The organism is Flavobacterium sp. 38 (genome assembly GCF_057799715.1).
On record NZ_JBYNWZ010000001.1, the window covers coordinates 173,015 to 288,357 of the forward strand.

The window sequence follows — 115,343 nt, forward strand, 5'->3', positions numbered from 1 at the left end:
CCATTTGTGTTCTTTGGATGAAGAAAAACGACCAATTTATTGTCGGCACCTTTCTTTGGAACTTCATTAATCAAGACAAAACCTTCGTTTTTTAAGCGAACAATTTCTGCTTCGATATCATCAACATCAAAAGCGATGTGATGAATTCCTTCTCCCTTTTTTTCTAAAAATTTAGCAATCGGACTTTCGGGATTCGTTGCCACCAAAAGTTCTATTTTGTTATTTCCGGTTTGAAAGAAAGATGTTAAAACGCCTTCGCTTTCTACGGCTTCCATTTTATAAGACGGAACACCAAGCATTTTTTCGAACAAAATATTGGCATCATCCATATTTTTTACTGCAATTCCGATATGTTCTATTTTGTTTACCATCTTTCCTGTTTATTGATTTGTGTACGTATTAAAATAACCGCATTCAGCAATTACGTCCTGATAATATTTCGTATCCGAATAGTCTTTTCTTAAAGCTTTGAATGAGTTCCAGGCAATAAAATTAACTTTATCGTCTTGAATTTGCCAATAACTGTTTATTGCACTGTATTTTTTATTGTAATAATCGTTTCGTTCGCATTTCGAAATCAAGTACAGACATTTTGCTTTTTGTTCTTTGTTTGAAGCAGCTTCAAAAGCTTTTTGATAATACATTTTAGAAACCGAATTATTCGTAATCATTTCTTTCATCGAATCTCTAAACGAATACGGACTTGAACCGTAACCTACAATACTGATTTCGTAAAAAGTTCTTCCGTTTCCAAAATGAGAAATATTGTAAAACGCATTTCCTAGCAAAAGGCTGTTCGTGTAAACATCTTCTTTCTGTGCTAATTTATCCTGCATCGATTTTATTGTCGTTAAGAAATCCATGTAAGTATATTTTTTCTTCTGATACGCCGCGTGCTCACAATCATGACAATCTTTTATGTTTCCGTTAAACGGATTTCCTAAGAACTTGTAATGCTGAACAGAATCTGTTTGTTGCATAAAAGCAATTGCTTCTGGAATCTTGTTTTTGAAAGTCGCCTGAACTGCCTGAAACTGATTAATATCTTTCAGCTTCAAACTATAAATTCCTGCTCCGATTTTCTCAATTTCCGACTTATTAGATTTTTCTAAGAAAGATTTTATCGCCAACAAATTCTTTTCGTTGTCATAAAAAGCATTTCCGTCATTCCAATAACTATAACGTGATTCGCCATAAATCTCAGCCATCACAAAATTGCCGCTTTCTTTATACAAATGCGACAAATAACTTCTGCTCCACGAAGAAGCATTTTGATAACGAAATTCCTCTCCTTTATAATTTTTAGGAAGCTCGTAATACAGCCAATTCAAATCGGCAAGAATTGTTTTTTCATTTTTATCTGTCAGCTTATCAATCTTGCTTAAATTATTTACAAAGCGCAATAAACGAAGCTGCATTCCAGCCAATTCTGTTTTTGGAAGCGTTTTTTCTGCTTTAGTATAATTTTTATCTGCATTAGCATAATCCCCTTTTAGCGTTTGAAGATATCCAAGTGCCATATCCCATAAATAGGGTTTATCGGTATTTCCTGCAGCAGAAATTTTTGCAATTAAATCAACAGCGCTATTGTCGACTTTTGCTTTATTTTCTGTTTTATTTTCGGCAACTGTCTGCGGTTTTGGTTTCTGATTTTCTCCTTGCCCGTCCAGCTGAAACGAATTATTTATTTTTTGCTCTAGCGAATTAACCAATCTTGTCCCAAGATAATTTAAATGTTCACTCTTCGGATCTAATTCGTAGATTTTTTCAATTGCCTGTTTTTCATCTTTATAATATCCGTGAATTGCCCAAAGCGCCGCTTTCTCTTTATTGCTTTTTGCCATAGCCAGAGCTTTAGTCCAATCTGATTCATTTTTTGGACGGAAACTATAAGCTGTTACCACTCTTAATTCTGGACATTTATCAAAAACTTGAGCATACAAATAATTGGAGGTCGCATATTTTTTCTGCTTGAAATTAATTCCCGCAACATACGCTAAAGCACGATAATACAATGTATTCTTTGCAACAGAACCTTCTGTTTTATTGAAAAAGTCAACTGCTTTTTGCTTATCATTACTATAAAAACGTGCTTTCATCGTCAGAAACCAATATCTGTTTTTCAAAAATGGATCAGACAGCGTGTTGTAGACATTTTCTATTGACTGAATCATTTTAGCATCATTGAAAGTTTTGGCCACCACAGGATCGTAACTCCAATAATCTTCTCCAATTGAAACGGTTTCTATTTTTTGAGCCAAATACAAAAATTCGACAAAATTTTTAACCTTTTCATCTTTCAAATTAAGCTTTTTGCCCCATTTCTGAGAGCTTTTATTTTCCTTTTTTGTTTTATAAAAAACATGCAAATCGGTTATTTCTTCTTTGTTTTGGATTGCATTTTTTTCATCAGAATAATATCTAGGCTTTTCGTCACCAATCAAAAAATAATTGACTGTTGTCGTATCGGCTTTTCCTTTTAAGTAATCTGCCCAATCCGACTTTATGTTTTTATTAAAACGAGAATTATGCTGGGTATCAAAACCAATTCCGTAGAAAATTCCGCCAGACAAAAACAATGGCGAATACGATTTATCAGCAAAAGTTTCTGGAGTAAAATTTGAATTATAAGATCCTAAATAGTCCCAATCTCCATCTGCACAGGCATATATTCCGGCTGCAGAAAGCAAAACGGCACTAGAAACAAGAAATAACTTGCTCAAAAATATTCTTTTCATAATTATTTAAATTGAATTCGTCTAAATCGTAAAATATAATTTCGTTTGGCTTTTCCACAAGATTATCTTGCAAATCTTCTGCCATTTCTTTTAAATCTTCTGTTTTAATTTCTTCTATTTTTAAGAGATCATTTTCTTCATAAAAAACACCATTTTTATAATTGGCTTTTTTTACTCTGAAAAAAATCGAACTTGTTTTTTCAAAATTAGAATCTTTTTCTAATGCTACACTGTTCATTTTAGAACGGAGTCCGATGACTTTATTGTTTCTAATATGAACTCCCCACGAATAAATTGGAAATGCAAAATCGAGATGCAGCGGATATCTTTTTAAACTTTTAAGATATCGTTCTGCTACTTTTTCATCATAAATAGAATTTAGCGAATCGGGCGCAATCGATCCCATATTATAATACATCAAAACTCCTGAATCCACATTTGGAATTTTCGTTTTTTTGAAGTATTTCACTTGATGCAATCGAATGGTAGCTGAAAGTTTCTTCTTCGAAAGCTTTTTAAAAACCTCTATAAATTTCAAATAATTCCCTTTGCTTTTTAATGTCCAATCGCAATCAATTTGAATTTCCTTACACGAAATTTGGTTTTTAGAATTAATTTGTTCTATAAGATCAAAAGTTTTCTGAGCCAGATCATTAACATCAAGATGAGGCTGAAGCATCACTTTGTTCTGAATAAAAACAACTGGAACAATTGTATATTCTTTTGGATTTTCTAAAAAACGAACAGGACTAATCGGAATTGGAAAATTTGATTCTGGATGAAGTCCAATGTCAAAATATCTTACATACAGCTTTTGAACTTTATTTTCATCCAAAACTTCTTTTTCTGTTTTTGAGAATTTAAATATCGTTTTCCAGTAATAAAAGGAGATTACAGGTTTTTCGCTTTTAGTGCAAGACAACATTAAAAAGAGAAACAAAACTGGAAAAATTCGTTTGAACAAAACTTAGAGGATTACATTTTAATTCAAAAGTAAGAAATTATGCCGTTTTAAAATACTTGAAGAGGTAAAATTTTAGAAGAATTCCAAAAGTTCGAAATCCTAATAATTGGCCAAAAAATTTCAATTAAAGCAAATATAATTGTTATTTTGTGCAATCAAATTGAAAAACCGTTATGTTGAAAAACACTTTAAAATATATTGCCTTTATAATTTTAATATCAATGATAAGCTGCGCTAAGCGAGGCAGTATTACCGGCGGTTTAAAAGATACATTAGCTCCCGTCTTGGTCTCTAGCTTTCCCGAAAATTATTCTACAGATTTTAAAGGAAATACGATCCTTTTAAATTTCGACGAATATGTCAAGCTTAAAAACACCAATAAACAGCTGATTATTTCTCCTCCTTTAAAAAATGAACCTTTAATCACGCCTTCAACGGTGAGTAAATTTTTAAAGATTGAAATTCGAGATACCTTACAGCCAAACACCACGTATAGTTTTAATTTTGGACAAGCAATTACTGACAATAATGAAGGAAACGCTTTAAACCAATTTAAATATATTTTTTCTACAGGATCGCACATTGATTCGCTTAAATTGAACGGAAGAATTAAAGATTCTTACGGAAAATATGTTGACAATTTCGTTTCTGTAATGTTATACGAAATAAATGACAAATACAAAGATTCTACTATTTACAAAGAATTTCCGCGCTACATCACCAATACTTTGGACAGTATGCGAACTTTTCAATTCGAAAATTTAAAAGAAGGAAAATATCTTTTGGTGGCATTAAAAGACAAAGGATCAAACAATAAATTCAACCCGAAAGATGATAAAATCGGTTTCTTAAAAAACTACATCACTATTCCGACAGATACTGTTTATGAATTAGAATTATTTAAAGAAACATTGCCATTAAAAACGTTCAAACCTATTCAGGCTTCTGGAAACCGTTTGTATCTTCCGTATGACGGAAAACAGAATTTCAAAAATTCAAAACCAAAAATTGTTCTTAAAAACGGCGATGAAGTTCTAGAAACTATTATAACGCAATTCCCTAAAAAAGATTCACTTCAGGTCTGGTACAAACCTTTAAAGGCCGATTCATTATCTATGGAAGTGGAGAAAGGGAGCTACAACAAAAAGTTTTCTTTTAAAATTAAAGCTTTGAAAAAAGACACCCTAAATATTAAGGCGGTACAAAACGGCCAAATTAATTTTAGAGAACGTTTTACACTGGAAACCGAAACCCCATTGGTGAAATTTGATAAGTCTAAAATCAATTTGGTGAATAAAGATTCTGTTGCTGTTCCTTACACAACAGAATACGATGAATTTGACCAGAAATTATATATAGATTTCAAAAAAGAACCTTTAGAAAAATACAATTTCACTTTCTTGCCAGGTGCTTTGACAGATTTTTACGAAAAGACAAACGACACTTTATCGTATAAACTCAACACAAAAGAATATGCCGATTACGGGAATATTATCTTGAATTTAAAAAATGTAAAACGTTTTCCTATTATTGTTGAATTGACCAATAAAAAAGGAGATGTTGTTCTGGCTGAAGGCTATTCTGAAGGCGCAACGACATTGGAATTCAATCTACTCCAGCCTGACCTTTTTACTGTGCGTGTTATTTACGATGACAACAAAAACAAACAATACGATACAGGTAATTTCTTAGAAAAGAAATATGCCGAAGAGGTATTTTACAATCAGCAAGAGTTTGATGTGCGCGCCAATTGGGATCGGAACGAAACAATTGACTTGAGTATTCCGTTTAATCCCGAAGTCGAGAAAAAACAAGACGATAAAAAGAAAAAAGAAGCAGAAAAGAAACGAAAAGCGTTTTAAAGTTTAATTTCAAACTGATCTTTATCGCTTAAAAAATCCAGTTTTTTACGCGTTTCATACATGGTGTTTTTGTCCAATTCTATGACAAAGACACCATTTTTTTCTTGTGGCTCTAAAATATAATTGCCTAAAAAATCTATTGCCTGCGAGTGCCCCACATGTTCATAATCGTGAGCATCGTTTCCAATTCTATTTACTCCAACAACATAAGAAAGATTTTCTATGGCGCGGGCTTTTAGTAAAGTATCCCAAGCGTTGGTGCGCACTTTTGGCCAATTGGCAACATATAGAATAAGGTCGTAATTTTCTACATTTCGAGCAAAAACCGGAAATCTCAAATCGTAACAAATTTGAAGACATATTTTCCAATTCAAATAATTGACAATAACTTTTTGGTTTCCGCGTGTATAAACTTTGTCTTCGCCAGCGAGAGAAAACGAATGTCTTTTATCGTAATATTGAATTTCGCCCGACGGAAAAACAAAAAACATTCGATTATAATATTTTCCGTTTTCTGTAATGACAATGCTTCCTGTCACGGCAGCATTTTTTTGTTTTGCTTTTAATTTCATCCAAGCAATCGTTTCTCCGTGCATTGTTTCGGCAACTTCAGAAGCTTTCATGGTAAATCCCGTCGAAAACATTTCTGGAAGTACAATTAAATTTACTTCCGACTCGATTTCATTGATTTTTGAATCGAAATTCTCTCGGTTTTTATCGGCGTTCTGCCAAAAAAGATCGGTTTGGATTAAGGCAATTTTCATTTTTATAATTTTATATAAAGGTAGAAAACATCAGTGTATACTTCATTTATTACTCCATAATTTTAACATTTGGATTGCAAAAAAAATGCAGTTTTTGCAAAAAAAATGCGATACTTGAAATTATTTTATATATTTGAATTTCCAACCACAATTACAACTAACTAAAAACCAATCACAAACCATGAGCATTCTTATACTCACAGCTTGCATTATTTTCTTGATTTTACAGATTGCTTGGTTTAAAATTAATCCGTTTATAGCCTTTATTATTACTTCGCTTTTAGCAGCACTTTTCCTTGGATTGCCAATTGAGAACATTTCCCCTGTTCTTCAAAAAGGCCTTGGCGAAATGTTAGGCTCCATTACTTTAATTATCGTTTTCGGAACTTGTATCGGAAAACTCGCTGTCTCTTCTGGAGCAGCAAATGTAATTGCCAAAACCGTTATGAGCTGGACAGGTAGAAAATATGTTCGCTTGGGTTTAATGATTACCGGATTCATAATTGGAATTCCGCTTTTTTACAGTGTTGGGTTTGTGCTATTAGTTCCGCTGATATTCTCTGTAGCACATCAATTCAAATTATCAAAAGTATATTTAGGAATTCCTATGCTGGCTTCACTTTCTGTAGCACATGGTTTTCTTCCACCGCATCCTTCGCCAATGGCATTGAGCAGTATTCTAAAAGCAGACATTGGACTTGTACTAATTTATGGAATTATAATCGCGATTCCAACCATTTTAATTGCTGGTTTATGGTTTTCAACTCTATTTAAGAATATTAAAACCGAATCGGAACATGAAATTTTAAATGTAGAAGAAGTAAAAAATGAAGGCAAATTGCCAAGCTTTGGCTTAAGTTTATTTTCTGCCCTATTTCCCGTTTTTGGATTGACAATTACATCTTTGCTTCCTTTAATTTCAGATAATGAAAAACTGATTGCAATCTGCAAAATTATCGGAGATCCAAGTATGATAATGCTTTTATCGCTTTTGCTCTGCACCTACACTTTAGGAATTAAAATGAACAGAACAATGTCTTCTGTAATGGATGATTACACGCAAGCCATCAAAGATGTTGCTTTGATTGTTTTGATTGTTGGTGGCGCCGGCTGTTTAAAAGAAGTAATGATTGTAAGCGGTGTAAACGAAACCATTGTTTCAACTTTAAACCAAGTAAATATTCATCCGTATTTATTGGCTTGGATGATGGCTGCCATTATTCGCGTCTGCGTTGGTTCTGCAACTGCGGCTGGTTTAATGACCGCGAGTGTTTTAGTACCTTTATTACAAATTAACGATCTTGACCCTAATCTCTTTGTACTTTCTGTCGGAGCTGGAAGTTTAATGTGTTCGCACGTAAACGATCCGAGTTTCTGGATGTTCAAAGAATATTTCAATATTAGTCTAAAAGACACTTTTAGATCCTGGACAGTAATGGAATCTCTAGTTTCTGTTTTAGGAATTGTATTTATATTTATTTTAAACGCTTTAATACATTAAAATCATGAGTTTAAATCCGCAAGAAAAATTCGAAAGTCTAGGTTTGTCACTTCCTCCTGCTCCACAGCCGTTAGGAATATACAAACCGTATTTGGTAGACGGAAAATATTTGTATTTGTCTGGACACGGACCTGTTCAAGACGATAAATCTTTAATTATAGGCAGAATCGGAGAAGATATGGATATCGAAGCTGGAAAATTGGCAGCAAGACAAGTAGGCTTAACAATGCTTTCAACAATCGTTACCAATTTTGGAAGTCTGAGTAAAATAAAAAGAGTAATCAAAGTTCTAGGAATGGTAAACTGTACTTCAGATTTTCTTAAACATCCTTATGTAATAAATGGTTGCAGCGAATTATTTGCAGAAGTTTGGGGACAAGAAAACGGAATTGGTGTGAGAAGTGCAGTAGGTTTCGGATCGCTTCCAGACAATATTCCCGTTGAAGTTGAAGCGCTTTTTGAATTGTACTAAAAGCCTTTTATATAGCCACGGATTACACAAATTTCAAGTAATTTAATTTGCGGAAATTTGTGCAATTGCTTCGCCTGTTCGCTATCGCTCGGGTTGTGGTTAAAAAAAATAAAAACACATAATTACTATGTGCATTTAAACAAGTGAAACACCTTTTTCAACACAAAGAAAAACTATGATTCTATGTGTTGAAAAAATACAACCACAAATTGCACAAATTTTCACAAATTTAATTACTTGAAATTCGCGCAATTCGTGGCAAAAAATTAAGATTTATGCAGAAGAACTGGTGGAAAATAAACCCCGAAACTTTAATAGACACGCCTTTTCTGGCGGTGTATGAAGATCGCGTGCGACAGAATATCGAAAAGCTGATTTCTTATTTAAAAGGCGATACGCAAAAACTTCGTCCGCATATTAAAACACATAAAAACGGTGATATTCTAGAATTGTTTAAAATTTACAACATTAAAAAAGTAAAATGCGCCACAATTGCAGAAGCAGAATTGGCCGCAATTCATCAAATTCCCGATATTCTTCTTTCTTATCAGCCCGTGGGATTAAAAGCCGAAAGATATTTTTCATTACTAAAAAAGCATCCTGATCTGCATTTTTCTACAATTGTAGATAATCTAGAAACCGCTAATAATTTAAACGCTTTCGCGAAAGAAAATCAGCTGACCTTAAGCCTCTATTTAGATTTGAATACCGGAATGAATCGAACAGGTTTTTCACTTTCAGAAAACTGGATAGGTTTAATTAGTGAAATTCAGAAATTAGAAAACATCAAATTTGAAGGAATTCACATTTACGACGGACATATAAAAGGAACTGTTGAAGAAAGAAAACAAGAAGCCTCAAAAGCTTTTGATTTGATTCAATCGAAAATAAATGAAAATGTAAAAATTGTCGCCGGAGGTTCGAATACTTTTCCTTTTTACGCCGAACAAGAAAATGTAGAATGCAGTCCGGGAACTTTTGTTTTTTGGGATTCGAATTATCAAATCAATCTGCCCGAACAAGATTTTAAACCTGCTTTGGTTATTGTGGGAACTATTATTTCTAAACCAACAAAAAATACTTTCTGTATCGATATTGGCTATAAAGCTGTTTCCTCAGAAAATCCGATTGATAAACGATTAGTGATTTTAAATGATGAAAATCTAATTCCGATTTCACATTCTGAAGAACATTTGGTTGTCAAAAATAAAGGTGAAAATGACTATCAAATTGGAGATATTATTTATGCTAAACCCTATCACGTCTGCCCGACCGTTGCACTTTATGATAATGTGCAGGCCGTAAACAAAAAACATCAAATTTATGCAACCTGGCCTGTTAGGGCAAGAACGCGTAAAATCAATTTTTAAAACAAGATTATGTTTATACTAGACGCCCACTTAGACCTCAGCATGAATGCGATGGAATGGAACCGCGATTTAAGAAATGATGTTCCTACCCTTCGTCATTTAGAAAAAGGAATGACCGACAAACCAGATCGCGAACGCGCAACTGTTTCTTTTCCTGATCTACGAAGAGGAAATATCGGAATTGTAGTTGCCACTCAAATAGCACGTTTTGTAAAACCCAACAGTATTATTCCAGGATGGAATTCTCCAGAACAAGCTTGGGCACAGACTCAGGGACAGCTGGCTTGGTACAAAAGCATGGAAGAAGCGGGTGAAATGAAACAGATTACAGATAAAAATTCGTTATTAAAACATTTCGATTTATGGAATAACGGAACGCCAAACGATAAAAAACCAATTGGCTACATTTTAAGTCTAGAAGGCGCAGATTCTTTTGTGGACATTTCCTATTTAGAAAGAGCTTATAATTACGGATTGCGTGCTGTTGGACCTGCGCATTACGGTCCTGGAAGGTACGCCAACGGAACCGATGCAACTGGAAAAATGAATGCAAACGGCATCGAATTATTAAAAGAAATGGAGCGTTTAAACGTAATTCTTGATGCAACTCATTTGTGCGACGATGCATTTTGGCAGGCATTGGACAATTTTAATGGTGCAGTTTGGGCAAGCCATACCAATTGTAGGGCTTTGGTCAATCATAATCGACAATACAGCGACGAAATGATAATGGCTTTAATAGAAAGAGGTGCTGTAATCGGAGGCGCTTTGGATGCTTGGATGATGGTTCCGAATTGGGAGAGAGGAATTTCTGATCCGAAAAAAATGAATTGCAATCTCGAAACCGCTTTTCAGCACATGGATCATATCTGTCAGCTAGCTGGAAATGCCAAACATATCGGAATCGGTTCTGATCTTGATGGCGCTTTTGGAACCGAACAATGTCCGTACGATTTAGATACGATCGCAGATTTACAGAAATTGGTTTTGATTTTTAAAAACAAGGGGTATTCTGATGAAGATCTAAAGAAAATCTTTCATCAGAACTGGATTGATTTTTTAGTTAAAAATTGGGATTAGATCACAACCAAACTCGGAACGGCGCTTTTGTATGGCTGTAGTTTTTTGTGATTTGGCTCTTCCTCGGTAATAACGTAATTCACCTCAGACAAACTAGCAATTTTCATTTTTAGAACTGTATTCAGTTTTTCGGTAATCGTTAAAACTGCTGTTTTTTTAGAAGCGTGAATCATGGCTTTTTTCACCTGGACAGTTTCCCAATCCGAATCAGAATATCCGCCATCGACGTCTAAAGCATTTGTCCCTAAAACCAAAAGGTCTGCTTTTATATTCGCTAATTGATGAAAGACTTCTCCGCTCACACACATCTGACTGTAAGAAGAAATGCTTCCGCCAATCATGATAGTTTTAATATTTGGTTTATCTAAAAGCTGAACTGCTGTTAAAGCGGTAATAGTAAAAACAGTTAGATTAAGATCGTTTGGAATTAATCGGATGAATTCTCGAATCGTAGTTCCTCCGTCAACAATAATAACCATTCCGTCATGAAGAAGACTAACTGCTTTTTGTGCAATAACTTGTTTCGCTTCTACCGCATAAGTCTGATTAGATGAAGAATAGTGATATCCTTTGGTCATCGCACCGCCTTTTACTTTGATAATAAGTGCTTCAGCGTCCAATTCATTAATATCACGGCGAATTGTATCTTCTGAAACACCAAGTTTAGCCGACAGCGTTTCAAAACTGACACGCGTGTGCAAGTTGATCTCTTTTAGAATATGGTTTTTACGTTCTTCTTTACTGTAATTTAAAACTTCATTTTCAGTGCTCATGCCGATTGATTTTTTCTATTTACAAAAATAAACAATTCGTTAAATAATCATCGAAACCAAAAGCCGTATTGGCAATAAAAATTTTCAATAATTTAGTTTTAAAAGCATTTCAATATCTTTAAAACTGTTTTTAATAAAAATCTAAAGTTTTTCTCTTATGAAAAAATTCCTTTTTATATTTTTTGTTCTTTCTTTTTTAAATGGAAAAGCACAAAATTCACAACAGAACATTTCTATTATTCCGGCTCCAAATTTTTATAAATTGACTGGAGACAGCATTCAAATAAATGGAAAAGTTCAAGTTACTTTTAAAAACAAAAATTACAGCCAAAAGGAATTGAAATCGGCTAAAATTTTTGAGTCGGCTGTAAATTCATTTTCAGATTCCAAAAAATCAAATATCAAAATTGAGTTCGATACAAATGAAAAATTGGCCTCAAAAGAAGCTTTTAAAATCGAAATTTCTAAGAATAAAATTTTAGTAAGCGGTCAAGAAGAAGGATTATTTTATGCTGTTCAGACATTATTGCAATTTTTACCAAATGATCCTTCCAAAAAAGAGCTAAAATTTCCATGCGTCATCGTTCGAGACCAACCACGATACGGGTATCGCGGTTTACACCTAGATGTTTGCCGTCATTTTTTCTCTGTTAATGTTATAAAAGATTTTATCAGACAAATGTCTAGCTATAAGCTAAACACCTTTCATTGGCACTTAACAGACGATCAGGGATGGCGAATTGAGATCAAAAAATATCCAAAACTAACCGAAATTGGTTCAAAAAGAGCGCAGACTTTAGTTGGCAATAAATTCGAAAGATCTCCGTTTTTTTTCGACGGAAATCCTTACGGCGGATTTTACACTCAAGAAGAAATTAAAGAAGTTGTAAAATTTGCCGAAGAGAATTATGTCAATATTATTCCCGAAATCGAAATGCCTGGACATGCTTCGGCGGCTGTTACAGCTTATCCAAATTTGGCTTGTTTTCCAGATCGAAATTATAAAGTCGTAGAATCTTGGGGTGTTTTTGAAGACGTTTTTTGCGCCGGAAAAGAGGAAACTTTTACTTTTTTGGAAGATGTTTTAAAAGAAGTTATGGAATTATTTCCAAGTAATTATATCCATGTTGGCGGAGACGAGTGCCCAAAAACAAGATGGAAAGTCTGCCCGAATTGTCAAAAAAGAATCAAAGATTTAGGTTTAAAAGACGAACATGAATTGCAGAGTTATTTCATTAAAAGAATTGAAAAGTTTTTGAATGCCAATGGAAGACAGATTTTCGGTTGGGATGAAATCTTGGAAGGCGGCTTAGCACCAAACGCTACTGTTATGTCTTGGCGAGGAGAATCGGGTGGAATTCATGCTGCAAAATTGAAACATCCCGTCGTAATGACTCCAGAAGGAACGGTTTATTTTGATTACAATCAAGGTTATTCACCAAACGAACCGTTGACAGTTGGGCGATTGAGCACTTTAGAAAAAATCTACCATTATAATCCAACGCCGGTTGACAGTTTAACGATTGAAGAACAAAAATATATTCTGGGTGTACAGGCTAATCTTTGGTCGGAATATTTGACAAGCGAAGCAAAACTGAATTATATGTTGTACCCGCGAATGTTTGCTTTAGCAGAAATTGCGTGGACAGCACCTCAAAACAAAAATTACAATCATTTTGTACAAAATCAATTGCCATATCATTTAGAAAAATTAGAACAACAAAAAAGATTGTATAAAGTCCCAACTCCTTTTGGTGCTGATGAAACGGCTTTAATTGCTTCGACATATATTTTAGACTTAAAATCAACCATCAAAAACGGAAAAATCTTCTACACGATCGATGGCTATAATCCTGATGAAACTGCAAATCTGTATCAAAATCCCGTAAAAATCAATATTCCAAAAAGTGAATATCGAATTATTAAAACGATTCAAATTAGCGAAAGCGGTAAAAGAAGTTCAATCAATAAAATAATTGTCCGAAATCCTGATTTAAAACCTGCTTTGGCAATTCAACCCAAAAAAAATGGTTTGCAGTATCAATATTTCACTGGAAAATTATTTCAGCAAACTCAGGATTTAGAATTGGCAAAACCAATAAACTCTGGAATTTTAGAAGGCAAAATCAGCGCTGAAAAATGGAAAACAAAATTAGAGCGTTACATTGGTTTAAAACTTAACGGATATATCTTTATTCCAGAAACTGGAAATTATACGTTTTCGACACTTTCAGACGACGGATCGAAGCTTTTTATTGATAATGAATTAATTGTAGATAACGATAAAATTCATTGGGCAAATGAAGCTTATGGGGCAGTTAAACTAGAAAAAGGATTCCATAAGATCAATATCAATTATTTTGATTTAACTGGCGGAACGATTTTAAACTGTTTCATTCAGCCAGAAGGAAAGGAAAAACAAGAAATAAGTGCTTCGCAATTGTATTACGAATAAAAACAAAAAACGCTTCCGTCGTAACGGAAGCGTTTTTCAAATATACTAAATTGTATTCTTTATCCTTTTAAGCTTGCTGCTAAATACTCACGGTTCATACGTGCGATATTTTCAAGCGAAATTCCTTTTGGACATTCGATTTCACAAGCTCCTGTATTTGTACAGTTTCCGAAACCTTCTAAGTCCATTTGGTGAACCATGTTTAATACACGGTCAGTTGCTTCAACTTTACCTTGTGGCAATAATGCATATTGAGAAACTTTTGCAGAAACGAATAACATTGCTGAAGAGTTTTTACAAGTTGCAACACAAGCTCCACAACCAATACAAGCAGCAGCATCAAATGATTTATCTGCATCGTCTTTTGGAATTGGAATAGTATTCGCGTCGATTGTATTTCCTGAAGTGTTTACAGAAATAAATCCTCCTGCATGTTGGATTCTATCAAAAGAGCTTCTGTCAACAACTAAATCTTTAATTACTGGGAAAGCTTTTGCTCTAAATGGCTCGATAAAAATCGTGTCACCATCTTTAAACATACGCATGTGCAATTGGCAAGTTGTTACTCCTCTATCTGGTCCGTGTGCTTCACCGTTGATGAATAAAGAACACATTCCGCAGATTCCCTCACGACAATCGTGGTCAAATGCAACTGGCTCGTCTCCTTTGTTGATTAATTGTTCGTTAAGAACATCAAGCATTTCAAGGAAAGACATATCTGGTTCGATTCCATCGATAGGATATTCTACAATCCCTCCTTTATCTTGGGCGTTTTTCTGACGCCATATTTTTAATGTAAGTTTCATTTTGTATCAGTTTTAAGTATTGAATCAATATTCAAATACTATTTGTAGCTTCTTTGAACTAATTTAATGTTTTCGTAATTCAGAGGTTCTTTGTGTAATACCGCATCACTTGGTTTTCCTTTGTATTCCCAAGCTGCAACGTATGCAAAGTTATCGTCATCACGAAGTGCTTCTCCTTCTTCTGTCTGGTATTCCTCACGGAAGTGACCTCCACAAGATTCGTTACGGTGTAAAGCATCTTTCGCGAACAATTCTCCTAATTCTAAGAAATCGGCAACACGAGTTGCTTTTTCTAATTCCTGATTAAATTCGTTAGCGCTTCCTGGCACTTTTACATCTCTATAAAACTCTTCACGTAAAGCAGCAATTTCTTCGATAGCTTCAGTTAAACCTTTAGCATTACGAGCCATACCTACTTTATCCCACATGATTTTCCCTAATTTTTTGTGGAAATAATCTACAGAATGTTTACCGTTGTTATTGATAAATTTCTCGATTTGATCTTTTACCGCTTTCTCCGCTTCAACAAATTCTGGCAAATCTGTAGAAATTTCACCCATTTTAATATCTGGAGCTAAATAATCTCCGATAGTATAAGGCAATACGAAATATCCATCAGCTAAACCTTGCATTAAAGCAGAAGCTCCAAGTCTGTTTGCTCCGTGGTCAGAGAAGTTAGATTCTCCAATTGAGAAACATCCAGGAATTGTAGTCATTAAGTTGTAATCAACCCAAGTTCCACCCATTGTGTAGTGAACCGCTGGGTAAATCATCATTGGCGTTACATAAGGATCTTCGTCTACAATTTTCAAGTACATTTGGAATAAGTTTCCGTATTTACTTTTTACGATTGCAGTTCCTAATTTAGTTACTAAAGCTGAATCATTAGCATCTAAACCTTTTACATAAGCTTCTTCAGTTCCGTAACGTTTGATCGCTGCTGCGAAATCTAAGTAAACTGCTTCTCCCGTTTTGTTAACTCCAAAACCAGCATCACATCTTTCTTTAGCCGCACGAGACGCAACGTCACGAGGTACAAGGTTACCAAAAGCAGGATATCTTCTTTCTAAGAAATAATCTCTTTCTGCTTCAGATAAATCAGTTGCTTTTTTTCTTCCTTCACGAATTGCCTGAGCATCTTCTAATTTTGCAGGAACCCAAATACGACCGTCATTACGTAATGATTCAGACATCAAAGTCAATTTTGACTGGTGATCTCCAGAAACTGGAATACATGTTGGGTGAATCTGCGTATAACAAGGATTTGCGAAAAACGCTCCTTTTTTATGAATTTTCCAAGCTGCTGTTGCGTTTGATCCCATAGCATTTGTTGAAAGGAAAAATACGTTTCCGTATCCTCCAGAACCAATTACTACCGCGTGAGCAGAATGTCTTTCTATTTCTCCAGTGATTAAGTTACGAGCGATAATACCTCTCGCTTTTCCGTTCACGATTACAATGTCAAGCATTTCGTGACGGTTGTACATTTTGATTTTTCCACGACCAATCTGACGGTTCATTGCAGAATAAGCTCCCAACAATAATTGTTGTCCAGTTTGTCCTTGTGCGTAGAATGTACGAGAAACCAAAGTTCCTCCAAAAGAACGGTTGTCAAGAAGTCCGCCGTACTCACGAGCCAATGGCACCCCTTGAGCCACACATTGGTCGATGATGTTTGCAGAAACTTCAGCCAAACGGTGAACGTTTGCTTCACGAGCACGGTAATCTCCTCCTTTTACAGTATCGTAAAATAATCTGTAAACAGAGTCACCGTCTCCTTTATAGTTTTTTGCCGCGTTGATCCCCCCTTGTGCAGCAATAGAGTGCGCACGACGTGGAGAATCTTGGAAGCAGAATGCTTTTACGTTATATCCTAACTCTGCTAGAGTAGCCGCAGCCGAACCTCCAGCCAAACCTGTACCAACAACAATAATATCTAAGTTACGTTTGTTAGCTGGGTTTACTAAATTAATATGATCTTTATAATTTGTCCATTTGTCCGCTATAGGACCATTTGGAATTTTTGAATCTAATGCCATTATAATTGATATTAATTATTGGTTGAAATGATGAAAAAGTGCGATAATTACAAAAGCTGCTGGTACAACAACTGCAAACCAGTAACCTACTTTTGCCAAAAATCTTGAATATTTGTTGTGCATCCCCATTGATTGAAGAGAAGATGCAAATCCGTGCCATAAGTGAAATCCTAAAAGGATAAAAGAAATACAGTATAATCCTGTACGAACTGGACTGTGAAATTTGTGAACTAACTCACCATAATATCTTGTAGCGTCTGGAGCTGTACCTGCTACATATTTATAGCTTAATTCAGGAAACCAGAAATCATAAAAGTGCAATACTAAGAATGCTAAAATAACCAATCCAGAAATAATCATATTTCTAGAACTCCAAGAAGCGTTTGCTGCTCCATTGTACTTTGCGTACGAAATTGGTCTTGCCGCGCTGTTTTGAGCAGTAAGAACAAATCCCATTACGAAGTGCAAAATTACTCCGAATGCCAAAACTGGCTGCATTACATATTGTATTAGCGGATTGTAACCCATAAAATGAGAAACTTCGTTAAAAACGGGTTCACTCAAAATAGAAATAAAATTTAAGGTAACATGCAGCGCTAAAAACGTGATTAAGAATATTCCCGAAAGAGCCATTGCTACTTTCTTTAAGATGGAAGCATTCAACTGTGCAGATTGTGCCATAAGTGTTAAGTAGTTTGTTTTAAAAAATTAGACAAAAATAACTCAATTACAAAAGAACTACAACCATTTCGCTGTTATTTATAATGATTTTAAAATAGCCCCTTTCTACGTATTTTTACGTACAAAAATGAAGCTGCTAAAAAATAATTCACTATGGAAAACGTCAAGACACTGCTTTTTAAGACTTAAAGAAAAAATTACCCTCTAAGTAGATTACCAAAAATTTATCATATTGTTATTTTATTCAAAGTTTTGATTTGTTTTCTTTAAAAGTGATGTTCAGCAGAAATTTTGTCTAAGTAAAAAATTGTCATTCCACAACATAGTTTTACCTTTAGCGGCTCAAAAAATTAAGAATGAAAACAGGAATTGATGCTATCTCATTTGATGTAGCAAACATACATTTACCCATAAAAACTTTGGCTGTTGCCAGAAATATTGAACCAGAAAAATTAGAAAAAGGTCTTGGATTACTAAAAATGACTTTTCCAGACGTTCACCAAGATGCTGTTGTTTTTGGAGCAAATGCTTTAACCAAATTGATTCATGACAACAATATAAACCTTAACGAAATCAGCCGTATTTATGTTGGTACCGAAAGCGGTGTTGACAGTTCTAAGCCAATTGCTTCTTACCTTATTAGTTTAATGGAGCAAAAATTTGGCGAAGATGCTTTGGCTGAATGCGATGTTGTCGATTTTACTTTTGCCTGTATTGGCGGTGTTGATGCACTTCAAAACTGTTTGGATTTTGTAAAATTGAATCCGACAAAAAAAGCAATTGTAGTTACAAGTGATTTCGCTAAATACGATTTAAATTCTGGCGGAGAATACACTCAAGGTGCCGGAGCTGTTGCAATGTTAATTGCTGCAAACCCAAAAATTATTGCTTTTGATGACAATTGGGCAACGAGCACAAAAGGTGTTTTTGACTTCTTTAAGCCTTATAGAACAATTTCTAAAGAAGAAATCACGAAAAACACCAACAACGATTCTTGGTTTGACAATTTAGAAGCCGAAATCGAAATCCATAAAGATCAGCCAGTTTTTGACGGCCAATATTCGAATCAATGTTATATGGATCGTACGCGTAATGCGTATTTTTCATTCAAAAAATTAAAAAATACGACCGAGACTTTATACAACACTTGGCACAGTATCGTGATGCACTTGCCTTATTCTTTTCAAGGTCGTAGAATGTTGTCTGAAATTTATGCTTTAGACAGTGCCGAAAAAATTATTGCTGATGATATTGCTCCTGCAGATTATCAGGCCAAAATTAAAGAAGTAGCAAAATCGGATGATTACAGAAGTTTTGTAACGGAGAAATTACAACCTGCTGAATTAGCTTCTTCTTTAATTGGAAATCTATATACAGGTTCTATTTTCATGGGATTATTATCGACTTTGGCGCATTTTTATGATACTAATAATGAAGTTGCCGGAGAAAAATTTGGATTCTTAGCTTACGGAAGCGGATCAAAATCGAAAGTTTTTGAAGGAACAATTCAACCAGAATGGAAATCAGCATTAGCAAATGTGAAGCTTTTTGAAAATTTAGCAGAAAGCGTAGAAATTGATTTCAATACTTATGAAGGTCTTCATAAAAAAGAACTAAAACAAAGCGTAAGAACTCCGAAACAAGAATGGGTCTTGGACCGAATTGAAAAAGAAATCCCTGTTTTAATTGGGGCTAGATATTATAAATGGGTGGAATAAATTAAAATTCCAATTTTTGAAAACCCAAATTCCAAATAAAAAACCGAAACTTAATTGTTTCGGTTTTTTTATACACATTTTTTGTCATTCTGAGGAACGAAGAATCGCATTAGTATTTCGTCAAAGATTAGTGAATTTGTTTGCGGAATTCCTTGTGAGATTCTTCGTTCCTCAGAATGACAAGTAAAAAATCCTTTGTCAAAGTTTAAAACTTTGACAAAGGTCATGCGCAAAATCGGGGAATTATCTAATTATCAAATTGACAAATTATCTAATTAACTTTTCTTCCTTTCTAAACAGCAAAAATCCCAATCCCAAAACAAAAACCAAACAACTCAACAGCATATAAACTCCATTTTTCAATACAAAAAACGAAACGCCAATTGCTATCGAAGAAAGAAAAACCAAAATAGAACTGATTGCATTTGTTTTAATAAATCGCAATACATGTAAAGACAAACCAATAAAAAGTAAAGATGGACCAATTATTATAAAAGAATATAAAATAAATGGCGAATTACTGATATGATTACTAAACTGATCTCTAACCAAGTCATCATTGCCAAAACTGAACATAATAAAATCAATTGTACAAAGTCCGATGTGAGCAACAACACCTAAAGATGTTACAAAACAAGCAACAGAATTCAATCTGTTTTTCGGAAAAACATCATTAAAAGACAACAATAAACAAGCCCCAATTATATTAAATAAATGAGGCAAATCCATTGGTATATTAAAATCTGGCAGAACTTTGGAAAAGAAGAGATAACTGAGAAGAAAAAATAATAATCCGAGAAGGCATAAATGTTTTGTTTTCATAATTGTTTTTAAAATTGAAAAACAAAACTAGAACAAGAAAACCTCTAAACTATTGATTTTATTGGCTTAGGTACAAAACACTTCTTTTTAGGTATAAAAATTATAAAGCCAAAAGAGCTTCTTTATAATTTTTAGAAACCGGAAGTTCAATTTGTGTCAAAACAATTGTATTTGAATCTTTCCAAGACTTAAAATGGAGCGGATTTATTAAATGCGAACGATGTATTTGAACCAAAAAATCAAAATCTTTCTGAATTTTTTTAAGCGAAGACCGAATAAGTTTAGAGTGAAGTTTATCATTTTCGATATAAAAAATCTCGACATAATTCTGCGCATTCGAAATACAAACCAAATCGGCTTTTTTGATTTTTAAAATGTCGTGTTTATTTTCTCCTTTAAAAATCAGAACATCTTCTTTTATCGGAATCAGCTTAATTAAATATCTTCTTGCCAGAATAATTACTGGAGTCAGAATTAGTGCAACTTTGATGAAAATTATAGTGAGGAATTCAGTAAAATTATATCCGCCGTTTAGAACTGGACTTTTGTAATAAGTGTAAACTCCGAGTAAATAAATCAGATAAAAAAATATAATTCCGCTTATTTCTAATGCGATATTCCAAGTTGAACTTTTCTCGTAAATCACTTTTTGAATAATTGCCAGAATTCCATAACACAAAAAAGCCAGCAAACTGAATCCAATACTTATTAAAAGCCAGGATTGAAAATTTATAGTTCCATCGTCAAAAGGTCTTATAATGAATGCAAAAACGAAAAGCCAAATGCTAATTAAAGCTCCAATTATTAAATGATGTTTTATGGATGGGTTTAGTTTATTCATTTATTAAGAAATGCTTTTTGCCACGAAGGCACAAAGACTCAAAGTTTGTTTTTTCGTTATTTTAAAATCGTAAATTTATTATGACTCAAAGTAAAACCTAGATTTTCATAAATTGCTACGTTTTCTACTCGCTTTTTGTTTGTCGTTACTTCGATGCTTTTTAGATTATTCTGTTTAGAATACTGAATTATTTCATCAACTAATTTTCTTCCAACGCCTTTTCCACGGTGATTTTTGTCGATAAAAAACTCCTGAATTTCGCCAACCAAACCGCAATGATGCATTAAATTTTGAACATGAAATGTTATGAAACCTAAACTTTCGTTTCCGCTTTCCGCAATTAAATAAAGATGATTTGGGTTTGAAATGTTTTCGTTGAATATGCTTTTGAAAGTTTCGAAATCAAAAACTTCATTTTCGAGCTCGCATATTGATTTGTAGACGAAATCTAGGTCTTGGATACGGATTTTTCTTATTTCAGTCATCTTTCATTCAAAATTGAATTATTTTTTCACTCCCATTAAAGTTTTCTGTCCATTCAATACTTATAAATTTATCACAATTCTCTTTCATATCTTCTGCCCAATCAATTAATATTGCGGAACCTCCGTCTTTAATTTCATTTCTAACTATATCAATAGTTTCTTTTGCATCAACGGGGCCCTGTCCCGCTAACTCAAAAACAATATATTTTGTTTTAGAAAATGTGGCGTATAACGAAAGAAGCCTTTTAGTATTCCAGCCAAGTTCATTTATTTTTGTTTTTTTGTTAATCCAGGGATTTTCATAAAGTCTCTGAATAAATTTACTTTCCAAATTTGCATTTTTCCTTAAATATTCATCGACTCTAAGTGGAAAAAACAATCTTCTAAATTTTGATTCTCTAAAATAATCCACATAAGTCAATATTTTCTCAACCCTGATATTTTCATTTTTTACTTTTCCAGTAAAAATATTAACTAGTCCTGTTTTGATATTTTGAAAATGAGCTCCTCCGTACAGATATATTACAACCAGTTCTCCTTCTCTCAACTCAAAAGGCGGTATAAAATATTGGTCGGTTTTTATTCCTTTGCTTTCTATTAATAATTCCTGCATTTTTATATCGATTAATCCAAAGCAATATACGAATTTGAACAATTGAAAATCATTCTGAAATTCCAGAAGAAAACTTGAACAAAAAACTAAACTTGCGTGAGGGATAGAGGCGGTATCCTTTTATGTAGCGGAGCGGAATAAAAGATAAAGCCGAAAGCCCGACCCGGAGGGACACGCCATTATCAAGATTCTGAGACAGAAAGACTCTAAGTTGCTAAGATTAATTGCCAATCTTTGTAGAGTTTCTTGCGGAGATCTCTCCTTCGTCGAGATGACAAGATTGGGTAAAAATCTGCAAAATCTCCTAAATCTGCGTGAAACAAAAAACTTTGCGCCTTTGCGCCTTCGTGGCAAAAACTCTAGAACCAAAACAAATAAGAAAACTTTAATAAATCTATTTCGCTTAAAATCCTTAAAATATGTAATTTTGAAATTCGAAGTTCAAAAATGAAATAATTATGAAATATCATCAAATAAACAGTGGTCTTTTTGTAAAAAACCGCAGAAAGTTCATGGCAGAAATGAAACCTAACTCAGTTGCCGTGTTCAATTCAAATGACATTTACCCAATTAGTGCCGACAGTACACTTCCTTTTGCGCAGCACAGAGATATTTTTTATCTGAGCGGTGTCGATCAGGAAGAAAGTGTTTTGCTTTTGTTTCCGGATGCGCCTTATGAAAGTCAGAGAGAAATTCTTTTCTTGAGAGAAACAAACGATCATATCGCGGTTTGGGAAGGTGAAAAACTAACAAAAGAACGCGCATTTCAGGTTTCGGGAATTAGAACAGTTTATTGGTTACAGGATTTTCATAAAGTTTTGAACGAGATGATGACGTATGCCGACACGATGTATATCAATACCAACGAACATTACCGCGCTACTGTTGAAACAGAAACGCGTGAAGCTCGCTTTGTAAAATGGTGGAAAGAGCGTTATCCTGCACACAATGTGGCAAAAAGCAACCCAATTTTACAAAGACTTCGTTCTGTAAAAGAAAGCGAAGAAATCGATTTGATTCAGCACGCTTGTGATATTACAGAAAAAGGTTTCCGCAGATTATTAGGATTTGTAAAACCAAACGTTACAGAATATGAAGTGGAAGCTGAATTGGCACACGAATTTATCCGTAACCGCTCAAGAGGTTTTGCTTACACGCCAATTATTGCTTCTGGAAACAATGCGAATGTTTTGCATTATATCGAAAACAATCAGCAATGTAAAGCAGGTGATTTATTATTATTGGATGTTGCTGCAGAATACGCTAATTATTCAAGCGATATGACAAGAACAATTCCAGTTTCTGGACGTTTTACAGATCGCCAAAAAGCGGTTTACAACGCGGTTTTAAGAGTTAAAAATGAAGCTACAAAAATGCTTACTCCTGGAACGCTTTGGAAACAATATCATATTGAAGTAGGTAAAATTATGACTTCTGAATTGCTTGGTTTAGGCTTATTAGATAAAGCTGATGTTCAGAACGAAAATCCAGAATGGCCTGCTTACAAAAAATATTTCATGCACGGAACTTCGCACCACATGGGACTAGACACGCACGATTACGGATTGCTTCACGAACCAATGAAACCGAATATGGTTTTCACAGTTGAGCCAGGAATTTACATTCCAGCAGAAAAATTCGGAATCCGTTTAGAAGATAATGTTGTCGTTCAGGAAAAAGGAGAGCCTTTCAACTTAATGAGAAACATTCCAGTTGAAGCTGACGAGATTGAAACTTTGATGAATGAATAAACAAAAGAAGCCCTTAATATTGAATTATTAAGGGCTTTTTATTTTATAAATCTCGGTTTTAATTATCCGATTTTTGCTATCTGTACATCCAATTGGAATTTTCCAGCAGCTTCATTTTCATCGATCAACTCAAAAAGCTCTAATGCTCTTCTTGCGTTTTTCTCTTCTTCTCTTTGCTCAGCAACATACCACATCATGAAATCTTCTGTAGCGTAGTCGTTTTCAGCTCTACATTTTGCAATTACTTTATTAACCGCTTGAGTAACTGCAATTTCATTTTGTAAAGCAATTTCAAATACTTCTCTCAAAGAAGCAAATTCCTGCTGTACTTCTGGATTAGATGGCGTAACTGCAATCCCTCCCATATCTGTAATATATTTGAAAACTTTTAGAAAATGCTCTCTTTCTTCTTCGGCTTGCTTATACAAGTAAGATGCTGTATTAGCATAACCATTTCTATCTAACCATGCTGCCATAGCTAAATATTTGTTTGAAGCGTCGCTTTCTAATTTTGCCTGTAAGTTCAATATATTTTCAATCCCTTCAGTTAATGAAGTGCTTGTTCTTAGTAAATCTTTCATAGTCTTAAATTTTAATAATGTAAAATTACTAAAATTAGACCGAAGTGCCGTAAATGTCTGAAAATTTGGATTTAATCTAAGTAAGAATCTAAATAAGCTCCGCTTTTAAAACATTACAAAGCATAGAATGAAGGTTGAGCGTAAATTTAGTTCCGTTCAATAATTCTCTAAGCTGCACTATTTCGCAGATGGTAAGATTTCTGGAAAAATTCCTTTTAGTAGTCTCAATCAACTGCGCATCTGATTTATCAGACAAGTCATAAAGCATATTCAAAATGTCGACATTATTAACCTTTCTTTGAAAAATCAAAAAATCATGAATTTTATAACTTGACACTGTATCAACAAAATTGATAACGATAGTATTGGTCAAATCACATTGATAACTGTATCCTTTTTCGGTTTCAAATAATACTTGGTTGGTCGAATCACTAACTAATGCCATTCTAAAAAAATTATTAACGATGCAAAAATATATAATTTAAAGCAAATAAAAACATAATTAAGACTAATTTAAAATAATAAAATCATGTTTTGTTTTGAAAAAGATGTTTAGAACACTAAAATCTGTAACATTCTAGAGTGGTTTTCGACTAATTTTAAAAACAAATAACTTAGAAATTATGCAATCACACGAAATAGATTATCAGATTTTTGGAGAAGAAATGCAGTATGTCGAGATAGAATTGGACCCGCAAGAAATTGTAATTGCCGAAGCTGGCAGTTTTATGATGATGGAAAATAATATCCAAATGGAAACCATATTTGGCGATGGTTCTCAGCAACAGGGATCCGGTTTGTTCGGCAAACTTTTAAATGCAGGAAAGAGAGTTCTTACTGGAGAAAGTTTATTCATGACCGCTTTTTTAAATCAGGGCAATACTAAAAGCAAAGTTTCATTTGCATCACCATATCCTGGAAAAATCCTTCCGATTGATTTAACAGAATTTCAAGGAAAATTTATCTGTCAAAAAAGTTCTTTCTTATGCGCTGCAAAGGGCGTTTCTGTCGGAATAGAATTTTCTCAGAAGCTAGGCCGAGGCTTATTTGGCGGAGAAGGTTTTATTATGCAAAAAATTGAAGGAGACGGTATGGCATTCGTTCATTCTGGAGGAACAATGGCTAAAAAACAATTAGCTCCTGGCGAGGTTCTAAAAGTAGACACGGGCTGTATTATCGGTTTTACCAAAGATGTAGATTACGATATTGAATTTATTGGCGGTATCAAGAATTCAATTTTTGGTGGCGAAGGCTTATTCTATGCCACTTTAAAAGGTCCGGGAACTGTATATATTCAGTCATTACCATTCTCAAGATTGGCTGATCGCATTATCGCATCGGCACCACGATCTGGTGGAAACAGTCGTGATGAAGGAAGTCTCCTTGGTGGGTTAGGTAATCTTCTAGATGGAGACAATCGTTTTTAATTTATAGAACGGCTTTCAGAAATGAGAGCCGTTTCTTTTTAAACCTTATATCTCATATTAAATATTTAAAATTAACTCGATTCATTTTTTTTTGACTGAAATGAACTTACATGACTTATATGGTTTGATCAATTACTAACTTTGTGTTTTAAATCAAAACTATTATTTTGAAAACTATCTTATATAAAAACACTAAAATCTCTTTTACTGATTCAGGAGAAGGCAATGCGATTGTTTTTCTTCATGGTTTCTTAGAAAACAAAAAAATGTGGGCAGAATATGTCTCGCTTTTTTCAGAGAAGTACCGCGTTGTAACTATCGATTTGTTAGGTCATGGCGAAACAGATTGTTTAGGCTATGTTCATTCGATGGAAGATAATGCAAACGCAGTCAATGAAGTTTTGGAAAATTTAGAAATCGAAAAAACAATAATTCACGGGCATTCTATGGGCGGTTATGTTGGTTTGGCTTTCGCCGAATTATATCCGCAGAAAATTCAAAAATTAGTTCTACAAAATTCTACTTCAAAAGAAGATAACGAAGAAAAAAAGTTAAACAGAACTCGCGCCATCAAAGCTGTAAAACAAAACTATGTAAGCTTTGTAAGTTTGGCAATTGCAAATTTATTTAGCGAAAATAACCGAACCCGATTAGCAGAAGAAATTGAGAAAGTAAAAACGGAAGCCTTAAAAACACCTTTGCAGGGAATCGTTGCTTCTTTGGAAGGAATGAAAATCAGAAAAGATAGAGAATGGCTTTTGAAAGAAAATAGATTTCCAGCTTTATTGATATTAGGAAAAAAAGATCCTGTTTTAAATTACGAAGAAAGTGTTTCTCAAATTGAAGATACCACTACAGAATTGGTTTCTTTTGAAGACGGACATATGAGTCAAATTGAAAATAAAGAAGAACTCAAAACCGTTTTACAAGAGTTCTTCCAGTAAAAACTAAAACTATTAAAATCGAAAAAGGCCATTTCTACCTTAGGGTTGAAACAGCCTTTTTCTCATTCTTGGGGGCAAAATATCATTATAACTTTGATGTAATATCTTTTTTGTATTTCGATAGAGTCGCTCTTGTTAAGCCAAGATTTGCTTTAGTAGAATCTACTGCTAGGTAGATAAAATATCTTCCATCTTCAGAAACATCAATAATATGAATCTGATCTGTCAGTGTAATTAAAATGTCATTAATTTTCTGATTTAACCCTAAAGCTCTAAGTGCGTTTAATTTAGCTTTTACAACTTCTAAATTATAAGCCGAAGCCAATTCTGGATCAAAATCAGGCTTTACTGTTAATGAGCAATAAGACATTCCTGTTTCCACTTCTGTAACTGAAACAGCAATAAATCCGTTAACATTTTCTTTTAAATCGTTTTGAAAATTTTGTAAAAAATCTGACATGTTATTAAAATATTTGGTTTTAAATTAGTTGTTAAAAATAGAATCCATTTTTCTTAGTAATAGACCCATTTTACTTAAATCTTTAGAAAGCAACGCGATACAATTATCATCTTGATTTTTGCTTGCTACAACAATTCCGTCGTTATTTTTGATCATTACTTGTTTAAGATCTCCATTGTTAACGTCTTCAGACATTTCAAGGCACATCTTTAAGATCATTCCGATCATTGCTGCAACATTTCCGTCGTATTCTAAATTAACAGACTCGTTTAAGATCCCATCAATATTAAAACTGAGTCCAGACTCTGCGCCAGTCTCTTCTACTAGTGTTTGTAAATCAATCATTTTCTTTTATTTGTCATGTTTTTGGAGCGCCAAAGATATTTTAATATTAACAATTGCGCGATAAACACTTGTTAAAAAAAGATGTAATATAACGTACTGAGTCACTTTTGTTTATCACTTAATTAATCCTATTTTTTTGCAAAAAATCTGCAAAAAAAATTAACATAAAAAGCAAATAATATCAAAAACATAACATTTCGCTTAACAAAACTCATTTCTAAAATTAACATTTGCAGAATGTTGTGTTTGACAAAAGTTTTTATATAGCTTTGCAAAAAATTTTATTAAATGAAAACAGTTGACGAATTACGCTTTGACCTAAATGTAAAACTGGAAAAGTTTAGAAGATTTCGTATTGAGAACGGACACATTAACACTACTGCTTCTGGAGAAAAATCTAAAAAAGGTTTCTTTAAAAAAATATTTAGCTAAAAGCATCTAAAAATTTGCCGAACTTGTCAGATAACCTTCTTGAATGAGTTCGGTTTTTTACTGATTATCTGCAACTTACCTCCGCTTAACATTCTTAAATCTGTTGTAATTCCTACTACACTTCTATAATTGTGATCAGTAATAATGATTCCTTTTTCTTGAGAATTTGCTTTAATTAACCGGAATTAAGCATCAATTATTTTGAGAGGAAAACATTAAAATAGTACATCCAGATAACATAAATTTAAATTGCTAAAAAGCTTCTATTTGCCAAAAGGCTATCATAATCTTTAAAGATTAACTTGCATTTTTTAAATTTAGAAGAAATTTTACAAAATCGTTTTAGCAAACAGGACACACTTTTGTTTATCGACACGTTATAAAATTGTTTTCAAAACCAAAAAACAATTTGAAACAAACTGGTTTTGATGCAGATAAGCAATATACTTAAACCATTTATATTTTAAATTAGACAATAGAAACTTATATTTTCTCTTCAAAAGGAATATTAATATCAAAAATCTCACTGAGCAAATTGGCAATTTCTTCTAGATAAGAATTCAAAATTTCAGGCGTTACTACAACATTCAAATCTTTCTCTTCCTTAAAACCAAAAGGCAAGAATCCAGATTTTAAATTTTTAAATGAAATAATACCAACTTCTATCGGAAGGTTTCCAGCTTCTTTTTCAAACATAAAAGCATACGCCAAAACCTGAATGATTTTATCGTTTTTAAGCTCCTGGGTTAATCCGTTCCAAGTTTTCAATATCACATTCGATTTCTCAACCTTTCCCGTCTTATAATCGATAATTCTAATTTTTCCGTCTCTACGTTCTATTCTATCTACATTTCCTTTTATTAAAACTGGAAACGGCAGTTTTGGATGAACAAATTCTCGTTCAAAAGTCTGCTCTAACGCAATAATTTGAATCGCTTCATTATTTTTTACCGATTCTAATTCCATTCTTAGGAAATTGGAAACATTTCGTTTTGCTACTTCAAAAGCCAAAAGATTTCTCCCTTTTTTGATTTCACCTTCTTTATAAACCAACTTAAACTGTTTGAGAACTTCATCGTCCAATAATTTAAAACAATTTAGAAGATCGCTTTCAGAAATAAATTTTCCAATAAAAGGCTCATAAAGCGCTTTCAACGTTTCGTGAATAATCGTTCCAAGAGTATTCAAAGCGATATTTTCTTCAACTTCTTCAACTTCACGAATTCTCAATATCTTTTGAAAATAAAACTCAATCGGGTTTCGAATGTAGCTAGTCAATGCCGATGGCGAAAAACCATTAGTAGCAATTTCTTTCAAACGCTCCATAACCATCTCAGATTTAGGAACAGAAATAGGTTCGTATGCCGTTGTTGGTAAAACGGGATTATAAATATCAAAAGTAAGATTATGATTTCGCTGTTTTTCGACCTCAAGCTGCGTGATAAAACGGCTTCTTTCTCCAGCATCCAATCCGTCATTTTCAGTATTGTAAATCAGATAAATATTTTTTGCTCTTTGCAATAAATGATAAAAATGATAAGTATAAATAGCATCTTTTTCCTTGAAAGTTGGAAGCCCAAGTTCTTTTTTCACATCATAAGGAATAAATGAATTCTGTGATTTTCCGGCCGGAAATTTTCCTTCATTCATAGACGTTATAATCACAGTTTCAAAGTCCAAAACACGACTTTCAAGAACTCCCATAATCTGCAGTCCACGCAATGGTTCACCTTCAAAAGATACTTCTGCCAAATCTATAATTTGCTTATAAATCGAATGAAGGGTATCGATATTATCAATATGGTGGTGTTTCGAATAATAATTTATAAGCTTATTTATCACTTTAAAGACGCCATAAACAAAAGCTTTAGCAATCTTTTCTTCTTCGTTATCGTTGCTAAAATGCTCTTTAATTGCAATTAATAAAGCAGAAATATTTTTTAAAACCGCAATAGAACCACTTTCCCATTTTTCAAATAATAAATTAAAAAAGCTTGACGGCTCAGGATGAAGTTCCCAAATTTTATATTGAGTAATAAAAGTATAATTATTCTCTTTTATTATTCTTACCAATCTCTGTGCATTTGCATAGGGCTCAACCAAAGGATGTGTCAAAACATCCAACACATCTTTGTAATAGAATACATAACTGCCACCTTTTCGAGAAAGTGCATTGGTATGCATTTTAAATAATTTAGCAACAAAAATCTGCGACGGATTATTCTTTCCAGAATATCCCATTGTAATATTTAAAGCTCCAACAGAAGATGGCAACGAATACAAAACAGGAACCAACAGATTCTCTTCACCAAGAACAACTGCAACTTTATCTAACGAAGCGTCTGGATTTTGATCTATTAAATTCTCAATAATGCTACCCGCCAATTTTGCTTGCCCAATCGTTTTTGGAGTTCCAATAATTTGAATATTTTTTGACTGAGAAAAATCATCTACAATCCACTCAAAGATATTAGACTTATAGTGTTTCCAGCTTTCTTTAAAACGTCTCAAAAAAAGCCCCGCATCGTGATATGGATCGTTAAGAAAAGCTTGATCAGCATCCCAATAAATCCTAGCTTGATCCAAAGCAAGCAAATGTTGCACTATTTTTTCCTCAGCAGCATTTAAAGCATTAAATCCGGCAAAAATAAAAGTGCGGTTTCCAATAGTATTCGAAAAATGATTAAGATTATTTACAGCTTCTCGATAAATCAACCCCTGATATCCGATTGATTTAAACAGCAAATGGTTATATAATGATTCGTAGTACAATGGAAGTAATTTCCAGAAGTCAATATAATTTTCTAGAAGTTTTGTTTTTTGATCGACTTCAAGCCCCCATTTTTTTATGTCTTCAATATCTTTTAAATAAGACAAAACATGTGAAGGATCTAAAAGATACCTGTCAATTTCATTGAAGTCTTGCAATAGAGTTTTTGCCCAATTTGCAAATAACTCAAAAGACTGTTGGTGTTTCTTTTCAGTAACAGACAAATAAACTTCGTAAAACTCAAACAAAAGCTCAATAGAATCAACTGCTCGTATTGAGGCTACATTTTGAACAAAATCTTCTATACTAGTAATTTCAGGTGCAATAATAGTTTTTGAAGTCTCTTTTTTCAGAGCTTCAATCAAAAAAACTTTTGCCCTTTTATTCGGAAGTATTATAGTTATTTCAGAAAGTTTATCTGCATAATCCTGAATTACAACGGAGGCAATTTTTTGAAGAAAAGAAGTATTTACCATAGGATAAAAATAAAAAAAGCCATTCAATTAAGAATGGCTTTTCATATTTATTTAGAAAACTAATTATAGTTTACCTTGGTATTTAGAACCAATGTGTCTAATTTCAGTTCTTCTGTTTTGAGCTTTACCTGCAGCAGTTTTATTACTAGCAACTGGTTGAGAAGCACCAAATCCTTTAGACTCTAAGTTCTCTGGGTTTACACCTCTTTGAACTAATGCATCAAGAACAGCTTTAGCTCTGTCCTCAGAAAGTTTTTGGTTGATTTTAGCAGAACCTGTACTATCTGTGTGTCCTTCGATAGAGAATTTCGCGTTTGGATAGTTTTTAAGGATTTCTTTAATAGCATCTAATCTAGCTTGAGTTTCTTTGTCTCCAGTTTTGAAAGTAGCTTTTCCTGAGTTGAAGTATACCGCTCTAGCTTGAACTTTAAGATCTTCTAATGCCTCAGAAGTTACTTCTGGACATCCTCTGTTACTAGCAGGACCAGCAACTGTAGGACAGTCGTCATCTTTGTCAGCAACACCATCTTTGTCAGCGTCTAAGAATGGACATCCACCATTTTCTTTAGGACCAGCAACTGTAGGACATTTGTCATCTTTATCAGCGATTCCGTCACCGTCAGTATCAGGACAACCTTTTAAAGCAGCTAAACCAGCAACATCTGGACAAGCGTCATCTTTATCAGCAATTCCGTCTCCGTCAGTATCAGGACATCCGTTTAATGCAGCCAAACCAAATACATCTGGACAAGCGTCAGAAGCATCAACGATTCCGTCACCGTCAGTATCAGGACATCCGTTGAATTGTTTTAAACCAGCAACATCTGGACAAGCATCATCTTTGTCATAGATTCCGTCTCCGTCAGTATCTTTACCTCCGAATTTGAAAACTAAACCAGCAGTGTGTTGGAACACAGATCTGTCAAGAGGTTTATCCTCATTAGCAGCAACAGCCCATTTGTATCTTGTAGCTAACTCAAGACCAATAGCATCTGTAAACCAGAAAGTAACACCTGCACCTGGGTTAACAGTACCAAAACTGTTATCTCCGAAGAAAGTATAACCACCACCAACAGATAACGAAGGATCAATCACTTTAGATTTGATTAATTCTTGGAAGCTGTATTTGATAGTAGCATCAATTCCGTAGTACATTAAATCACCAGGATTAGTAACTACGTTACCTCTCGCATCTTGACCAGCAGATCCTGGAGCAAAAGTAACCAATTTATCAATTTTGTTTACAGATCCTTGTAAACCTACAGAGAAACCGCTACCTACGTATCTGTTTACTCCAATGTAAGATAGAGAAGGAAGGATATTCCAGTTATCTTTTACTGCGAATGGCTGAGAGAAGTGCTGATCGAAAAATCCACTTCCTGAACCCGAACTTGTTCTAGTATCCACGGCATTAACTCCAAAAGAGATAGCCCATGGATTGTTACTGTCTTGCGCGTGAGCATTTAAACCCATCGCCATCAATACAGCAACTAAAAGTTTGTTAAGATGTTTCATACTTAATTTTTTTAATTACAATTTAGTTAATTACAAGCAAAAGTAACACCAAATTTTTTAAATACAAAATGAAATGTTAAAAAAAACCTACAAAAATTTGACCAAAGTGGTAATTATATAACTTTTAACATTTTACCGACAACTGTGAAGGCATTTATAGCTTTATCCAAGTGCTCTTTTTCATGCGCTGCAGACAGCTGAACACGTATTCTGGCTTTATCTTTTGGAACTACTGGAAAGAAAAAGCCAATTACATAAATTCCTTGTTTCAAAAGTTCATTTGCCATTGTCTGAGACAATTTTGCATCATACAACATAACTGGAACAATTGCAGAATCACCATCGATGATATCAAAACCTGCTTTTTTCATACCTTCTTTAAAGTAATTGGTATTCCATTCTAATTTATCTCGAAGTGTAGTATCTTTTTCCAATAATTCAAACACCTTAATTGAAGCCCCAACAATTGCTGGCGCCAAAGAATTTGAAAACAAATACGGTCTAGATCTTTGACGTAACAACTCAATTATTTCTTTTTTAGCAGTAGTATACCCTCCCATTGCTCCTCCTAAAGCTTTACCAAGAGTACCTGTTATAATATCTACTCTTCCCATCACTCTTTTTGCTTCTAGAGTTCCTTTTCCTGTAGCTCCGATAAAACCAGCTGCATGACACTCGTCTACCATTACCATGGCATCATATTTATCAGCAAGATCACAGATTTTATCTAAAGGTGCTACTAAGCCATCCATAGAAAAAACTCCATCAGTAACAATTAATTTAAAACGAGCTCCTGCTTCATTTGCTTTTATTAATTGCTGTTCCAAATCTTCCATATTGTTATTTTCATAACGGTAACGTGCTGCTTTACACAAACGAACACCATCTATAATAGAAGCATGATTTAAACTATCTGAAATAATTGCATCATTCTCTCCTAATAAAGGTTCAAAAACTCCTCCATTGGCATCAAAAGCAGCAGCGTATAAAATAGTATCTTCTGTACCATAAAAATCTGCAATTTTTTTCTCCAATGTTTTATGAATATCCTGTGTTCCACATATAAAGCGAACAGACGACATTCCGAAACCATGAGTATCCATAGCATCTTTTGCTGCTTGTACAACTTCTGGATGCGACGAAAGCCCTAAATAGTTATTAGCACAAAAATTCAATACTGTTTCTCCTGTTGAAATTGTAATTTCCGCACCTTGTGGAGAAGTAATAATACGCTCCTTTTTAAAAATTCCATTTTCTTCGATTGTCTGCAGCTCATTTTGCAGATGCTCTTTTATTTTACCGTACATTTTTTATTTATTTAAAACGTTAAAAATTAACAACTTAACCATATTATAGCTTCGCTTTTTCTTTAACATCTGATTAATTTTTTCACAAATTTACCACTTCAATTTCAGTTCCGATGTAAACAAGAGCTTTTTTCAAAACCGTGTATCCCAAATCTTGTATTGCATCTTGATATTCCTGAATTTGTTGCTGGTACTTAGCATTTACAGCTCCAGTTTTATAATCCAACAGATAAGCTTCTTTATTTTCTAAAAACACAACTCTATCTGGCTTTAAAATTCTTCCTTCTTTTTGAACGATAGTTTGCTCATTTAAAACTGTATGTTTTCCATTAAAACAAACATTCAGTTCTGGATGATTTACAATTTCATTCAAAGTTTTAAGCACTTTGTCGAGCTGATCGTAAGTTATCAAACCATTCTCAATTGACTTTGTTACTGCCAAATCAACATCTGATTTATCTTTAACGAAAGCCAAAATCTCATGAACAATATTTCCATACGAAATAGCTTCTTGCTGATGCGTTCCCCACATCAAAGCTTCTCGCTGGGCTATTTTAATATTTTTCGGATTTAAAACCTCCCTGACAATCGGAATTGATTTAACTGAATCAACTGTTTTAGTCGTTTTTGACAGTTTGGTTTTATTTCCAAATTCGTAATTCAATTTTTCTTCATCATAAACTCCTTGGTTAATTAAGAATTTAATAAAAAAAGAAGCCATATTATTCGGACATTCACCATCATTTTTTGCTTTTAATGATTGCGAAATCACATACAATTGCTCTTCTGCGCGAGTCAAAGCAACATAAAGCACATTTATGTTATCTAAAAGCTCTTCTTGTTTTTTTAAATTAAAAACTGCTGATGCGCTTTCACCAAAACTTTCAACCGCACTGCTATTATCAACCAAAGCTTTTGGAACCCCCAAATCTATTTCCTCGGTATCCAACCACAATTTATCTTTTGGTTTTCGATTATAATCTTCATCTGCAAAAGGCATAATTACGACTGGAAATTCTAATCCTTTAGATTTATGGATTGTCATAATTCGAACGGCATTATTTCCTTCTGGCGACGGAATACTAAATTTCTCCGAATTCTTATCCCAGAAAATTAAAAAGTCTGAAACTCCCGATTGATTCCTAATATCTCTTTCTAAAACAATATCCAGAAAAAACTGCACATAAGCATTTCCTTCGGAAGAAAGAATAAATTTAGAAATGATAATTTCCACAGCTTCATACAAAGATTTCTTCCTTACATCTTCAAAAGAAAAAGAAACATCAAAAGTCACAAGCCATTCTTCAAATTCTTTTTCAAATTTATAGCTCATTCCCATTGCGATAAAATCGTGGATAGGCATTGTCAAATCTCTGCTTGAAGCCAAGAAATGCAAAAAATTAGCTTTTGATTCTAAATCAGCGTTATTGTTTAAATATCTTAAAAGATGAATAACCAAACGGACTTCTGATGCATTTTGAATCATCAGAGTTTCTGAAGACAGCAACGGAATGCCTTGCTCTGTCAAATAATTTGCCACCGCAATTCCTTGATCTCTTTTTCTGGTTAGGATTACAATATCTTTATATTCGAAACCTTGCCTTACTACTTCTTGAATTGTATTTAAAGTCGCTAAAACATACAAATCAGATTTCTCTACAACTTCTTCTTCATCTGCAGATTCATTTTTATCAGCTATTGGAAGAAAAGAAATATTTACATAACCGCCTTTTTTGGAATTCGTATTTTGAAAACTATGATTTTCATATAGATTCTTATAATCTTCATTTGTAAATTCGGCAGAAATGAGTTTAAAAAAAGCATTATTAAATTCAATAACCTCGCTATAACTTCTATAGTTTGTATCTAAATGCTTCACTTTTTTTTCATGATGAAAAAAAGTCACTTCTTCTTTACTTAATTCAATAAATTGTTCTGCTTTTCCTCCGCGCCAGCGATAAATAGATTGTTTCGGATCTCCAACAATCATCAGAGTTCCTTTATTTCCCAAATCATCTAAACCAGAAAGCGAGTTGTCAATCAGCGGAATCAGATTCTGCCATTGCATTTCTGATGTATCTTGAAATTCGTCAATAAAGAAATTTCGATAACGCTCGCCTAAACGCTCATAAATAAAAGGCGCTGGTTGATTCTGAATTTCGCGGTGAATTATGGCATTGAATTCTGAAATTGACAAAACATTTTGTTCCGACTGAATTTTTGCAAGCTCATTACTCACAGTATTCAGCAAAGAAAGTGGGGTAATATTTTTTAAAAAGGCTTTATAAAAATCCCTTTTTTCAAAATTTTGATAAACCTCCTTTAATATCTGAAGTAAGTCCGGAATAATATTTTCGATTAAAGCACGATCTTTTGCCGTTTTATTAATCGCAATATCATCAAATTCATGAAAGGTTTTATTTTTCGGATTGAATTTACCTTCTCGAATACTTTGCAAATGATTTGGAAAAGTTCCTCTAGAAAATGATTTTGGGTCAATTCCATTTTTATCAATCAATTCAATTGCTTTGACCGCAAGACTTTCATTAGTTTCTTCCAGCTCTTTGCAAAGCGCCTGCATTTTCTTTTTGATCTCTACAAACTCTTCAATTGTTTTGTTTTGAAAATGGAGAATTTCATTTCGGTTATTTTCATTCAAAACCAATCTACCAGTATCTAGAATTTCTCTCGAAACATCCCAACTTTTATCATCATCGGTTTTCTCCATCGTAAAATCGATGAGCAGTTTTGTCAGTGTTTCATCTTCACCAGCTTGTGCAATAATCGCATCAACAGCTTCGACCAATAAATTTTCAGTATCCAAAGTAACCTCAAAAGTCATTGGCAGATTTAAATCGTGCGCAAAAGCTCGAATAACTTTATGAGTAAATTTATCAATGGTAGAAATATCAAAAGCAGCATAATTATGAATTAAGTGCTTTATGATCTGTTGCGATTTCGTCTTAATTTTAATAATGGAAAGTCCTGTTTCTCGGGACAAATCTTCCATTAAATCGACTGCTTTTGAAGACGGATCGTCTTTTGCAAATTCAGACAAATTTCCAACAATACGGCTTTTCATTTCATGAACCGCTTTATTGGTAAACGTAATCGCTAAAATATTTCGATATGCATCGTTTTTTGGAGAAGAAAGAATAATTTTTAAATATTCTTTTACCAAAGTATACGTCTTTCCTGATCCCGCAGAAGCATCATAAATAGAAAAAGACGGACTTTGCATAATTTTGATTTTTTATATCGTAAAAATAAGATAATAAAAAATTAAATCCCAATAATTAAAAATTCCAAATTCCAACATCTACAGCGAGGAGCATTATAGATATTGGAATTTGGAATTTTTATCTATTTGGAATTTTAAATATTTAGTGTTTTGGGAAAGCTCTTTTATTGAAAACCAAAAGTATACCCACACCTGTAGAAATAGCAACATCGGCTACATTAAAAATAGCATTAAAGAAAGCAAAATGTTTTCCTCCAAAAATCGGAAGCCAAGTTGGAAGCTCGCCTTCCCAAATCGGAAAATAAAACATATCTACAACCAGACCATGAAACCAAGTTCCGTATGGAGCTGGCGAGAAAATAGTCGCCAAGTTATGCGTACTGTCATCAAAAATAACCCCGTAGAAAACAGAATCTATAATATTTCCTGCCGCTCCTGCAAAGATTAATGCAATAGCCGCTATTAAATAAGTAGAATGACGTTTTTTTACCGAATCAGAAAGCCACCAGCCAATTCCGACAACAGCAAAGATTCTGAACACCGTCAAAATTAATTTTCCGTATTCGCCTGGTATTTTTGTTCCCCAAGCCATTCCTTCATTTTCAATAAAATGAATTCTAAACCAATCTGCAATTACCACTTCTTCACCAAGAACGAAATTTGTTTTGACATAGATTTTAGAAAGCTGATCAACAATTAAAACTAAGAATATAAGGAAATACGCTTTTCGTAATGACATTTTATGATTTTTTGATGGGCAAAAATAACAATTAAATCAAAAAAAACGCTCCCAAAGGAGCGTTAATTCTTTTGTAACAAACTAAACAAGTTTATCTGCTAATCTAAACCCGGTAAAGTTTACTTTTTAACAGCAGCTTTTGCTGGTGTTTTCGGACTGTCGGAAAAGAATTCAGAGATTGACTTAAAGATACCTTTACTTTCTTTTCCGGCCGCCAATTTCTTAGCTTCTCCTTTTTTTACATCAGCTTTAAACTTAACACGCAGTTTTTCAAATTCTTTCATTCTGCGCTCCACATCAGAGTTTACTTCTTTGAATTTCAATACTTTAGCCATAATGTAAGTTTTTTGTAGTAAATAATTTAAATTATTACTGATTTGGTACTACAATGATACATAATTTAATTTATATTTGTTAATAAAAATTAACACTTGTTTAGCACAAGTTTAATTATTTTCTAAAAACAACACCAAAACGAACTGAATTTAACATTCCTCCCAAAATCCTACAAATCATGAATGAAATTACAACTACTCTAAATGACTTTCTTGTCAGCACAAAATCTACTGCAGCTTTAATTTTAAATGGTAAAGGCAAATTAATTACTTCACTGAATCTTGATTACGGAGACAGTATTGCCGCAATGAGCGCAGCAATTTTATCTATGAGCGAAAAATTCTTAATTGATTTAGAAAAAGGCTCTTTAAAACAATTGTATTTAAAAAGTGCAGAAGGCGTTATTGTTGGAAACAAAATAAGCGGCTCCAACTTTATTGTTGCTTTTTCTAAAGAAGGAAGCAATCTAGCATTATTGATGCGTTCTACAGAAGAAGTTTCTGCCGAATTAAGTAAAAATTCTTTATTGAAATAACATAAAATTCTATTAACAAATAACCCAAATGAACTATGAGCAATGACTTTTTAAACGTGTTTTTAAACGAAATGAAAACTAACGTAAACGGCTTTATCGCTGTAGCAGTAACAGAAATTGAATCTGGATTAAGTTTCGGAAATTTAACTATTGACCCAGGTTTCGACCCAGAACTTGCCGCAGCTTACAACTTAGAAGTAGTAAAAGCCAAATTGAGCGCTGTAAAAGCTTTAGGATTAAATCAGGACATCGAAGATATTTTGATCACACTTTCTAATCAAATCCACATTATCGACATTTCTCCAAACAAAAAATTCATGATCTATCTAGCTGCTGATGCTTCAAAAGCTAATTTAGGAATGACTAGAGCTATTTTAAGAAAACACAAAGCTGAAGTTGAAAAAAACCTAGCTTAATTTCTTGCTTTCAATTTATTACAAACCGTCTTAATTCTAAGGCGGTTTTTTTTTATTTAGAAAACACAAAATGAGGAGAACTCACATCAAGTTTTGTTCTTACAAAAACTGATAGCAGATATTCAATTCTATTTTGATTAATTATAAATAATTTCTTTCAAAGCTTAAATTTGGCAACAAACTCGCTCACAGCTAAACATTAAACAAAAAAAGCGCCCCTTAAAGGAGCGCTTTTTTCTTACGTATTTCTACGCGATTATCTTTGCAGGTTTTTAGCCTCGATACTCATTGTTGCATGAGGAACGATTTTAAGCCTTTCCTTGCTAATTAATTTACCTGTTACTTTGCAGATACCGTATGTTTTGTTTTCTACACGGAATAAAGCGTTTTTTAAGTCACGAATGAATTTCTCTTGTCTGATAGCCAACTGAGAGTTTGCTTCTTTTGACATGGTCTCACTTCCTTCTTCAAAAGCTTTAAAAGTTGGAGAAGTATCGTCAGTTCCGTTATTCAAATCGTTCATATACGCACTTTTGATCAAATCAAGATCTTCTTGTGCTTTCTTAATTTTTGCTTGGATTATTTCTTTGAACTCTGCCAAATCAGCATCAGAGTATCTTGTAATTTCATCTATCATTTTCTACTATTTTGAAATTAATATAATGGTTCTAATGTCATCAAACTCAATTTCTGTGCCGTTTTCTAATGCGTCAGCAAAAACCAAATCATCTGTTAATGTCTCAGACTTAATATAGTCTTCATTTTTTGAAACCGCTTCTTCTAAAATGCCGTTTCGTTTTATTTGAACTTTAATCTTATCCGTAACCTCAAATCCTGAATCTTTACGAATGTTTTGTATTCTATTTACTAATTCTCTCGCGATACCTTCGTTTTTCAATTCTTCGGAGATTGTAATGTCAAGCGCAACTGTTATTCCGTTTGAATTAGCAACCAGCCATCCTTCGATATCTTGTGATGTAATTTCCACATCTTCTAATGATAAAGTTACACTATTTCCTGCAATAACAATATCTAGCGTTCCTTGCTTGTCCAACTGATTGATCTGATCTGGAGAAAAACCTTGTATCTCCTTAGAAATCAACCCCATATCTTTACCAAAACGTGGTCCAAGAGCCTTAAAATTAGGCTTAATCTGTTTTACCAAAATACCAGAAGCATCGTCTAAAAGTTCAATTTCTTTAACGTTTACCTCAGCTTTTACTAAGTCAGAAATAGCTTCAATTTCAGCACGCTGATTGTCGTCAAGTACTGGAATCATTACCTTTTGCAGAGGTTGACGTACTTTGATCATCTCTTTTTTACGAAGTGATAATACCAAAGAAGAGATCGTCTGCGCCTTCTGCATTTTGCTTTCCAACGTTTTATTAACAAAGTTTTCGACAAATTTTGGGAATTCTGCCAAGTGAACACTAGCAAAATCCTCGGTTCCCGTAGAAGTTGTTAAATCGCGGTACAATTTATCCATAAAAAATGGAGCCACTGGAGCACTTAGTTTGCTGATAGTAAGCAAACAAGTATAAAGTGTTTGGTAAGCCGCAATTTTATCTTTTGCATATTCTCCTTTCCAGAAACGACGACGGCATAAACGAACATACCAGTTACTTAAGTTTTCCTGAACGAAATCTGAAATAGCTCTTGTAGCTTTCGTTGGCTCATAATCTTCATAACATTCGTCAACAAATTTTATTAATGAATGTAATTCCGAAATAATCCACTGATCAATTTCTGGTCTTTCGTTTAACGGAATTTCAGCTTCTTCGTATTTAAATCCGTCGATGTTAGCATACAACGAGAAGAAAGAATAGGTATTGTATAATGTTCCAAAGAACTTACGCTTAACCTCAGCAATTCCCTCAAGGTCAAACTTCAAGTTATCCCACGGATTTGCATTCATAATCATATACCAACGCGTAGCATCTGGACCGTTTTCTGCAATGGTTTTAAATGGGTCTATCGTATTTCCTTTACTCTTAGACATTTTAATTCCATTCTTATCTAAAACAAGACCGTTTGAAACTACGTTTTTGTATGCAATTTTATCAAAAACTAGAGTTCCGATTGCGTGAAGTGTATAAAACCATCCGCGTGTCTGGTCTACTCCTTCTGCAATAAAGTTTGCTGGAAAATCTTTGTTTTCATCAATTTTTTCTTTGTTTTCAAAAGGATAATGCCATTGTGCATAAGGCATTGCTCCAGAATCAAACCAAACGTCGATCAAATCGCTTTCACGCTTCATTGGCTGGCCAGAAGCAGAAACTAATGTTATTTGATCTACGACATTTTTATGCAAATCGATTAAATCATAATTTGATTCGTCCATATTTCCGATTTCAAATCCTTTAAACGGATTTTCTTTTTGGAAACCTGCTTCGATCGATTTTTCGATTGCATGGTACAATTCTTCAACAGAACCGATAATAATTTCTTCTTTTTTATCTTCTGTTCTCCAGATTGGTAACGGAATTCCCCAATATCTAGAACGAGATAAGTTCCAGTCGTTGGCATTTTTAAGCCAATTTCCAAAACGTCCTTCACCAGTAGATTTGGGTTTCCAATTGATAGTTTCGTTCAGGTCGAACATTCTATCTTTTACGTCGGTTACTTTAATAAACCACGAATCTAATGGATAGTATAATAACGGTTCATCAGTTCTCCAGCTGTGTGGGTAACTGTGCACGTATTTTTCAACTTTAAAAGCTTTGTTTTCTTCTTTAAGACGAATAGCGATTTCAACATCCACAGATTTCTCTGGAGCTTGCCCTGCATCGTAATATTCGTTTTTAACATATTTACCAGCTAAATCACCAACATGTGAAGTGAATTTTCCTTGTAAATCAACTAAAGGAACCGCATTTCCATCTTCATCTAAAACCAACATTGGCGGCACTTCTGGTTTTGCTTCTTTTGCTACTTTAGCATCATCTGCACCAAAAGTTGGAGCTGTATGTACAATTCCCGTTCCGTCTTCAGTTGTTACGAAATCTCCAGAAATTACTCTAAAGGCGTTTTCAGCGTTTTCATATGGCAATACATAAGGCAATAATTGCTCGTAACGGATTTCTACTAAATCTGCTCCTTTTGCTTCGGTTAAGATTTTATATGGCAGTTTTTTATCGCCACTTTTTACATTGTCAAAATCAGCGTCGTCTTCACTTAAGAAATAGCCTTTTCCAAATTGTTTTACAACTAAGTTTTTAGCCAAAACCACATTGATTGGCTCAAAAGTATATTGATTGAAAGTTTTAACTAAAACATAATCGATTTTTGGACCAACTGTCAAAGCAGTGTTTGATGGAAGCGTCCAAGGAGTTGTCGTCCAAGCTAAAATGTGGATATCTCCAAAACCGTGCAAGAATGAAGGCAATGTTTCTGGCAATGTTTTGAACTGCGCTACAATCGTAGTATCTGTAACATCGCGGTAAGCTCCGGGCTGGTTTACTTCGTGAGAAGATAATCCAGTTCCTGCTTTTGGAGAATACGGCTGAATCGTGTATCCTTTGTACAATAAACCTTTATCGTAGATTTGTTTCAAAAGCCACCAAACCGATTCCATGTATTTTGGTTTATAAGTCACATACGGATCTTCCATATCTACCCAATACCCCATTTTTTCGGTCAAATCATTCCATACGTCCGTATAACGCATAACGGTCTTTTTACACGCTTCGTTATATTCTTCGATAGAAATCGTTTTACCAATATCTTCTTTTGTAATTCCTAATTCTTTTTCGGTTCCCAATTCTACAGGCAAACCGTGAGTATCCCAACCAGCTTTTCTTTTTACTTGAAAACCTTTTTGAGTTTTATATCTGCAAAAAATATCTTTAATCGCACGTGCCATTACGTGGTGAATTCCAGGTAATCCGTTTGCTGAAGGCGGACCTTCAAAAAATACGAAAGGCTCAGCGCCTTCGCGAGTTGTTACACTCTTTTCAAATATATTTTCTTTCTTCCAAAAATCAAGAACTTCAGACGCTACAGTTGGCAAGTCAAGTCCTTTGTATTCAGTAAATTTTGTACTCATTTTATCCTTTTCTTAAACGAGGTGCGAAAGTAAGAAATTTTGAACTATTGACCGCCAATTTCATTAAATTTCACAAAGTTTTGTTGAGAGAATAGATACAAAAACACAAGAATTGGTTACTTTCTGACATTATTCTCATTTTTCTGAGCTAATAAAATCAAAAAATAACCAATTCTAAAAATAGCTTTCTGCAAGCTTGTATCTTATTTGAATCCTCCGAAATAGACTTCTTTCATAAAAATTCTATTTCCAAAAACTGGATTTATCTCCACTTTTTCACGAGTTTCCTGATACAAAGTTTCACCGTTAAAATCTTCAATTTCATAATTAATCTTATGAGGGATTTTTCCAGAATTTAATCCTGCTACAGGACGGTAATCACCAAATAATTTTCTCTCGAAAAAACTTTTATTACCATTATCAAATTCCGTTTTCTCGGTAGATACTATATTGAAGTTTTCTTTGTCGATAAAAACGTGATAATCTGTTTTCGGAATTGTTCTATTTCCAGAGCTCAATGTTTTTTCAAAATAATTTAAATGATAGCACAATTTGCCTTCGTACATTTCTTCTCCTAAAATCTCAAAATTATTCCACAGATCAAGTCTTAAGTCTGTCAAAAAGTTTACTGGATCAACATTCTTAGACAAATTGCTATAATCGTATGCAGTTAACTTTGCCCATTTAGCATTTATACCTGTTTCACGATCGTCATGACTCCATGCTTCTGGTCCATTTACTATTTCGTAATAAGCTTCAGGCATTTTTTTCTTAAGAAGATAATGCGACGTAGTTGCCCATTTTTCTTCTGTTTGAGGAATATTTGTTCCTTCTATCGAAATCTTAGAAAGCAAATGTGTTTTTTCTATTTTTTTCAAGGCCTGGCTTCCACCAAGATTATCGATTACTTTTGCCAAAAGATTTGCATTTAATTGATACGCTATTGAATCAAGCAAATTATGTCTTTGCATTTTAATCTTTTCCAAATAAGCTTCACGATTAGATTTTTCGATTTCCCATTCGGCATCCTGCTGGTGTATTTTTTCGAAAAACGCCAACCTTTTCTCTTCTTTTTCTTCTGCTATTTTAAGCCCTAATTTTTGAAGTTCAGCAAAACGATTGGTATGGCTTCTAATTTTCTTATCAGCGAAATTAGCGTTATTTACCCTTTCAATAATTGAAGATCCTCTCGAATCCAGTTTATCGTTTTCAATTAATAAATTAGCATAAAGCAATGCTTTCTCTTTGTTTTCAAGTAAAAAATAAGTCTCTGCTAAGTTATTTGTAACAATAAATCGAATGTTTACGTTTACAGGTGAAGGCGGATATTTAACCAAAAGACTTTCTAGATATTGCAAATGTGGCGCCAGCAATTTCTCATCTAGACCTTTTTCAAGCGTTACTTTCTCCATTTGAGCTGTAATCTCTGTTTCGAAAGCCAGCATTTGTTTATATTCTGAATGCCCTTTTGAAGTTACAAATTCAAATCTTTCTTTAGATTCATCAGTTGTATATCCAAATTTATAATTTAGGAAATCCTGAACTCTGCCTGCAGCTTTATAAATAACATTTTCAAAACCATCATCTGTATAATCTGAATCGCTAACCGCTGCCCTGATTTTTTTATCGTGTTCTGAAGCTGCTATTTTCATAGATCCCAGACTATTTCCAACACTTATTGAATACGATTCTGATCCTCCAAAATCTTTGGTCAGCAACAGCTTATCCCCATGCCTAACATCTAATTTTACGCTTGTGACATAGTTAGAATGTGCACTGTAAACCCACCTGTTTTCTTTTTTATTGAAGGTACTATCCACTTGTGTTTCAGTGTACCTAGGAAGTGCAAAAGTCAGATAGATTTTCAGCTTTCCATTTACAGGATCTTTTATAAATCCGTTGATATTAAAAAAATGCTTTTTCAGTTTAGATTCTTCTTCTTGCAATGATCTGTCTATCTGATAAAAAGCAGTTTGTGTCAATACATTATCAAGCGCAGGAAATTCTGAATACTTAATTACCGGAATATAAAATTTCTTTTTTTTAGAGCTTATTTTTTCTTGCGCTTGAATTGAACCAATTACAAGCAAAGCAATAAGGAGTAGTGTTTTTTTCATAGCCAAAAAAAAGCCATCAGAATCAGATCCTGATGGCCTTGTCTTTTTTTTATTTTTCTTTCTTGTTGAAAATCTGGATTGACTTATCAGAAACATAAAAAATGTTCTGAGTCGCAGGATCCACTTCATAAATTGGCTTGTTGTTGTTGAAAATAATTTTATCAACTTCAACACCGTCAACTTTACTCACTTTTACAAGAATTTTTTCTCCAGAATCTGCTTTTGCAAAAATATAAGAGAAATCTCTGTTTTGTTTCATCGCGTTGTAACGCTTGTCAAATTTAGCAGCTACTATATCTAAAGCCGCTGATCCAGCCGCATAAGTTTTTGCCTGATCCTTATTATGCTGATCTCCTTTTGCAACCACGGTTCTCATGTTACCATCAGCATCACGATATGTCATAGTCAAATCAGCACCTTTAACTGAACTTACTCCTGAACCAATTCCTAAACCAATACTTCCCGCAATTGCAGCACTTTTTAAAAGACGTCTTGTTCCTTCTCCTGGCTGTGAATAAGTATGGTGATATTTAATTGTACCATCCATATTTACTCCCATTACTTCAAGTGGTCCTGAAAGCACAACTCCCCAAGGAAATTGTTCGATACTGTTTAATTCTTTTTCTTTTTTGATATTTACTTTAGCAAATGGCTCTGGCTTATCGCTAATGCTTGGATCAAATTTGTATAATTTCTCATCATTATACACTAAGTAAGAATTTGTAGCTTCATCGTAAGTTGGTAAAACTGGACGGTCTTTTTCAAACTTAATATTACGTTTCCAAAGCTTAACTCCTGTTTTATAATCTACCATGTTTCCGTAAGTTCCTGTAAGGTACATTACTTTTTCACCCACTTTTCCTAAGTAGTAGATTGGATCTTCTTTGTCATCAGAAATTTCGATGAATTTTTTCCAAAGCTTTTCTCCATCTTTGTTGATCAACATCATTTCGTTTTCAGCAACATATAAGAAATCTTGGTCGATTGGAATTACTCTTTTCAAACCATCTCCACGAGCGTCTTTTTTCCAGATTTTCTCTCCAGAAGTTAAGTCATAAAAATTAAATCCGCTGTAGTGAGCCACTAAGATTTTTGTTCCCCAATCTTCAAGGTAAACTACTCTCTTAGTTTTGATTGATTCTTTCCAGATACTTTTTCCAGTTTCTGTATTCAATACATTTAAATATTGTTTTGAAGAGAAAGTTCCAGCATTGTTTACTACAACAATATTTTTATCGTTTTGAGTTAAAAAGAATTTAGAATAATCTTCTTCTCCTTTCCAGTTTAACTTTCCTGTAGCTCTGTCAAAAGAATATAATTTTCCGTACAATAAATAGTAAATTACTGATCCGTGTACTGTAGCGATGTTTGTGTTTGCTGATTCTTTGAAAGAAAAACTAAACAATGATTTTGCTTTATCAACAGCTGTATTCCATTTCAATTCACCAGTAGTCATATCCAATAAAGCAATTGCCATATCGCCATCTTTTTTCAAAGTAAGCAAATACTCGTTTGTTTCAGGAATAAAATCTGATTGGGTAACCCAAAAAGACTCTTTTGCAGAATTATAAACTACTTTACCTGTATCAGTATTGATAATAAGGTATTTACTTTCAAGATAAGCTTCCACATATGGGCTTCCTGGCACATTAGTTAAAGTACTTTTATCTGCGAAAAGTTTTGTAAGATCTGTATCGCCTGCGATATCCAATACTGATCTACCTCCAAAATCTTCTTTAGTTAAAGTCCATACAATTTTTTTAGTTTCAGGATCAAGTCCTTTAATAGATCCGCCTTCTTTAAAGACAACAACTCCTGTGATTTCATTTTGAACCAAGTCTTGAACAGCATTTTCTGTAGTAACTATTTCATCGTATTTTCTTTGGGCAATTGATGAAACCGCTACCGACAGAAGTAAAATAATCGAAAATGTAATTTTCTTCATGGTAGATTTTTTAAAAATTAGTTGGTTTAGATATTTTTGAAAAATTTGCATTTTCACCAAAAAGACAAAATCCTTTAGTAAAAAAATACTGAGCAAATATATAAAAATAGAAATGCAGTTATGAAAAAATTTCTTTCAAAATATCAAGCGATTTTGGACTCTTAAACCCCTCTAAATGAGACGAATAATAGCTAATCAAAACTTTTAACAATATTTGTCTTTCAAGTACATGAAACACTTTTTGATCGTTATCAAATTTTAGTTCCAATAGTTTTTTTAATAAAGTCGTTTCATGCTCAGAAAGTGCGGTTGAAGTATGGAAAACCGTAAAAATTCCTTCATTTATTTCAAAAAAAGGCAAATCTATATCGGAAGTATCAGGATAAAAGCCCAGATATTTTGTGATTTCTAAAAGCAAGATTAAGTGAAAATTTGAAATTTCATCGTGATGATCTAGCCAAGTCAGCGCCGTTTCTAAAAACAAGAAAAGCTGTTCGTTTTTTTCTTCTTCTTGAATGGAATGATGCAGCATTTCTGAAAGAAACATGACCATTGTACTTTTCACAATATCTGTGTGAATCGTCTGAAACGGAATGGCCGTTTTTATTTCTTTAAAATTTTCTAAAGTTCCTTTATTCTTATGAACAGCTTCTATTTCTAAAATCGAAAAAGGCTGAAAGTAAGCAATTTTCTGACTTGCCTTTCTACTAGAAAAAGCGTCACGCACAAAGTAAGATTTCAGTCCGCTCGAAAGTGTAAAGCATTTTACAATCAAGCTTTTTTCCTGAAATTTTAAAGAGGAGATTACTATGGCTTTGGTTTTGACGAGCACTTTTAATTTTAGATTTTAGATTGTGGATTTTAGATTTTGGCAATTCTCTAATTTTCTAATTGCTGTATTATCTAATTATCATCACTTTTTTAACTTTAGTTTCTCCTCCATCTTCTGCTGAAATAAAAACCATATAAACGCCAGATGCCACTTTATATTTACCAAAAGCGGTTGTATCCCATTCTATTGTTCCTCCAGAAGAAGTTATTTCGTAAACTAAATTTCCTTCAATGTCTGTGATTTTGACATTTGCCTTATCAATCAATCCGGCAACTTTAACGGTTCCTGAGTATGTTGGACGCACAGGATTCGGATAAACATAAACATTGCTTAAATCGTCGTTAGCTTCTGTTGCAATTCCATTAAAAGAAACCAATCCTTTATTGGTTGCGATAAAAACTTCTCCTGTTTTCGCATTTATTTTAATATCATTTACATAATTACTCGGCAATGGCGAATTATTTATTGTAAAATGATATTTCGTTTCTTGACCGTTTGGCGAAACCATAAAAACACCAGAATCTGCTGTTCCAATCCATTTATTATTTGCACCATCTACAGCTATAGAAGTAACAAACTGCTCATACAATAATTCTTGAGCCAAGTCGTCTTCGGTTATAATAATTGGATTTGCTTTTAACTGACTTTCCGATTGAAAACTCGAGACATTCGATAAAACCCTTAGACCTTTTGTTGTGCCTATCCAAAGCTGATTTTTTGTATCTAAAGCTATCGTTCTAACATCTGCAATGGGCAGATTACCTGCATCTACGCCAAAAGTCATTTTTTTGAATGTATTGGTGCTCTCATTAAATCCAACAACTCCGCTTTTTAGAGTTCCAATCCATTTTACATTATTACGATCTATGGCTATGCTTGAGTAGTTCTCTTCTTCTGCATCGTCTAAAATAGAAGTCATGGCATAACTGCCCCATTGTCCGTTTGTTTTTAAAACTTTCAATCCGTTTTTGATACGGCTGTTTGTAACCCAGAGATTTCCCGTTTTATCAAAAGCCGTAGCATTGATACGAACATCAATATAATTTGGCCCTTCAGTTGAAATGGACTCTAAACCGCTGTTTTTTTCATTGTATAAAAAAGTAGGCACATCATTTTCGACTTTTAATAATCCTGAAAAGAAAGAACTTGCATAAACCTGCTTCTCATTATTTGGATTAACCAAAACTCTTGTAATTGATTTTGCATCATAAACTTCAGAATACGGGATATTCAGCCAACCTGATGCATTGTAACGACTAATTCCGTAATTATCTAACGGATAAGGATTATAGGTAACATCATAATCGCCATAAACTGTCCACAAAACATTTGAACCAGTATCGATAGCAAAAATGTTATTTCGTACTGGACCGGCAGGTGTACTATTTTCAAAAGCGGCGGCATTATTCAAATCAGAAAAAAACAGTCCTTTTTCTTTTGTTCCAATAAAAATCTGATTCCCAACTGCAGTTGCGCAGCTAAAATTCAAAGTATTATCCAAAACCTGCGAATTTGTTATTTGTCGATTCAAAACCATTTGATTATTGTACACATAAACGGTATTGGCAGTTGTAACGAACAAATTATGATTTTTGGCTCTTGTATCGACAGTTGCTTGAGGCAATTGCGAGAAACCTACAAAAGTATTTGAATTAAATCTATGAATGTATCCAGAAGTGTTTACCGCAATAAGTTCTGTATCTAAAGCCTCAACACTAGACCAATCTCCCGCATTTACAACCGACCATTGATTGTAGTCAATAAGATTTACACTAGCGCTATCTGCTTTTCTAATACCGCTTGATGTTGCGGCAAAAATAAAGCCGTTAAACAACGTAGTTTGTTTTACACTTATTTCGGCACCATTATCACCAATAAAATAAGTATCGCCAAATTGCGAAGTTTTAAGATTGAACTGAACAATTCCGAAATCGCAAGAAACATATACCAACCCATTATTTTCCATAAAATGGTTGATTTTTTTAGTATTTGCTGGCAATTGCTTATTAATTATATCAACCACTTTTAAAATGCTTCCGTCGGTATCATTAATCAAAATCATCAAACCATTTTCGTAACCGATGATTGTTTTTTTGAATGCTTCACTATAATAAACCGCAGAAATTGTCTGACCTGATAATCCATCAACGGTAGTGGTCGATTTAAGAACGTTTGTTGCTGTATTTCTTGAAAACAATGCATTTTCTGAAGCCGCAAAAACGGCTGTCGCCGATTCTGAAACATCTTTTACTTCATTAAATGAAAAATATCCCTGCCAAGACAGCTTGCTTTGCGCTGAGCAAAACTGAACAAGAAGTAAAAAGAAACTGCAGAAAAATAGTTTTTTCATCATTTAATGTATTCGAATAGACAAATATACTACAAACGAGATTTTATTTAATTTTTAGTACAAATAAAATACCCTCGATATCTTACGTAGATAACGAGGGTATTTCTAATTATTGTAATGCAATCTTAAACTACACCTTGCGCAAGCATTGCATCTGCAACTTTTACAAATCCGGCAATGTTTGCTCCTTTTACGTAGTTCACATATCCGTCTTCTTCTGCACCGTATTTTTTACATTGGTTATGAATTCCGATCATGATTTCTTTCAATCTCAAGTCTACCTCTTCACTAGTCCAGTTTAAACGGATTGAGTTTTGTGTCATTTCTAACCCAGAAGCAGCAACACCACCAGCATTTGCAGCTTTTCCTGGTGCAAATAATACTTTATTGTCTAAGAAAAGTTTAATAGCATCTAGTGTAGAAGGCATATTTGCAGCTTCAGTCACACATAAAACGCCATTATCAATTAGCTTTTGAGCATCTTCGCCATTCAATTCGTTTTGAGTAGCACAAGGAATTGCGATATCTACTTTTACTTCCCAAGGGCTTTTTCCTTTATGAAAAATAGCATTTGGATATTTTTCCAAGTATCTTTCTGCTTTATTATCTCCAGTAGCTCTCATTTCAAGCATGTGGTCGATTTTTTCTCCAGAAATTCCTTCTTCATCATAAATGTATCCGTCAGGACCAGAAATAGTAACTACTTTTCCTCCTAATTCATTTACTTTTAAAGCTACTCCCCAAGCCACATTTCCAAATCCAGAAATTGCAACTCTTTTACCTTTAATTTCGTGACCAATTGTACGAAGCATTTGATCTGTAAAGTAAACTACTCCGTAACCAGTAGCTTCTGGTCTGATTAATGAACCTCCGTAAGCCAAACCTTTTCCAGTTAAAACTCCCGTAAATTCATTTCTGATTCTTTTGTACTGTCCAAATAAGTAACCAATTTCTCTTGCTCCAACACCGATATCTCCAGCAGGAACGTCAAGATCTGGACCAATATGGCGACATAATTCTGTCATGAATGACTGGCAGAAACGCATAATTTCAGCATCAGATTTTCCTTCTGGATCAAAGTCAGAACCTCCTTTTCCACCTCCCATAGGAAGTGTTGTCAAACTGTTTTTGAATACTTGTTCGAATGCAAGGAATTTCAAAACAGACAAGTTCACAGAATGATGGAATCTAATCCCTCCTTTATAAGGCCCGATAGCAGAGTTCATTTGAATTCTGAAACCTCTATTTACAATGATTTCTCCCTTATCGTCTACCCACGGAACTCTAAAAATTATAGAACGTTCTGGTTCTGCAATTCTTAGAAGTATATTCTTGCCATCATACTTTTTACGCTCAGATATAAAAGGAATTACAGTTTCTGCAAATTCTCTTACTGCTTGAAGAAATTCTGGCTCATTTGGATTTTTTGACTCAACCAGAGCCATAAATTCATTTATTTTTTGTTCCATCTTTGAAATAAATTTTTCAGATAATTTAGCTTTAATTTTTACTCTTATAAAAATAAGAAATCATGTTTAAGAAAACGTTTTCGTTTTAACAGACAAAGATATATCAAATAATGATTCGATGTTACAATTTTCACTTTTTTGAAGCGATTTGTGTTTTTTTCAAACATTACAAAAAAACACATTTTACATGTAGGTGTTTACATGCAAATCACCTTTTAAAAGTTAGTAAATTAAGTATTTTGCTACTTATTTTTCAATACAGCAATTTAATATTTTGAATCGATTATGTTTTTTATATATTTGCCATGATTTGTAAGCCCTCAAAAATGTCTAAACCCCTATTTATCACATTACTTGCCTTGTTTGGCATCACCACTGCCGTATCAGCACAAGGACTAGCTCAAGAGATCGGAATCTACGCCGGACCCGTAACTTTACAGTCCGATTTTGGAGAAAGGAACAACTTTGATAATAACGTCGGAAACACAGGTTTTGGCATTGGAATCATGCACTTTATAAACTTTTCTGCTAACAACAATAGAGAAAACTTTTTTACAGAACATTTTAAAGTAAGATCTGATCTTTCTTATAGCAGAACCACTTTAAAACATCACGGTCAATGGGTTGAATATAAGCCTAACGGAGTATTTGCGACACAATTGAGAAATATGCACGCAAGTTCTAGTCTTGTAAATCTGGGTGCACAGATTGAATTTTCTCCTTTCATGAAAATTCACGATTTCGAAAATACAATTGGTAGCTTCAGTCCGTATGGTGCTTTAGGATTTCAAGTGAGCTATTATTCAACAAAAGTTGGATCTCATTTAGGAGACATTACACTACCTAATGTTACTCCAGGAAAATATTTAACTCCATCTGATGGACGTGCTCATGGATTTTCTACAGAAACGGGCATTGCTTTATCTGCAACCGCTGCTATTGGAGTTCATTACAAGTTAACAACAATGAGCGATTTAATGTTTGAAACTCGTTTTCAAATGTACAACTCAGACTGGATCGACGGATTAAATCCGAACAAAGATATTTATACCGAAAACAAATCTAACGATTGGCAGGTTTGGTTTAACTTTGGATACATTTACTATTTAGAGTTCTAAACCTAAACAAATTACAATATAAAAAATCCCCAATTCCAAGATTAAATTGGAATTTGGGATTTTTGTTTGAAATCAAATTGACAAAATAGAATCCGAAGGATTCAAATATTTATAGCAATCTGTTTCTCAAAGATGGGTGCGACCCCGATGGGGTCGTATCAACGTAACGAATATTAATTTCTATAAACATTTGAACCTTTCAGGTTCCTGCTCTCAAATAACAAATCCCAAACTCCAATTTTACTTTTGGAATTTGGGACTTTTTTTATTGGAATTTCTTTCGTTAAGAAAGCGCTTGTTCTAAATCTGCAATTAAATCTTCTGCATCTTCAATACCAACACTTAATCGAACCAAATCGTCGGTAATACCAACTTCAGCTCTTTTATCTGCAGGAATTGATGCATGCGTCATTAAAGCCGGATGATTGGCTAATGATTCTACTCCTCCAAGAGATTCAGCCAATGTAAACACTTTCAGCTTTTCTAAAAATGCGATAGAATCTTCTTTTTTTCCAGATTTAAAATCAAAAGAAACCATTCCGCCAAAAGCTTTCATTTGTTTTTTGGCGATTTCATGAAATGGATGGTTTTTTAAACCTGGGTAGTAAACCGTTTTTATCTTTGGATGATTGCTTAAATATTCAACCACTTTTTCTCCATTTTCACAATGTCTCTGAACTCTTAATGCTAAAGTCTTGATTCCTCTTAAAACCAAAAAACTATCCATTGGACCAAGAGTTGCGCCTGTTGCAAATTGCTGAAAGTGCAATTGTTCTCCAAGTGCTTCGTCTTTTACGATAAGTGCTCCAGCAATAACGTCTGAATGCCCGCCAAGATATTTTGTTGCCGAATGCATTACGATATCAGCTCCTAAATCTAATGGTTTCTGCAAATAAGGTGTTGCAAAAGTATTATCAACAGCAAGAAGTATTTTTTTCTCTTGAGTAATTTTTGCTATTTCCTGAATGTCGGCCAATTTCATTAACGGATTTGTTGGCGTTTCTACCCAGATTAACTTCGTGTTTTCGTTGATTAGGCTTTTCAATTTTTCGATATTCGTCATATCAACAAAATGAAATATGATTCCCGAATCTTTATAAACACGAGAAAACATTCTATACGTTCCGCCATACAAATCATCCATAGCAATGATTTCGTCTCCTGCTTTGAAAGATCTCAAAACGCAGTCTGTAGCCGCAAGACCAGATGAAAATGCTAGTCCGCGAGTTCCGTTTTCAATACTTGCCAAAGCGTCTTCCAACGCTGTACGAGTCGGGTTCGAAGCCCTACTGTATTCATAATCTGCCAAGGGTTTTCCTGGACTTGTTTGTACAAATGTCGACGTTTGATACACTGGTGGCATAACTGCCCCAGTAGACGGATCATGATGCTGTCCTCCGTGTATAACTTTGGTATTGAATTTCATATAAATAAAATTTATTTTAAATATTTGTTCTCAACAAATTTGTTGATATTCGCGATTTTTTTGATTTATGTTTTAAAAATCGTAATTTTAGAATACAAATTTACCTTTTAATTTAATTTGTTCCAGCTCCTCTTCTTTTTCTTTTTATATAATTAACATTTCGTGACATGAAACAATATCCATTTTATATCTTTTTACTGCTTTTAATTTCGGGTTGCAATAAAGAACTTTCATTTGAAAAAGAGACATTTGAAGAAAAATCAAATCTTCCATGCGAGAAAGACTGCCCAGTAATTACAATGGAAATTCCAATCGCAAAAACTCAGAAAATAATAGCAGACAGCATTAATAAAAAGGTTTTTAATGTAATTAAAGAGATTGTCTTTTTTGGTGAAGATTCGGCAAAGGTTAACGATTATAAGTCATTGTCAAAATCTTTTATTACTTCTTACGAAGAAATGCACCAAAAATTTCCTGAAGACACCTTTGGCTGGGAAGCTAAAATAATAGGAAATGTTGAATTTCAATCTGAACATATTTTAAATCTAAAAATAGATCATTATACTTTTACAGGCGGTGCTCACGGATATCAAGGTTATCGCTCTTTATTATTTGATCGAAAAACTGGAAAAACGATTTTCAATAAGCAGTTATTTAAAAATGAAAACGAATTTAAGGCTTTCGCCGAAAAGACATTCAGAGCCAAATACAAAATACCTGAAAAAGCGAATATCAATGCAACAGGTTTAATGTTTGAAAATGATAAATTTCAACTGCCTCAAAACATCTTCTATACTTCTGATGGTTTACTTTTATTTTACAATTCGTATGAAGCCGCATCCTACGCAGACGGTCCAAAAGAGCTTTTATTTTCGTATGAAGAAGTAAATAAATATTTGAATTTTCAATAATAAAAGAAGAACGTTTTTTTTTTAAATTTTTATTAAATGAAAGACAATAAATTAAATCACATTTTAGATCTAATTGAAGAAATATATAAGGTTGATAAAATGATTCTTATGCATCTGGATCCTGATTCAACATTGATGCTTGATCAGTATAAAAATCAAAAATTAAAACTAAGTAATTATTTGGTTCAAGAACTTCTGACAAATAGCGATAATAGACCTGAAGTGATGTATATTATAAAACTGTTCATTGAAAAATTTTACATAAAAGAAATGAATCACCTGCAATTTGAAGAAAATGACAGTTTGAAAAAAATTCAAAATGTTTTCATTGAAAATTACAGCTAAGACACACAACAGTCCGTCTCTACAAAAACCTCAGAACCTTAGTAGCTTAGAATCTCAGCACCTTTCCCTCACTGTACATCATATTTCATTTTACGCAATACCCTTAAAGCCTCTTTAAAAGAAGAATACACATTTTTATAAGGTTTCAAATATAATTTTGCATCAATTAATTTCTGTCTCGCATCTTCAAAACCATTTAAATAACAGATCATAAAAGTAGAAGGCAGATTTTCTAAATCTTTCATTTCTCTATCTGATAAAGCGATTTCCTTTTGAAGTTTCCCTAGCAAAGCCATATTCGAATTATAAATATGATATAACATTTTTCGGTTAAATTCTGGAGGCTGAAAAAGCATCTGACGATCAATTTTATAATAACCGTTGTCAAAAAAATGAATAGTTTGTTCTTCTAACGGATAGTAGCTTGTTTTGTCATTTAATCCTAAAGGAACATATTCGGTAATGGTAAAACTATCTTCATTATAGAAAATCGTTACCACATCTTGAGCAGAATAAAAAAGTTTGATCTGTTCGTTAATCAATTCGATATCAACGCGCGAAAGATAAGTTTTATCACGAAGTTTTTTAGGAACTCCAGCCCAACAAATCACAAATAATTCTTTGAAAACACGATATTTCGGAGACATATCTTTATGCCTGAAATTCATAAAATCGATAACGCCATCAAGAGTATATTGAATACTGTTTCTAGAGCTATTTTCAATTCCAATTACCGTTTCTGTATTCTGATTGTTTTTTTCAACTTCCTCATATTCTTCTAGCGGAATCGAATTACTGCCACGCCTCACAAAAATACTATTGGCCAAAATGGTATGAATTCCTTTTTTAAAATAAGAAATTTTGCTTTTGGGTTTAATTGTAACCAAACCAATTACTTTATCTTTTGGAAGATTAGGAAAAGGGACATTTTCGTATTGAATTTTTGGTGGATTTTCCAGAAAAGCATTTACAAGATTTTGGATTCGGCTATCATCAAAGAAATCATCGCCAACAATTTCATTATCCTGATCTTCTACTCCAACTACGATATAAGAATTATTATTGGGGTTAGAATTGGATAATGCGCAAATGTGTTTTAAGAACTTGCCTTTTCCTTCTCTCGAATGAAGATTCAACTGCCTTTTTTTATCATAAAAACTGCTTTCGTCATTATGAGCGAGTAGATTTTTAATTAAAAGGCGTTTATTGATCATTCTCTCTTTTTTTGTTTGCCACTAATTACACTAATTCCACAAATTTTATTTTTTAAAACACATAGAATCATAGATTGTTGAAATCTATAAAAAGGCGTTTCACTTATCACAACAAACATAGCTATGTGAATTCATGCTAAATGAAATGCCTTTCAACACAAAGAAAATCTATGTTTCTATGTGTTTAAAAAACTTTGCGCCTTTGCGTCTTTGCGCGAAACATCAACTAGACATTCTTCTTGACAATCGTCGAAGAAGCCTGCGCGGTACTCATTACAACCAAATCGGCAATATTTACATGATACGGTCTCGAAACCACAAAATGAATGATATCGGCAATATCTTCTGCTACTAACGGAGTGAATCCTTTATACACATTTGCGGCTCTATCGGCATCGCCTTTAAAACGCACTTCGCTAAACTCGGTTGCTACCATTCCAGGATGAATACCACCGACTTTAATTCCAAACGGATTCAAATCGATTCGCATTCCGGCCGTAATCGCATCAACCGCATGTTTAGAACCGCAATACACATTTCCGTTTGGATAAACTTCTTTTGCAGCAGTCGAACCGATATTAATAATATGACCCGATTGTCTTTCGACCATTTGCGGAATTATCGCTTTTGAAACATACAAAAGCCCTTTCACATTAATATCAATCATCGCATCCCAATCGTCCAAATCTCCATTTTGAATCGGATCTAAACCGTGGGCATTCCCTGCATTATTAATCAATATATCTATAACGGAAAAATCTGTTGGTAAAGTACTTATTTTTTTCAGAACTTCTTCTTTATCACGAACATCAAATTGTAAAGAATGAACTTCTGTAAAAGCGGATAGTTCTTTTTGCAGTTCTTCTAAACGGTCTTGACGTCTTCCGCAAAGCACTACTTTATAATTATTTTTGGCTAGAATCTGTGCTGTTGCTTTCCCGATTCCGCTGGTTGCTCCAGTAATTAAAGCTGTTTTTTTCATTGTTTAATTATTTTTTTAACACATAGAGACATAGTTTTCTTTGTGTGCAAAAGGCATTTCATTTTGCATTAATTCACATAGCTATGTGTAAGTGAAACGCTAAAGCCTCCTTTAAGAAACTCAAAAAATCTATGTTTCTATGTGTTTGTATTTTTTGCCACAGATTAAAGGATTAAAATGATTTATAATCTGTGCTAATTCTTTATCCCGATAGCTATCGGGAGTGGCAAATATTTTTTTCGCTTAAAGCGAATAATAAAATCTAGTTTAAACTGATCACTAAAAACCTGATCACTGAACACTTAAAAAATTAAGGCACATCGTCGCCCATACTTTCTGTCCAGATGGCAAACCAGTCTTGAGTATCCATATCCAATTCTACAGCTTTCATTAAAGATTGGATTCTAGCAATATTAACAGTTCCCGCAATCGGAATTATTTTTGCTGGATGTTTTAAAATCCAAGCCAATAATAAGGTATCTGAACCTAAATGATATTTTTCTACTAATTCAGAAAACAGCTTTTTCAAACGGCGTGTTTTTTTAGTATCTTCTCTAAAAACAGTCCCAAGCGGATTCCAAGACAACGGACGAATGCCGTGTGTTTGCATATAATCCAAACTCCCATCTGTCATCGCTTCGTAATGAGTTGCAGAAAATTGCACTTGATTATAGCTCACTTCTGTTTTACTGCGAATTAAATCAGTTTGTGAACTTGTAAAGTTTGAAAGACCAAAATCAATAATTTTTCCTTCTCCCTTTAATTTTTCAACTGCTTCCGCAATTTCATCAGCCTGCATTAACGGACTTGGTCTATGTAAAAGAAAAACATCTACATAATCTGTTTTTAAATTTTTCAAAGATTTTTCTACAGACTTAATAATATAGTCTTTAGAATAATCGTAATGTTTAACTTTGTTTTCAGGACGCTTGTCAGCAATCATCTGAATACCGCACTTGGTAATTAATTGTAATTTTTCACGATCAATTTTACTAGCGTGAAAGGCTTTTCCAAAATCGGCTTCGGTCGTATACGAACCGTAAATATCCGCGTGATCAAAAGTCGTAATTTTGTTTTCGATACTTACTTGTATCATATTTTCCATTTCTTTGGTTGTAAGGTTTTTATCCCAAACTCCCCAATTCATAGTGCCCGAAATTATAGGCGATAAGACTGTTTTGCTCATAATAGTTATGCGTTATTTTTGGTAATAAATATGCTTTGTAAAAACATATTCATCAAAGTTCTTAAAAATATAAAAATAGATTCACAATTAGTCCTTAAAATTAGGTCATTGGTCGAAGTTTTAACCATTCTTTAACATCTTACTTCTCAAAAAATATTCAATTTGCACTCTCAAAAATTAGGCGTAAAAATCAAGGTTTTAAAAATATTTATATGGAAGAAAATACAACGACTTTAGACATTAGAGCGATAAATGAAAAAATTGAAAGAGAAAGTGCTTTTATAGACCTTCTTACAATGGAAATGAACAAAGTTATTGTGGGTCAGAAACATATGGTCGAGCGTCTATTGATCGGATTACTTGGACAAGGGCATATTTTATTGGAAGGAGTTCCTGGTTTGGCAAAAACTTTAGCCATCAACACGCTTTCTCAAGCGGTTCAAGGATCTTTCAGCCGTATCCAGTTTACACCAGATTTATTACCTGCCGATGTTATCGGAACCATGATTTACAACATTAAAGCAAACGAGTTCTCTATTAAAAAAGGACCAATTTTCGCCAATTTCGTACTTGCCGATGAGATTAACCGTGCCCCAGCAAAAGTTCAGTCTGCACTTTTGGAGGCCATGCAGGAGAAACAAGTTACAATTGGAGACACTACTTTCAAGTTAGATCGTCCGTTTTTAGTATTAGCAACTCAAAACCCAGTGGAGCAAGAAGGAACCTACCAATTGCCAGAAGCGCAGGTTGACCGTTTTATGCTAAAAACTGTAATTGATTATCCAAAAATTGACGAAGAGCGTTTTGTAATTCGCCAAAACTTAAAAGGATCTTACGAAAAAGTAAATCCTGTAGTTTCTGTAGATCAGATTTTACGTGCGCAAGAAGCGGTGCGTGAAGTTTATATGGATGAAAAAATCGAGAAATATATTCTTGATATTATTTTCGCTACACGTTATCCAGAAAAATACAAATTAGCCGATTTAAAACCGCTTATCAGCTTTGGAGCTTCTCCTCGTGGAAGTATCAATTTGGCTAATGCTGCAAAATGCTACGCTTTTATCAAACGTCGCGGTTATGTAATTCCAGAAGACGTTCGTGCGGTTGTTCACGATGTGTTACGTCACAGAGTTGGAATCACATACGAAGCAGAAGCAGAAAACATTACTTCTGTAGACATTATCAACAAAATCGTTAACGAGATTGAGGTACCTTAATAAATTTTAGATTTTTTTGATTGTAGATTTTAGATTAATCTGCAGTCTAAAAAGAATTTAAAAAAGAATTTTTTAAATTCTTGGAATCTAAAATCTAAAATCTAAAATCTGCAATCCGAAAAAATGGATACAAAAGAGCTTTTAAAAAAAGTACGGAAAATAGAAATCAAAACGAAGAGACTGAGTAATCATATCTTTTCTGGAGAATACCACTCTTCATTTAAAGGACGAGGAATGACGTTTAGCGAGGTGCGTCAATACCAATACGGAGATGATATTCGTAACATCGATTGGAATGTGACCGCACGCTATAACGAAGCTCACGTTAAAGTATTTGAAGAAGAACGCGAATTAACCATGGTTTTAATGGTCGATATTTCGGGTTCGGAATCCTTTGGTTCTAAAAATCAATTCAAGAAAGACATCGTAACCGAAATTGCGGCAACGATGGCTTTTTCGGCTACACAGAATAATGACAAAATTGGTTTGATCTTATTTTCTGATACTATAGAATTATATATTCCGCCAAAAAAAGGACGTTCGCACGTACTGCGTATTATTCGTGAATTGATCGAATTTGAACCAAAAAGCCACAAAACCGATATCGCACAAGCTTTAAAGTTTCTGTCTGGAACTCAAAAAAAGAAAGCCATCATTTTCATGATTTCCGATTTTATGTCTGATGCTTATGAGCATACTTTAAAAATTGCTTCTAAAAAACATGACATTACAGGCGTTCGTGTCTATGACATTCGCGAAGAAAAAATTCCAAATTTAGGAATGGTGCACATGCTGGATGCCGAAACAGGTCAAATACAGTTGGTAGATACAAGTTCGAAAACTGTTCGCCTGAATTACGAAAAACATTATCAGGAAAAACTGAATTACTTTAAAGATACTTTTCGTAAATCGGGCGCTGGAATTGTCAACACCAGAGTTGACGAAAATTACGTAACGAAATTATTAGGCTATTTCAAATCAAGATAAATATATTTTAGATTGTGGATTTTACATTTTAGATTTGAAAATCGAAAAAAAGTAATTTCTGCTTCTATCAAAAAACAAAAAAACGTTTAAATCTGTAGATGCAAATTTATTTTTTAAACATCATTTTAGACCAAAATCTGAAAGCTCAAAACAAATGAAATTTAGACTTTATATATTTTTATTGCTTTTTTCTACTATGATTTTTGCCCAGCAAAAACAGGTAGAAACGAGTATTGATACCACCAAAAATAAGATTGGTGCTGAGTTCAAGCTGACGCTAAAAACGGTTGTAAGCTCTAAATCTAAAGTTGAATTTCCAAAACTTAAAAATATTGGTCCATTGGAAGTCATTCAATCTTATCCTATTGATACAGTTAAGAAAGATGACACTTACGAGCTGGTAAAAAAATATGGTTTAACGCAATTTGATTCTGGCCGTTACACCATTCCAAGCATCAAAATTTTAATTGATAAAAAACCATTCTTTTCTGATTCTATCAAAGTTGAAGTAGCGCCTGTAAAAGTGGATACTTTACAGCAGAAAATGTACGACATCAAAGATATTACTTCCGCTGATGAAGGAATGGGAACTTGGTGGATTTACGCTTTAATTGTTTTAGCCATTCTAGGAATTGGTGCTTTCGTTTATTGGTACGTTAAAAAACGCCAGCTGAAAAAAATTGAAGAAGAGGTTTATAAAACGCCAATTGAAAAAGCGACTAGTTTATTAAACAATCTAGAGCAGAAAGAACTGGTTCAAAAAGGCGAAATCAAAGAATACTATAGTGAACTGACAGATATTGCCAGAAATTATATTGAAGAGGCCATTCATATTCCAGCAATGGAAAGTACTACTTCTGAATTAATTACGGCAATTAGAGAAGCTTCTACCAAAAAGAAAATGACGCTAACTCCAGAGACTGTAGAGAATCTAGAGCGCGTTTTACGTCAGGCCGATTTGGTAAAATTTGCGAAATCTAAACCGCTTGATTTTGAAATTACGGATGATAGAAATAAAATTCAGAAAGTAATTTTAACGCTTGATAACGCCATTCCGACTGAAGTTCCAGAAGAAATTGAAGATCAGTTATTAAACGAAGCGCAAAGACAAAAACAAATTAAGGAACAACTTCGCAAAAAACGTAATGCTAGAATTGGCTACGCTGTTGCAGCTACCATACTTTTATTATTTGCTACAACGACTTTCTTTGTTGTTACCAAAGGATTCAATTATGTAAAAGATAATATAATTGGACATCCTTCGAAAGAATTATTAGAAGGTGAATGGGTAAAAAGCGCTTACGGAAGTCCTGCAGTTCTTATTGAAACTCCAAAGGTTTTAAAAAGAATGGACGCGCAAAAAACACTTCCAAAAGAAGCAATGGCACTTATTAAAGAAATGCAACTTTTCGCATACGGAAGCATGATTGACAATTTTTATGTAACCGTTTCAACATCTAAATTTAAACAGCCAACCGAGATTGATTTAAATAAAACCTTAGAAGGCACTATTAAAATTATTGAGGCTCAAGGCGGACAAAATATTATCGTAAAACAAGAAGATTTTCAAACTAATGAAGGCATTCAGGGTGTAAAAGGTTACGGAACAATGACTGTTCTGAATCCTGCAACTAAAACGAGTACAAAGGCATATTATGAGTTATTGCTTTTCAAACAAGATCAAGGTTTACAGCAAATCCTGATTTTACACGAAGAAGGCGATACGTATGCAAATGAAATCACGACCCGAATATTAAATTCTGTTGAACTTCAAAGAGCAAGCAACTAATGAATAAGATCACTTTTTTAAATCCAGAGTTTCTTTGGTTGTTTCTATTAATTCCGATTGCAATAATCTGGTTTTTCTGGAAACGCAACCAGCAGTCGGCTACCTTAAAAATGAGTTCGACAGCGGGTTTCAAAAACAGCGAATCTTTTTGGACAAAATTCAAACCTTGCCTATATGTATTTAGAGTTTTGGCATTAAGTTCATTAATTATTGCATTAGCTCGACCAAGAACAGTAGACATTAGCAATCAGACCAAAACCACAAAAGGAATTGATATTGTAATGGCAATTGACGTTTCTGGATCTATGCTCGCAAAAGATTTGAAACCGAATCGTATGGAAGCTTTAAAAAGAGTTGCCGCCGATTTCGTTGAAGAAAGACCAAATGACCGTATCGGATTGGTTTTATACGCTTCTGAAGCCTATACCAAAACTCCTGTTACTAGTGATAAAGCGATAATTCTTGAAGCAATAAAAGAAATTAAATACGATAATGTGCTCCAAGACGGAACCGGAATTGGAATGGGATTGGCAACTGCCGTAAATCGTTTGAAAGACAGCAAAGCAAAAAGCCGAGTTATTATTCTTTTGACCGATGGTGTAAATAACGCTGGTTTTATCGAACCAGAAACTGCCGCAGACATCGCAAAACAATACGGAATAAAAGTTTATACGATTGGTTTAGGAACAAATGGTATGGCTTCATCACCATACGCTTACGGACCAAACGGAGGATTTTTATTCAAAATGCAAAAAGTGGAAATCGATGAGCGATTAATGAAAAGTATTGCGCGCAAAACCGACGGAACTTATTTTAGAGCAACAAGCAATGATAGATTAGCCGAAATATATAATGCAATTAACAAACTGGAAACAACAGAAATTCAGGAATTGAAATTCTATGATTATGACGAAAAATACAGAGGTTTTGTTTTATTTGCTGGCTTGTTATTATTACTAGAAGTTGGATTAAGAAACACAGTTTATAGAAGCTTCATTTAATTTTGAAAAAATTAAAAAATTCCAACAATAAAACTCCAAATAACAAATTGGAATTTGGAATTTTTAAAATTGGAATTTAAAAACATTTATGGAATTAGACGAAAAAAAATATTTATATCTCTTATTACTGATCCCAATTGTGGTCTGTATTTTCCTTTTCAATATGTATTGGAAAAGAAGAACACAGCGCGAATTTGGTGATCTTGAAATGGTGAAAAGATTGAGTCCAGAGAAATCGGTTTTTAAACCCGTTTTAAAAATTGTAGTGATCCTTCTAGCCCTTACCTGTTTGATTATCGGTTTGGTAAATCCGAAGATTGGAACCAAAATGGAAACGGTAAAACGAGAAGGTATTGATATTGTTTTTGCAGTCGATGTTTCTAAAAGTATGCTTGCAGAAGACGTTGCTCCAAGCCGTTTGGCAAAGAGTAAACAATTGGTTTCTCAGATTATCAATAATCTTGGAAGCGACCGAATTGGAATCGTGGCGTATGCCGGAAGTGCTTTTCCAGTTTTGCCTATAACATCAGATTATGGTGTTGCAAAAATGTACTTGCAAAGTATGAATCCTGATATGGTTTCTTCTCAAGGAACTTCTCTTGATGAAGCAATTCGATTGTCGACAACTTATTTTGATGAAAAAAGCAAAACAAGCAAATTGCTTATTTTAATTTCTGATGGAGAAGATCATTCTGAAGGAGCTTCTACTGCTGCTGAAGAAGCCAACAAAATTGGAATGAAAATCATTACTATCGGAGTTGGAACAGAAAGAGGAGCAACAATTCCGTTAAAAGAAAATGGCGTTTTAAGAGGTTATCAGAAAGATCAAAATGGCGAAACGGTAACAACAAAACTGAATCAGGAAGGTTTAAAAACTATTGCTAAAGCTACAAAGGGCGGATACGTTTATGGCGGAAGCACTAAAGAAGTTTTAGACTACGTAAAAAATGCACTGAATAATATTCAGAAAACAGAATTTGAAGCTACACAAATGGCCGAATTTCAATCGCAATTTCAATGGTTTATCGGGTTTGCATTTTTATTGCTTTTCCTAGATATTTTCTTATTAGAAAGAAAAACAAGCTGGATCAAAGAATTGGATTTATTTAATGAAAAGAAATAAATGTTCAGAGTGAAATTCAGAACAGAAAACAAAATTAGAATGAAAAATTTTCTCCTTTATATTTTACTAACGGTTTCTTTTGCAGTTTCTGCTCAAGAGAAAGACAAAACATTGCCTGCAGCCAACGAAGAATATAAACAGAATAAATTTGTTGATGCAGAGGCAAACTATAGAATTTCGGAATCTAAATTTTCTAAACGTGCCGCTGCTCCATACAATTTAGGAAATAGTATTTACAGACAAAATCAGATTTCGGAAGCTAAATTTGCTTACGCGAAAGCAATAAAAAATGCCAAAACAAGACCTGAAAAGCATAAAGCCTATCATAATCTTGGAAACGTTTTCATGAAAGAGAAAGATTACACTCAAGCAGTTGAAGCTTACAAACAAGCGCTTCGCAACGACCCGACTGATGATGAAACGCGTTACAACTATGCGTATGCAAAACAAAAACTAAAAGAGAATCCTCCTAAAAACGATCAGAAAGACAAAAATAAGGACAAAGACAAGGATAAGGATAAAAATAAAGATAAAGACAAGGACAAAGACAAAAATAAAGATAAGGATAAAAAAGACGATAAAGGCGATCAGGATAAAGACAAAAAAGATGGTCAAAACGATCCTAAAAAAGACGACAAGTCTGATAATAAAGGAGAGCCAAAACCGCAGCCTGGAGGAATATCAAAAGAACGTGTTCAGAATTTGTTAGATGCTGTAAATAATGAAGAGAAGAAAATTCAGGACAAAGTAAACGCTCAAAAAGTAAAAGGTAATCCTAAGAAAACAGAAAAAGACTGGTAAAATAATTTAAATCGTTTAGTCGTTAATTGTTTATTAAAAGAAATATTCAAAAACGGCTAAACGATTAAACAGTTAAAATAAACAACGACTAAACAAGTAATGAAAAGATATTTAATTCTATTTCTACTCACTTTTCAAGGACTAATGGCTCAGGTGCAATTTGAAGCCAGAGTCAGCAAAAACACACTTGGAGTTAACGAAAGACTTCGCATCGATTTCATCATGAATGTCGACGGCGACAATTTCGAACAGCCTTCTTTTGAAGGATTCAGTATGGTTGCGGGGCCAAGCCAGCAAATCAGCCAGTCATGGGTAAATGGACGCAGTTCTTTTCAAAAAATATATTCTTATATTCTTCAGCCACAAAGAAAAGGAGCGATTACTATCAAACAAGCTGCTATAGAATACAATGGTCAAGTTTATAAAACTTCTCCAATAAAAGTTACAGTTACCAATGCAGTTGCACAGGAAAGAGATCCTAACGACAGGCCACAAGGCGGAAATGGCAATGAATTATTGCAGCTTGTTGCCGAAATATCAAAAACCAATCCGTATTTAAATGAGCCAATTACAGTTGTTTACAAATTGTATTTTAATAATATTGGAGTTACAGGTTTTAAAGAATTGGCAAAACCTAAATACAATGATTTCTGGAATCAGAACATTGAAATCAAACAATTAGCAATCGAGGAAGGAAGTTTCCAAGGTCAGAGATGTTATTATGTTATCCTGAAAAAGACAATCTTATATCCTCAAAAAGCAGGAAAACTTACCATTGAACCTCTTTCACTAGATATTGGGGTGCAGTTACCAACAAATCGTCGTGATATGTTTGGTCAAATGATTATTACAGAAGACAATAAAGTAGTTTCTGCCGGAGCCAAAACTATTAATGTAAGACCGCTTCCTGAAAGCAGTAAACCAGAAGGATTTACAGGCGGTGTCGGAAGATTGAATTTTACGGTTACTCCATCAAAAACAACACTTAAAAATGGTGAAGGGCTTGACTTAATCGTAAGTGCGCAGGGAACTGGAAACATGAAATTATTTACGCTTCCAAAACCAGTTGTTCCGAATGCATTAGAAATGTACGATCCTGTTCACGATGAACAAGTAACGACTTCACTAAGCGGTATGTCTGGAAGAATCACAGACAAATATACTATCGTACCACAATACAGAGGAAAATATGCGATAAAACCAATGCAATTCTCGTATTTTGATTTGAGCACTGGCACTTACAAAACCATCACTTCAAAAGAAATTATGATTGATGTTTTGGACGGACCAACACCTGCAGAAGCAAATACAGGAGCATCTGCTTCTAAAAATATCGCAGAAAAAGCGGATCAATTCAAAAACATAAAATCTAGAACAGCATTAATTCCTATTGCTAAAAATGATTTTTATGATTCTAAATTGTATTTAGGATTGCTGTTTGCGCCTTTTATCATTATTCCGATTATCATTTTAGCTAGAAAGAAAAAAGAAGCTATGGATAGTGATGTTACTGGAAATAGAATTAGAATGAACAATAAGCTGGCGAAGAAATATTTATCGCAAGCGAAGAAACATCTTAACAACAAAGAGCCTTTCTATATTGCACTTGAGAAAGCAATGCATAATTTCTTGAAAGCAAAACTGCATATTGAAACCTCAGAAATGAGCAAAGACAATATCAGAGAATTATTATTGTCTAGAAATGCAAATCCAGATACGGTTCAGAATTTTATTGCTTTGACTGAAAACTGTGAATTTGCACGTTATGCACCAGCATCGAGCGCTTCGATTCAGCAAGATTATGATAAAGCGGTTATGATTATTTCTGAATTAGAAAAACAGATTGTTTAATTTTTATAGCAATCCCGATAGCTATCGGGAGCAATAGAAAATTGATTTAGATTGAGTCGAATTTAAGTTCGCAAAGTTGAAAATCTTATTATAAAAAAATGAAAAACATACTATATCTCTTTTTATTAATCTCGCAGGTTTTCTTTGCGCAAGGTCGCTTTGAATCGGCTAATGCATTGTATCAAAAAGGGCAATACAAAGAAGCTGCACAAGTTTATGAGAACATCATAAAAGAAGATAAATTACATTCTGCTGAATTGTATTTTAATCTCGGAAACTGTTATTATAAATTAAATCAAGTTGCGCCTTCGATTTATAATTACGAAAAAGCTTTGGTTTTGAAACCAAGCGATCCAGAGACTTTAAACAACTTGAAATTTGCTAAAAAACTGACGATTGACGAAATCAAAGAGGTGCCGAAAGTGGGTTTTGCAAAAATGATCCAAAACTTTACTTCTATTTTTGATTATAATACCTGGGCAAAGATTTCTGTTGTGCTTGGTTTTGTGTTTTTATTGAGTTTTATTGGTTATTATTTCTCCAACGCTACACTTGCAAAAAGAATTTATTTTGTTGGGATGTTTGTTATTTTAATTGCTTTTGCTTTAAGCATTTCAGCTGGAATGTCTGAGAAAAGTCATTTTGACAACGATCGTGTTGCTATTGTTTTTTCTGAATTAAGCCAAGTTCGAAACGAACCGCAACAATCAGGAAATGGCATTATCCTTTTACACGAAGGAGCAAAAGTGTATGTGCTGGAAAGTATTGCAGGATGGAAAAAAATCGAATTGACAGATGGAACTCAAGGTTGGATTGATTCTTCTACCATCAAAGAAGTAAAGTAAAATTTTAAAATATTTAAATATAGAAATCCCAAATTCCAAAATAATTGGAGTTTGGGATTTGTTTTATAAAGAATCCGGAGGATTCAAATGTTTATAGAAATAATATATTCAAAGGATATTCGACCCCTTCGGGGTCGAATTAAACGCTTCAAAATGATTTTCTATAAACATTTAAATCCTCCGGATTCATTTTTAAAACTTCATTCAAAAAGAAATCTCAAATTCCAAGTATTTTAGATTTCGGGATTTGGGATTTGGGATTTGAATTTTGAATTTTGGAATTTGGAATTTGGAATTTGTTATTCACAGAATCCGAAGGATTCAAATGTTTATAGAAATAATATAATCAAAGGATATTCGACCCCGAAGGGGTCGTATTAAACGCTTCAAAATGAATTTCTATAAACATTTGAATCCTTCGGATTCTTTTCTTAAAACTTCATTGAAAAAGAAAATTCCAAACTCCAAAACAATTGGAATTTGGAATTTTTCTTTTTTGGAATTTAATAACTAATTCACCGCATCAACCAATCTTAAAAATTCAGATCTATACCCTTCTTCATCGTTTGACAAACCCGATTTTGCCAATCTTTTAATATCCGAACTTGAACTTTTGGCAATATATTTTGATTCGCGCAATTTTAATCCGAACCAAGAAACTGCTGTTGTGAATTTGAAATCTTGAGAACTATTCGCTAGGTCCGTTTTCCTATCTGCAATTACATTAACTATTTCAATGCTTTTATTGCCATCAGGTTTTTTATATCTAAATTTCACTGTAGCCAATTCATCACTATGATTTTCAGCTACTTTCTGTGTTTTAGTATATTTTAGATCCGACGGAACATAATCACTTTCTACACCAATCGGAACAATTTCATAAAGTGCCGTAACCGAATGTCCGCTTCCTAATTCTCCCGCATCAATTTTGTCATTTTTAAAATCTTCTGCATTTAGTTTGCGATTTTCATAACCAATCAATCGATAGGCTTGAACATGATTCGGATTAAATTCGATTTGGATTTTTACATCTTTCGCGATAGCAAACATTGACCCTTTAAATTCTTTTCCAAGAAAACGATTCGCTTCTTGAATGTTATCAATGTAAGCATAATTTCCATTTCCTTTATCGGCTAGAATCTCCATTTTGCTGTCTTTGTAGTTGCCCATTCCGAAACCTAAAACGGTCAAGAAAACACCAGATTCTCTTTTTTGTTCAATCAATTTCAGCATATCATCATCAGAAGAAGCGCCAACATTAAAATCACCATCAGTAGCAATTACCACTCTATTGTTTCCTTCTTTAATAAAATTTTGTTGCGCTAGTTTATACGCAAGTTCAATTCCTTCACCTCCAGCTGTACTTCCACCTGCATGCAAATCGTCAAAAGCCTCTATAATTTCGTCTTTATTATCGCCAGAAGTTGGTTCTAAAACCACTCCCGCAGAACCTGCATATACAACAATCGAAACTTTATCAATTGGTCGAAGTTCTTTTACTAATATCTTCATCGATTCTTTCAACAGTGGCAATTTATTCTGTTCATCCATTGAGCCTGAAACGTCAACTAAAAAAACCAGATTAGTAGCCGGCAAATTTTCCATTGGAATGTTTTTTCCCTGCAAGCCAATCTTTAGCAATCGGCTGTTTTTATTCCACGGGCAATCGCTGTATTCTGTATTTATACCAAACGGATGCTCACCATCTGGCTGCGGATATTTGTATTTGAAAAAATTGATCATTTCTTCTACTCGAACAGCATCTTTTGGAACTTTCTGTCCTTCGTTTATAAATCGGCGGATATTGGTATAAGATGCATTATCAACATCGATAGAAAAAGTAGAAAGCGGTTCTTTTAGCGGAGATTCAAACGGATTTTCTTCTAACGCTGCGTAGCTTTCTGTATTAGGATCGGCGGCATAATTTTCTGCTGGAATTTCATCGGTTGCAACAACTGTCATGTCCATTGCTTCTGCGGCCTCGTCTGGAGCGTAAGCTTTCTTACAACTGAAAATAGTAAGTACGAGGAATGCCATCATAAAGAAATTAAGATTTCTCATAAAGTAAATTTTTAAAAATTAATAAATGGGTTATCGGCTTCAAATAAGGACTAGCATTCCGGATTTACTAGAGGCGATTATTTGCAATTTTCGAAGGCTAAAAATCGTGCCAAAAAATTACAAACGTTTTTCTTACAGGAAACAAAAATGGAGAAACCTAGATTTTAAAGGGTATGTAGCGTAGATTTTTTTTCGCCACGAATTCACGAATTATTTTAATTTTTTTTGCCGAAAATCTTTGTGTTGATTTTTTTGCCACGAATTACACCAATTCGCACGAATTTTTTATTTAATTCTTTCAAAATAAATTCGTGAATTCGTGGCGGAAAAGAATTATCGGAAATCGTAAATCTTCTCTGGCGTTACGCAGAAATCCAATTTAATATCCGATTCAAAAACATCATCAATCTGGCTTACCGATTCAAAAAAAGAAAGTCCGATTTTGATTGTTTCTGGTTTGCATTCCGCTAGGAATTTATCATAGAAACCTTTTCCGTAACCAATTCGGTTTCCGAAAACATCAAAAGCCAAAAGCGGCACGAAAACCACTTCCACTTTAGAAGAAGGAACTTCAATTCCGTCAACAGGTTCAGGAATATTATATTCGTTCTTTTTGATTTTCGTATTATCGGTTAAAAGAAAATGAGTCATTTTTCTGGTATCGAAATCACTTTTTGAGATCAAGATTTCTTTGTCTTTTCCAGAAAGTAAATGCAGAATATATTCGGTATTTATTTCTTTTTGCTCTTCAATTGGGAGAAAAACATGATAATAGATTTTATCCCAAATCGGCATTTGAATTAATTGATTCGCAATTGCCAGACTCTTCTCCTCTATTTCATCAAAAGAAAGCGCTTTACGCAAATTTTTATATTCTATTCGAAGTTCTTTTTTACTCGTCGGCATAGTCGGGCGTTTTAGATAAATGATAAATAGCATCGCCTTCGTACACAATTGGCGAATGATTGGCATTAATTACATATCCATCATGAGGCGCTTTTACTTTTTGTTCAAACTTCCCAAACGGATCTGTAATTATGGCCAAGATAGTTCCTTTGGTTACAAATTTTCCAACTAGATTAAAATCATGCAGCAAACCAGAACATTTTGCTCGAAGCCAAACCGATTGTTTTATATAAATAGTTGGCGTTAATGCAGGTTCCATAATTTGTTTAGAATCTAGCATTTCTAAATAATGAAGCAGACGTTTTGTGCCTAAAACACCTTGATTGGCAATTTCATTATTGATGTCTAAAGATTTTCCGCCTTCAAAAAGAAGCATTTTTACATTGGCACTTTCAGAAGTTTTTCTAAAAGAACCACTTATATTTTTAGAATAAAGCGTAAAAGGCGCATTAAAAATATCGGCTAGAACTTTCAATTCAGGATTATTTTCTGTGATTCTGATTTGCGGTGCATTAAAACGGCTCGCTCCGCCCGCGTGAAAATCGACTGCGTAATCTAAAATCGGTAAGATTTCTTCGACAATATGATACGCAAAACGGCTGGCAAGAGAACCTTTTTTGCTCCCTGGAAAAACACGATTTAAGTCGCGTCCGTCTGGAAACTCTCGAGATTTGTTGACAAAACCGTACATATTGATAACCGGAATGCAGATTATTGTACCGCGAGCAGGTCTGTTTATTTTTTTACTGATGATCTGACGAACAACTTCAACACCATTAATTTCGTCGCCATGAATTCCCGCTGAAAATAAAATGGTTGGGCCTTCATGTTTGGAACGGCGCACAATTACAGGAATATTCAGCTTTGTTGTAGTATGCAGCCGAGCAATTTCGACGTTTATCGTTCGGTGTTCTCCCGGCAAAATCGATTCGCCAAAAATAACCAATGGAGTACTATTTTTCATGTAGAATTATAAAATCTAAATATAGAAATTATTCTTTTGATTTTGTAAATTTGAAACTAATTCAATGTTAAGCTTCTTTTGGAAATCGGAATGATTTTTGAAAAGCTTCTCGAACAATCTTCAGAAACAAAATAGAATGCAAAAACCAGCCTTAGATCTTCAAATTTTAACTTTGCCTGATAATCCTGGCGTTTATCAATATTACGATAAAGATGGGAAAATCTTGTATGTCGGCAAAGCCAAAAATTTAAAAAAAAGGGTTTCATCCTATTTCAATAAAATTCACGATACCGCTAAAACGAATGTTTTGGTAAAAAAAATCGTGACTATAAAACACATCGTAGTTCCAACCGAAACCGATGCGCTTTTATTAGAAAACAATTTAATTAAAACACTTCAGCCGAGATACAATGTTTTGCTTCGCGATGACAAAAGTTATCCGTGGATCTGCATTAAAAAAGAACCTTTTTCTAGAATATTTTTAACTAGAAGAATGGTCAAAGACGGCTCAGAATATTTTGGCCCGTACACCAATTTCAAAATGGTCTATACTATTTTGGATTTGATTAAAGAATTATATCCGCTTCGAACTTGCACTTACGATTTGAGCGAATCGAATATTAATTCAGGAAAATTTAAAGTTTGTTTAGAATATCATATTGGCAATTGCAAGGGTCCTTGCGAAGGTTTAGAACCTTTGGAAGAATATCAAAGACAAGTCAATGCCATTCGCGAAATCTTGAAAGGAAACTTCAAAGAAAGTTTAAAAGACTTCAAAAAGTTAATGACCAATTATGCGCAGAATCTTCAGTTTGAAGAAGCGCAAAAAATCAAAGAAAAAATTGATATTCTCGAGAATTATCAATCCAAATCGACAATTATAAATCCGAAGATTACCAATATTGATGTTTTTTCGATTGTTTCAGACGAAAGTGCGGCTTATGTAAACTTTCTCCAGATTTCACACGGTTCGATTATTCGTTCTCATACTTTAGAAATGAAAAAAAAGCTGGACGAAAGCGATGAAGAATTATTAGAATTAGCAATTGTAGAACTTCGTGAACGTTTTCAGTTATTATCAAAAGAAATTATTGTTCCTTTTGAATTGGATTTGGGCGAAAATATCAAAATCACTGTTCCGCAGCTTGGCGACAAAAAACAGATTTTAGATTTATCGATTCGAAATGCTAAATTCTACCGAATCGAACAATTGAAACAATTGCAGATTGTAGACCCAGATCGTCACGTAAACCGAATTATGGCTCAGATGCAGAAAGATTTGCGTCTGCCTGTTGAGCCTCGACATATAGAATGTTTTGATAACTCGAATATTCAGGGAACCAATCCTGTTGCGGCCTGCGTTGTTTTTAAAGACGGAAAACCAAGTAAAAAAGATTATCGACATTTTAACGTAAAAACCGTTGAAGGTCCAGACGATTTTGCTTCGATGACCGAAATTGTCGGCCGACGTTATAAAAGATTATTAGAAGAAAACGAACCTTTACCGCAATTAATAATTATTGACGGTGGAAAAGGGCAGCTTTCCGCAGCTTTAAAAAGTATTGACGAACTTGGACTTCGCGGAAAAGTTACTATCATCGGTATCGCAAAACGCCTCGAAGAACTTTTCTATCCTGGCGATTCAATTCCGCTTTATTTAGATAAAAGATCAGAAACTTTAAAAGTCATTCAGCAGTTAAGAAATGAAGCGCACCGATTCGGAATCACATTTCACCGTGATAAAAGAAGCAAAGCCGCGCTTAATTCTTCTGTAGAAAGCATTCCAGGAATCGGAGAAAAAACCATGACAACGTTAATTCAACATTTCAAGAGTGTTAAAAGATTAAAATTAGCAACAGAAAAGGAAATTTCAGCAGTGATAGGGGTTTCTAAAGCCAAAAAAATTGTCGACTTTTACAAAACCAATTAAAATTTGTATGCGCCCATTCCAGCTGTCCATTTCAAATACTCGGTCAAAAGCTTTTTTTTCCAATACCAAAAAAGGAGCTTCTTGGGTCGCTCTTTTTTGGCAGGAAAAAATAACCTTTTGCCTCTCGCAGTTTTCCATTTCCATCTGGGGCGTGTCAACACTCTTTTTCATCAGCACATTTTTACTTTCACAGAAAATAAATGCTCAAGAAATCAAAAAAGATAGTGTTAAAAGACCCAAAATCGGATTGGTTTTAAGTGGTGGCGGTGCCAAAGGTTTTGCGCATATCGGAGTTTTGAAAGTTTTGGAAGAAGCCGGAATCAAAATTGATTATATCGGCGGAACCAGCATGGGATCTGTAATTGGCGGACTTTATGCTTCTGGATACAATGCTTCGCAAATTGATTCAATTTTCAAACAAACCAATTTCGACGAATTAATAAACGATTATATTCCACGTTCGTCAAAAAACTTTTACGGCAAAAAAAATGACGAATTATATGCCATATCTCTGCCTTTCAGCAATTTCAGAATTGGAATTCCAGAAGCACTTTCAAAAGGGATGTACAATTACAATCTTTTAAGCAGTTTAACTCGAAACGTACGTCACGTTAGAGATTTCAACAACTTGCCAATTCCATTTTTATGTATTGCAACCAATATTGAAACTGGCGAAGAAGTACTGCTCAATAAAGGCAATTTGGTTCAGGCCATGATGGCGAGCGCAGCTTTTCCGTCCTTATTTACACCCGTTGAAATTGACGGAAAACTTTTGGTTGACGGTGGTGTAGTAAACAATTACCCAATTCAAGAAGTGAAAAATCTCGGTGCAGACATTATTATTGGTGTAGATGTGCAAGATGATTTGCAAAATAGAAAAGGCTTAAAAAACGCAACCAGAATTTTGGTCCAAATTACCAATCTCCAGTCGATTGAAAAAATGAAAGGCAAAAGACAGGAAACTGATATTTATATCAAACCCGATATTCGTGATTTTGGTGTTATTTCATTTGACCGAGGAGAAGAAATTATCAGAAAAGGAGAAGAAGCCGCTTTTGCTGTTTATGAAAAAATAAAATCTTTGACTGATGAAAATAACTTTTATAAAAAACCAAAGTTAAAAATTGCATCAGATACCATTCAAATTCAAAACATTAATACCGACAGATTAGAAAATTATACGAAAGAATATATTCGCGGTAAACTTCGTTTTAAACCTGGAAGTACCATAACTTATGATGGGCTAAAAGCCGGAATAAACAACTTAAATGCAACACAAAACTTTAGCACCATTTCGTATTGTCTTCAGCCAAATGGCGAAAAGGACGATCTTGATTTGGTTTTAAAAGAAAATCCAACGCAGACTTATTTAAAACTTGGACTTCACTATGACGGACTTTATAAAAGTGGCATTTTATTAAATCTTACGCATAAAAAGACCTTTTTAAAAAATGATGTTACTTCTCTAGATATTATTTTAGGAGATAATTTCAGATATGATTTTAATTATTATGTCGAAAATGGTTTTAATATCAGCTTTGGTTTCCGTTCTAGACTAAGTCAGTTTAATCGAAATGTAACGACAAGTTTGAGCAACATTCTAAACGAAACTCCAAATGTCAACCTTATTAATGTTGATTTTATGGATGTCAACAATCAAGCTTATTTTCAGACTATTTTTGTCCAGAAGTTTTTAATGGGCGGAGGTTTAGAATACAAATACCTAAAAATCAATTCGCCGACACTTTCCAATCAAGATAATATAATTGACAAGAGCAGTTATTTTAGTGCCTTTGCATATTTAAAATACGATTCGCTTGACGAAAAATATTACCCAAGTTCTGGATTGTATTTTTCTACAGATCTGCAGACTTATATGGCATCTTCAGATTATACGAATACTTTTAAACCATTTTCGATTGCAAAAGCTGAAGTTTCTTTTGTCAATACTTTATTTAGAAAAGCCACTTTTAAGATTGATGCCGATGCAGGTTTTACTTTCGGAAATAGCAGTGTTCCGTTTTTCGACTTTATTTTAGGCGGTTACGGTTATAACAAAATCAACAACTTCAATTATTTTTACGGTTATGACTTTTTAAGTATTGCGGGTAACAGCTATATCAAAACTGGCATTACACTCGATTACGAAATTCTTAGAAAGAACCATATTAATTTATCTGCGAATTTTGCCAATCTCGGAAATGACATTTTTTCTACCGTTGACTGGGTTTCTATGCCAAAATATACGGGTTATGCAGTTGGTTACGGTTTAGAAACTATTATTGGCCCGATAGAAGTAAAACAATCTTGGTCTCCAGAAATGTCAAAAAGCTTTACATGGTTTAGCATCGGATTCTTATTTTAGTACTATAACAGAGAATACTTCAACAAAATCAAGCTATTTTTTTGCTTAGTAAAAATTAAATCAAAAAAATCAGAACATTTTTTAGTTATAAATAATATAATTTTTATTTTTACTTCGAAAAAATTACGACATTTGTTATAATGAAAACAAAATGGACAGGTTTATTAGAGTATCTTCAATTCCTCATCAAGAGAAATCCTGAGTAATACTATGAATTGAATAATTAGCCAACTTAGAAAATGAGCTGATTATCTGTTCACAATTTACATTTTCTAATTATCTAATTTATAAATTATCTAATTGAAAAAGCCATGCCATTATATCATAAACTCGGAGACTTTCCGCAAAAGCGACACACCCAATTTGAAAAACCAAACGGAGGTTTTTACTACGAACAATTGTTCGGAACAGAGGGTTTTCATGGTCATTCGTCATTGTCTTATCATGTACACAGACCAACACAGGTTAAAGAAATTCTAAACTCTTATTCGGTTGAACCTAAAATTGCAATCGGAAAAAATATAAAATCACTTCTTTTTAAAGGTTTTGAATTAAAACCTGAAAACGACTTTTTAGACAGCCGAAAAGCCATGTTGGTCAACAAAGACTGCATTATTGGTTTGGCCGCTCCAAAAGAATCGCTTCGAAATTATTTCTACAAAAATGCCGATGCCGATGAAATGCTTTTCATTCATAAAGGAAAAGGAAAATTAAGAACCATGTTAGGAAACATTCCATTTGAATATGGTGACTATCTAATTATTCCGCGCGGTATTATTTACCAAATTGATTTCGAAACTACAGAAAACAGATTATTTTATGTAGAATCTTACACTCCTTTTTATACTCCAAAACGTTATAAAAACCAATCGGGTCAGCATTTAGAGCATTCACCATTTTGCGAACGCGATTTTATTTTGCCAAACGAATTGGAAACGCATGACGAAAAAGGTGATTTTTTAATTAAAATCAAAAAAGAAGGAATGATTCATGAAGTGATTTATGCCACACATCCTTTTGACGTTGTAGGCTGGGACGGCTACAATTTTCCTTACGGATTTTCAATTCACAACTTTGAACCTATAACGGGACGTGTTCACCAACCGCCTCCGGTACATCAGACTTTTGAAACAGCTGCTTTTGTAGTTTGTTCATTCTGCCCAAGACTTTACGATTATCACCCAAAAGCGATTCCAGCGCCATACAATCACAGCAATATAGATTCTGACGAAGTTCTATATTATGTAGATGGCGATTTTATGAGCCGCAATAATATTGAGCAAGGTCATATTACTTTACACCCAAAAGGAATTCCGCACGGACCAGCGCCAGGCGCAATGGAACGAAGCATTGGTCATAAAGAAACTCAGGAATTAGCTGTTATGGTTGACACTTTCAGACCGCTTATGGTTACTGAAGAAGCAATGGGTCTTGATGATGGGAAATATTACAAATCCTGGACGGAGTAGCTAGCCGAATTTAACCGCAAAGTCCGCAAAGGATTTTCGCAAAGTTCACAAAGATTTTCTAGTTAAGTTTTATCAAACTAAGTCCGCAAAGCTTTGCGTTCTTTTTCGATTTTACAAAATCTAGCTCAAACAAAACTTTGCGCTCTTTGCGGTAAAAAAACACAATCAAAAAAACAACACTTTCGATTCATCAAAAAATCGATTTAAAAAATAAACATTATGTCAAAAGAAGTAAAATCAGTAGAATACGGATTAGAGAAAATATTTGAAGGAGCACAAGATTTCCTTCCATTATTAGGAACAGATTATGTAGAATTTTATGTGGGAAATGCGAAACAGGCGGCACATTATTATAAATCTGCATTTGGATATCAGTCACTAGCTTACGCTGGATTGGAAACTGGAGTTAGAGACAGGGCATCTTATGTTTTAAAACAAGACAAAATTAGAATTGTTTTGACTACTCCTTTAACGGCAGATTCTCCGATAAACGAACATTTGAAAAAACATGGTGACGGAGTAAAAGTAGCAGCACTTTGGGTTGAAGACGCTACAAAATCTTACGAAGAAACCATGAAACGTGGCGCGCGTTCTTTTATGGAACCAACTGTAGAAGAAGATGAATTTGGTCAAGTGGTTCGTTCTGGAATTTATACTTACGGAGAAACCGTTCACATTTTCGTAGAAAGAAAAAATTACAATGGTGTTTTCTTACCAGGTTACAAAGAATGGAAATCTGACTTCAACCCAGAATCAACTGGATTAAAATACATTGACCACATGGTTGGAAATGTAGGTTGGAACGAAATGAACACTTGGGTAAAATTCTACGAAGATGTAATGGGATTTGTGAATTTCCTATCTTTTGATGATAAACAAATTACTACCGAATATTCTGCTTTGATGAGTAAAGTAATGTCAAACGGAAACGGAAGAATTAAATTTCCAATCAATGAACCGGCAGAAGGAAAGAAAAAATCTCAGATCGAAGAATATTTAGATTTCTACGGTGGACCTGGAATTCAGCACATTGCTATTGCAACAGATGATATTATTAAAACCGTATCACAACTTAGAGCACGTGGTGTTGAATTTTTATCTGCTCCTCCTCATACTTATTATCAAGCAATTCCAGAAAGATTGGGTGTTCATATGGATATGATGAAAGAAGATTTGAACGAAATTGAGAAGCTTGCTATCATGGTAGACGCTGACGAAGATGGCTATTTATTACAGATTTTTACAAAGCCCGTTCAAGACAGACCGACACTTTTCTTCGAAATTATTCAAAGAATGGGTGCAAAAGGATTTGGTGCAGGTAACTTTAAAGCCCTTTTTGAGTCGATTGAAAGAGAGCAAGAATTGAGAGGAACGCTGTAAAATGTTAATTTTCATATACAAAACAGCATAATTCTTTAAAAAACGATGCTTTTTTTGCAAATGTTATGTTAAACTTGACTTTGGCTATTTGTTTTTTGAACTTTCTATCTATCTTTGCACTCGCAAATCAGGAAGGGGTGGTTTCCTTCCGAATTGATATAAATTTCATAATTTATAGTTTTTTGGTTAGTTAATAGCATAAAAACTCAGTCATCTTTGACTGAGTTTTTTTGTTTTCATACATTTGGAATAGAATTTGCATTTATCTATCTTTATAATAAAACGTAAAGAATGTACTATGAAAAAGCTCATCCTCACTATATTAGCACTAACAACACTTGCCTTTGCGCCGCAAAAGGAAACTGCTTTCGATACTGGAGAATATTTCAAATTTAGAATACATTATGGAATTGTAAATGCTGGTTACGCCACTCTTGAAATTAAAGATGCGACAATAAACAACAAAAAGGTATTTCACTCTGTTGGAAAAGGTTACACAACCGGAATGTCCAAATTTTTCTTTAAAGTAGAAGATCTATACGAGAGCTATTTTGACAAAGAAACGGGTAAACCATATCGTTATGTTAGAAAAATTGACGAAGGCGGTTACACTAAAAATCAAGAAGGTTTTTTCAATCAAAATGAAAATAGAGTTTTAGTAAAAGACTATAAACGCAAATCAGAAAAAACGATTATTGTAACAGAAGAAGTACAAGATATTGTTTCTGCTTTTTATTTTTTAAGAAACCATCCAAACATCGACAAACTTAAATCTGGCGAAGCCATTACAGTCGACATGTTTTTTGATGATGAAATCACAAAATTTAAGTTAAAATATGTAGGCCGTCAAGATATTACGACTAAATTTGGAACCGTTTCTACGATGGTCTTCAAACCATTGGTACAGAAAGGCAGAGTATTTAAAGAAAAAGAGAGCTTAACACTCTGGATAACAGACGATGTAAACAAAGTTCCTATTAGAATAAAAGCAGATTTAGCCGTAGGTTCTCTTAAAGCTGATCTCGACGAATATAAAGGATTACAAAGTCCACTTAAAGTAAAAAAATAATGAACCCTACAGATAATTCTGAAGCGATTTTAAAAGAAATTGACCTAAAATTTCAAGCCATAAATCAAAAAACTGATGTTCAATTAGAAGGATTGCTTTGGTCTAAACCTATTACCTATTGGGACTACATCCAGACCGATGCCCTTTTAAATCTGCAAATTCAGCGTACCACACTTCCTGACGAAATGGTTTTTATTATGTACCATCAGGTAAATGAATTAATCTTTAAAATGATTTTGTGGGAAATTGATCAGATTGCCGATACAGAAAATATTCAAGTTGATTTTTTCAGCGAAAGATTATCTAGAATTACAAGATATTTTGACATGCTTACCAATTCGTTCAGCATTATGGAAAACGGAATGGAGGTTGACCAATACATGAAATTCAGAAACACGCTTACTCCTGCGAGTGGTTTTCAGAGCGCGCAATATCGCATGATCGAGTTTGCTTCTACTGACGTTATCAATTTAACAGACCGCAGATACAAAGCAAACTTCGACGAAAACACCGATTTAGAAACTTCTTTCGAACATTTATATTGGCAAGCTGCCGGAAAAGATTATCACACTGGCGAAAAATCATATTTGCTAAATGAGTTTGAGAAAAAATATAAAGTTCAGTTTTTAAGACAGATGTCAGACTTTAAAACAAAAAATATCTGGCAGAAATTCACCCAATTACCGATTGAAGACCAGCAAAATGTAGAATTGATTGATGCTATGCGTCATTACGATAAAACTGTAAATATTACTTGGGTAATGCAGCACCTTAATACGGCTAGAAAATATATTTTGGAAAGCGGAAAAGGTAACGGTGAAGCAACGGGCGGAAGTGACTGGCAAAAATATATGCATCCAAAATACCAAAGACGCATCTTTTTTCCTAAATTGTGGACCGAAGAAGAATTGTCCAATTGGGGAAATGAAAACGAAGAATAATCTCTCCACAAAAATCCAAAAAGTTTGAAAAAAGCAGTCGTAATTTTAATTGTCTTGTTTTCTATTTTTTCATGTAAAAAAGCAGAAGAAAAAGTAGAAGCAAAAATTACTAAACCAGCAACCAAAAAAATAGAATTCGGTTTTAATTACGCAGATTTTAATATTGTTAATGATACTATTTCAAAAGGAGATTCTTTTGGCTCGATCCTACAAAGTCAAAATATCGGAGACAAAAAAGTACACGATATTGTCGAGCAGGTAAAAGATTCTTTCAATGTGAGAAGTATTCGTTACGGCAAACCTTTTACCTTACTTCGTTCTAAAAATAAAACCAACAATCTTCAAGTTTTTATTTATCAGCCAGACGCACTTAGCTACTATGTTATTGACTTAAGAGATAGCATTGCAAAAGCTTATAAAAAAATAAAACCCGTAACTTTCAAAAGAAAAATGATTGGTGGAGTTTTAAAAAGTTCTTTATCTGAAACTTTAGGAAACGAAAGCGTCGAAACAGCATTGGCTAGCAGAATTACAAAAGTATTTTCTTGGTCTATTGACTTCTTTAAACTTAAAAAAGGAGATCGTTACGGATTAATTTTTACAGAACGCTTCATTAACGGAAAAACTTACGATGGCGTTGAAGATCTTGAAGCTGCATTTTTTGAGTATAAAGGAAAAATCATCTATGCTTTTCCATTTGAAAGAGACACCACTTCTGGAAAAATTGAATATTACGATGATCAAGGAAAAACCCTTAAAAACTTTTTCTTAAAAACTCCAATTAAATTCAGCCGAATCACTTCTAGATTCACCATGAACAGATACCATCCGGTTCAGCATACTTGGAAAGCACACAAAGGAACCGATTATGCAGCTCCAACTGGAACACCAATTTCAACTACAGCCTCTGGAGTTGTAGAAGCAACAGGATATACAGCTGGAAACGGAAACTTCGTAAAAGTAAAACACAACGGAACCTACTCTACGCAATATTTACACATGTCTAAAATTTTGGTTCGCCGCGGACAGCGTGTTACACAAGGCCAGACAATTGGTTTGGTTGGAAGTACAGGTTTAGCTTCTGGTCCGCATGTTTGTTACCGTTTCTGGAAAAATGGAGTTCAGGTAGACGCGCTTCGACTGAATCTTCCAACTGGAGAATCTTTGACTGGAAATGACAGAACTCGTTTCATGAACCAGATCGAACCTTTGAAAAGAGAATTGGACAGTATTGGAAATCTGTAAAATCATTTTTTAGAACTTTTTAAATCATGAAAAAAGAACGTCTCAGAACCATTTACAATGAAACTTTTTCTGGTTTAAAGTTATTCTACAGAGATACCACTCTTCCAGAAAATTTAATTTTAAATTATAAAGTCGGACAGATCATTCAAGAAAAAGGTTTTACTGACATGAGTTCGATTGGCGGAGGTCTTTCTGGAAATCTGAGATATTTGATTGCCAGTTCTCACCCAAAAGATTTATCAAAATTCAATCCTGATTCTGCAAAAATTGGTCATTTTCTTTTAGATTCAATTGCCTATTTTAAAGTTTTAGATATTCAGAAAATTGGAGATAAAACACAGGTTTTCCTTTTAAATATTCCAGACAATTCAATTTCACTTTTTAAAAATTCAACTTCAAATCTAGAAGAAGAAATTATTGAAAAAGCTCAAAAACGCTTTCGCGAAAAAATCGATGCAGAGTTAATTCCAGAATTACAAACTGAAAACTGGAAAGAAAGAACAAAATCTCCACTCGGAATGAACGAAAACGGCGAATTGTTTTTTGATGATTCTAAAATTAAAATTGAAGAATTAAAAAGAATCGAAGTCGACGCCGAAAAGAAAATTATTCATATCAATAAAAAGCCTTGGTGGAAGTTTTGGTAGATTTCGGTTATAAAAAAACATTCATTTAAAAAAAATGACTTCGGAGCAGTCAAATATTTATAGAACCAAATATTTGACGTGTTAGTTATTCGACCCCTTCGGGGTCGTATTGGTTTTATTGAGCAATTATTCTATAGACATATAATCCCTTCGGGATTTTCTCAATTAAATATAAAAACACGTTATAAGCTTTTTTAATCCATAAAACGTTTTCGTAACTAATTGTTATATAATCGCAAACCGCTACCCTTTTAAAAGTTATTTCAGTATTTTTGTGTTTCAATGAACAAACTCAATTATAGATAAAAATGGCTTTAAACACAACAAACCCAACTGGGACTGAAGCGTGGAAAAATCTACAAAACCACTATAACGCAATTCACGAAACCACAATACAAGAATTGTTTCAACAAGATAGTGCACGTGCTGAAAAATTCAATTTGCAATGGAATGACTTTTTAGTAGATTATTCAAAAAATAATATTAGTCAGGAAACTGTTTCTCTTTTATTAGAATTAGCAAATTCGATCGGACTTAAAGATGCAATCGCACAATATTTTGGCGGTGCATTAATCAATCAGACTGAAAATCGTGCTGTTTTGCACACTGCATTACGTGCTCCAGAATCGGCAGTTATCAAAGTTGATGGAGAAAACGTAATTCCAGAAGTTTACGAAGTAAAAAATAAAATCAAAAATTTTACTCAAGAAGTTATCTCAGGAGAAAGAAAAGGATATACTGGAAAAACGTTTACTGATATCGTCAATATTGGAATTGGGGGTTCTGACCTTGGCCCTGTTATGGCTGTTGAAGCTTTACAATTTTACAAAAATCATTTAAATACACATTTCGTTTCAAATGTTGATGGTGATCACGTAAATGAAATCATCAAAAAACTGAATCCAGAAACAACTCTTTTTGTAATTGTTTCTAAAACTTTCACCACTCAAGAAACACTTTCAAACTCTGAAACTATCAAAGAATGGTTTTTGAAATCTGCTTCTAACGAAGATATCGCAAAACATTTCGTTGCCGTTTCTACAAACATTCAGAAAGTAACCGAATTCGGAATTAATCCAGCAAACGTTTTCCCAATGTGGGACTGGGTTGGAGGAAGATTTTCTCTTTGGAGCGCTGTTGGTTTAAGCATTGCTTTGGCAGTTGGTTTTGACAATTATAATGATTTATTAAGCGGTGCGCACGAAATGGATGAGCACTTCAAATCGGCAGAATTTGACGAAAACATTCCTGTCATTTTAGCTTTATTAAGCGTTTGGTACAATAATTTTTATGGCGCAGAAAGCGAAGCTTTGATTCCGTATACTCAATATCTACACAAACTTGCTCCTTATTTACAGCAAGCATTTATGGAAAGTAATGGAAAAAGTGTTGGCCGTGACGGAAAACCTGTTAATTACCAAACGGGAACAATTATCTGGGGAGAACCTGGAACTAATTCGCAGCACGCCTTCTTCCAATTAATTCACCAAGGAACTAAATTAATTCCAACAGATTTTGTTGGATTTATTAAACCTTTATATGGTAATGAAGATCATCATGATAAATTGATGTCGAACTTTTTTGCACAAACTGAAGCTTTAATGAATGGAAAAACTGCTGAGCAGGTTCAAGCAGAATTTGACAAACAAGGTCTTGCAGCAGACAAAGCGTCTTATTTAAAACCTTTTAAAGTTTTTACAGGAAACAAACCAACCAATACCATTTTGATTCAAAAACTGACTCCAAAAAGTTTAGGATCTTTAATTGCCTTATACGAACATAAGATTTTTGTCCAAGGCGTTATTTGGAACATTTTCAGTTTTGATCAATGGGGAGTTGAATTAGGTAAGCAATTGGCCAATTCTATCTTAGATGAAATCAATTCTAAGACTGTTAAAAACCACGACAGTTCGACTTCATTTTTACTAAACCACTTCTTGAAGAATAAATAAGAAACCCGAAATTTAAGAATTTCGTAACACTATAAAACGCCTTAATTTTCATCAAATTAAGGCGTTTTTTACATAAAAAACCGACAAAAAGCACAAAAAAAGCATTTATCTAGACCTTTTCACTTACAAAACAAATAGAATTATTGCGTTTTTAACAAAAAACACCTCTGTAAATTAAAAAATTCAATATAATATTTAAGAAAAAAAGAAAAAATCATTTTAATATACAACAGAAAAAACAAAACGTACTTTTCTTAACATTTCGATAACATTAACTGATTTATTTGTTATAATTTTGCCAAAAACAATAAACTCAATAACAAAATGAAGAAAATGAAAAATTGGTTACTGACCGGACTATTCTTTATGATAGTTTCAACCGTATTTTCTCAAGGAAAAGTTACTGGTAAAATTACCGACGGAACAGGTGGATTACCAGGAGCAAATGTGGTGATCAAAGGATCTACTACAGCAACTTCAACAGATTTTGATGGTAAATTTACTCTTACTTCACCATCAAGCACAGGAGAGATTGTTATCTCTTTTTTAGGTTATGACAACCAAACTGTGAAATTTAATGTGTCAAATGGCGCAACTACAAACTTAGGAACTATTACTTTGGTTTCTAACTCAAACGAATTGAGCGAGATCGTAGTAAAAAGTAGCGTTATTGACGTTGCTAAAGACAGAAAAACTCCTGTAGCAGTTTCAACTATTAAAGCTGCGGAAATTCAAGAAAAATTAGGAACTCAAGAATTTCCAGAGATATTAAAAAGTACACCATCTGTATATGCTTCTAAAGCTGGAGGTGGATTTGGTGATTCTAGAATCGCTATCCGCGGATTTGACCAAAAAAACATTGCGGTTATGATCAACGGAGTTCCAGTAAACGACATGGAAAACAGCGCAGTATACTGGAGTAACTGGGCAGGTTTATCTGATGTAACTTCTGCAATGCAAGTACAAAGAGGTCTTGGAGCTTCTAAATTAGCAATTTCTTCAGTAGGGGGAACAATTAACATTGTTACTAAAACTTCTGACATGAAAGAAGGTGGATCAGTTTCATCCACTTTTGGTAATGCTAACTATGTAAAAGCACAAGCTTCTTACAGCACAGGATTAATGAAAAACGGACTCTCGGCTTCTGTTTTATTTAGCAGAACTGAAGGTGCTGGGTATGTTGACGGAACTCAATTTGAAGGATATAACTACTTCATGGCTTTCGGATACAAAGCAAGTGACAAACACAGCTTCGAATTTACATTCACTGGAGCTCCACAATGGCACGATCAAAGAACAACTTCTCCTCTTTTAAGTGATTTCTTAAAATATGGAAGTGATGGTAAAACACCAAACATTAAATATAACTCTGATTGGGGTTACAAAAACGGTGAAGAATATAGTTTAAGAACAAACTACTACCACAAGCCTGTTATGTCTTTCAACTGGGATTATGACATTAATGATACTTCTAAATTATCTACTGTTGTTTACGGCTCTTGGGGTCGTGGAGGTGGTGCTACATCAAACGGTGGTATCAAAGGAAACAATGCATATTCTACAAATAACGCATTAAGAACGGCTGATGGTCTTATCAATTTTGATTTAATTCAAGCCTGGAACTCAGGACAACCAACAACATTAGGATCTAGAACTATGACCGATGGTCAATATCAAAACAGCTCATCTTCAGGAAGTGCTACAAACTTAAGTACAGGTCTTTCTCAAATTGCATCTGTTAACTCACACAACTGGTACGGAGCTGTAATCAATTTTGATAAAAAATTATCTGATTATTTAACTTGGGATATTGGAGTTGAAGGAAGATACTACAAAGGTATTCATTACCAAAACTTAATTAATTTATTTGGAGCTACAAACTACAAAAACACTGCTGACGTAAATAACAACCCTGGATATTTCAGCACAACATATGCTGCAAGACCAAGTGGAAATCCATTTGTTAGCACAGATTACCAAGAAAGAATTAACTACTGGAATGATAGTGAAGTTAACTATTATGGAGCATTTACTCAATTAGAATACTCAAAAGGAAACTTGACTGCTTTTATTCAAGGAGCTGTATCACAACAAGGATACAAAAGAATTGATCATTTTAAATACCTAACAACGGATCCTCTTTCTGAAACAGATTATAAAAACATTACTGGAGGAAACGTGAAAGTTGGTGCAAACTACAACATCGATGAACACCACAATGTATTCGTAAATACAGGTATGTACTCTAAACAACCATTTTTCAATGCAGTTTATCCTAATAATGCTTCTATTATTAATGATAACCTTACTAATGAAAAAGTTAAAGCTCTTGAAGTTGGGTATGGTTTCCGTTCTGGAATTTTCAATGCTAACTTAAACGCTTATTATACTACTTGGGATGATAGATTTACTCCTGGTACTGATGCAGATCAAGCTACAAATCCTGGGGGATACTATACTTTTGAAGGTGTAAACGAAACTCACAAAGGTATCGAGTTAGACGTAACTGCAAGATTACTTGACAAATTGAAGCTTAATGGTATGCTTTCTTTTGGTGATTGGAAATACGATGGAAACGCTACAAGTAACCGTTTTGACGCATCTAACAATCCTTTCCCTGGTGGAACTGCGCAAACTTTATATTTAGATGGTGTAAGGGTTGGAAACAATGCTCAAACTACAATGGCTCTTGGTGCAGCTTACGAAGTATTGCCAAAATTAAATGTTGATGCTAACATTAACTACTTTGACAAATTATTTGGTAACATTAACCCTAACAACTTTGCAAGTGCTACAAACAAAGGAGCAATGCAGTTACCAGGGTATGCAACTACAGATGCAGGTATTTCATACAAATTTATCTGGGGAGCAAATAAAGGCAATGCTTTAAACTTCAGATTGAACATAAACAACTTATTTGACAAAATCTATATCAACGAGTCATTCACAAATATTTTCGCAGATGATAACATTAGTAGCACAAATCCTGCTTTAGGAACATATGCTTCAAATGGTCAACTTTATAATGGAGTTGCTACAGCAAACAAAGTATACTTTGGTTTCGGAAGAACTTGGAACTTTAGCTTACGTTACGATTTCTAAGAATTTAGAATCTAAATAAATAATAAAAACGGCATTGACTTTTAAGTTTAATGCCGTTTTTTTATACCCTTTTTTGTTATATTTGTTTTCAACAAAAAACAACATTTATGTACAATTTTATACAAAAATTTCACTCTGGCTGGGCGTATTTAGCGTTGCTTCTTTTAGTCATTGCAGTGGTTAACGCTATCATCGGAGTAACTTCAAAAAAAGAGTTTACTGGTAAAGATCGTAAAATTGCTTTATTTGCTTTAATTGGAACTCATACTCAATTATTGATTGGTTTAATCTTATATTTTGTTTCTCCTCTAGGAAAAGCGGCATTTGGACAAATGTCTAATGCAGAATTAAGATTAACATCATTAGAGCACCCTCTAATTAACATTATTGCCATCATCTTAATTACTATTGGGTGGTCTAAACATAAAAAATTAATCAATAGTGAAGCTAAATTTAAAACCTTTGCTATTTTTTACGGATTAGGATTATTGCTTATTTTAAGTAGAATTCCTTGGAATCTTTGGTTCTAAAAAAAACCAATTAAAAGCCCTCCTACAAGGGCTTTTTTTATCTCGGCATATTATTTGTACAAACTCCCCCCAAGTCTGAAAAGAAATAACCCATGAGAAATAAAAAAAATATTTTATTCGCCACAATCGCTTTAACTTTAATTAGCGGCTTTACTTATGTCATAAGCCAAACCAAACCTACAACAGAACCTAAAATCATTCAAGATACTGTTAAAAATCTAAAACCAACTATCATTCCATTGCCAGATTCGGTTTTTACAGATAAAGGTTTAAAACTTAGACCATACAAAAAAAACGCTCATGCCTCCTACTATGCAGATCGTTTTAATGGAAAAAGAACCGCTAACGGAAGCAGATTTAACAACAACGCTTATACAGCAGCTCACAAAAAACTTCCTTTTGGAACAAGAGTAAAGGTAACCAATGAAGCCAATGGCAAATTTGTTATCGTAAAAATTACAGACCGCGGTCCTTTTGTAAAAACCCGCGAAATCGATTTGTCTAAAAGAGCTTTTATGGACATCACCAAACATAAAGGTGCCGGAGCGATGAAAGTTACAATTGAAACTATAATAGAATAAAAAATCCCGCTGAAGCGGGATTTTTCGTTTAAACCAATTTTCTGATGGCCATTGCTATTCCTGTATGAAGCCCTTCATGATAATTATTAAAATCTAAAGCACCTTGAACATGGCGAAGCGTGAAACCTACACTTGTAGTATACTCATGGTAATCTACAAAAAGACCACTTTCAAAATCATTTTTTGTTTTTTCTAATGTTGCCGAAAGCAATGTTCTAATCTCGTCTACCTCAGCTTGAGAAACGTCGCCTTCTGGCTTGGTTCCTTTTTTATATTTGGCAATAAAATTCTCAGAAACTACTGTCGGAAGACCTGATAATTTATAAACCAAAACTTGCTGAGAAGAAATACAATGACCAATATTCCAAATAATATTGTTGCTAAAACCATCTGGAATCTTGTTTAATTGTTCTAACGAATGACCATCTAAAATTTTTAAAAGAATTTCTCTAATTGTTTTTTGTACATCAAAAACTGAACTCATAATTTTATTTTTTTTCTAAAATTAGTCATTTTTAAGTTTCAAATGGATTTTCTTTGCATTCTAACAAATTCATAAAACAATGAACAAAATATATTACTTAGCCTCTTGCGACACTTGCAGAAAAATTATTAAAAGTCTACCAGAAAACGATTTGGTTTTTCAAGACATTCGCCAAGACCCAATTACAGAAGAACAGCTAGAAGAAATGTACAAACTTGCAGGAAGTTACGAAGCGTTATTCAGTAAGAAAGCGCAATTGTACAAATCAATGGACTTGAAAAACAAATCGCTTACAGAAGCCGATTTTAAAAAATACATTTTAGAACATTATACTTTCTTAAGTCGTCCGGTTTTTATTATCGATGGCAAAATTTACATAGGTAACAGTCAGAAAAATGTTGCTGAAGTTATTAAGGTTTTAGCAAAATAATTCCACAGAACGTTTTCTTGAATTCTGATGCGTTAGGGATAGAAGCGGAAATCCTTTTTTAGGGCTTTTTCTGCCCTAAAAAAGATTGGGAGCGGATAGCCCGACCGTAGGGAACGCCCAAAACCTTTTTAAAATATTAGGCTGTAAAGTTTTTTAGTATCTTTGCGCCTTTATACTCAATTATATGATACAATCTATGACAGGGTTTGGCAAAGCTTCTTTGCAATTGCCTACAAAAAAAATTACCGTTGAAGTAAAATCCCTAAACAGTAAAGGTTTAGATTTGAATGTAAGAATGCCATCGCTTTACCGCGAAATGGAACTTGGATTACGAACTCTTATTTCGACCAAACTAGAAAGAGGAAAAATCGATTTTGCAATTTATGTAGAAAGCACTGCCGAACAAACTTCAACTAAAGTAAATGTGCCTGTTGTAAAAAATTATATTGCACAATTAAAAGAGGTTAATCCTGATGCAGACGAAACTGAATTAATGAAAATGGCTGTTCGTATGCCAGACACATTGAAAACAGAACGTGAAGAAATCGACGAAAATGACTGGGAACAAATTCAGGTTATTATTGACGAGGCACTTCAAAACATCTTAACCTTCAGAAAAGATGAAGGCGGTTCACTTGAAAAAGAATTCAATTTCAGAATTTCAAATATTCGTCAATACATGAATGATACTTTGGCGCTTGATCCAGAACGCGTACAGGCTATTAAAGATCGTTTGCAAACTGCAATTTCAGAATTACAAGTGAACGTTGACGAAAATCGTTTTGAACAAGAATTAATCTATTATTTAGAGAAATTAGATATCACAGAAGAGAAAGTTCGTTTAGGAAACCATTTGGATTACTTTTTAGAAACTTTAAATGGTTCTGAAGCTAACGGTCGAAAATTGGGTTTTATCACTCAAGAAATGGGACGTGAAATCAATACAATGGGTTCTAAATCTAATCATGCTCAAATGCAGAAATTGGTTGTGATGATGAAGGATGAATTAGAGAAGATTAAGGAGCAGGTTTTGAATGTTTTGTAAAAATGAAGTATTATTTCATTTTCTTCTTTATAACAATTTTCAATTGCTTTGGACAAGAAGTATCTGAAATAAACAAAACATTAGAAATCTCAGATACTTTAAAATATAAGCAAGAGATTCGTATTTATAAAGAATCAACTAACGCCAAGACTGTAATCTTTAGAATGTATAATGAAAAAGAGAACAATTGGATTGTAGAAATTTCATATTACGATATTCCTTTAAAGCAAATAACCAAAATTGATAAATTTCGTTTTCCAAAAGAGAATATCGGAAAATTAAAACCAAAAGATGCAGAATTAATTTGGCTCAATTTACTTTTAACAAACATTGAGTTTCTTCCAAGTATGGAAACTATAAGATATAAATTCGACAAACCTCATATTGATTTTGACAGAAGCGAACGAGGAATAGTTAGAAACAAAAAACATATTTTAGATGAAATTGGATATAAAGTTTATGTCAGAAATGGAAAAAACAAAAACAGGTTTTCATTTGATAATCCAGAATCTTATTTGAAATATTATCCAACCGTTGACGAGTTAATGTCATACAATGAATTATTATCTGTCTTGGAAAAAGAATTTTCTTTCTAAAGATAGATCACACATAAACACACAATGAACAAAGGAAAATTAATTGTTTTTTCTGCACCATCAGGATCTGGAAAAACAACTATCGTAAAACACTTATTAGGACAAGAAGATTTAAATCTTGAATTTTCGATTTCGGCCGCTTCGCGCGCACCACGCGGTGAGGAAGTACACGGAAAAGATTATTATTTTATTTCTTTAGAAGAATTCAAAAAACACATTAAAGCAGAAGATTTCCTGGAATGGGAAGAAGTGTACCGAGATAATTTCTACGGAACTTTAAAATCGGAAATTGAAAGAATTTGGGCTTTAGGGAAAAATGTGATTTTTGATATTGACGTGGTTGGCGGTCTTCGCATTAAACATAAATTTCCAGAAGAAACTTTAGCGGTTTTTGTTAAACCTCCAAGTGTTGACGAATTAAAACGCCGATTAAAACAGCGCTCTACAGAAAGTGAAGATAAAATCAATATGCGAATTGCAAAAGCTTCTGTAGAATTAGCAACGGCTCCTCAGTTTGATGTTATTATCAAAAATTATGATTTAGAGGTTGCTCTTGAAGAAGCGCATCAACTGGTAAAAGATTTCATAAGCAAGTAATTTTATTCCACAGAGATTCACAAAGAAAAAACGCAAAGATTCGCTAAGTTGAAATAAAACTTTGCGAATCTTTGTGTTATCTTAGCGACTCTTTGCGAAACAACAAAAAATGAAAATAGGTCTTTATTTCGGCACATATAACCCAATTCATGTCGGGCATTTGATTATTGCCAACCATATGGCAGAATATGCCGATTTAGATCAGATTTGGATGGTGGTTACGCCACATAATCCGTTAAAAAAGAAATCGACTTTATTAGACGACCAACAGCGCTTGCAAATGGTTTTTCTGGCAACAGAAGATTATCCGAAAATAAAACCGTCTGATATCGAATTTAAATTACCTCAACCGAGCTATACCGTAATCACTCTAGCACATTTACAAGAGAAATATCCAAATCACGAGTTTTCTTTGATTATGGGTGAAGACAATTTAAAAACGCTTCATAAATGGAGAAACTATGAGGTGATTCTCGAAAACCATGATATTTATGTGTATCCAAGAATTTCAGATGAGCCTGAAAACACCGAATTAAAATCGCATCCAAAAATTCATGTTATTGATGCGCCAATTGTAGAGATTTCTTCGACTTTTATTCGAAATAATATAAAAGAAGGAAAAAATATTCAGCCATTATTACCGCCGAAGGTTTGGGAATATATTGATCATAATAATTTTTACAAAAAATAGAAACAACATTTTTTTGATTTCAATTGCCTCCAGCTTTAGCTGGAGGTTTTTATTTTCAACAATACATGGCTTTAGCCAAAAACTCGCAATTTTGGCTAAAGCCATTTTTGCCCATACATTTATTCATCTCCAGCTAAAGCTGGAGGCAATTGATTTTTAATCAATCTTTATCAAAAATTACATATAGCAATAGATTTTATCGAGAAAAGTTTCGTAGAAACGACCTATTTTGTAGCGACGGATTTTAATCCGTCGATTTAGAATTACCACCATCCAGAGTTCCGTAGGAACGACGTATATTCTTCAACATAATTCGAGCCTATGGCTCTCACAAAAAAACTTATCTCATTATTTTGACCGGATTAAAATCCGGCCCTACAATATGTTTCGAGCCGATGGCTCTTTTTTAAATTAAATAAAAAAGCCTGAATCCAAAAATTCAGGCTTTCGTTTATAATTAAGCTTCGATACTCACGTCGCTTTTTACTCTTGTTCTAATCTCAGTCAAAGTTTGATCTATCAAAAGTTTTCCATCTCTGAAAACCTCCTTTAATTCTCCTTGTTTTTCTTCTTCCCAAGAAACATTATCCGTTAGATGATACTTGCCATCGATTAAATCAATTTTCATTAATCCTTTAGCCGATTTTTTAGTTCCGTCGTCTGTAATTGGATCTTTGAAGATGGCTCTTCCCTCTCCGTTCACTTCTCCGTAAGTTGCTTTCATGGCAAAACCAAAAGTATCTCTAGTATTGTATTGGTATGTAAAAGAACCGATTCCTAAAACCACATTTGTAGAGGCAAATCCTTTTTCTTTTAATCTTTCGCAGATTTGAGTTGCTCTTGCCACGGTAATACTGTCTCCATAAATTGCTCCAATTTGCGGAACCAATTCTTTAAATCCTTTATCGTTTGTGGTTCCGCCAAAAACATCCCAAAGCAATTCGATAACACCTTTTTTCTCTTGTTCAGTTTTTCCGTTTGGATTTCCGCAGATGATATCTACTGGATCACCGCTGTCAGGACGAATTACTACTTTTCCTTCCCTAGAAACAATTTCATTTTTTAACCTTGGAAGATAATCTGTTAGAACTTTCCATAAATCCCAAGTATCAGAAACGATAGAAACAATTCCTTTTGGATAAACTTCTGTAATTAATCTTTTGAAAGTTTCGTACTCTCCTTCCGTGGTTCCCATACACATTACAGAATGCTCGGTTGCCGCAACTGAACCCGCAACCAATTCCTGATCTGAATTGGCGTTGTAATATTCTTCTAAAAAGTCAATTACTGGAATCGTATCTGATCCTGTAAAACTTAATAAATGTCCTGCTGCAGAAGTTAAAGCAGCTTCGATTCCGCCCATTCCTCTCATAGAGAAATCGTGCGCCTGCCAATCTACAAATTCTGGTACAGAAGAAGTTTCTGCTGCATATTTATCTAATACTTTTCTATATTCTTTTGCAATTGTAGCAGAATTACAAGGCAACCAAACTACTGCAGAAAGTAAAGTTTCGAAATAGTTCGTCAGCCAGAAAAATTCTGGAATTGTATTGTACATCGTAAACATTGGCACTCTCAACGGAACGCTCGCTCCTTCTGGCAATGCTTTAAAAACCATCGGAATATATCCTAAGTCGTGTAAATCTTCGATATGCTTGGTTCCTACTTGGTTTTCCCCCAAATAATTATTGATTCTGCGAGCATATTTCTGAACCACTTCTTCTTTTGGCTTTTTGAAAAAATACTCTTCGAAATCATGAATAATATATTTTTTGATAAAATACTGCAATCCGAAGAAAACGACTTCATCAACTGTTTCAATTCTTGATTTTCTTGGCGTCCAGTTAGAATATACAATTGTAGTTCCGTCTGGATATTGTCTTCTGTGGTCAACTTTGTAACCGTCGGTTAATAATAGTGGGTTCATATATTTGTGGTATTATTTTAAATGTTCGTATAACTCTGTTTTCTACATTAATTTTTTCGCCAAGCGTTCTGCCAAATCTTTTATATCGTCAACTCTGACTAAATTCTCTATCCATTTCTCCGGAATTCCATCGATTCCGTAATAAATTCCTGCCAAACCTCCAGCAATCGCTCCTGTGGTATCGGTGTCTTCTCCTAAGTTTACGGCTTTTAAAACTGTTTCTTCGTAAGAATCTGAATTTAAAAAACACCAAATACTGGCTTCTAAACTATGCAAAACATAACCCGAAGATTGTATTTCGTTTTCGTTATATTTCGAAATATCAGTTTTTAAAACTTTATCAAATAACTGAATTTCTTGAGGATTAAAACTTTTATTTTCTAAAAATTTCGAAAGAACATTCTGCATGCCTTTATAAGCATCGAACTTATCTTTTTCTTTTAGAATTTCCAAGCAATAAATCACGTAAATAAAACAAGCAAATATTGATCTAAAATGTGCATGAGTTATCGAAGAAACCGCTTTGACTTTTTGATAAATTACTTCAATATCTTTTTCGTTTTGAAGATACAAAACCAAAGGCAAAATACGCATTAACGAACCATTCCCGTTGTCTTGTTCAGAAAAACCGCCACATAAATCGGGCTGATGGCCTTTCGAAATATTAAGAATGGCATGCGTTGTGGCTATTCCGATATCAAAAACTTTTCCATGCGGTGTCCATAAATCTGCATTATACCATCTCACAAAGTTTTTAGCGATATCATTTAAATCAAAACCTTTACTTAAACTTTCGGCTAAACAAAAAGCAAGTGAACTGTCATCACTCCAAGTTCCTAAAGGCTGATGATGCGTTCCAAAACCAAACATTTCAGTAACTGGGTTTTCTTTTAAATAAGCTCTAGATTTAAACTCAACCGGAACTCCTAAAGCGTCGCCAATTGCAACTCCAAGTAAACCTGATTGTATTTTATTTTTTATCATTTATTTCTTCCTTTTTCGTTCGGATAAAACGTCTGCACAACATCACTTTGCCAAAAAACTTTTGATTCAATATCCATACAAGTAAGTTTTCCATAAAAACCAGCTCCCGTATCAACATTCCAAACATTGCAACCCTGCATTGGGATTTCTATATTGTAATGAAGCGTTGGCGTATGACCAATATAAATTTCATTAAAAAGCAATAATCTTTTTGGATATAAAACCGAATCCTTCTTGATTCTTTTATCCATTGTTAAAGCCATTTCCCAAAGTGTTCTATCCCAAGAAAAGTTGCTTTGATAATGTTCTTTTTCTGGTCCATGCATAGATGAAAAACCAGCATGGATAAACAAATTGTTGTTTTCATCGACGAAGTAATCTTTCATATTTACAAAGAAATCAAGATGTTTCTGCTTTCGCGAAAGATCCATATTCTGATAACTTTTTATGGTTGATTCGCCTCCGTGCATAAACCAAATTTCGTTTAAAACATCGTTCATCAGCCATTCGTGACACCAAACATCGTGATTTCCTCTTATAAAAATACATTCTTGTTTTTTTGATAATTCAATAAGAAAATCAATAACCTGTGCCGATTCGCTCCAGCCGTCTACATAATCGCCAAGGAAAATTAATCGGTTATTTTCAGATAAATCAATTCTTTCCAATAACTGAATCAAGGCTTTTAAACCTCCGTGGATATCTCCAAAAACAAGTGTTTTTTTCATTTTTAAAATTCAATATATTTCGCAGGAACCTCATCCGTCAACCAGACATTATTCTCGGATAAATAAAATATAAATCCATCTTTATGCATAGCTCCACTTCTTATGGTTAAGATTTGTGGCACTCCTCTTCGGCTTCCTACTTTTGTTGCCGTTTCTTTGTCTTTGCTCAAATGCACGTGCTGACGGCTCATTTTTTTCAGACCTTCATTGCGAATGTTTTCCATGAATTTGCCAACTGTTCCGTGATATAGATATTCTAAAGGTTCTGCTTCTGCTAAATTTAATTCGACAGAAATCGAATGCCCCTGACTTGCACGGATTTTGGTTTTATCTTCGTTAAAAGCGAAACGCTTTTTGTCATTATTTTCTACAACGTAATTCAAAAGTTCTACATCAAGTTGATTTCCTTTTTTATTACATTTTACAATTAATTCATCGACATCTGCCCATCCATTTTCGTCTAATTTTAATCCGATAGTTTCAGGCGAATGTCGCAGCACCAGGCTCAAAAACTTGCTGACGCTTTTTGCTATTTTTTCATTCATCTTTTGTCTTCTTATCAATCAAATGTTCCAATGAAACATCTTTGGGATTCTATAATTCGTTTAATTTTTATTTCTTTTTTAGTGTGTTTGCAATGAGAAAAATTTAAAAACTATAAAGTAAACTCTATGGTTTATTGTTTTGCTAGTTATTCGATTTTAAATTTTATCGATAATTTTTCAAATAAACCTTGCAATGCATTTTTTATTCATTTTAATCAAACGTTCCGATGGAACGTTAATCCAATTTATCAATATTTTTCTACCGATGAATTGTTCCTAACGGAACAACCTTAATGAATCCGAATCAAATTATTTCAATTCATCCCTAACCTCCATCAAAGCGAAACCTAGCAAATTCAATCCTTTCCATTTTTCAGGGTGACTAGCATCAGTATGATCGCTTGCCATTCCGATTCCCCAAATTGGATCTACGGGACTAGCTTCTACTAAAATTCGGTCATTGGTGTTTATAAGGAATTCTTTCAAGTTTGGGTTTTGACTGAATTTATGGTAGTTTCCTAGTTTTACGATTTCAAATCGATTTTCTAACCAAACTTTATCATCATAATTTCTAACTTTTCTGCCCAGTTTTTTAGCTTCAGCTGGAGATTTACATGCTATAATTTTAGCTAAAATCTCCTGATCGTTAAATATTTCGGCTTTCTTCGCCATCATCCAATGTTCAGCTGTTTTGTAAGTGACATTTTCTACTTCAAAAGAACTTAACCACCATTGGCTGAAACAGGTTTTAGAAATGCTTCCGTCTTTAGTTGGCTGGTGTCCCCAGAAAAACAAAAATTTACTTTCTGGAGCTATATTTTCTATGTTGTATTTCATTTTTTTATTTATTGGTATAAAGAAGTAATGTTTTTGAAATCTTTGGAATCGGGTGAAAACGATCCGTAGATTGCTGCAAACTCTGTTGTGAGACTTTCGAACTCATAATTTTGCTCTTCCAGCTGATCCATACAGGTTACAACCAAATTTCGTTTTGCCATTGGGCTGTAAGCTGCATCGAGTTGAAGAGCGTAATTCAACAAATTATAATCGAGAGCTCCAAAACGCAAATCCTTTTGGAATTCGTTAAAAACACAAGTTTCTTCTTCGTTGTTTTTTAATTGTAATTCTCCTTCATTCGGCATCCAGCCATTTCCGTGTCGTGTGGTGTAACTTCTGGTTGCGTAATAAATATCGATATCTTCAATCTTCAGTTTATTACAAATTTCAATTGCATTTTTTGAAGTGGTATTTGCATAAGTCACATTCGGAAAAACACCGTGATCCATGTCTAATAGAATTCCTTGGCTTCCTTCAAAAATTAGATTTTCATACTTGTTTAGGAAAGTATAATCAACAATATTCCATTGTAAATTATCAATCGCTTCCAGATAACGTTCCACTTCTTCATCAATTCCGCTTTCATTTAAAAAGCCATAATAATATGCGATCTGATTTAGTTTTTCTAAAAGCATTTCGCGCGGCGCAATCAAATCGATGGCGAATAATTTGTACGGACCTTCGTTTCTTTTCATCGTCGAACCGATACCTTTTCCGCAGGTTCCGTTTTCGATGTTTCGGACATTTCCTCTATTGTGCCAGACGTCAAAAGGGGTTGTGACTTTTGCTAACGGATGAATGTATAAATCCAGATTAGCATTTTTTTCCTTTAATTCTTCTCTTTCGTTGAATAAAAAAAGCGGATGAATCGTGCAATGCTCACTGTAATAAGATGGAAGACCACGAAGCGCTCCACTTGCAAAACTCGAATGCACGTGTTTTCTATCGTCGATCATAACCGTGTGCGCGGCCTGCTGTCCTCCCGAAAAGCGAATAACTATAGATTCAGGGTTTTGCTTTGCCAGAAAATCTGTTGTTATGCCTTTTCCTTCATCACCAAATCCTAAACCTATAACTATTTGTGCTGTTTTCATTTTGTTATTTTTTTGCGGATAATTTTTGAACGTCTTTTACATCTTGTTCTTTTCTTTGTTTACAATAATTTTAGTTGAGTATCTTCAATTTTTAACTCGTTGCAATATTTATATTCTTGCAAACTTTTTATTATTTTAAGTTCTTCCATTATTTTTTTAGCAGCTTGCTTGTCTTCATCTGAAAAGTAAGACAAAGTCCATTTTGTTTTTTTATCAACTAATTTTGCTATTTCTTTAAAGTATGGAAAATCTATTTCATTGTAAGAATGCCCTAAAACGATAACTTCATCGACTTTTGAAATATTATTAAAAAATGTAGAATGATTTTGTATAATTTCTTCAGTATGTTTTCTCATCATATCGTAAAATGTAGAAACCGCATTTTCCGCAAATTGTTCGTGCCCTATTTCACTCGATTCAATATTTCCATATTCATCTGTTGTTAAAAAGGCATTTTCATCTCCATATAATGCTTGTTTAACATTAAAGTCTTCTGTTTTTTTTCCGTGTCCAAAGATCAATTCTTCTCCAACTTTATTATGAATATGTAAAATATTTGATTCTGAAATTTTATATATCTGCTCCAATACCTGTGTATAGTTAAAAGTTATAAAGTATGAAGACGCATCCAATTTATAAACTTTATTTACTTGTGAAACTTCTAAGGATTCAATCCATTCTTCAAATCCCGACCGAATATTTTCTAATAATTCTTCACATTCCTGTTCCACGTAAATTTCTGCATTATACCAATCTCCATCACTAAAATCATCAGAGCCAAAACTAGGAACGTTTTCACCAATAATTTCTGATAACGTATCATAAATTATATCTTCCTCCAAACTTTTTTCAAAGTCAGACCACAAATCAGAATCACTATCTATTGAGTAGAATCTCTCCATTATTTCTAATACATCTCCTCTATTTTCATTGAGATAATCGTAAAAATCAGAATACCTACACGGTATATTGTGACTAATGTCGAATCCATTTCCTATTACAAATAATTTCATTTTGTTATTTTTTTGCGGATATTTTTTTCTTAAACACATAGAATCATAGCTTTTAGGAACGTATAAAAGGCGTTTCACTCATTTCAATTCACATAGCTATGTGTTAGAAACTAGTTTCTTTTTATCTTCTTTATTCGGAAACAAAAAAACTATGTCTCTATGTGTTTAAAAAAAACTAAAGCATTTGTATATTATCTAAACCTGTATCATTTGAATCAGAAACTGGTTTAGTTCCCAATCCAGAACTTTTGTGTTTATCGCAGATAATCTTTTTAATTACATTCGGAATTTCTCTGTGGTCTTCAATGGATAAGCAGTTTTGTCCCAGCAATTCTTTCCATTCTACATCGGCATTAATCGCCTGACCTGAATGCAACACACTAATATGATATACATCGTAACGTTTTTGCGCTTCTGCTAACAATTCAAGATGCGTATACGTCTGTTGTCCCTGCCCCATTATTTCTTTGATCGCAGAAGCCGGAAGTGTTTTCAATCCTGGTTCGTCACCAACAGTAAACAACAATCCTTTTTGGCCTCTTTTTTCGAATGCATCAGTTTTGGTATGAAAGGCTGCGAAATACCATGCTAAAAGATAACTTTCGCCAGCATTTCCTCCGCCTCCGCCTTCGATGTACGTTCTCGTTAACCACATATCCAATTCTTCGTCGCCAGACTCAAACTGTCCAACTTGAAGCGGAAATCTGTCGCATTCGTGGTCTCCGATTCCTAAGAATAAAAGTGCTGGATCTGGAACACCACCTTGAATAATGCCGCCCATTAATTTTGGCAATCCGTCTTTGATCAGTTCGTGCGGAATATGTCCCATACTTCCTGTAACGTCCAAACCTAAAATGATTGGAACTGTATTTGGATGAACATCAGAATCTCTGGCTTCTCTAAAAAGCACTCCGTTTGGATTCATCGATTCGTGAGCCATGTGTAACGCATTCTGTGTAAAAATTTCAGCAGCTGATTTACTAGCATAACCTACTTTTTTTGCTCTGCTTTCGCGAGCACCGAAATCATATCTTGTACCTCCCATAACTAATATTTTTTACCGAATAAATATTCAAATCTCTTTTTTGTTACTTCAAACTGAATGTTTAAATTTCTGATCGTCAGCGAAAGTTCCATGTCTTTCTGTACAAAAGTTTCTGGCTGAAAATCGGCAAAGGTCAAACTGTTTTTATCCAACGGGCTAATATCTATCAGTCCTTCTTGTTCTCTTTCGAGTCTTTTGATTTTTAATTCGATATCTTCGACTCTTCTTCTGTAAATTAATTCAGAATCTTCACCAATTACTTTGGCTCTGTCTTCTCTAATCTGATCATTGTTTCTTTTTAAAGACTCAATAAATCTTGGTTTTAAATCGTCGCTCATAACTTTTTGGTTGTTTAAATTTTGTTTCAAGTTTCAGGTTTCAAGTTGTGTACTTGACTTGAAAATTGGTTTTAAACTTGAAACGGTTAATAGATTTATTTTTTTCAGAATCTGCATTTAACCTGAAACCTTAAACTTGAAACTTTAATGTCAATTTATGATCTAGGTCAATCAGAAAATCTTTTCCGTAAGTGCCGTTTTCCAACTCATCGTATAGAAACGTTGGCAATGTTTTTTCACAGTCTTTTTTGTGACTTAAGATTGCCATACACAAAGCAGCTACAGTATCTGTGTCTCCGCCAAAATCAATTCCTTCTTTCAAACAATCTTTCATAGAATTGGCTTCAGAAACAATTTTGATAACAGCCTGAGTCGTAAAATAACCGTGCATATCAATTGGTGAAGTCACTTTATAGATTTCTTTTTCTTTTAAAGTATCGTTTATAAAATCGATCAATGAACTTTTGTCACCCAATTGATATCTGTAAAAATGAACAGCTAAAGCGATTCTTTTTGCACAGCTGATTCCTTCTGCTGTATTATGAGATGTTTTGGCTTGAATTTCGCAAAAATCAAGTAGTTGAGGAATATCTTTTAGCAAACCAATTGAGTACGCACGCATCGCAGATCCGTTGCCACTGCTTCTGTTATCGATTATTTTTAAAAAGTCATTTCCGTTTTTACTGGCATCTAATGCATTATAAACACGATCCGAATAACCTCTTCTTTTATCTCTGTGAAAAACTTCTACAAATTTATCGGCTACTTTTACTTCGTTCCAATTATCATCTTCTAATAAAAGTTCTGCAATTGCAATGGCCATTTGTGTATCATCTGTGTATCTTTTGTAGATTTCAGTATACATTCCGTGTTTATGATATTGGGTTAAATCATTGTTTTTAATAATATAATCTAATCCCTGAAATTCAAATCCTGCACCGTATGCATCTCCGATTGCGGCTTGTAGTATCATATTTTGGCTTTTATAAATTGATTAAATTCTTTAATGCTGCTATTAATTCTTCTAAATTTTCGAAAGTTGGAATTCCCTTTCGTTTGCAGACTATATCAATATTTCCTTTTCTCCAAAAACCTTCTTCACAGCACACCAGCATCTTTTTGGAATCGGCAAACAATCCGAGTTCGAGCATCGAAATAGGCGATTTAGAGTTTTTATCAAAAAACATGATAATGAAATCCGATTTTTCTAAAGCATCTAATTCCCAGTTGACCTGATCGTTGAATTGTTTGTTTTCAATAGATTGTGTCCAGCTAGAATCCCAATTGGTTCTTCTTGGGTTTAAAACAACAATCTCTTTTTCGCTGTAAAAACTCTGGAAATCATCGATTACTTTTTGCTGCCAATCTGCTGAATTTCCCATTTCGATTGTTCCAGCCAGAAATATTTTGATTCCTTTTTCTTCAATTTCACTGACTGGATAAACTACTTTCATATTAATTGATTTAATCCAATCACCTGAACACTTTCTCCGTCAAAATCTTTAAAAGAGTTGGTTGTGAAAATTCCGTCGAAGCAGTTTAAAACTTCAAAACCTTTATTGAAGATTCCGTGGCTTACTGCTAAGTATAATTTTCCAGCGTTTTTCTTTTTTAGTTCTTCGGCTAATCCTACGAAAGTTCCTCCTCCGTCACATATATCATCCACAATTAAACAATCCATTCCTTCTAAATCATCATTGTAAACTTTAAAACCAGATAGTTTTCCCGTTTTTACATCACGGCTTTTACTACATTCTACCACTTCAACTCCACCTAAAAATTCAGAAACTTTGTAGATTTTCTTTAAAGCGCCACCGTCTGGAGAAATCAATTTTACATTTTCGCCTATTCTATTTAAAACTTCTTTAATAAAAGTATAGTTTGGAATTACTGTACTATTATTTAAAAGAGCCGGAGTAACTTCTGAATGCGCATCAAAAACAAAAACTTTATTTAACTGCATCGCATTGATGATATCTGCATATACTTTTACAGACAACGGTTCGCCTGGAATCATAACACGATCTTGTCTTGCTGCTGGAAAATACGGAATAAAAAGATCGATGATCTTCACATCCATTCTTCTTAATGCATCAACAGTAACACACAATAATCCTAAATCGTTGAATGAATTTAATCGATGTGTAATAGTTACTTTTCGATTTGGATCAAAATCTGGAGCAATTTTGATGTGCGGTTCTCCTCCAGAAAAAGTAAAACTTTGAAATTTGATTTGTTCCTGATTTTGAAAAGGAGCGAATTTTGGGTCGAGATTTAGTATCATAGTTTTATAGTTTGCGTTAATTATACGCAAATGTAGAATTTAATTTTAAATAAACAATTTATTTTGTGTAAAATTTACGCAAACTTTATTTCGAAGTGAATGCCTTCTTTAATTAACTCTTTATATTTCAGCTTATTAAATCGAAATAATTTTGCCGGACGGCCTGTTTTTATTGGAGAATAATTTTCTGTTTCTTCTACAATTCCGAAACTGAGGATTTTTTTTCGGAAGTTTCTGCGCTCAATTTCTTTTTCTAAAATGGTGCAATAAAGATTTTCGAGTTCTGAAAAAAGGAACTCTTTTGGAAGCAAATCGAAACCAATTGGCTCGTAACTTAATTTTGCTTTCAATCTTTCAATCGCTTTTTTAAGGATTAAATTATGATCAAAAGCTAGTTTCGGAATTTCATTTATTTGAAACCATTGCACTTTATCAACATCTGAATCTGCTTTTATCTCAAGTTTCGAAGGATCGACCAATGCAAAATAAGCCACAGAAATCACACGGTTTCTTGGATCTCGTGTTATATCATCGCCAAACGTAAACAATTGTTCGAAATAGTTTACTTCGACATTGGTTTCTTCTTTGAGTTCCCGTTTTACAGCGTCGTTAAGTGATTCATCATTTTTGACTAATCCGCCTGGCAATGCCCAATACGATTCTGCCGAACCGAATTTCTGCTGAATTAAAAGCACATACAATTGACCGTTTTGATACCCAAAAACAATAGCATCAACTGCAACTCTAATATTTTGTAGATTTTCCATAATCAAAAAGGTTTGGCACTAATTTCACTAATTTTTTCTTTAGAATATCTAAAAATCAATTCGTGCGAATTTGTGTAATTAGTGGCTAAAAAACTATAATCGATTTCCAAAAAACAGTTTAAGTTCTTTTTCTATTGTATCGAATATTGATTTCACATTATTATTTTTTGGCGCTAACAAATACACAAATTCTTCGGGAACGTGAAAGCTGTTCCATACTAACTGGAGCTTATTTTCTTTAATATAATTTCTTGCATTACAATTCCATGTTACTGCAACGCCTTCATTTTTAGCTAAAAGCCTAAGCATTTCAGATTCTGAAGGAATAATATAATTAGGCACCATTGAAGGTCGCTTTTTATTAAAAGCATGCAGCCAGAATAATTTGATATGCGGAATTCTCGCATCATGACTGTACCATTTTTGCTCGTTGAGCCATTGTTCAATTCCAGTATAATTATCTGCTTTTAAGCGATTGCGGAATTCTGTAATGTCTAAACTTGATGGAGCAACCATAATGAGTTTAATCTTTCCCACTATTTCATAAGTCGTATCAAAAGTATCAAACCTTTTAGTCGTTATGGCAAAATCCAATTTTTTCGAATCGACCAAGGCAAAAAGTTCATCGTTTTCTGCAAAAGTAAAATCGATCATATCAAACTTTGAAATCAGCAGATTCCCCACACAATCAAAAAGATGTTTTGAAATTCCAACCGAAATTAATCGGTTCGCATCTTCTGCTTTTGCACGAAAACCAGTTTCAACACTTTCAAGACGATCGAGTGCATCTATTATCAAATTATTCAGTAACTTAGCGTACTCCGTTGGTTCAACGCCTTTTGATTTCCGATTAAATAATTTATTACCAACGTGCGCTTCAAGCATTGAAATCTGCTGACTAACCGCAGGCTGACTCATAAATAATTCCTTCGCAGCCACTGAAAAATTACCGTTTTTGTAAACTGCTTTAAAAGTTCTGTACCATTCTAGATTTACCATGATATAAATATATTTATAACAAACATAGTTTAATTTATTTTTACTGATATCACATTAGCCGTAAATTTGTTCAAAATTTAATATTCATGAAAAAATTAGCGCTATTCGCAATAACTGCATTTACAGCCGTAAGTATTTCTGCCGAGGCTCAAAAATCAAAAAAGAAAAGTATGAAAAAAGTATTATTTGTTGTCACCAGCAATGATAAACTGGGCAATACAGGAGAAAAAACAGGATTTTGGTCAGAAGAATTTGCTGCACCTTATTACGAATTATTAGATCAAGGAGTCGAAATTACCATTGCTTCTCCGCTAGGAGGACAACCGCCAATTGACCCAAAAAGTGCCGATCCAGCTTCGGCAACAGAAGACACAAAACGTTTTGACGCCGATAAAGTTTTACAAGAAAAATTAAAACACACTTTAAAACTTTCGACTGTTGATCAAAAAGATTATGATGCTGTTTTTTATCCTGGAGGTCACGGCCCGCTTTGGGATTTGGTTGAAGACAGAAATTCAATCAATTTAATCGAATCTTTTTACACACATAATAAACCTGTTGCTTTTGTTTGTCACGCACCAGCAGTTTTAAAAAACGTAAAAGTAAACGGTGAATATTTAGTAAAAGGCAAAAAAATAACTGGTTTTACCAATGATGAAGAAGAAGCAGTTGGTTTAACGAAAGTAGTTCCGTTTTTGTTAGAAGATGCTTTGGCATCCGAAGGAGGAATTTTTTCTAAAGGACCAAACTGGGCTCCTTACGCCGTTGAAGACGGACTTTTAATAACTGGTCAAAATCCAGCTTCATCAAAATTGGTAGCTGGAAAATTATTAGTCAAACTAAATAAATAGTAAGCTACTAAGGTTCTGAGTTGCTAAGCTTCTAAGGTTTTTTCTTAGCAACTTAAAACCAACCACAAAATCAAAAAACAAAAAGTAATTAAATAATTATGATGTTAAGTTTCTGAAATCTACGTTCTAATTAAAAACTTAGAACCTCAGAATCTTAGCATCTTAGAACCTTAAAAAAAAATGCTAAACTTCGAATTATACAATCCGACAAATTTAGTTTTCGGAAAAGGACAAATAGAAAAACTTTCGACTTTAGTCCCAAAAAACGCAAAAGTGCTTTTGGCTTATGGCGGCGGAAGTATTTTTAAAAACGGAATTTACGATCAGGTAATCGCAAATTTAAAAGGTTTTGAAATTGTTGAATTTGGCGGAATTGAGCCAAATCCGAGATTTGAAACTTTAATGAAAGCTGTTGATGTAATTAAAGCAGAAAAAATCGACTTTATTTTGGCCGTTGGAGGCGGATCTGTTATTGATGGTGTCAAATTCATTTCAGGCGCTGTTAACTTTGAAGGAAATCCAATTGACATTCTTCAAAAAAGAATCTTGATTAAAGAAAATGCCATGCCATTCGGAACTGTTCTGACACTTCCGGCAACGGGAAGCGAAATGAATTCTGGATATGTGGTAACAATCGAAGCGACTCAGGAAAAATTATCTTCTGGCGGAAGCGCTTTATTCCCTAAATTCTCTATTTGCGACCCGGCAGTAATTGCTTCTTTACCAAAAAGACAAATCCAAAACGGTGTTGTAGATGCTTACACACACGTTATGGAACAATATTTAACCTACCCAACTGATGCTTTTCTTCAAGACAGAATCGCCGAAGGAATTTTACAGACTTTAATTGAAGTTGGTCCAGGTGTTGTAGAAAATCCAACCGATTATACCTTGGCTTCCAACTTTATGTGGAGCTGTACGATGGCTCTTAACGGATTAATCCAGAAAGGTGTTCCAAGCGATTGGGCAACACACATGATTGGCCACGAATTAACAGCACTTTACGAAATTGATCACGCAAGAACTTTAGCGATTATTGGACCAAGTTTGTATCATGTAATGTTCGAAACTAAAAAAGCGAAATTAGCACAATACGGAAGACGAATTTTTAATCTAATAGGGTCTGACGAAGAAGTTGCAAAAGAAGCGATCAATAAAACCGTAGAATTTTTCCATACCATGGGAATGGACACTAAACTTTCTCAATACACAGAAGACTATTCAAAAACAGCCGATTTTATCGTAAATCGTTTTGAAGAAAGAGGTTGGAAAGGTTTAGGAGAAAATCAATTGGTGACTTTAGATAAAGTTAGATCTATTGTGGAGCTTAGCTACTAAAATATAAATTCCAAATTTTAAAAATTCCAAATTCCAAGATTATCTACATTTTGGAATTTGGATTTTTTTTATTTTGAATAAACTTGGTATTTCAAATTGGAATTTGGAATTTCAAAATTGGAATTTCAATAAAAAAGGCGTTCTTAACAAGTTTAGGAACGCCTTTTCAAAATACTAAAACAAAACTAACTAACTCAATTTTTTTTAAATTCATTAAAATTCTAATTTATAATCTTTTATAACGTGAGCTAAATGGTTTTATTGTTGGCTATTCAAAAAAAATATTTTATTCTTAAACTTCTTGAAAGTCATTGCAATTAAAGCCATTTTTCAAAATTTCTTAAAACAGATTTTGCTTTATTAGCACATTATTAAGTACTTTTGTTTTAAATTATTAAAATAATGAGCGAAAATTTAAAATTTGCAGTGATTGGTGGTGGAAGTTGGGCAACGGCAATTGCTAAAATGTTGTGTGTAAATCTTTCCGAAATTTCGTGGTACATGCGCAATGATGCTGCTATAGAGCACCTTCAGAAGTACAAACACAATCCAAACTACTTAAGTTCTGTTGAATTTGATACTAAAAAACTCAAATTAACCAACAATATAAACGAGGCGATAGAATATGCAGATTATATCATCTTTGCAATTCCGTCTGCTTTCCTTGATGCCGAATTAAAAAACATGACGGTTTCTTTGGCTGATAAAATCATTTTTTCTGCTATTAAAGGAATTGTTCCTGAAACAAGTTTAATTGTCGGCGAACATTTCCACATTCAATACGATATTCCATATTACAATATTGGCGTAATTACAGGACCTTGCCACGCAGAGGAAGTCGCTTTAGAAAGACTTTCGTACTTAACAATTGCCTGCGGTGATCCCGACAAAGCTAAAACGGTTGCTAAAACACTTTCTGGAAACTATATTAAAGCTAAAATTTCAGACGATATTATCGGAACTGAATATGCTGCAATGCTGAAAAACATCTACTCTATTGCTGCAGGAATTGCTCACGGTTTGGGTTATGGAGATAACTTTCAGTCGGTTTTAATGAGTAATGCGATTCGCGAAATGAAGAAATTCATTAGAAAAGTGCATAAAATGAAACGTAACATTAACGATTCAGCTTATTTGGGCGATTTATTGGTTACAGGATATTCGGTTTTCTCTAGAAACAGAATGTTCGGAAATATGATCGGAAAAGGCTACACCGTAAAATCTGCAATGATGGAGATGAGCATGGTTGCCGAAGGTTATTATGCGACAAAAAGTGCTTATAAATTAAATCAGGGTTATGGTGCTAAAACGCCAATTATCGATGCGGTTTATGCAGTTTTATATGAAGGTAAAGATGCAAAATCTGTATTTAGAAAATTGACGGAGTCTCTAGATTAGTATTCAGTATTCAGATTTTTAGTGATCAGTTATCTCTAAAATAATAAATAAAAAAAGTCAGAAATAAGATTATTTCTGACTTTTTTTTATTTCAAGTTACAGCTGAACACTAAAAATCTGAACACTGAACACTACTTAACCATCACTCCCTCAACAAACAAAATCGGCACTTCTTCTGTATTGTTTTCGTCAAGCGAATTGGCTTTAAAAGTGAACTTCTTATCGTACAAAGTATTTCCGATAAAGAAAGTCACCATGAATTCGTTATTTAATGCTAAAAGGCTTTTCTCCACCAGTTCGATTTTTACAACCGAAACAGACGGAACCTCAACAAAAGCGTGACGCAGAATCGATGTTTTTTTCATTTCGCCGTCTATAGTTCCGAAAGCTTTCGAAACTACCATTACGCTGTCTAGATTAAAGTCGCTGTCGTTTACTAAATATGCATACCACACTTTTTCCATAAAATCGTCGCTCCATTCCTGCACTGCTGCAAGAAATACGTTTTCAACTTCTGGAATAATTATATCTTTTTTCATTTTTATTAAATTTTAAAAACCTTTGTCAAAGCCTAGACTTCAACAAAGGTTTGTTATTATAAATGATTAAAGATTTAGAATAATCTAAAATCTAAAATCAGAAATCTAAAATTATATGTTGGCTTTAAACTGCTCTAAGAAACGAACATCATTTTCGTAGAACATACGGATATCGCCAATTTGGTACAAAAGCATCGCGATACGCTCTACTCCCATTCCGAAAGCAAAACCGTTGTATTCGTCTGGGTTGATATCACAGTTTTTCAAAACGTTTGGATCTACCATTCCGCAACCTCCAATTTCCAACCAGCCCGTTCCTTTAGTGATTCTATAATCGGTTTCTGTTTTTAGTCCCCAATAAATATCAATTTCGGCACTTGGTTCTGTAAAAGGGAAATACGACGGACGAAGACGAATCTTAGATTTTCCGAACATTTCTTTAGTGAAATAAAGCAACGTTTGTTTCAAATCGGCGAAAGAAACATCTTTGTCAATGTACAATCCTTCCACTTGATGGAAAATACAGTGCGAACGAGACGAAATCGCTTCGTTACGGAAAACACGTCCTGGAGAAATGGTACGAATTGGCGGTTTGTGATTTTCCATATAACGCACCTGAACAGATGATGTATGCGTACGCAACAACACGTCAGGGTTTGTCTGAATAAAAAATGTATCCTGCATATCACGCGCTGGGTGATATTCCGGCAAGTTTAATGCGGTAAAGTTATGCCAGTCGTCTTCGATTTCTGGACCTTCAGAAACGTTGAATCCGATATTTGCAAAAATATCAATAATCTGATTTTTAACAATTGAAATAGGATGACGAGAACCAATAATTACCGGTTCTGCCGCACGCGTTAAATCACCAAAAATTCCTTTTGATTCTTCTTTACTTTCAAGCTCTTCCTGAATCGATTTTACTCTTTCTTCAGCAACCGCTTTCAAAGTATTCATTACTTGTCCAAAATCTTTTTTCTGGTCGTTCGGAATATTTTTAAACTCATTGAAAAGTTCTTTTACTAAACCTTTACTTCCTAAATATTTAATACGGAACTTCTCTAAAGATTCTTTGTTTTTTTCATTAAAGGCTTTTGCTTCCTCTATGTGTTGTTTTATCTTGTCTATCATTTTCCTCCAATGCTTGAGAATACAAATTTAAGTATTTTGTTTAAAGTTTAATGTTTAAAGTTCAAAGTTTCCTTCTTTAAATGTTTTTCAACAATTAAAACAGGCAGAAGTTAAATTCAGTTTGCATTAGTTATTTAGTTCAAAATACTGAACACTAAAAAACTGATTTCTGAACACTAATCTATTAATTTTCTTTCTAAAAAATAATTTACAATCGCTTCTTTCATCAAAACCGATTGTTCTCCCGCTTTTAAAGGCGGTAATTCTTCTTTAACTTTATAATGTGGCCATCCTTCTTCATCAAAATATTCGAATTCGTAAAATCCATATGGCTCTAATAATCGACAGATTGCGATGTGCATTAAGTTCAGTTTTTCGTCTTTTTTGTATTCACGGTGTACTTTTCCGTATTCCTGAACTCCGATTAGGTAAATTATGGCATCTAAATCTAAATCTTCGCCTTGCGAAAATTGATTAGAAAGTATATCAACGAGCTTTTCCCATCGCTCTTTTAATTGTGTATCTCTGGACATTTTAATTTATGATTTTTGATTGTAGATTTTAGATTGCGAAGTGATTTGAATATTTCTAAAAATATCGAAACTGCAATCTGAACTCTAAAATATGAAGTCGCAAAGATACATACTCTTTACATATAATGCATATATATGCGTTGTAGTTGTTTTTAAACACATAGAATCATAGGATTTAGCATACACAAAAAGGCGTTTCACTTATTTTAAACAAACATAGCTATGTGTTTAAAATTCCATCCCAAAGAAAACCTTTGTCACTTTGCCCCTCTGAACCTCTGCCCCTGAAAAAAAATCCATCCCAAAGAAAAACCCTTTGTCACTTTGCCACTTTGAACCTCTGTCACTAAAAAAATCTATCTTTGCACCACATTAAACACCAAACCAGAACATGAGTTTTTTTGATATTATTGTTGCCGTACTTTTGTGCTATAGTTTATATAAAGGCATCAAAAACGGACTTTTTGTAGAAGTCGCTTCTTTTATTTCGTTGCTTTTAGGGATTTACCTTGCCATTAAATTTTCTTCTTTAATGACAGGAATGATTTCAAAACACGTGTCTTGGAATCCGACTAATATTCAGATCACCGCTTTTATCCTGACTTTTATTCTCGTTGTAATCGGTGTTTATTTTTTAGCGAAAATCTTAACCGGAATTGCCGATTTCGCCATGTTAGGCTGGATGAACAAACTTGGAGGCGGATTTTTCAGGGTTTTAAAAACGATTCTGATCTTGAGTATTTTCATTGCTTTATTCGAAAAAATAAACTTCAATAACACTTTTGCTAAAAAGGAAACTCTGGATTCATACGTTTTTTATAATCCCGTGAAAAAAGTAGCTGCTTTTGTTTATCCTTCGATTGAAAAATGGTACGAAAGTTTTAAGAAAGAGCATTCTCAGAAATCGGAAGAAAAAGAAAATTCTGAGAACGAGTAATTTCGTTTGTCAGGCTGAGCGGAGTCGAAGCCCCGTCCCAATTGGAGCGCCCTTCGACTCCGCTCAGGGTGACATTCGGGATCAACGACTTTTAAACAATAACAAATCCAAAACATTTCATCTTCAAATATTTGCAGGAAATATTTTATCTTGCTCCTTATTTCCAACAACTGATTTAATTAAAATCAAAAACCAATATGTTGTATTTAACGGGCATTATAATTACCTTTTTTCTGGTTGTTATTCTCGCAAGCAAACGAAACAAAAGTGAAGCCGATAAAATTTTGGCGCTTTGGTTATTTTGCACTGGTTTTCATTTGTTTTTGTATTACCTGCATTATCAAAAAGATTTTGCTTCGTTTCCTTTTCTTTTAGGTTTTGAACTTCCAATGCCGTTGCTACAAGGTCCATTTTTGTATTTGTATACTTCAGCTTTAACGAATCAGAATCTGTACAAAAAATACAATCTTTTGCATTTTCTACCTTTTATAATTGCGGTTTTATTTCTGATGCCGTTTTTTACACTTCCTTTTTCTGAAAAATTAAAGGTCTTCGAAAATGAAGGCAAAGGCTACGAAAATCTGATTTTGGTTTTATACGGTTTCATTCTACTTTCTGGAATAACCTATGCTTTGCTTTCGCTAAGAAAACTTTCCAAACACCAGAAAAATATTTCTGATCAATTTTCGTCAAGCGAAAAAATCAATCTTCGTTGGTTGCAATATTTAATTTTAGGTTCGAGTATTATTTGGTGCGTCGTCATTTTTTTTGAAGACGAATACATCTTTTCTTTTGTCGTTTTTTATCTGATGTTTATTGGCTATTTCGGAATCAAACAAGTTGGGATTTTTACCAATCAAACAATCGCCGAAAATTTAGTTTTGAATATTTCTTCTAACGAAAGCATCGAAATCGAAAATGCTGCTGAAAAAATTAAATATGAAAAATCAGGTTTAAGCAACGTTGAACTTCAATCCATTCATCAAAAATTAACGCAGATTATGAAGGATGAAAAACTCTATAAAAACCCTGATCTGACTTTAGCCGAATTGTCTCAAAAACTAAATATTCATCCCAACATTCTTTCACAGGTTATCAATTCCGCCGAAGGAAAAAACTTTTATGATTACATCAATTCACAACGAGTTGAAGAATTTAAAAAACTGATTCTTCTTCCTGAAAACGAAAAATATACTCTACTTTCGGTTGCTTTTGAATGTGGCTTCAATTCAAAAACAGCTTTTAACCGAAACTTCAAAAAAGTGACCGGACTTTCTCCTTCTGAATATTTAAAATGACTAAACCATATAAGTCATATAAGATAATTTCAGTTTTGCTAAAATGAACTTACATGACTTATATGGTTAGAAAACTTTGCGACTCCACTCCAGATAGTTATCGGGATTGCGAGCAAATTTCGGTAGTAAAAAAACTTAGAAGCTTAGCCCCTTAGCATCTTAGAACCTTAAAAAAAAAAAGCCCCACCTTACAAGTTGGGGCGACCAGCATAGTACTGGAGCGCATCTTTGCAGAAATTTTAATCAATTCTTGCAATGAAAACCAACTTACTTTACTCAGCTGTACTAGCTGTTTTAATTTTCTTTTTTATTGGATGTGAAAATGAAAATAACATTAATGAATCTGGATATTTGGTTCCAAAAACCGTCGATGAAGATTCATCACTTCCTTCGATTTTTGTAAACGGGACACAGCTGCATGCCGAAACTTTCGGAAACTCAAATAATCCGATGCTCATCTTTTTACACGGCGGTCCAGGTTCTGATTACCGAAACGGATTAAACGTACAAGAACTTGCCGATGACGGTTATTACGTCATTTTTTACGATCAGCGAGGTTCGGGATTATCCAAAAGACATGATAAAAAAAGTTATTCTATTCAGCTCGTTTTAGATGATCTCACAGCAGTTATTGAATATTATAAAACTTCTCCCAGTCAGAAAGTTTTTCTATTTGGACATTCTTGGGGCGCCATGCTCGGAACGGCCTATGTGAATTCGTATCCTGATAAAATTGATGGCTTAATCTTGGCAGAACCAGGCGGACTCAACAAAAAACTGCTAGACGAATATGGAGAAATGAGCCGTAAAATCAACATTTTTTCTGAGGTGACGAGCAATCTTTTGTATGTCGATCAATTTATAACTGGGAAAGAAAATCAGCATGCTATTTTAGATTATAAATACGGAATCTCTTCGAGTTTTTCTTATGCAAAAGGAAATACAGAGGGAATTCCTGG

General features: G+C 33.8%; 101 protein-coding genes (2 of these 101 running past the window's edge). 47 read left to right on the forward strand and 54 right to left on the reverse strand.

Annotated elements, in window-relative coordinates:
- The 3 genes in view from mce to AC3E9W_RS00815 are tightly spaced (at most 9 nt apart) and all read right to left on the reverse strand, a layout consistent with a single transcriptional unit that may run on beyond the window.
- Positions 1-371, reverse strand: the 5' portion of a protein-coding gene (gene mce / locus AC3E9W_RS00805) for a methylmalonyl-CoA epimerase (RefSeq protein WP_456894733.1). Its footprint begins 34 nt before the window's first position; the window shows 371 of its 405 coding nt (coding positions 1-371); the start codon lies at positions 369-371; its stop codon lies beyond the left edge, outside the window.
- A 9-nt stretch (positions 372-380) separates the two neighbouring features.
- The gene (locus AC3E9W_RS00810; RefSeq protein WP_488766284.1) at positions 381-2,738 is read right to left on the reverse strand and encodes a hypothetical protein; all 2,358 of its coding nucleotides are present in this window, start codon (positions 2,736-2,738) and stop codon (positions 381-383) included.
- The gene (locus tag AC3E9W_RS00815; protein WP_488766286.1) at positions 2,698-3,573 is read right to left on the reverse strand and encodes a hypothetical protein; all 876 of its coding nucleotides are present in this window, start codon (positions 3,571-3,573) and stop codon (positions 2,698-2,700) included. The genes AC3E9W_RS00810 and AC3E9W_RS00815 overlap by 41 nt, the downstream gene beginning before the upstream one ends.
- 302 nt (positions 3,574-3,875) lie before the next feature.
- Here AC3E9W_RS00815 and AC3E9W_RS00820 point away from each other — a divergent pair, with 302 nt between their 5' ends.
- On the forward strand, positions 3,876-5,564 hold the full coding sequence (locus tag AC3E9W_RS00820) for an Ig-like domain-containing domain (RefSeq protein ID WP_488766287.1): 1,689 nt from the start codon (positions 3,876-3,878) through the stop codon (positions 5,562-5,564).
- Here the strand turns inward: AC3E9W_RS00820 and AC3E9W_RS00825 are convergent.
- A complete protein-coding gene (locus tag AC3E9W_RS00825; protein ID WP_488766289.1) occupies positions 5,561-6,328 on the reverse strand; it encodes a nitrilase family protein in 768 nt (255 codons plus the stop codon). The genes AC3E9W_RS00820 and AC3E9W_RS00825 overlap by 4 nt on opposite strands.
- 181 nt (positions 6,329-6,509) lie before the next feature.
- Between AC3E9W_RS00825 and AC3E9W_RS00830 the strand changes: the two genes are divergently transcribed.
- The 4 genes from AC3E9W_RS00830 (at position 6,510) to AC3E9W_RS00845 (ending at position 10,751) form a co-directional block, all read left to right on the forward strand.
- Entirely contained in the window at positions 6,510-7,829 is a 1,320-nt protein-coding gene (locus AC3E9W_RS00830) for a GntP family permease (RefSeq protein WP_488766290.1), read from the forward strand.
- A 4-nt stretch (positions 7,830-7,833) separates the two neighbouring features.
- Entirely contained in the window at positions 7,834-8,301 is a 468-nt protein-coding gene (locus AC3E9W_RS00835; protein ID WP_306153440.1) for a RidA family protein, read from the forward strand.
- A 275-nt stretch (positions 8,302-8,576) separates the two neighbouring features.
- The gene (locus AC3E9W_RS00840; protein WP_488766292.1) at positions 8,577-9,671 is read left to right on the forward strand and encodes a D-TA family PLP-dependent enzyme; all 1,095 of its coding nucleotides are present in this window, start codon (positions 8,577-8,579) and stop codon (positions 9,669-9,671) included.
- A 9-nt stretch (positions 9,672-9,680) separates the two neighbouring features.
- On the forward strand, positions 9,681-10,751 hold the full coding sequence (locus tag AC3E9W_RS00845) for a dipeptidase (protein ID WP_488766294.1): 1,071 nt from the start codon (positions 9,681-9,683) through the stop codon (positions 10,749-10,751).
- Here the strand turns inward: AC3E9W_RS00845 and AC3E9W_RS00850 are convergent.
- Positions 10,748-11,524, reverse strand: coding sequence for a DeoR/GlpR family DNA-binding transcription regulator (locus AC3E9W_RS00850; RefSeq protein ID WP_456894725.1), 777 nt, complete (start codon positions 11,522-11,524; stop codon positions 10,748-10,750). The two genes, AC3E9W_RS00845 and AC3E9W_RS00850, sit on opposite strands and share 4 nt — an antisense overlap.
- 157 nt (positions 11,525-11,681) lie before the next feature.
- Between AC3E9W_RS00850 and AC3E9W_RS00855 the strand changes: the two genes are divergently transcribed.
- Positions 11,682-13,979, forward strand: a complete 2,298-nt coding sequence (locus AC3E9W_RS00855) for a family 20 glycosylhydrolase (protein ID WP_488766297.1) — start codon at positions 11,682-11,684, stop codon at positions 13,977-13,979.
- 59 nt (positions 13,980-14,038) lie between these two features.
- Here AC3E9W_RS00855 and AC3E9W_RS00860 read toward each other — a convergent pair whose 3' ends face one another.
- Genes AC3E9W_RS00860 through AC3E9W_RS00870 form a run of 3 tightly spaced genes read right to left on the reverse strand, consistent with a single transcriptional unit; the run spans position 14,039 to position 17,505 of the window.
- On the reverse strand, positions 14,039-14,785 hold the full coding sequence (locus tag AC3E9W_RS00860) for a succinate dehydrogenase/fumarate reductase iron-sulfur subunit (protein ID WP_306153449.1): 747 nt from the start codon (positions 14,783-14,785) through the stop codon (positions 14,039-14,041).
- Between the two features lie 38 nt (positions 14,786-14,823).
- On the reverse strand, positions 14,824-16,824 hold the full coding sequence (locus AC3E9W_RS00865) for a fumarate reductase/succinate dehydrogenase flavoprotein subunit (RefSeq protein WP_306153451.1): 2,001 nt from the start codon (positions 16,822-16,824) through the stop codon (positions 14,824-14,826).
- Positions 16,825-16,839: 15 nt separating this feature from the next.
- Positions 16,840-17,505, reverse strand: coding sequence for a succinate dehydrogenase cytochrome b subunit (locus AC3E9W_RS00870; RefSeq protein WP_306153454.1), 666 nt, complete (start codon positions 17,503-17,505; stop codon positions 16,840-16,842).
- A gap of 356 nt (positions 17,506-17,861) precedes the next feature.
- Between AC3E9W_RS00870 and AC3E9W_RS00875 the strand changes: the two genes are divergently transcribed.
- A complete protein-coding gene (locus tag AC3E9W_RS00875; protein WP_488766299.1) occupies positions 17,862-19,223 on the forward strand; it encodes a hydroxymethylglutaryl-CoA synthase family protein in 1,362 nt (453 codons plus the stop codon).
- A gap of 267 nt (positions 19,224-19,490) precedes the next feature.
- Here the strand turns inward: AC3E9W_RS00875 and AC3E9W_RS00880 are convergent, their stop codons facing one another.
- The 4 genes from AC3E9W_RS00880 to AC3E9W_RS00895 form a co-directional block, all read right to left on the reverse strand.
- Positions 19,491-20,045 carry a hypothetical protein gene (locus AC3E9W_RS00880; RefSeq protein WP_488766301.1) on the reverse strand — a complete coding sequence of 185 codons (555 nt, stop codon included), beginning with the start codon at positions 20,043-20,045 and terminating at the stop codon, positions 19,491-19,493.
- Positions 20,046-20,145: 100 nt separating this feature from the next.
- A complete protein-coding gene (locus AC3E9W_RS00885; RefSeq protein ID WP_488766303.1) occupies positions 20,146-20,886 on the reverse strand; it encodes a LytTR family DNA-binding domain-containing protein in 741 nt (246 codons plus the stop codon).
- A gap of 56 nt (positions 20,887-20,942) precedes the next feature.
- On the reverse strand, positions 20,943-21,371 hold the full coding sequence (locus tag AC3E9W_RS00890) for a GNAT family N-acetyltransferase (RefSeq protein WP_488766305.1): 429 nt from the start codon (positions 21,369-21,371) through the stop codon (positions 20,943-20,945).
- A 7-nt stretch (positions 21,372-21,378) separates the two neighbouring features.
- On the reverse strand, positions 21,379-21,984 hold the full coding sequence (locus AC3E9W_RS00895) for a hypothetical protein (protein ID WP_488766307.1): 606 nt from the start codon (positions 21,982-21,984) through the stop codon (positions 21,379-21,381).
- A gap of 458 nt (positions 21,985-22,442) precedes the next feature.
- Here AC3E9W_RS00895 and AC3E9W_RS00900 point away from each other — a divergent pair, with 458 nt between their 5' ends.
- Positions 22,443-23,735, forward strand: coding sequence for an aminopeptidase P family protein (locus AC3E9W_RS00900; protein ID WP_488766308.1), 1,293 nt, complete (start codon positions 22,443-22,445; stop codon positions 23,733-23,735).
- A 62-nt stretch (positions 23,736-23,797) separates the two neighbouring features.
- Here the strand turns inward: AC3E9W_RS00900 and AC3E9W_RS00905 are convergent, their stop codons facing one another.
- Positions 23,798-24,316 (reverse strand): ferritin, encoded by a 519-nt coding sequence (locus tag AC3E9W_RS00905; RefSeq protein WP_306153467.1) that lies wholly within the window; start codon positions 24,314-24,316, stop codon positions 23,798-23,800.
- 88 nt (positions 24,317-24,404) lie between these two features.
- On the reverse strand, positions 24,405-24,761 hold the full coding sequence (locus AC3E9W_RS00910) for a hypothetical protein (RefSeq protein ID WP_306153469.1): 357 nt from the start codon (positions 24,759-24,761) through the stop codon (positions 24,405-24,407).
- A gap of 178 nt (positions 24,762-24,939) precedes the next feature.
- Here AC3E9W_RS00910 and AC3E9W_RS00915 point away from each other — a divergent pair, with 178 nt between their 5' ends.
- Positions 24,940-25,743: a TIGR00266 family protein gene (locus AC3E9W_RS00915; RefSeq protein WP_456894705.1), complete on the forward strand. Its 804-nt coding sequence runs from the start codon at positions 24,940-24,942 to the stop codon at positions 25,741-25,743.
- A gap of 167 nt (positions 25,744-25,910) precedes the next feature.
- A complete protein-coding gene (locus AC3E9W_RS00920; protein ID WP_488766310.1) occupies positions 25,911-26,687 on the forward strand; it encodes an alpha/beta fold hydrolase in 777 nt (258 codons plus the stop codon).
- Between the two features lie 85 nt (positions 26,688-26,772).
- Here the strand turns inward: AC3E9W_RS00920 and AC3E9W_RS00925 are convergent, their stop codons facing one another.
- Entirely contained in the window at positions 26,773-27,147 is a 375-nt protein-coding gene (locus tag AC3E9W_RS00925; RefSeq protein WP_294788253.1) for a hypothetical protein, read from the reverse strand.
- Between the two features lie 24 nt (positions 27,148-27,171).
- Positions 27,172-27,492: a roadblock/LC7 domain-containing protein gene (locus AC3E9W_RS00930; protein ID WP_095928511.1), complete on the reverse strand. Its 321-nt coding sequence runs from the start codon at positions 27,490-27,492 to the stop codon at positions 27,172-27,174.
- 288 nt (positions 27,493-27,780) lie between these two features.
- Between AC3E9W_RS00930 and AC3E9W_RS00935 the strand changes: the two genes are divergently transcribed.
- On the forward strand, positions 27,781-27,924 hold the full coding sequence (locus AC3E9W_RS00935; RefSeq protein ID WP_306153476.1) for a hypothetical protein: 144 nt from the start codon (positions 27,781-27,783) through the stop codon (positions 27,922-27,924).
- 483 nt (positions 27,925-28,407) lie between these two features.
- Here AC3E9W_RS00935 and AC3E9W_RS00940 read toward each other — a convergent pair whose 3' ends face one another.
- The 6 genes from AC3E9W_RS00940 to AC3E9W_RS00965 form a co-directional block, all read right to left on the reverse strand.
- Entirely contained in the window at positions 28,408-31,170 is a 2,763-nt protein-coding gene (locus tag AC3E9W_RS00940; protein WP_488766311.1) for a PD-(D/E)XK nuclease family protein, read from the reverse strand.
- 63 nt (positions 31,171-31,233) lie between these two features.
- On the reverse strand, positions 31,234-32,685 hold the full coding sequence (locus AC3E9W_RS00945) for an OmpA family protein (RefSeq protein ID WP_306153485.1): 1,452 nt from the start codon (positions 32,683-32,685) through the stop codon (positions 31,234-31,236).
- Positions 32,686-32,798: 113 nt separating this feature from the next.
- Positions 32,799-33,992 carry a glycine C-acetyltransferase gene (gene kbl / locus AC3E9W_RS00950; protein ID WP_488766313.1) on the reverse strand — a complete coding sequence of 398 codons (1,194 nt, stop codon included), beginning with the start codon at positions 33,990-33,992 and terminating at the stop codon, positions 32,799-32,801.
- A gap of 82 nt (positions 33,993-34,074) precedes the next feature.
- On the reverse strand, positions 34,075-37,233 hold the full coding sequence (locus tag AC3E9W_RS00955; protein WP_488766315.1) for a UvrD-helicase domain-containing protein: 3,159 nt from the start codon (positions 37,231-37,233) through the stop codon (positions 34,075-34,077).
- Positions 37,234-37,375: 142 nt separating this feature from the next.
- The gene (locus AC3E9W_RS00960) at positions 37,376-37,972 is read right to left on the reverse strand and encodes a lipoprotein signal peptidase (protein WP_306153492.1); all 597 of its coding nucleotides are present in this window, start codon (positions 37,970-37,972) and stop codon (positions 37,376-37,378) included.
- Positions 37,973-38,091: 119 nt separating this feature from the next.
- On the reverse strand, positions 38,092-38,307 hold the full coding sequence (locus AC3E9W_RS00965; protein WP_095928396.1) for a hypothetical protein: 216 nt from the start codon (positions 38,305-38,307) through the stop codon (positions 38,092-38,094).
- A gap of 179 nt (positions 38,308-38,486) precedes the next feature.
- On the opposite strand from AC3E9W_RS00965, the gene AC3E9W_RS00970 reads away from it, so the two are divergent.
- The gene (locus AC3E9W_RS00970; protein ID WP_091494460.1) at positions 38,487-38,843 is read left to right on the forward strand and encodes a roadblock/LC7 domain-containing protein; all 357 of its coding nucleotides are present in this window, start codon (positions 38,487-38,489) and stop codon (positions 38,841-38,843) included.
- Between the two features lie 35 nt (positions 38,844-38,878).
- Positions 38,879-39,259 (forward strand): hypothetical protein, encoded by a 381-nt coding sequence (locus AC3E9W_RS00975; RefSeq protein ID WP_306153496.1) that lies wholly within the window; start codon positions 38,879-38,881, stop codon positions 39,257-39,259.
- Between the two features lie 256 nt (positions 39,260-39,515).
- Here AC3E9W_RS00975 and AC3E9W_RS00980 read toward each other — a convergent pair whose 3' ends face one another.
- The 7 genes from AC3E9W_RS00980 to gdhA form a co-directional block, all read right to left on the reverse strand.
- Positions 39,516-39,896: a TraR/DksA family transcriptional regulator gene (locus AC3E9W_RS00980; RefSeq protein ID WP_012022792.1), complete on the reverse strand. Its 381-nt coding sequence runs from the start codon at positions 39,894-39,896 to the stop codon at positions 39,516-39,518.
- Positions 39,897-39,902: 6 nt separating this feature from the next.
- On the reverse strand, positions 39,903-43,304 hold the full coding sequence (ileS, locus tag AC3E9W_RS00985) for an isoleucine--tRNA ligase (RefSeq protein WP_488766317.1): 3,402 nt from the start codon (positions 43,302-43,304) through the stop codon (positions 39,903-39,905).
- Positions 43,305-43,507: 203 nt separating this feature from the next.
- Positions 43,508-45,421, reverse strand: a complete 1,914-nt coding sequence (locus AC3E9W_RS00990; protein WP_488766319.1) for a hypothetical protein — start codon at positions 45,419-45,421, stop codon at positions 43,508-43,510.
- Positions 45,422-45,470: 49 nt separating this feature from the next.
- On the reverse strand, positions 45,471-47,366 hold the full coding sequence (locus AC3E9W_RS00995; protein WP_488766320.1) for an outer membrane protein assembly factor BamB family protein: 1,896 nt from the start codon (positions 47,364-47,366) through the stop codon (positions 45,471-45,473).
- A gap of 118 nt (positions 47,367-47,484) precedes the next feature.
- Positions 47,485-48,198 carry a DNA repair protein RecO gene (gene recO / locus AC3E9W_RS01000; RefSeq protein WP_488766322.1) on the reverse strand — a complete coding sequence of 238 codons (714 nt, stop codon included), beginning with the start codon at positions 48,196-48,198 and terminating at the stop codon, positions 47,485-47,487.
- Positions 48,199-48,265: 67 nt separating this feature from the next.
- Positions 48,266-50,551, reverse strand: coding sequence for a type IX secretion system anionic LPS delivery protein PorZ (gene porZ / locus AC3E9W_RS01005; protein WP_488766324.1), 2,286 nt, complete (start codon positions 50,549-50,551; stop codon positions 48,266-48,268).
- A gap of 122 nt (positions 50,552-50,673) precedes the next feature.
- Positions 50,674-52,017: an NADP-specific glutamate dehydrogenase gene (gdhA, locus tag AC3E9W_RS01010; RefSeq protein ID WP_306153508.1), complete on the reverse strand. Its 1,344-nt coding sequence runs from the start codon at positions 52,015-52,017 to the stop codon at positions 50,674-50,676.
- Positions 52,018-52,343: 326 nt separating this feature from the next.
- Between gdhA and AC3E9W_RS01015 the strand changes: the two genes are divergently transcribed.
- Positions 52,344-53,135 (forward strand): THC0290_0291 family protein, encoded by a 792-nt coding sequence (locus AC3E9W_RS01015; protein WP_306153511.1) that lies wholly within the window; start codon positions 52,344-52,346, stop codon positions 53,133-53,135.
- Between the two features lie 283 nt (positions 53,136-53,418).
- Here AC3E9W_RS01015 and AC3E9W_RS01020 read toward each other — a convergent pair whose 3' ends face one another.
- Positions 53,419-54,561 (reverse strand): cystathionine gamma-synthase, encoded by a 1,143-nt coding sequence (locus tag AC3E9W_RS01020; protein WP_488766326.1) that lies wholly within the window; start codon positions 54,559-54,561, stop codon positions 53,419-53,421.
- Positions 54,562-54,728: 167 nt separating this feature from the next.
- Between AC3E9W_RS01020 and AC3E9W_RS01025 the strand changes: the two genes are divergently transcribed.
- Both AC3E9W_RS01025 and AC3E9W_RS01030 read left to right on the forward strand, forming a co-directional pair.
- On the forward strand, positions 54,729-55,472 hold the full coding sequence (locus AC3E9W_RS01025) for a DUF3298 and DUF4163 domain-containing protein (protein ID WP_488766328.1): 744 nt from the start codon (positions 54,729-54,731) through the stop codon (positions 55,470-55,472).
- A 36-nt stretch (positions 55,473-55,508) separates the two neighbouring features.
- Complete coding sequence (locus AC3E9W_RS01030) at positions 55,509-55,817, forward strand: hypothetical protein (RefSeq protein ID WP_488766330.1); 309 nt, start codon at positions 55,509-55,511, stop codon at positions 55,815-55,817.
- A 68-nt stretch (positions 55,818-55,885) separates the two neighbouring features.
- On the opposite strand, the gene AC3E9W_RS01035 is transcribed toward AC3E9W_RS01030, so the two are convergent.
- The 3 genes from AC3E9W_RS01035 to AC3E9W_RS01045 all read right to left on the reverse strand — a co-directional run bounded on the left by AC3E9W_RS01035 (position 55,886) and on the right by AC3E9W_RS01045 (position 59,199).
- Entirely contained in the window at positions 55,886-57,031 is a 1,146-nt protein-coding gene (locus tag AC3E9W_RS01035) for an ATP-binding protein (RefSeq protein WP_306153520.1), read from the reverse strand.
- Between the two features lie 226 nt (positions 57,032-57,257).
- On the reverse strand, positions 57,258-58,013 hold the full coding sequence (locus tag AC3E9W_RS01040) for an SDR family NAD(P)-dependent oxidoreductase (RefSeq protein ID WP_488766332.1): 756 nt from the start codon (positions 58,011-58,013) through the stop codon (positions 57,258-57,260).
- Between the two features lie 310 nt (positions 58,014-58,323).
- On the reverse strand, positions 58,324-59,199 hold the full coding sequence (locus AC3E9W_RS01045; RefSeq protein ID WP_488766334.1) for an aldo/keto reductase: 876 nt from the start codon (positions 59,197-59,199) through the stop codon (positions 58,324-58,326).
- Positions 59,200-59,411: 212 nt separating this feature from the next.
- Between AC3E9W_RS01045 and AC3E9W_RS01050 the strand changes: the two genes are divergently transcribed.
- The 8 genes from AC3E9W_RS01050 to AC3E9W_RS01085 all read left to right on the forward strand — a co-directional run bounded on the left by AC3E9W_RS01050 (position 59,412) and on the right by AC3E9W_RS01085 (position 68,813).
- The gene (locus AC3E9W_RS01050; RefSeq protein WP_142451507.1) at positions 59,412-60,416 is read left to right on the forward strand and encodes an AAA family ATPase; all 1,005 of its coding nucleotides are present in this window, start codon (positions 59,412-59,414) and stop codon (positions 60,414-60,416) included.
- 123 nt (positions 60,417-60,539) lie between these two features.
- Positions 60,540-61,403: a DUF58 domain-containing protein gene (locus AC3E9W_RS01055; protein ID WP_306153529.1), complete on the forward strand. Its 864-nt coding sequence runs from the start codon at positions 60,540-60,542 to the stop codon at positions 61,401-61,403.
- A 154-nt stretch (positions 61,404-61,557) separates the two neighbouring features.
- Positions 61,558-63,192: a phenylalanine--tRNA ligase subunit alpha gene (locus AC3E9W_RS01060; RefSeq protein WP_306153531.1), complete on the forward strand. Its 1,635-nt coding sequence runs from the start codon at positions 61,558-61,560 to the stop codon at positions 63,190-63,192.
- A complete protein-coding gene (locus AC3E9W_RS01065) occupies positions 63,192-64,193 on the forward strand; it encodes a vWA domain-containing protein (RefSeq protein WP_488766336.1) in 1,002 nt (333 codons plus the stop codon). Before AC3E9W_RS01060 ends, AC3E9W_RS01065 begins: the two co-directional genes overlap by 1 nt.
- A gap of 88 nt (positions 64,194-64,281) precedes the next feature.
- The gene (locus AC3E9W_RS01070; protein WP_306153535.1) at positions 64,282-65,316 is read left to right on the forward strand and encodes a vWA domain-containing protein; all 1,035 of its coding nucleotides are present in this window, start codon (positions 64,282-64,284) and stop codon (positions 65,314-65,316) included.
- Between the two features lie 39 nt (positions 65,317-65,355).
- Positions 65,356-66,117: a tetratricopeptide repeat protein gene (locus AC3E9W_RS01075; protein WP_488766338.1), complete on the forward strand. Its 762-nt coding sequence runs from the start codon at positions 65,356-65,358 to the stop codon at positions 66,115-66,117.
- A gap of 99 nt (positions 66,118-66,216) precedes the next feature.
- Positions 66,217-67,968 carry a BatD family protein gene (locus AC3E9W_RS01080; RefSeq protein WP_488766340.1) on the forward strand — a complete coding sequence of 584 codons (1,752 nt, stop codon included), beginning with the start codon at positions 66,217-66,219 and terminating at the stop codon, positions 67,966-67,968.
- A 98-nt stretch (positions 67,969-68,066) separates the two neighbouring features.
- On the forward strand, positions 68,067-68,813 hold the full coding sequence (locus tag AC3E9W_RS01085; RefSeq protein WP_488766342.1) for a tetratricopeptide repeat protein: 747 nt from the start codon (positions 68,067-68,069) through the stop codon (positions 68,811-68,813).
- A 510-nt stretch (positions 68,814-69,323) separates the two neighbouring features.
- Here the strand turns inward: AC3E9W_RS01085 and AC3E9W_RS01090 are convergent.
- From AC3E9W_RS01090 to AC3E9W_RS01100, 3 genes are all read right to left on the reverse strand, one after another.
- On the reverse strand, positions 69,324-70,874 hold the full coding sequence (locus tag AC3E9W_RS01090) for a vWA domain-containing protein (RefSeq protein ID WP_488766344.1): 1,551 nt from the start codon (positions 70,872-70,874) through the stop codon (positions 69,324-69,326).
- Positions 70,875-71,207: 333 nt separating this feature from the next.
- Positions 71,208-71,780 carry a 5-formyltetrahydrofolate cyclo-ligase gene (locus tag AC3E9W_RS01095; RefSeq protein ID WP_488766345.1) on the reverse strand — a complete coding sequence of 191 codons (573 nt, stop codon included), beginning with the start codon at positions 71,778-71,780 and terminating at the stop codon, positions 71,208-71,210.
- Positions 71,767-72,744: a succinylglutamate desuccinylase/aspartoacylase family protein gene (locus AC3E9W_RS01100; protein WP_488766346.1), complete on the reverse strand. Its 978-nt coding sequence runs from the start codon at positions 72,742-72,744 to the stop codon at positions 71,767-71,769. The genes AC3E9W_RS01095 and AC3E9W_RS01100 overlap by 14 nt, the downstream gene beginning before the upstream one ends.
- A gap of 136 nt (positions 72,745-72,880) precedes the next feature.
- On the opposite strand from AC3E9W_RS01100, the gene uvrC reads away from it, so the two are divergent.
- From uvrC to AC3E9W_RS01160, 12 genes are all read left to right on the forward strand, one after another.
- Positions 72,881-74,674, forward strand: coding sequence for an excinuclease ABC subunit UvrC (gene uvrC, locus AC3E9W_RS01105; protein WP_306153546.1), 1,794 nt, complete (start codon positions 72,881-72,883; stop codon positions 74,672-74,674).
- A gap of 7 nt (positions 74,675-74,681) precedes the next feature.
- The gene (locus tag AC3E9W_RS01110; protein WP_488766349.1) at positions 74,682-77,039 is read left to right on the forward strand and encodes a patatin-like phospholipase family protein; all 2,358 of its coding nucleotides are present in this window, start codon (positions 74,682-74,684) and stop codon (positions 77,037-77,039) included.
- A 311-nt stretch (positions 77,040-77,350) separates the two neighbouring features.
- On the forward strand, positions 77,351-78,508 hold the full coding sequence (locus AC3E9W_RS01115; protein ID WP_488766351.1) for a homogentisate 1,2-dioxygenase: 1,158 nt from the start codon (positions 77,351-77,353) through the stop codon (positions 78,506-78,508).
- A 219-nt stretch (positions 78,509-78,727) separates the two neighbouring features.
- Positions 78,728-79,888 (forward strand): 4-hydroxyphenylpyruvate dioxygenase, encoded by a 1,161-nt coding sequence (gene hppD / locus AC3E9W_RS01120; RefSeq protein ID WP_488766352.1) that lies wholly within the window; start codon positions 78,728-78,730, stop codon positions 79,886-79,888.
- A gap of 298 nt (positions 79,889-80,186) precedes the next feature.
- Entirely contained in the window at positions 80,187-80,957 is a 771-nt protein-coding gene (locus tag AC3E9W_RS01125; protein ID WP_306153555.1) for a DUF3108 domain-containing protein, read from the forward strand.
- Complete coding sequence (locus AC3E9W_RS01130; protein WP_488766354.1) at positions 80,957-81,898, forward strand: tryptophan 2,3-dioxygenase family protein; 942 nt, start codon at positions 80,957-80,959, stop codon at positions 81,896-81,898. The genes AC3E9W_RS01125 and AC3E9W_RS01130 overlap by 1 nt, the downstream gene beginning before the upstream one ends.
- A gap of 24 nt (positions 81,899-81,922) precedes the next feature.
- Complete coding sequence (locus tag AC3E9W_RS01135) at positions 81,923-83,143, forward strand: peptidoglycan DD-metalloendopeptidase family protein (RefSeq protein ID WP_306153559.1); 1,221 nt, start codon at positions 81,923-81,925, stop codon at positions 83,141-83,143.
- Between the two features lie 26 nt (positions 83,144-83,169).
- The gene (locus AC3E9W_RS01140) at positions 83,170-83,790 is read left to right on the forward strand and encodes a hypothetical protein (RefSeq protein WP_488766356.1); all 621 of its coding nucleotides are present in this window, start codon (positions 83,170-83,172) and stop codon (positions 83,788-83,790) included.
- 308 nt (positions 83,791-84,098) lie between these two features.
- Entirely contained in the window at positions 84,099-85,742 is a 1,644-nt protein-coding gene (pgi, locus tag AC3E9W_RS01145) for a glucose-6-phosphate isomerase (protein WP_488766358.1), read from the forward strand.
- Positions 85,743-86,075: 333 nt separating this feature from the next.
- Positions 86,076-88,844, forward strand: coding sequence for a TonB-dependent receptor (locus AC3E9W_RS01150; protein ID WP_488766360.1), 2,769 nt, complete (start codon positions 86,076-86,078; stop codon positions 88,842-88,844).
- Positions 88,845-88,951: 107 nt separating this feature from the next.
- The gene (locus AC3E9W_RS01155) at positions 88,952-89,374 is read left to right on the forward strand and encodes a hypothetical protein (RefSeq protein WP_488766361.1); all 423 of its coding nucleotides are present in this window, start codon (positions 88,952-88,954) and stop codon (positions 89,372-89,374) included.
- A gap of 92 nt (positions 89,375-89,466) precedes the next feature.
- Positions 89,467-89,955: a septal ring lytic transglycosylase RlpA family protein gene (locus tag AC3E9W_RS01160; RefSeq protein ID WP_306153569.1), complete on the forward strand. Its 489-nt coding sequence runs from the start codon at positions 89,467-89,469 to the stop codon at positions 89,953-89,955.
- Positions 89,956-89,983: 28 nt separating this feature from the next.
- Here AC3E9W_RS01160 and AC3E9W_RS01165 read toward each other — a convergent pair whose 3' ends face one another.
- Positions 89,984-90,439 carry a DinB family protein gene (locus AC3E9W_RS01165; RefSeq protein ID WP_488766362.1) on the reverse strand — a complete coding sequence of 152 codons (456 nt, stop codon included), beginning with the start codon at positions 90,437-90,439 and terminating at the stop codon, positions 89,984-89,986.
- 79 nt (positions 90,440-90,518) lie between these two features.
- On the opposite strand from AC3E9W_RS01165, the gene AC3E9W_RS01170 reads away from it, so the two are divergent.
- The 5 genes from AC3E9W_RS01170 (at position 90,519) to nadD (ending at position 93,798) form a co-directional block, all read left to right on the forward strand.
- Positions 90,519-90,869 carry an arsenate reductase family protein gene (locus AC3E9W_RS01170; RefSeq protein WP_306153573.1) on the forward strand — a complete coding sequence of 117 codons (351 nt, stop codon included), beginning with the start codon at positions 90,519-90,521 and terminating at the stop codon, positions 90,867-90,869.
- Between the two features lie 184 nt (positions 90,870-91,053).
- Positions 91,054-91,914, forward strand: a complete 861-nt coding sequence (locus AC3E9W_RS01175) for a YicC/YloC family endoribonuclease (RefSeq protein WP_306153575.1) — start codon at positions 91,054-91,056, stop codon at positions 91,912-91,914.
- A 2-nt stretch (positions 91,915-91,916) separates the two neighbouring features.
- A complete protein-coding gene (locus AC3E9W_RS01180) occupies positions 91,917-92,510 on the forward strand; it encodes a hypothetical protein (RefSeq protein WP_488766365.1) in 594 nt (197 codons plus the stop codon).
- Between the two features lie 24 nt (positions 92,511-92,534).
- A complete protein-coding gene (gene gmk, locus AC3E9W_RS01185) occupies positions 92,535-93,107 on the forward strand; it encodes a guanylate kinase (protein ID WP_125718070.1) in 573 nt (190 codons plus the stop codon).
- Positions 93,108-93,216: 109 nt separating this feature from the next.
- Positions 93,217-93,798, forward strand: coding sequence for a nicotinate (nicotinamide) nucleotide adenylyltransferase (gene nadD, locus AC3E9W_RS01190; RefSeq protein ID WP_488766366.1), 582 nt, complete (start codon positions 93,217-93,219; stop codon positions 93,796-93,798).
- Positions 93,799-94,255: 457 nt separating this feature from the next.
- Here nadD and AC3E9W_RS01195 read toward each other — a convergent pair whose 3' ends face one another.
- From AC3E9W_RS01195 to AC3E9W_RS01260, 14 genes are all read right to left on the reverse strand, one after another.
- The gene (locus tag AC3E9W_RS01195; RefSeq protein ID WP_488766368.1) at positions 94,256-95,725 is read right to left on the reverse strand and encodes a nicotinate phosphoribosyltransferase; all 1,470 of its coding nucleotides are present in this window, start codon (positions 95,723-95,725) and stop codon (positions 94,256-94,258) included.
- A 42-nt stretch (positions 95,726-95,767) separates the two neighbouring features.
- Entirely contained in the window at positions 95,768-96,709 is a 942-nt protein-coding gene (locus AC3E9W_RS01200; RefSeq protein ID WP_488766369.1) for an ADP-ribosylglycohydrolase family protein, read from the reverse strand.
- Positions 96,706-97,437, reverse strand: a complete 732-nt coding sequence (locus tag AC3E9W_RS01205; RefSeq protein ID WP_488766370.1) for a metallophosphoesterase family protein — start codon at positions 97,435-97,437, stop codon at positions 96,706-96,708. The genes AC3E9W_RS01200 and AC3E9W_RS01205 overlap by 4 nt, the downstream gene beginning before the upstream one ends.
- Positions 97,438-97,439: 2 nt before the next feature.
- Positions 97,440-97,982 carry an RNA 2'-phosphotransferase gene (locus AC3E9W_RS01210; RefSeq protein WP_488766371.1) on the reverse strand — a complete coding sequence of 181 codons (543 nt, stop codon included), beginning with the start codon at positions 97,980-97,982 and terminating at the stop codon, positions 97,440-97,442.
- A 309-nt stretch (positions 97,983-98,291) separates the two neighbouring features.
- A complete protein-coding gene (gene ybiA, locus AC3E9W_RS01215) occupies positions 98,292-98,819 on the reverse strand; it encodes a riboflavin biosynthesis intermediates N-glycosidase (protein ID WP_488766372.1) in 528 nt (175 codons plus the stop codon).
- An 8-nt stretch (positions 98,820-98,827) separates the two neighbouring features.
- Positions 98,828-99,913, reverse strand: a complete 1,086-nt coding sequence (locus AC3E9W_RS01220) for an adenylosuccinate synthetase (protein WP_488766374.1) — start codon at positions 99,911-99,913, stop codon at positions 98,828-98,830.
- A gap of 59 nt (positions 99,914-99,972) precedes the next feature.
- Positions 99,973-100,926: a bacteriophage abortive infection AbiH family protein gene (locus AC3E9W_RS01225; RefSeq protein ID WP_488766376.1), complete on the reverse strand. Its 954-nt coding sequence runs from the start codon at positions 100,924-100,926 to the stop codon at positions 99,973-99,975.
- 175 nt (positions 100,927-101,101) lie between these two features.
- On the reverse strand, positions 101,102-101,971 hold the full coding sequence (locus AC3E9W_RS01230; protein ID WP_488766377.1) for a hypothetical protein: 870 nt from the start codon (positions 101,969-101,971) through the stop codon (positions 101,102-101,104).
- 2 nt (positions 101,972-101,973) lie between these two features.
- Complete coding sequence (locus tag AC3E9W_RS01235) at positions 101,974-102,309, reverse strand: hypothetical protein (protein WP_488766379.1); 336 nt, start codon at positions 102,307-102,309, stop codon at positions 101,974-101,976.
- A 130-nt stretch (positions 102,310-102,439) separates the two neighbouring features.
- Positions 102,440-103,282, reverse strand: a complete 843-nt coding sequence (locus AC3E9W_RS01240) for an ADP-ribosylglycohydrolase family protein (protein ID WP_488766381.1) — start codon at positions 103,280-103,282, stop codon at positions 102,440-102,442.
- 10 nt (positions 103,283-103,292) lie between these two features.
- Positions 103,293-103,763, reverse strand: coding sequence for a nucleoside 2-deoxyribosyltransferase domain-containing protein (locus AC3E9W_RS01245; RefSeq protein WP_488766383.1), 471 nt, complete (start codon positions 103,761-103,763; stop codon positions 103,293-103,295).
- Complete coding sequence (gene prs / locus AC3E9W_RS01250) at positions 103,760-104,593, reverse strand: ribose-phosphate diphosphokinase (protein ID WP_488766385.1); 834 nt, start codon at positions 104,591-104,593, stop codon at positions 103,760-103,762. The genes AC3E9W_RS01245 and prs overlap by 4 nt, the downstream gene beginning before the upstream one ends.
- Positions 104,594-104,667: 74 nt before the next feature.
- Positions 104,668-105,360 (reverse strand): NUDIX hydrolase, encoded by a 693-nt coding sequence (locus tag AC3E9W_RS01255; RefSeq protein ID WP_306153597.1) that lies wholly within the window; start codon positions 105,358-105,360, stop codon positions 104,668-104,670.
- Between the two features lie 93 nt (positions 105,361-105,453).
- On the reverse strand, positions 105,454-106,359 hold the full coding sequence (locus tag AC3E9W_RS01260; protein WP_488766387.1) for a LysR family transcriptional regulator: 906 nt from the start codon (positions 106,357-106,359) through the stop codon (positions 105,454-105,456).
- 86 nt (positions 106,360-106,445) lie between these two features.
- On the opposite strand from AC3E9W_RS01260, the gene AC3E9W_RS01265 reads away from it, so the two are divergent.
- The 3 genes from AC3E9W_RS01265 (at position 106,446) to AC3E9W_RS01275 (ending at position 109,946) form a co-directional block, all read left to right on the forward strand.
- The gene (locus AC3E9W_RS01265; protein WP_488766389.1) at positions 106,446-107,210 is read left to right on the forward strand and encodes a type 1 glutamine amidotransferase domain-containing protein; all 765 of its coding nucleotides are present in this window, start codon (positions 106,446-106,448) and stop codon (positions 107,208-107,210) included.
- A gap of 180 nt (positions 107,211-107,390) precedes the next feature.
- Positions 107,391-108,548 carry an iron-containing alcohol dehydrogenase gene (locus tag AC3E9W_RS01270; RefSeq protein WP_488766391.1) on the forward strand — a complete coding sequence of 386 codons (1,158 nt, stop codon included), beginning with the start codon at positions 107,391-107,393 and terminating at the stop codon, positions 108,546-108,548.
- Between the two features lie 402 nt (positions 108,549-108,950).
- A complete protein-coding gene (locus AC3E9W_RS01275; protein WP_306153604.1) occupies positions 108,951-109,946 on the forward strand; it encodes an NAD(P)H-dependent glycerol-3-phosphate dehydrogenase in 996 nt (331 codons plus the stop codon).
- Positions 109,947-110,077: 131 nt separating this feature from the next.
- Here the strand turns inward: AC3E9W_RS01275 and AC3E9W_RS01280 are convergent, their stop codons facing one another.
- From AC3E9W_RS01280 to AC3E9W_RS01290, 3 genes are all read right to left on the reverse strand, one after another.
- Positions 110,078-110,485: a hypothetical protein gene (locus AC3E9W_RS01280; protein WP_306153606.1), complete on the reverse strand. Its 408-nt coding sequence runs from the start codon at positions 110,483-110,485 to the stop codon at positions 110,078-110,080.
- Positions 110,486-110,596: 111 nt separating this feature from the next.
- Entirely contained in the window at positions 110,597-111,616 is a 1,020-nt protein-coding gene (pheS, locus tag AC3E9W_RS01285) for a phenylalanine--tRNA ligase subunit alpha (protein WP_125718092.1), read from the reverse strand.
- Between the two features lie 176 nt (positions 111,617-111,792).
- Positions 111,793-112,149 carry a hypothetical protein gene (locus AC3E9W_RS01290; RefSeq protein WP_488766394.1) on the reverse strand — a complete coding sequence of 119 codons (357 nt, stop codon included), beginning with the start codon at positions 112,147-112,149 and terminating at the stop codon, positions 111,793-111,795.
- Positions 112,150-112,540: 391 nt separating this feature from the next.
- On the opposite strand from AC3E9W_RS01290, the gene AC3E9W_RS01295 reads away from it, so the two are divergent.
- The 3 genes from AC3E9W_RS01295 to AC3E9W_RS01305 all read left to right on the forward strand — a co-directional run.
- Positions 112,541-113,086 (forward strand): CvpA family protein, encoded by a 546-nt coding sequence (locus AC3E9W_RS01295; RefSeq protein ID WP_488766396.1) that lies wholly within the window; start codon positions 112,541-112,543, stop codon positions 113,084-113,086.
- A 197-nt stretch (positions 113,087-113,283) separates the two neighbouring features.
- On the forward strand, positions 113,284-114,384 hold the full coding sequence (locus AC3E9W_RS01300; protein WP_488766398.1) for a helix-turn-helix domain-containing protein: 1,101 nt from the start codon (positions 113,284-113,286) through the stop codon (positions 114,382-114,384).
- A gap of 255 nt (positions 114,385-114,639) precedes the next feature.
- Positions 114,640-115,343, forward strand: partial view of an alpha/beta fold hydrolase gene (locus AC3E9W_RS01305; RefSeq protein ID WP_488766400.1) — the 5' portion only. The gene runs 289 nt beyond the window's last position; 704 of the gene's 993 nt are visible here — the first part of the coding sequence; the start codon lies at positions 114,640-114,642; the stop codon falls past the right edge of the window.

Bases quoted from the DNA above. Each gene is read 5' to 3' on its own strand.
- AC3E9W_RS01200 (WP_488766369.1), bottom strand. From the start codon at position 96,709: ATGATAAAAAATAAAATACAATCAGGTTTACTTGGAGTTGCAATTGGC.
- porZ (WP_488766324.1), bottom strand. From the start codon at position 50,551: ATGATGAAAAAACTATTTTTCTGCAGTTTCTTTTTACTTCTTGTTCAG.
- AC3E9W_RS00905 (WP_306153467.1), bottom strand. From the start codon at position 24,316: ATGAAAGATTTACTAAGAACAAGCACTTCATTAACTGAAGGGATTGAA.
- AC3E9W_RS01085 (WP_488766342.1), top strand. From the start codon at position 68,067: ATGAAAAACATACTATATCTCTTTTTATTAATCTCGCAGGTTTTCTTT.
- AC3E9W_RS00855 (WP_488766297.1), top strand. From the start codon at position 11,682: ATGAAAAAATTCCTTTTTATATTTTTTGTTCTTTCTTTTTTAAATGGA.
- AC3E9W_RS01100 (WP_488766346.1), bottom strand. From the start codon at position 72,744: ATGAAAAATAGTACTCCATTGGTTATTTTTGGCGAATCGATTTTGCCG.
- AC3E9W_RS01110 (WP_488766349.1), top strand. From the start codon at position 74,682: ATGCGCCCATTCCAGCTGTCCATTTCAAATACTCGGTCAAAAGCTTTT.
- AC3E9W_RS00885 (WP_488766303.1), bottom strand. From the start codon at position 20,886: ATGAATAAACTAAACCCATCCATAAAACATCATTTAATAATTGGAGCT.
- hppD (WP_488766352.1), top strand. From the start codon at position 78,728: ATGTCAAAAGAAGTAAAATCAGTAGAATACGGATTAGAGAAAATATTT.
- AC3E9W_RS00820 (WP_488766287.1), top strand. From the start codon at position 3,876: ATGTTGAAAAACACTTTAAAATATATTGCCTTTATAATTTTAATATCA.
- AC3E9W_RS01290 (WP_488766394.1), bottom strand. From the start codon at position 112,149: ATGTCCAGAGATACACAATTAAAAGAGCGATGGGAAAAGCTCGTTGAT.
- AC3E9W_RS01075 (WP_488766338.1), top strand. From the start codon at position 65,356: ATGAAAAATTTTCTCCTTTATATTTTACTAACGGTTTCTTTTGCAGTT.
- AC3E9W_RS01255 (WP_306153597.1), bottom strand. From the start codon at position 105,360: ATGGAAAATCTACAAAATATTAGAGTTGCAGTTGATGCTATTGTTTTT.
- AC3E9W_RS01205 (WP_488766370.1), bottom strand. From the start codon at position 97,437: ATGAAAAAAACACTTGTTTTTGGAGATATCCACGGAGGTTTAAAAGCC.
- AC3E9W_RS01020 (WP_488766326.1), bottom strand. From the start codon at position 54,561: ATGAAATTCAATACCAAAGTTATACACGGAGGACAGCATCATGATCCG.
- AC3E9W_RS01125 (WP_306153555.1), top strand. From the start codon at position 80,187: ATGAAAAAGCTCATCCTCACTATATTAGCACTAACAACACTTGCCTTT.
- AC3E9W_RS01170 (WP_306153573.1), top strand. From the start codon at position 90,519: ATGAACAAAATATATTACTTAGCCTCTTGCGACACTTGCAGAAAAATT.
- AC3E9W_RS01240 (WP_488766381.1), bottom strand. From the start codon at position 103,282: ATGATACTACAAGCCGCAATCGGAGATGCATACGGTGCAGGATTTGAA.
- ybiA (WP_488766372.1), bottom strand. From the start codon at position 98,819: ATGAAATACAACATAGAAAATATAGCTCCAGAAAGTAAATTTTTGTTT.
- AC3E9W_RS01160 (WP_306153569.1), top strand. From the start codon at position 89,467: ATGAGAAATAAAAAAAATATTTTATTCGCCACAATCGCTTTAACTTTA.
- AC3E9W_RS01060 (WP_306153531.1), top strand. From the start codon at position 61,558: ATGAAATTTAGACTTTATATATTTTTATTGCTTTTTTCTACTATGATT.
- AC3E9W_RS01175 (WP_306153575.1), top strand. From the start codon at position 91,054: ATGATACAATCTATGACAGGGTTTGGCAAAGCTTCTTTGCAATTGCCT.
- AC3E9W_RS00990 (WP_488766319.1), bottom strand. From the start codon at position 45,421: ATGAAAAAAACACTACTCCTTATTGCTTTGCTTGTAATTGGTTCAATT.
- AC3E9W_RS00995 (WP_488766320.1), bottom strand. From the start codon at position 47,366: ATGAAGAAAATTACATTTTCGATTATTTTACTTCTGTCGGTAGCGGTT.
- AC3E9W_RS00840 (WP_488766292.1), top strand. From the start codon at position 8,577: ATGCAGAAGAACTGGTGGAAAATAAACCCCGAAACTTTAATAGACACG.
- AC3E9W_RS01180 (WP_488766365.1), top strand. From the start codon at position 91,917: ATGAAGTATTATTTCATTTTCTTCTTTATAACAATTTTCAATTGCTTT.
- AC3E9W_RS00845 (WP_488766294.1), top strand. From the start codon at position 9,681: ATGTTTATACTAGACGCCCACTTAGACCTCAGCATGAATGCGATGGAA.
- AC3E9W_RS01035 (WP_306153520.1), bottom strand. From the start codon at position 57,031: ATGATCAATAAACGCCTTTTAATTAAAAATCTACTCGCTCATAATGAC.
- AC3E9W_RS00825 (WP_488766289.1), bottom strand. From the start codon at position 6,328: ATGAAAATTGCCTTAATCCAAACCGATCTTTTTTGGCAGAACGCCGAT.
- AC3E9W_RS00935 (WP_306153476.1), top strand. From the start codon at position 27,781: ATGAAAACAGTTGACGAATTACGCTTTGACCTAAATGTAAAACTGGAA.
- AC3E9W_RS01165 (WP_488766362.1), bottom strand. From the start codon at position 90,439: ATGAGTTCAGTTTTTGATGTACAAAAAACAATTAGAGAAATTCTTTTA.
- AC3E9W_RS01235 (WP_488766379.1), bottom strand. From the start codon at position 102,309: ATGAGCGACGATTTAAAACCAAGATTTATTGAGTCTTTAAAAAGAAAC.
- gdhA (WP_306153508.1), bottom strand. From the start codon at position 52,017: ATGGAACAAAAAATAAATGAATTTATGGCTCTGGTTGAGTCAAAAAAT.
- AC3E9W_RS01220 (WP_488766374.1), bottom strand. From the start codon at position 99,913: ATGAAAACAGCACAAATAGTTATAGGTTTAGGATTTGGTGATGAAGGA.
- AC3E9W_RS01300 (WP_488766398.1), top strand. From the start codon at position 113,284: ATGTTGTATTTAACGGGCATTATAATTACCTTTTTTCTGGTTGTTATT.
- AC3E9W_RS00930 (WP_095928511.1), bottom strand. From the start codon at position 27,492: ATGATTGATTTACAAACACTAGTAGAAGAGACTGGCGCAGAGTCTGGA.
- AC3E9W_RS00810 (WP_488766284.1), bottom strand. From the start codon at position 2,738: ATGAAAAGAATATTTTTGAGCAAGTTATTTCTTGTTTCTAGTGCCGTT.
- AC3E9W_RS00940 (WP_488766311.1), bottom strand. From the start codon at position 31,170: ATGGTAAATACTTCTTTTCTTCAAAAAATTGCCTCCGTTGTAATTCAG.
- AC3E9W_RS00835 (WP_306153440.1), top strand. From the start codon at position 7,834: ATGAGTTTAAATCCGCAAGAAAAATTCGAAAGTCTAGGTTTGTCACTT.
- AC3E9W_RS00860 (WP_306153449.1), bottom strand. From the start codon at position 14,785: ATGAAACTTACATTAAAAATATGGCGTCAGAAAAACGCCCAAGATAAA.
- ileS (WP_488766317.1), bottom strand. From the start codon at position 43,304: ATGAGTACAAAATTTACTGAATACAAAGGACTTGACTTGCCAACTGTA.
- AC3E9W_RS00965 (WP_095928396.1), bottom strand. From the start codon at position 38,307: ATGGCTAAAGTATTGAAATTCAAAGAAGTAAACTCTGATGTGGAGCGC.
- gmk (WP_125718070.1), top strand. From the start codon at position 92,535: ATGAACAAAGGAAAATTAATTGTTTTTTCTGCACCATCAGGATCTGGA.
- AC3E9W_RS01155 (WP_488766361.1), top strand. From the start codon at position 88,952: ATGTACAATTTTATACAAAAATTTCACTCTGGCTGGGCGTATTTAGCG.
- AC3E9W_RS01050 (WP_142451507.1), top strand. From the start codon at position 59,412: ATGGAAGAAAATACAACGACTTTAGACATTAGAGCGATAAATGAAAAA.
- AC3E9W_RS00915 (WP_456894705.1), top strand. From the start codon at position 24,940: ATGCAATCACACGAAATAGATTATCAGATTTTTGGAGAAGAAATGCAG.
- prs (WP_488766385.1), bottom strand. From the start codon at position 104,593: ATGATACTAAATCTCGACCCAAAATTCGCTCCTTTTCAAAATCAGGAA.
- AC3E9W_RS01265 (WP_488766389.1), top strand. From the start codon at position 106,446: ATGAAAAAATTAGCGCTATTCGCAATAACTGCATTTACAGCCGTAAGT.
- AC3E9W_RS01030 (WP_488766330.1), top strand. From the start codon at position 55,509: ATGAAAGACAATAAATTAAATCACATTTTAGATCTAATTGAAGAAATA.
- AC3E9W_RS01080 (WP_488766340.1), top strand. From the start codon at position 66,217: ATGAAAAGATATTTAATTCTATTTCTACTCACTTTTCAAGGACTAATG.
- kbl (WP_488766313.1), bottom strand. From the start codon at position 33,992: ATGTACGGTAAAATAAAAGAGCATCTGCAAAATGAGCTGCAGACAATC.
- AC3E9W_RS00890 (WP_488766305.1), bottom strand. From the start codon at position 21,371: ATGACTGAAATAAGAAAAATCCGTATCCAAGACCTAGATTTCGTCTAC.
- AC3E9W_RS01295 (WP_488766396.1), top strand. From the start codon at position 112,541: ATGAGTTTTTTTGATATTATTGTTGCCGTACTTTTGTGCTATAGTTTA.
- AC3E9W_RS00895 (WP_488766307.1), bottom strand. From the start codon at position 21,984: ATGCAGGAATTATTAATAGAAAGCAAAGGAATAAAAACCGACCAATAT.
- AC3E9W_RS01115 (WP_488766351.1), top strand. From the start codon at position 77,351: ATGCCATTATATCATAAACTCGGAGACTTTCCGCAAAAGCGACACACC.
- AC3E9W_RS01270 (WP_488766391.1), top strand. From the start codon at position 107,391: ATGCTAAACTTCGAATTATACAATCCGACAAATTTAGTTTTCGGAAAA.
- uvrC (WP_306153546.1), top strand. From the start codon at position 72,881: ATGCAAAAACCAGCCTTAGATCTTCAAATTTTAACTTTGCCTGATAAT.
- AC3E9W_RS01065 (WP_488766336.1), top strand. From the start codon at position 63,192: ATGAATAAGATCACTTTTTTAAATCCAGAGTTTCTTTGGTTGTTTCTA.
- AC3E9W_RS00955 (WP_488766315.1), bottom strand. From the start codon at position 37,233: ATGCAAAGTCCGTCTTTTTCTATTTATGATGCTTCTGCGGGATCAGGA.
- AC3E9W_RS00900 (WP_488766308.1), top strand. From the start codon at position 22,443: ATGAAATATCATCAAATAAACAGTGGTCTTTTTGTAAAAAACCGCAGA.
- AC3E9W_RS01280 (WP_306153606.1), bottom strand. From the start codon at position 110,485: ATGAAAAAAGATATAATTATTCCAGAAGTTGAAAACGTATTTCTTGCA.
- AC3E9W_RS01015 (WP_306153511.1), top strand. From the start codon at position 52,344: ATGTCTAAACCCCTATTTATCACATTACTTGCCTTGTTTGGCATCACC.
- AC3E9W_RS01195 (WP_488766368.1), bottom strand. From the start codon at position 95,725: ATGAACCCACTATTATTAACCGACGGTTACAAAGTTGACCACAGAAGA.
- AC3E9W_RS01245 (WP_488766383.1), bottom strand. From the start codon at position 103,763: ATGAAAGTAGTTTATCCAGTCAGTGAAATTGAAGAAAAAGGAATCAAA.
- AC3E9W_RS01090 (WP_488766344.1), bottom strand. From the start codon at position 70,874: ATGAGAAATCTTAATTTCTTTATGATGGCATTCCTCGTACTTACTATT.
- AC3E9W_RS01045 (WP_488766334.1), bottom strand. From the start codon at position 59,199: ATGAGCAAAACAGTCTTATCGCCTATAATTTCGGGCACTATGAATTGG.
- AC3E9W_RS00980 (WP_012022792.1), bottom strand. From the start codon at position 39,896: ATGATAGATGAAATTACAAGATACTCTGATGCTGATTTGGCAGAGTTC.
- AC3E9W_RS00925 (WP_294788253.1), bottom strand. From the start codon at position 27,147: ATGTCAGATTTTTTACAAAATTTTCAAAACGATTTAAAAGAAAATGTT.
- AC3E9W_RS01130 (WP_488766354.1), top strand. From the start codon at position 80,957: ATGAACCCTACAGATAATTCTGAAGCGATTTTAAAAGAAATTGACCTA.
- AC3E9W_RS00960 (WP_306153492.1), bottom strand. From the start codon at position 37,972: ATGTCATTACGAAAAGCGTATTTCCTTATATTCTTAGTTTTAATTGTT.
- AC3E9W_RS01260 (WP_488766387.1), bottom strand. From the start codon at position 106,359: ATGGTAAATCTAGAATGGTACAGAACTTTTAAAGCAGTTTACAAAAAC.
- pheS (WP_125718092.1), bottom strand. From the start codon at position 111,616: ATGATAGACAAGATAAAACAACACATAGAGGAAGCAAAAGCCTTTAAT.
- AC3E9W_RS00850 (WP_456894725.1), bottom strand. From the start codon at position 11,524: ATGAGCACTGAAAATGAAGTTTTAAATTACAGTAAAGAAGAACGTAAA.
- AC3E9W_RS01070 (WP_306153535.1), top strand. From the start codon at position 64,282: ATGGAATTAGACGAAAAAAAATATTTATATCTCTTATTACTGATCCCA.
- AC3E9W_RS01225 (WP_488766376.1), bottom strand. From the start codon at position 100,926: ATGAAATTATTTGTAATAGGAAATGGATTCGACATTAGTCACAATATA.
- pgi (WP_488766358.1), top strand. From the start codon at position 84,099: ATGGCTTTAAACACAACAAACCCAACTGGGACTGAAGCGTGGAAAAAT.
- AC3E9W_RS01055 (WP_306153529.1), top strand. From the start codon at position 60,540: ATGGATACAAAAGAGCTTTTAAAAAAAGTACGGAAAATAGAAATCAAA.
- AC3E9W_RS01230 (WP_488766377.1), bottom strand. From the start codon at position 101,971: ATGGGAGGTACAAGATATGATTTCGGTGCTCGCGAAAGCAGAGCAAAA.
- AC3E9W_RS00975 (WP_306153496.1), top strand. From the start codon at position 38,879: ATGAGCAATGACTTTTTAAACGTGTTTTTAAACGAAATGAAAACTAAC.
- AC3E9W_RS00910 (WP_306153469.1), bottom strand. From the start codon at position 24,761: ATGGCATTAGTTAGTGATTCGACCAACCAAGTATTATTTGAAACCGAA.
- AC3E9W_RS00875 (WP_488766299.1), top strand. From the start codon at position 17,862: ATGAAAACAGGAATTGATGCTATCTCATTTGATGTAGCAAACATACAT.
- AC3E9W_RS00870 (WP_306153454.1), bottom strand. From the start codon at position 17,505: ATGGCACAATCTGCACAGTTGAATGCTTCCATCTTAAAGAAAGTAGCA.
- AC3E9W_RS00880 (WP_488766301.1), bottom strand. From the start codon at position 20,045: ATGAAAACAAAACATTTATGCCTTCTCGGATTATTATTTTTTCTTCTC.
- AC3E9W_RS01040 (WP_488766332.1), bottom strand. From the start codon at position 58,013: ATGAAAAAAACAGCTTTAATTACTGGAGCAACCAGCGGAATCGGGAAA.
- AC3E9W_RS01275 (WP_306153604.1), top strand. From the start codon at position 108,951: ATGAGCGAAAATTTAAAATTTGCAGTGATTGGTGGTGGAAGTTGGGCA.
- AC3E9W_RS00970 (WP_091494460.1), top strand. From the start codon at position 38,487: ATGAATGAAATTACAACTACTCTAAATGACTTTCTTGTCAGCACAAAA.
- AC3E9W_RS00865 (WP_306153451.1), bottom strand. From the start codon at position 16,824: ATGGCATTAGATTCAAAAATTCCAAATGGTCCTATAGCGGACAAATGG.
- AC3E9W_RS01140 (WP_488766356.1), top strand. From the start codon at position 83,170: ATGAAAAAAGAACGTCTCAGAACCATTTACAATGAAACTTTTTCTGGT.
- AC3E9W_RS01150 (WP_488766360.1), top strand. From the start codon at position 86,076: ATGAAAAATTGGTTACTGACCGGACTATTCTTTATGATAGTTTCAACC.
- nadD (WP_488766366.1), top strand. From the start codon at position 93,217: ATGAAAATAGGTCTTTATTTCGGCACATATAACCCAATTCATGTCGGG.
- AC3E9W_RS00830 (WP_488766290.1), top strand. From the start codon at position 6,510: ATGAGCATTCTTATACTCACAGCTTGCATTATTTTCTTGATTTTACAG.
- AC3E9W_RS01095 (WP_488766345.1), bottom strand. From the start codon at position 71,780: ATGCCGACGAGTAAAAAAGAACTTCGAATAGAATATAAAAATTTGCGT.
- AC3E9W_RS01210 (WP_488766371.1), bottom strand. From the start codon at position 97,982: ATGAATGAAAAAATAGCAAAAAGCGTCAGCAAGTTTTTGAGCCTGGTG.
- AC3E9W_RS01025 (WP_488766328.1), top strand. From the start codon at position 54,729: ATGAAACAATATCCATTTTATATCTTTTTACTGCTTTTAATTTCGGGT.
- AC3E9W_RS00945 (WP_306153485.1), bottom strand. From the start codon at position 32,685: ATGAAACATCTTAACAAACTTTTAGTTGCTGTATTGATGGCGATGGGT.